Source organism: Nocardia spumae (genome assembly GCF_020733635.1).
Taxonomy (GTDB): Bacteria; Actinomycetota; Actinomycetes; order Mycobacteriales; family Mycobacteriaceae; genus Nocardia; species Nocardia spumae.
This window is the reverse complement of the sequence record NZ_JAJFZL010000001.1, coordinates 6,891,594-6,984,863: the sequence shown is the minus strand read 5'-3', so window position 1 is coordinate 6,984,863 and position 93,270 is coordinate 6,891,594. Positions and strand designations below refer to the sequence as shown.

General features: G+C 67.1%; 91 protein-coding genes, 2 tRNA genes and 1 other RNA gene (1 of these 94 cut by a window edge). 51 read left to right on the top strand and 43 right to left on the bottom strand.

Annotation, left to right across the window (positions count from 1 at the left end; all coding sequences use genetic code 11):
• Positions 1-808, top strand: an 808-nt coding sequence (locus LKD76_RS31275; RefSeq protein WP_227985019.1) for a hypothetical protein, incomplete at its 5' end; no start/stop codon positions are given.
• A 606-nt stretch (positions 809-1,414) separates the two neighbouring features.
• On the opposite strand, the gene LKD76_RS31270 is transcribed toward LKD76_RS31275, so the two are convergent.
• Positions 1,415-1,804: a DUF1214 domain-containing protein gene (locus tag LKD76_RS31270; RefSeq protein ID WP_227985018.1), complete on the bottom strand. Its 390-nt coding sequence runs from the start codon at positions 1,802-1,804 to the stop codon at positions 1,415-1,417.
• On the bottom strand, positions 1,723-2,097 hold the full coding sequence (locus tag LKD76_RS31265) for a hypothetical protein (protein WP_227985017.1): 375 nt from the start codon (positions 2,095-2,097) through the stop codon (positions 1,723-1,725). Before LKD76_RS31265 ends, LKD76_RS31270 begins: the two co-directional genes overlap by 82 nt.
• Positions 2,098-2,242: 145 nt before the next feature.
• Here LKD76_RS31265 and LKD76_RS31260 point away from each other — a divergent pair, with 145 nt between their 5' ends.
• The 4 genes from LKD76_RS31260 to LKD76_RS31245 all read left to right on the top strand — a co-directional run bounded on the left by LKD76_RS31260 (position 2,243) and on the right by LKD76_RS31245 (position 6,417).
• Positions 2,243-3,277: an isopenicillin N synthase family dioxygenase gene (locus LKD76_RS31260; RefSeq protein WP_227985016.1), complete on the top strand. Its 1,035-nt coding sequence runs from the start codon at positions 2,243-2,245 to the stop codon at positions 3,275-3,277.
• 30 nt (positions 3,278-3,307) lie between these two features.
• Positions 3,308-4,153, top strand: coding sequence for a hypothetical protein (locus LKD76_RS31255; protein WP_227985015.1), 846 nt, complete (start codon positions 3,308-3,310; stop codon positions 4,151-4,153).
• A gap of 25 nt (positions 4,154-4,178) precedes the next feature.
• Entirely contained in the window at positions 4,179-5,639 is a 1,461-nt protein-coding gene (locus tag LKD76_RS31250) for a purine-cytosine permease family protein (protein ID WP_227985014.1), read from the top strand.
• Between the two features lie 67 nt (positions 5,640-5,706).
• A complete protein-coding gene (locus LKD76_RS31245) occupies positions 5,707-6,417 on the top strand; it encodes a TetR/AcrR family transcriptional regulator (RefSeq protein WP_227985013.1) in 711 nt (236 codons plus the stop codon).
• 40 nt (positions 6,418-6,457) lie between these two features.
• Here the strand turns inward: LKD76_RS31245 and LKD76_RS31240 are convergent, their stop codons facing one another.
• A complete protein-coding gene (locus LKD76_RS31240) occupies positions 6,458-7,234 on the bottom strand; it encodes a maleylpyruvate isomerase family mycothiol-dependent enzyme (protein ID WP_227985012.1) in 777 nt (258 codons plus the stop codon).
• A gap of 113 nt (positions 7,235-7,347) precedes the next feature.
• Here LKD76_RS31240 and LKD76_RS31235 point away from each other — a divergent pair, with 113 nt between their 5' ends.
• Positions 7,348-8,904 (top strand): esterase-like activity of phytase family protein, encoded by a 1,557-nt coding sequence (locus LKD76_RS31235; protein ID WP_227985011.1) that lies wholly within the window; start codon positions 7,348-7,350, stop codon positions 8,902-8,904.
• A 182-nt stretch (positions 8,905-9,086) separates the two neighbouring features.
• On the opposite strand, the gene LKD76_RS31230 is transcribed toward LKD76_RS31235, so the two are convergent.
• The 3 genes from LKD76_RS31230 to LKD76_RS31220 form a co-directional block, all read right to left on the bottom strand.
• Positions 9,087-9,872, bottom strand: coding sequence for a DUF998 domain-containing protein (locus tag LKD76_RS31230; RefSeq protein ID WP_227985010.1), 786 nt, complete (start codon positions 9,870-9,872; stop codon positions 9,087-9,089).
• Between the two features lie 106 nt (positions 9,873-9,978).
• Positions 9,979-10,395 (bottom strand): very short patch repair endonuclease, encoded by a 417-nt coding sequence (locus LKD76_RS31225; protein ID WP_227985009.1) that lies wholly within the window; start codon positions 10,393-10,395, stop codon positions 9,979-9,981.
• A gap of 168 nt (positions 10,396-10,563) precedes the next feature.
• Positions 10,564-11,763, bottom strand: coding sequence for a DNA cytosine methyltransferase (locus tag LKD76_RS31220; protein ID WP_227985499.1), 1,200 nt, complete (start codon positions 11,761-11,763; stop codon positions 10,564-10,566).
• 419 nt (positions 11,764-12,182) lie between these two features.
• On the opposite strand from LKD76_RS31220, the gene LKD76_RS31215 reads away from it, so the two are divergent.
• The 3 genes from LKD76_RS31215 to LKD76_RS31205 all read left to right on the top strand — a co-directional run bounded on the left by LKD76_RS31215 (position 12,183) and on the right by LKD76_RS31205 (position 16,621).
• Entirely contained in the window at positions 12,183-14,060 is a 1,878-nt protein-coding gene (locus LKD76_RS31215; RefSeq protein WP_308188607.1) for an ABC transporter ATP-binding protein, read from the top strand.
• Positions 14,014-15,927 (top strand): ABC transporter ATP-binding protein, encoded by a 1,914-nt coding sequence (locus LKD76_RS31210; RefSeq protein WP_227985008.1) that lies wholly within the window; start codon positions 14,014-14,016, stop codon positions 15,925-15,927. The genes LKD76_RS31215 and LKD76_RS31210 overlap by 47 nt, the downstream gene beginning before the upstream one ends.
• A gap of 64 nt (positions 15,928-15,991) precedes the next feature.
• Positions 15,992-16,621, top strand: coding sequence for a putative glycolipid-binding domain-containing protein (locus LKD76_RS31205; protein WP_227985007.1), 630 nt, complete (start codon positions 15,992-15,994; stop codon positions 16,619-16,621).
• Here the strand turns inward: LKD76_RS31205 and LKD76_RS31200 are convergent, their stop codons facing one another.
• Complete coding sequence (locus LKD76_RS31200) at positions 16,622-17,575, bottom strand: prephenate dehydrogenase (protein WP_227985006.1); 954 nt, start codon at positions 17,573-17,575, stop codon at positions 16,622-16,624.
• Positions 17,576-17,633: 58 nt separating this feature from the next.
• Here LKD76_RS31200 and LKD76_RS31195 point away from each other — a divergent pair, with 58 nt between their 5' ends.
• The 3 genes from LKD76_RS31195 (at position 17,634) to LKD76_RS31185 (ending at position 18,783) form a co-directional block, all read left to right on the top strand.
• Positions 17,634-18,170: a tRNA adenosine deaminase-associated protein gene (locus tag LKD76_RS31195; RefSeq protein ID WP_227985005.1), complete on the top strand. Its 537-nt coding sequence runs from the start codon at positions 17,634-17,636 to the stop codon at positions 18,168-18,170.
• Positions 18,171-18,175: 5 nt separating this feature from the next.
• Entirely contained in the window at positions 18,176-18,646 is a 471-nt protein-coding gene (locus tag LKD76_RS31190; RefSeq protein WP_227985004.1) for a nucleoside deaminase, read from the top strand.
• Positions 18,647-18,692: 46 nt separating this feature from the next.
• A tRNA-Ser gene (locus LKD76_RS31185) sits at positions 18,693-18,783 on the top strand.
• Between the two features lie 96 nt (positions 18,784-18,879).
• Here LKD76_RS31185 and LKD76_RS31180 read toward each other — a convergent pair.
• Entirely contained in the window at positions 18,880-20,199 is a 1,320-nt protein-coding gene (locus tag LKD76_RS31180; protein ID WP_227985003.1) for an FAD-binding oxidoreductase, read from the bottom strand.
• A gap of 37 nt (positions 20,200-20,236) precedes the next feature.
• Positions 20,237-21,268 (bottom strand): alpha/beta fold hydrolase, encoded by a 1,032-nt coding sequence (locus LKD76_RS31175; protein WP_227985002.1) that lies wholly within the window; start codon positions 21,266-21,268, stop codon positions 20,237-20,239.
• A 97-nt stretch (positions 21,269-21,365) separates the two neighbouring features.
• Here LKD76_RS31175 and LKD76_RS31170 point away from each other — a divergent pair, with 97 nt between their 5' ends.
• A complete protein-coding gene (locus tag LKD76_RS31170; protein WP_227985001.1) occupies positions 21,366-22,106 on the top strand; it encodes a TetR/AcrR family transcriptional regulator in 741 nt (246 codons plus the stop codon).
• 69 nt (positions 22,107-22,175) lie between these two features.
• A complete protein-coding gene (locus LKD76_RS31165; protein WP_227985000.1) occupies positions 22,176-23,111 on the top strand; it encodes an LLM class F420-dependent oxidoreductase in 936 nt (311 codons plus the stop codon).
• Here LKD76_RS31165 and LKD76_RS31160 read toward each other — a convergent pair.
• Together LKD76_RS31160 and LKD76_RS31155 are read right to left on the bottom strand one after the other, a co-directional pair.
• Positions 23,104-25,413 (bottom strand): MMPL family transporter, encoded by a 2,310-nt coding sequence (locus LKD76_RS31160; RefSeq protein ID WP_227984999.1) that lies wholly within the window; start codon positions 25,411-25,413, stop codon positions 23,104-23,106. The genes LKD76_RS31165 and LKD76_RS31160 overlap by 8 nt on opposite strands.
• A gap of 280 nt (positions 25,414-25,693) precedes the next feature.
• Entirely contained in the window at positions 25,694-28,069 is a 2,376-nt protein-coding gene (locus LKD76_RS31155) for an MMPL family transporter (protein WP_227984998.1), read from the bottom strand.
• A gap of 206 nt (positions 28,070-28,275) precedes the next feature.
• On the opposite strand from LKD76_RS31155, the gene LKD76_RS31150 reads away from it, so the two are divergent.
• The 5 genes from LKD76_RS31150 to tgt all read left to right on the top strand — a co-directional run bounded on the left by LKD76_RS31150 (position 28,276) and on the right by tgt (position 34,525).
• Positions 28,276-28,863, top strand: coding sequence for a TetR/AcrR family transcriptional regulator (locus LKD76_RS31150; RefSeq protein WP_227984997.1), 588 nt, complete (start codon positions 28,276-28,278; stop codon positions 28,861-28,863).
• The gene (locus LKD76_RS31145; RefSeq protein WP_227984996.1) at positions 28,863-29,348 is read left to right on the top strand and encodes an RrF2 family transcriptional regulator; all 486 of its coding nucleotides are present in this window, start codon (positions 28,863-28,865) and stop codon (positions 29,346-29,348) included. Before LKD76_RS31150 ends, LKD76_RS31145 begins: the two co-directional genes overlap by 1 nt.
• Positions 29,349-29,452: 104 nt before the next feature.
• Positions 29,453-31,189, top strand: coding sequence for an ABC transporter ATP-binding protein (locus LKD76_RS31140; protein ID WP_227984995.1), 1,737 nt, complete (start codon positions 29,453-29,455; stop codon positions 31,187-31,189).
• A 70-nt stretch (positions 31,190-31,259) separates the two neighbouring features.
• Positions 31,260-33,209: an ABC transporter ATP-binding protein gene (locus LKD76_RS31135; RefSeq protein WP_227984994.1), complete on the top strand. Its 1,950-nt coding sequence runs from the start codon at positions 31,260-31,262 to the stop codon at positions 33,207-33,209.
• Between the two features lie 68 nt (positions 33,210-33,277).
• On the top strand, positions 33,278-34,525 hold the full coding sequence (tgt, locus tag LKD76_RS31130) for a tRNA guanosine(34) transglycosylase Tgt (RefSeq protein ID WP_227984993.1): 1,248 nt from the start codon (positions 33,278-33,280) through the stop codon (positions 34,523-34,525).
• A gap of 9 nt (positions 34,526-34,534) precedes the next feature.
• Here the strand turns inward: tgt and LKD76_RS31125 are convergent, their stop codons facing one another.
• Positions 34,535-35,308 carry a queuosine precursor transporter gene (locus LKD76_RS31125; RefSeq protein WP_227984992.1) on the bottom strand — a complete coding sequence of 258 codons (774 nt, stop codon included), beginning with the start codon at positions 35,306-35,308 and terminating at the stop codon, positions 34,535-34,537.
• 49 nt (positions 35,309-35,357) lie between these two features.
• Here LKD76_RS31125 and LKD76_RS31120 point away from each other — a divergent pair, with 49 nt between their 5' ends.
• Positions 35,358-35,906 carry a DUF4190 domain-containing protein gene (locus LKD76_RS31120; protein WP_227984991.1) on the top strand — a complete coding sequence of 183 codons (549 nt, stop codon included), beginning with the start codon at positions 35,358-35,360 and terminating at the stop codon, positions 35,904-35,906.
• Positions 35,907-35,911: 5 nt separating this feature from the next.
• Here LKD76_RS31120 and gluQRS read toward each other — a convergent pair whose 3' ends face one another.
• Together gluQRS and LKD76_RS31110 are read right to left on the bottom strand one after the other, a co-directional pair.
• Positions 35,912-36,856, bottom strand: a complete 945-nt coding sequence (gene gluQRS / locus LKD76_RS31115) for a tRNA glutamyl-Q(34) synthetase GluQRS (protein WP_227984990.1) — start codon at positions 36,854-36,856, stop codon at positions 35,912-35,914.
• Positions 36,853-37,323 carry a DUF309 domain-containing protein gene (locus tag LKD76_RS31110; RefSeq protein ID WP_227984989.1) on the bottom strand — a complete coding sequence of 157 codons (471 nt, stop codon included), beginning with the start codon at positions 37,321-37,323 and terminating at the stop codon, positions 36,853-36,855. The genes gluQRS and LKD76_RS31110 overlap by 4 nt, the downstream gene beginning before the upstream one ends.
• A 349-nt stretch (positions 37,324-37,672) precedes the next feature.
• Here LKD76_RS31110 and LKD76_RS31105 point away from each other — a divergent pair, with 349 nt between their 5' ends.
• The gene (locus LKD76_RS31105) at positions 37,673-37,930 is read left to right on the top strand and encodes a DUF397 domain-containing protein (RefSeq protein WP_372465956.1); all 258 of its coding nucleotides are present in this window, start codon (positions 37,673-37,675) and stop codon (positions 37,928-37,930) included.
• A gap of 79 nt (positions 37,931-38,009) precedes the next feature.
• Here LKD76_RS31105 and qcrB read toward each other — a convergent pair whose 3' ends face one another.
• Positions 38,010-39,596 carry a cytochrome bc1 complex cytochrome b subunit gene (qcrB, locus tag LKD76_RS31100; protein WP_227984988.1) on the bottom strand — a complete coding sequence of 529 codons (1,587 nt, stop codon included), beginning with the start codon at positions 39,594-39,596 and terminating at the stop codon, positions 38,010-38,012.
• 82 nt (positions 39,597-39,678) lie between these two features.
• Here qcrB and LKD76_RS31095 point away from each other — a divergent pair, with 82 nt between their 5' ends.
• Positions 39,679-41,109: a WS/DGAT/MGAT family O-acyltransferase gene (locus LKD76_RS31095; protein ID WP_227984987.1), complete on the top strand. Its 1,431-nt coding sequence runs from the start codon at positions 39,679-39,681 to the stop codon at positions 41,107-41,109.
• A 208-nt stretch (positions 41,110-41,317) separates the two neighbouring features.
• Positions 41,318-43,510 (top strand): RNA polymerase recycling motor ATPase HelR, encoded by a 2,193-nt coding sequence (gene helR, locus LKD76_RS31090; RefSeq protein WP_227984986.1) that lies wholly within the window; start codon positions 41,318-41,320, stop codon positions 43,508-43,510.
• Between the two features lie 16 nt (positions 43,511-43,526).
• Here the strand turns inward: helR and LKD76_RS31085 are convergent, their stop codons facing one another.
• A complete protein-coding gene (locus LKD76_RS31085) occupies positions 43,527-43,874 on the bottom strand; it encodes a hypothetical protein (protein WP_227984985.1) in 348 nt (115 codons plus the stop codon).
• Positions 43,875-44,116: 242 nt separating this feature from the next.
• On the opposite strand from LKD76_RS31085, the gene LKD76_RS31080 reads away from it, so the two are divergent.
• Entirely contained in the window at positions 44,117-44,545 is a 429-nt protein-coding gene (locus tag LKD76_RS31080) for a DoxX family protein (protein WP_227984984.1), read from the top strand.
• A 211-nt stretch (positions 44,546-44,756) separates the two neighbouring features.
• On the opposite strand, the gene LKD76_RS31075 is transcribed toward LKD76_RS31080, so the two are convergent.
• Positions 44,757-45,989: an erythromycin esterase family protein gene (locus LKD76_RS31075; protein WP_227985496.1), complete on the bottom strand. Its 1,233-nt coding sequence runs from the start codon at positions 45,987-45,989 to the stop codon at positions 44,757-44,759.
• 158 nt (positions 45,990-46,147) lie between these two features.
• Between LKD76_RS31075 and LKD76_RS31070 the strand changes: the two genes are divergently transcribed.
• On the top strand, positions 46,148-46,855 hold the full coding sequence (locus LKD76_RS31070) for a MerR family transcriptional regulator (protein WP_227985495.1): 708 nt from the start codon (positions 46,148-46,150) through the stop codon (positions 46,853-46,855).
• On the opposite strand, the gene LKD76_RS31065 is transcribed toward LKD76_RS31070, so the two are convergent.
• Positions 46,838-47,443 (bottom strand): maleylpyruvate isomerase family mycothiol-dependent enzyme, encoded by a 606-nt coding sequence (locus LKD76_RS31065; protein ID WP_227984983.1) that lies wholly within the window; start codon positions 47,441-47,443, stop codon positions 46,838-46,840. The two genes, LKD76_RS31070 and LKD76_RS31065, sit on opposite strands and share 18 nt — an antisense overlap.
• A 191-nt stretch (positions 47,444-47,634) precedes the next feature.
• Positions 47,635-48,525 (bottom strand): RNA polymerase sigma-70 factor, encoded by an 891-nt coding sequence (locus LKD76_RS31060; RefSeq protein WP_227984982.1) that lies wholly within the window; start codon positions 48,523-48,525, stop codon positions 47,635-47,637.
• Positions 48,526-48,754: 229 nt separating this feature from the next.
• Between LKD76_RS31060 and LKD76_RS31055 the strand changes: the two genes are divergently transcribed.
• Positions 48,755-49,879 carry a TfoX/Sxy family DNA transformation protein gene (locus LKD76_RS31055; RefSeq protein ID WP_227984981.1) on the top strand — a complete coding sequence of 375 codons (1,125 nt, stop codon included), beginning with the start codon at positions 48,755-48,757 and terminating at the stop codon, positions 49,877-49,879.
• Between the two features lie 39 nt (positions 49,880-49,918).
• Here LKD76_RS31055 and LKD76_RS31050 read toward each other — a convergent pair whose 3' ends face one another.
• The gene (locus LKD76_RS31050) at positions 49,919-50,452 is read right to left on the bottom strand and encodes a hypothetical protein (RefSeq protein ID WP_227984980.1); all 534 of its coding nucleotides are present in this window, start codon (positions 50,450-50,452) and stop codon (positions 49,919-49,921) included.
• A 343-nt stretch (positions 50,453-50,795) separates the two neighbouring features.
• Between LKD76_RS31050 and LKD76_RS31045 the strand changes: the two genes are divergently transcribed.
• Positions 50,796-51,026, top strand: coding sequence for a hypothetical protein (locus tag LKD76_RS31045; RefSeq protein WP_227984979.1), 231 nt, complete (start codon positions 50,796-50,798; stop codon positions 51,024-51,026).
• 67 nt (positions 51,027-51,093) lie between these two features.
• Here the strand turns inward: LKD76_RS31045 and LKD76_RS31040 are convergent.
• Positions 51,094-51,181: transfer RNA gene (locus LKD76_RS31040), tRNA-Ser, on the bottom strand.
• 44 nt (positions 51,182-51,225) lie between these two features.
• Positions 51,226-52,227: a hypothetical protein gene (locus LKD76_RS31035; protein ID WP_227984978.1), complete on the bottom strand. Its 1,002-nt coding sequence runs from the start codon at positions 52,225-52,227 to the stop codon at positions 51,226-51,228.
• 165 nt (positions 52,228-52,392) lie between these two features.
• On the opposite strand from LKD76_RS31035, the gene ffs reads away from it, so the two are divergent.
• An RNA gene (ffs, locus tag LKD76_RS31030) (signal recognition particle sRNA small type) lies at positions 52,393-52,487 on the top strand.
• A gap of 134 nt (positions 52,488-52,621) precedes the next feature.
• Positions 52,622-53,908 carry an aspartate aminotransferase type Ic gene (locus LKD76_RS31025; protein ID WP_227984977.1) on the top strand — a complete coding sequence of 429 codons (1,287 nt, stop codon included), beginning with the start codon at positions 52,622-52,624 and terminating at the stop codon, positions 53,906-53,908.
• Positions 53,909-53,975: 67 nt separating this feature from the next.
• Here the strand turns inward: LKD76_RS31025 and LKD76_RS31020 are convergent, their stop codons facing one another.
• Positions 53,976-54,815, bottom strand: a complete 840-nt coding sequence (locus LKD76_RS31020; RefSeq protein ID WP_227985494.1) for a methyltransferase domain-containing protein — start codon at positions 54,813-54,815, stop codon at positions 53,976-53,978.
• Between the two features lie 138 nt (positions 54,816-54,953).
• On the opposite strand from LKD76_RS31020, the gene LKD76_RS31015 reads away from it, so the two are divergent.
• The gene (locus LKD76_RS31015) at positions 54,954-55,541 is read left to right on the top strand and encodes an HhH-GPD-type base excision DNA repair protein (protein WP_227984976.1); all 588 of its coding nucleotides are present in this window, start codon (positions 54,954-54,956) and stop codon (positions 55,539-55,541) included.
• A gap of 11 nt (positions 55,542-55,552) precedes the next feature.
• On the opposite strand, the gene LKD76_RS31010 is transcribed toward LKD76_RS31015, so the two are convergent.
• Positions 55,553-56,065 carry a PadR family transcriptional regulator gene (locus LKD76_RS31010; RefSeq protein ID WP_227984975.1) on the bottom strand — a complete coding sequence of 171 codons (513 nt, stop codon included), beginning with the start codon at positions 56,063-56,065 and terminating at the stop codon, positions 55,553-55,555.
• A 112-nt stretch (positions 56,066-56,177) separates the two neighbouring features.
• Here LKD76_RS31010 and LKD76_RS31005 point away from each other — a divergent pair, with 112 nt between their 5' ends.
• Both LKD76_RS31005 and LKD76_RS31000 read left to right on the top strand, forming a co-directional pair.
• Positions 56,178-56,765, top strand: a complete 588-nt coding sequence (locus LKD76_RS31005) for a hypothetical protein (RefSeq protein ID WP_227984974.1) — start codon at positions 56,178-56,180, stop codon at positions 56,763-56,765.
• Positions 56,762-58,087 carry a carotenoid oxygenase family protein gene (locus LKD76_RS31000; protein WP_227984973.1) on the top strand — a complete coding sequence of 442 codons (1,326 nt, stop codon included), beginning with the start codon at positions 56,762-56,764 and terminating at the stop codon, positions 58,085-58,087. The genes LKD76_RS31005 and LKD76_RS31000 overlap by 4 nt, the downstream gene beginning before the upstream one ends.
• A 42-nt stretch (positions 58,088-58,129) precedes the next feature.
• On the opposite strand, the gene LKD76_RS30995 is transcribed toward LKD76_RS31000, so the two are convergent.
• Genes LKD76_RS30995 through LKD76_RS32030 form a run of 4 tightly spaced genes read right to left on the bottom strand, consistent with a single transcriptional unit; the run spans position 58,130 to position 62,044 of the window.
• Positions 58,130-59,281 (bottom strand): LLM class flavin-dependent oxidoreductase, encoded by a 1,152-nt coding sequence (locus LKD76_RS30995; protein ID WP_227984972.1) that lies wholly within the window; start codon positions 59,279-59,281, stop codon positions 58,130-58,132.
• Positions 59,282-59,292: 11 nt separating this feature from the next.
• Positions 59,293-60,294, bottom strand: a complete 1,002-nt coding sequence (locus tag LKD76_RS30990; protein WP_227984971.1) for an ABC transporter substrate-binding protein — start codon at positions 60,292-60,294, stop codon at positions 59,293-59,295.
• Entirely contained in the window at positions 60,291-61,064 is a 774-nt protein-coding gene (locus LKD76_RS30985) for an ABC transporter ATP-binding protein (RefSeq protein WP_227984970.1), read from the bottom strand. The genes LKD76_RS30990 and LKD76_RS30985 overlap by 4 nt, the downstream gene beginning before the upstream one ends.
• The gene (locus LKD76_RS32030; protein ID WP_227984969.1) at positions 61,037-62,044 is read right to left on the bottom strand and encodes an ABC transporter permease; all 1,008 of its coding nucleotides are present in this window, start codon (positions 62,042-62,044) and stop codon (positions 61,037-61,039) included. Before LKD76_RS32030 ends, LKD76_RS30985 begins: the two co-directional genes overlap by 28 nt.
• 56 nt (positions 62,045-62,100) lie before the next feature.
• Here LKD76_RS32030 and LKD76_RS30975 point away from each other — a divergent pair, with 56 nt between their 5' ends.
• Together LKD76_RS30975 and LKD76_RS30970 are read left to right on the top strand one after the other, a co-directional pair.
• Positions 62,101-62,802 carry a DUF8020 domain-containing protein gene (locus LKD76_RS30975; protein WP_227984968.1) on the top strand — a complete coding sequence of 234 codons (702 nt, stop codon included), beginning with the start codon at positions 62,101-62,103 and terminating at the stop codon, positions 62,800-62,802.
• Positions 62,803-63,105: 303 nt separating this feature from the next.
• On the top strand, positions 63,106-63,819 hold the full coding sequence (locus LKD76_RS30970; RefSeq protein ID WP_372465955.1) for a DUF8020 domain-containing protein: 714 nt from the start codon (positions 63,106-63,108) through the stop codon (positions 63,817-63,819).
• A 78-nt stretch (positions 63,820-63,897) separates the two neighbouring features.
• Here the strand turns inward: LKD76_RS30970 and bla are convergent, their stop codons facing one another.
• Positions 63,898-64,836, bottom strand: a complete 939-nt coding sequence (gene bla, locus LKD76_RS30965) for a class A beta-lactamase (RefSeq protein ID WP_227984967.1) — start codon at positions 64,834-64,836, stop codon at positions 63,898-63,900.
• 121 nt (positions 64,837-64,957) lie between these two features.
• Here bla and LKD76_RS30960 point away from each other — a divergent pair, with 121 nt between their 5' ends.
• The 8 genes from LKD76_RS30960 (at position 64,958) to LKD76_RS30925 (ending at position 73,976) form a co-directional block, all read left to right on the top strand.
• A complete protein-coding gene (locus LKD76_RS30960; RefSeq protein WP_227984966.1) occupies positions 64,958-65,839 on the top strand; it encodes a LysR family transcriptional regulator in 882 nt (293 codons plus the stop codon).
• Between the two features lie 3 nt (positions 65,840-65,842).
• Positions 65,843-66,751 carry a serine hydrolase gene (locus tag LKD76_RS30955; RefSeq protein WP_227984965.1) on the top strand — a complete coding sequence of 303 codons (909 nt, stop codon included), beginning with the start codon at positions 65,843-65,845 and terminating at the stop codon, positions 66,749-66,751.
• A 71-nt stretch (positions 66,752-66,822) separates the two neighbouring features.
• Positions 66,823-68,043, top strand: coding sequence for an acyl-CoA dehydrogenase family protein (locus LKD76_RS30950; RefSeq protein WP_227984964.1), 1,221 nt, complete (start codon positions 66,823-66,825; stop codon positions 68,041-68,043).
• Positions 68,040-69,470 carry an LLM class flavin-dependent oxidoreductase gene (locus LKD76_RS30945; protein ID WP_227984963.1) on the top strand — a complete coding sequence of 477 codons (1,431 nt, stop codon included), beginning with the start codon at positions 68,040-68,042 and terminating at the stop codon, positions 69,468-69,470. The genes LKD76_RS30950 and LKD76_RS30945 overlap by 4 nt, the downstream gene beginning before the upstream one ends.
• A gap of 77 nt (positions 69,471-69,547) precedes the next feature.
• A complete protein-coding gene (locus LKD76_RS30940; protein WP_227984962.1) occupies positions 69,548-70,921 on the top strand; it encodes a styrene monooxygenase/indole monooxygenase family protein in 1,374 nt (457 codons plus the stop codon).
• A 143-nt stretch (positions 70,922-71,064) separates the two neighbouring features.
• A complete protein-coding gene (sfnG, locus tag LKD76_RS30935) occupies positions 71,065-72,183 on the top strand; it encodes a dimethylsulfone monooxygenase SfnG (protein ID WP_227984961.1) in 1,119 nt (372 codons plus the stop codon).
• A complete protein-coding gene (locus LKD76_RS30930) occupies positions 72,180-73,421 on the top strand; it encodes an SfnB family sulfur acquisition oxidoreductase (protein WP_227984960.1) in 1,242 nt (413 codons plus the stop codon). The genes sfnG and LKD76_RS30930 overlap by 4 nt, the downstream gene beginning before the upstream one ends.
• A 30-nt stretch (positions 73,422-73,451) precedes the next feature.
• Positions 73,452-73,976, top strand: coding sequence for a flavin reductase family protein (locus tag LKD76_RS30925; RefSeq protein ID WP_227984959.1), 525 nt, complete (start codon positions 73,452-73,454; stop codon positions 73,974-73,976).
• Here the strand turns inward: LKD76_RS30925 and LKD76_RS30920 are convergent.
• On the bottom strand, positions 73,959-74,633 hold the full coding sequence (locus tag LKD76_RS30920) for a hypothetical protein (RefSeq protein ID WP_227984958.1): 675 nt from the start codon (positions 74,631-74,633) through the stop codon (positions 73,959-73,961). The two genes, LKD76_RS30925 and LKD76_RS30920, sit on opposite strands and share 18 nt — an antisense overlap.
• 114 nt (positions 74,634-74,747) lie before the next feature.
• A complete protein-coding gene (locus tag LKD76_RS30915; protein ID WP_227984957.1) occupies positions 74,748-75,368 on the bottom strand; it encodes a DUF8020 domain-containing protein in 621 nt (206 codons plus the stop codon).
• A gap of 301 nt (positions 75,369-75,669) precedes the next feature.
• On the opposite strand from LKD76_RS30915, the gene LKD76_RS30910 reads away from it, so the two are divergent.
• Entirely contained in the window at positions 75,670-76,356 is a 687-nt protein-coding gene (locus LKD76_RS30910) for an LppU/SCO3897 family protein (RefSeq protein WP_227984956.1), read from the top strand.
• Here LKD76_RS30910 and LKD76_RS30905 read toward each other — a convergent pair.
• The gene (locus LKD76_RS30905; RefSeq protein ID WP_227984955.1) at positions 76,350-77,207 is read right to left on the bottom strand and encodes an SDR family oxidoreductase; all 858 of its coding nucleotides are present in this window, start codon (positions 77,205-77,207) and stop codon (positions 76,350-76,352) included. The genes LKD76_RS30910 and LKD76_RS30905 overlap by 7 nt on opposite strands.
• 322 nt (positions 77,208-77,529) lie before the next feature.
• On the opposite strand from LKD76_RS30905, the gene LKD76_RS30900 reads away from it, so the two are divergent.
• From LKD76_RS30900 to LKD76_RS30885, 4 genes are read left to right on the top strand one after another with little or no spacing between them, the layout of a single operon-like run.
• A complete protein-coding gene (locus tag LKD76_RS30900; RefSeq protein WP_227984954.1) occupies positions 77,530-78,060 on the top strand; it encodes a DUF3558 domain-containing protein in 531 nt (176 codons plus the stop codon).
• A 27-nt stretch (positions 78,061-78,087) separates the two neighbouring features.
• On the top strand, positions 78,088-78,456 hold the full coding sequence (locus tag LKD76_RS30895) for a hypothetical protein (RefSeq protein ID WP_227984953.1): 369 nt from the start codon (positions 78,088-78,090) through the stop codon (positions 78,454-78,456).
• 2 nt (positions 78,457-78,458) lie between these two features.
• The gene (locus LKD76_RS30890) at positions 78,459-79,739 is read left to right on the top strand and encodes a hypothetical protein (RefSeq protein WP_227984952.1); all 1,281 of its coding nucleotides are present in this window, start codon (positions 78,459-78,461) and stop codon (positions 79,737-79,739) included.
• Between the two features lie 28 nt (positions 79,740-79,767).
• A complete protein-coding gene (locus LKD76_RS30885; RefSeq protein ID WP_227984951.1) occupies positions 79,768-80,544 on the top strand; it encodes an ESX secretion-associated protein EspG in 777 nt (258 codons plus the stop codon).
• Positions 80,545-80,572: 28 nt separating this feature from the next.
• Here LKD76_RS30885 and LKD76_RS30880 read toward each other — a convergent pair whose 3' ends face one another.
• Positions 80,573-80,755: a hypothetical protein gene (locus LKD76_RS30880; protein ID WP_227984950.1), complete on the bottom strand. Its 183-nt coding sequence runs from the start codon at positions 80,753-80,755 to the stop codon at positions 80,573-80,575.
• A gap of 301 nt (positions 80,756-81,056) precedes the next feature.
• Positions 81,057-81,365, bottom strand: a complete 309-nt coding sequence (locus LKD76_RS30875; RefSeq protein WP_227984949.1) for a hypothetical protein — start codon at positions 81,363-81,365, stop codon at positions 81,057-81,059.
• 391 nt (positions 81,366-81,756) lie between these two features.
• Between LKD76_RS30875 and LKD76_RS30870 the strand changes: the two genes are divergently transcribed.
• From LKD76_RS30870 to LKD76_RS30855, 4 genes are all read left to right on the top strand, one after another.
• Complete coding sequence (locus LKD76_RS30870) at positions 81,757-82,650, top strand: helix-turn-helix domain-containing protein (RefSeq protein ID WP_227984948.1); 894 nt, start codon at positions 81,757-81,759, stop codon at positions 82,648-82,650.
• A gap of 18 nt (positions 82,651-82,668) precedes the next feature.
• Complete coding sequence (locus LKD76_RS30865) at positions 82,669-82,842, top strand: DUF397 domain-containing protein (RefSeq protein WP_227985492.1); 174 nt, start codon at positions 82,669-82,671, stop codon at positions 82,840-82,842.
• A 351-nt stretch (positions 82,843-83,193) separates the two neighbouring features.
• Entirely contained in the window at positions 83,194-83,613 is a 420-nt protein-coding gene (locus tag LKD76_RS30860; protein ID WP_227984947.1) for a MarR family winged helix-turn-helix transcriptional regulator, read from the top strand.
• A gap of 73 nt (positions 83,614-83,686) precedes the next feature.
• Positions 83,687-84,019: a rhodanese-like domain-containing protein gene (locus LKD76_RS30855; RefSeq protein ID WP_227984946.1), complete on the top strand. Its 333-nt coding sequence runs from the start codon at positions 83,687-83,689 to the stop codon at positions 84,017-84,019.
• A gap of 118 nt (positions 84,020-84,137) precedes the next feature.
• Here LKD76_RS30855 and LKD76_RS30850 read toward each other — a convergent pair whose 3' ends face one another.
• The 9 genes from LKD76_RS30850 to LKD76_RS30810 all read right to left on the bottom strand — a co-directional run.
• Positions 84,138-84,467 carry a TraB/GumN family protein gene (locus LKD76_RS30850; RefSeq protein ID WP_227984945.1) on the bottom strand — a complete coding sequence of 110 codons (330 nt, stop codon included), beginning with the start codon at positions 84,465-84,467 and terminating at the stop codon, positions 84,138-84,140.
• A 19-nt stretch (positions 84,468-84,486) separates the two neighbouring features.
• Entirely contained in the window at positions 84,487-84,894 is a 408-nt protein-coding gene (locus LKD76_RS30845) for a hypothetical protein (RefSeq protein WP_227984944.1), read from the bottom strand.
• Positions 84,895-84,968: 74 nt separating this feature from the next.
• Positions 84,969-85,790 (bottom strand): alpha/beta fold hydrolase, encoded by an 822-nt coding sequence (locus tag LKD76_RS30840; protein ID WP_227984943.1) that lies wholly within the window; start codon positions 85,788-85,790, stop codon positions 84,969-84,971.
• Positions 85,791-85,978: 188 nt separating this feature from the next.
• Positions 85,979-87,199 (bottom strand): arylsulfotransferase family protein, encoded by a 1,221-nt coding sequence (locus tag LKD76_RS30835; protein ID WP_227984942.1) that lies wholly within the window; start codon positions 87,197-87,199, stop codon positions 85,979-85,981.
• 94 nt (positions 87,200-87,293) lie between these two features.
• Positions 87,294-89,993, bottom strand: coding sequence for a fumarate reductase/succinate dehydrogenase flavoprotein subunit (locus LKD76_RS30830; protein WP_227984941.1), 2,700 nt, complete (start codon positions 89,991-89,993; stop codon positions 87,294-87,296).
• Positions 89,994-90,059: 66 nt separating this feature from the next.
• On the bottom strand, positions 90,060-90,815 hold the full coding sequence (locus LKD76_RS30825) for an ABC transporter ATP-binding protein (RefSeq protein ID WP_227984940.1): 756 nt from the start codon (positions 90,813-90,815) through the stop codon (positions 90,060-90,062).
• Complete coding sequence (locus LKD76_RS30820) at positions 90,812-91,636, bottom strand: ABC transporter permease (RefSeq protein WP_372466018.1); 825 nt, start codon at positions 91,634-91,636, stop codon at positions 90,812-90,814. The genes LKD76_RS30825 and LKD76_RS30820 overlap by 4 nt, the downstream gene beginning before the upstream one ends.
• A gap of 38 nt (positions 91,637-91,674) precedes the next feature.
• Positions 91,675-93,102 (bottom strand): ABC transporter substrate-binding protein, encoded by a 1,428-nt coding sequence (locus LKD76_RS30815; RefSeq protein ID WP_227984939.1) that lies wholly within the window; start codon positions 93,100-93,102, stop codon positions 91,675-91,677.
• Between the two features lie 76 nt (positions 93,103-93,178).
• On the bottom strand, positions 93,179-93,270 hold the 3' end of the coding sequence (locus tag LKD76_RS30810) for a 4Fe-4S dicluster domain-containing protein (protein ID WP_030516520.1). It continues 136 nt past the right edge of the window; 92 of the gene's 228 nt are visible here — the last part of the coding sequence; its start codon lies off the right edge, out of view; the stop codon is at positions 93,179-93,181.

The following is a 93,270-nucleotide window of genomic DNA, read 5'->3' as shown; positions in this document are numbered from 1 at the left end:
TGACCGCAAGCTAGATTCTGATCAAGTAGCTCTGTATCGCCGGCATTGGCTTGAGCGTGTGCGCGCGTATCGTTCGGGTTCGTCCTATGCGGAAGGAAAGCCTGAAGAGCGGTCCGATGAGTTGAAGCTGCGGGAAATACTTGCAAAGCTGGAAGTTGCTCGGGAACAAGAGGATTGGCTCGCGGTGGCGCGATTGTATAGCCAATCTGGCGATGAACATCTGAGGGATAAGTATGTCGAGCGTGCACTAGAAAATGATCCAAGTCCATTTTATCAAGTTCTAATAAGGAACGTCCAGGGAATTGCGGAAAAGCTTCCCGAGGATGTTAAGGATCGGGCAGTCGAGGAGGTTAGTGATGATTGGAGCACTAAGGCTGGAGTGCTTGCGGAAGTAGGGCGTTACAAAGAATCCGCCGAGGTGCTCCTGGGGGGTATTCGGGAGGCGCTGATTGCCGATAACTATTTTACAGCTGCATACTATATTAAGAATTTGTTGAGCAATCTGGCCGATGACCTATTCATCCTGGCGCTCAAAGATTTCATTCGCGATGACGACCTGTGGTGGCAACTGCGTGTTTTTGAAGAGCTTGGATGGGAGGATGAGGCGAATGAATTGCTGCTGAAGAATGAGCATCGAATTGCAAATTCCGGAGATGCTGTATTTCAGATGAAGCTCGCATCTGCAAAGGGCGATACCGAGGCGTATCTCGCGAAGGTGGTTGAGATCGAGGCGAGGGGGCCGGCGGCCTGGGATACAGCTTCCCAAATTGACGAAGAAGCAGAGGATGGTAACGCTGAGGAATTCTAGACGCGGGTTCGAACGGCCGCCATCAACTTTGACGGCCGTTCGAAACGGAGTCATCAGGCAGCCCCCGCCTGCGAAGTGGGCTGAGTGGACGGTGCGGCACGCTGGCACCGGGTGCATCTCCCCAGGGCACGCCTAGTGGGACGCAGAGAGTACGCAGCAGGGCTCACGAAGCCTGACATCTACCCACGGATGCCAACACGAAATACGCACGTAAACCGCGTCTTCGTCATCAGCTCTCGCACGCAAATAGCGCGATAGCTCTTCATCATCAACGTCGTGATCTACTGTCTCGCCAGGGCTACCGTGGTGACCCAAAGCCCTGAGCGTCATTACGGTGTCACAGGGTGGGTGAGGCCCATCGGACTCGGACATGAACCGTCGTTACTTTGACCGCACAAACGTCTGCGTACATTGGCGTACCGACCCAGATGTCAAAAGACAGTCCAAGGCAGAATACGTTGCCTCACAGGCACTCTGAACGATCCCAGCGGACAACTATGTACGCACGAACCCATCAGAAGGTTGGGAGTTCGAGTCTCTCCGGGCGCGCAATGGAACGGTCCTTCACTCACTTGGTGAGTGAAGGACCGTTCCGCATTTCGTCGATCAGAGATCGATACGTTCGAAATCGCTAGGCTTCCAACTGTGGTCGAAGGCCGCGGCCTCCGGGCCGTAGATGCGGAAGTAGACGAACCAGCCGGTGTCGGGCAGGGTCTGAATCCAGTGTTGTTCACCGTCGGCGGGTGCGGTCGGGCCGAACAGTAGGTCGATCGAGTTCGCGCCTGCCTCGGCATCGAAATCGAACAGGGAGGTGAGGACCGCGCGGTTCTGCTCGGTTCTGATCTGACTGCGGGTGCGTGCGTCGTACACGGTGACCGACCAGAACAGTTTTCCGGGAACGGGTTGCGGCACGGTCAGCCGATAGCTGTGGGCGCCGAGGGCCGCCAAATCGCCGTAGGCGATGTGGAATTCGGGGAAGGACGGTTCGGTGTCCACGACCTCGTACAGGGCTCCCAGAAGCCGATGTTGTCCTCCCAGCGCAGCGGCGTGGTGTCCTGGCCTTCGGGAGTCAGATCCAGGAACGTCGGCGGGGTCCAGTCGCGGTGCGGATCCAGCGGCCGGACCGCGGCCGTCTGCAATCGTCGCGTCGCCGCCGCCACGTCGCCGCCGGTCGGCAATGCGTGAATGCCGCCCGGCACCCGATAGGTCGTCGACCGGCCGACGTTGTAGCCCTCGGGAACGTCAGATCCCCAGCGGGCAGTGCCGACGAATTCGTACGAGTCGTCCACCGCAAGAGCTCCTGGTGGCCGCCGGAGCCGGGTTCGGCCGAGGGAGGGGATTTACCAACCGGAAACAGCGGCATCACACAGCCGAATCGGCCGAATCCTAAGTTTCGATCAGCTGATCGAAACTCGTGTGGAAGGGATCCGGCTCGTGGCAGGTCTCACCTCGTTCTCCGAAGTCCCCAATATCGACATCGCCCCGCTCTTCGGCGCCGATGCCGCGGCGAAAGCCGCCGTGGCCGCCGAACTCGCCTGTGCCGCAAGCGATATCGGATTCATGTACGTCTCGGGCACCGGGATCGACGAGCGCGTCTTCGCCGAACTGCTCCGTTCGGCGAAACGGTTCTTCGCCGACCCGCTCGAAGCGAAGATGCGCACCTACATCGGCAACTCCACCAACCACCGCGGCTACGTGCCCGAAGGGGAGGAGGTCTTCGCGGGCATGTCGGCGGACCGGAAGGAGGCCTTCGACCTGTGCCGCGACCTTCCCGCCGATGACCCCGACTATCTCGCGGGTAACCCCATGCTCGGCCCGAATCAATGGCCGGACATACCCGGCTTCAAGGAAGCGGTCTCGCGCTACTACCAGGAGGTCTTCGATGTCGGCGTCGCCCTCATGCGTGCCTTCGCGGTCGCGATCGGCCAGGCCGAGGACTTCTTCGATCCATATCTGACCAAGCCGCCGAGCCAGTTGCGCCTGATCCACTACCCGTTCGACGACTCGGCCGAGGACCGCCCGGGGATCGGGGCCCATACCGACTACGAATGTCTCACGTTGCTGCGCGGTACCGCCGCCGGGTTGGAGGTGCTCAACGGGGCGGGCCATTGGGTCGACGTACCGCCGGTGCCGGGCGCTTACGTGGTGAACATCGGCGACATGTTGGAGCTGATGACGAATGGGCGATTCGTGGCCACCACGCATCGTGTTCGCAAGGTCGCGCAGGAGCGCTACGCCTTTCCGCTGTTCTTCTCGGTCGACTACGACGCCGTCGTGGCCCCCCTGCCCGCGTTCGTCGACGCCGACACTCCGGCGCGGCCCGCACTGCGCGCCGGCGAGCATCTGTTCGCGCAGACCGCCCAGAGTTTCCGCTACCTGCGCACCCGGATCGCGGACGGGAGCCTGGTGCTGCCGGAAGGCTCGGTCGAGCTGTCGTCGTTCGGTCGCATGGCCGGCCGGCCCGCGTAAACCATTCGAACACAGCGGGATTGGCGGCACATGAATCTTCTCAGCAAGCTCACCGGCCCCTGGCCGTATCCCACCAGCGACGGGATACCGGTGGAGGTGGACGATCTCCACGGAATCTGGACACGATCGCTCATCAGCTGGCACGGCGGCCCCGACGACACCACCACGACGGTGACGTGGTTGCAGTCCGACGGGTGGTACGCGGACTTGAGGCAGCCCGCCGGCCGCCCCGATTTCGACGGCGTGACCTGCCTGCGAGATCTGCGGGCCGAACATCTCGAGTGGATGTTCGCACAGGAGGGATTCGCCGGCAGTCTGACACGATCACCGGTGACACCAGCGCGATTCACCTGGGGAAGACTGGTCGACTGGGCCCCGGCCGAAGGCGTTGCCGATACCGGCACCCTGCACTTCGAGAACGCGATGATGGTCGAGCGTGGTATCGAACTGCCCTATCTGGAGCACTGGCACCACGTAGACGGCACGGACCGCGGTCCCCGGGCCGTCGTCACCCTCCGCGACGCGGAGTCGGGCGCGCGGGCGATTCTGCTCCGCACCGGCGCGAAATTCGCGTTCGCGCGCTCACGGACCGAAGAGATCTCGGCGCTGCCAACCCCCGACGAGGTCCCTCGTCTCGACCTCAGCGCCGCTCAGGATCTCGCCGACTGCGAGATAGCGATCGGGTCGATATCGCCGACGGGCTGGCATATCGACATATCGAGTCTGCCCTTCCGGCAGGGGCATTCGTTCGTCGCCACCGACGCGGGCGACGAGTTGCACATCCTCGACCTCGAGCCTGCCCGCCCGCGACCGCGTCCGATCCGCTGGCGGATCGAGTCGCTCGTCGGAGCCTTCGCCGACCTGCTCACCGAATGACCCAAATCCCAGGCAGGAGACAGCCATGACCGGCATCCGTATCGACTCCCCCGTCGCCGAATCGCCCGCCCGCTCCCGGTTCGAGATCGAACCCTTCGGCACCGAGCACATTCCGATCGCCGACCGCAGATCCGCGCCCCGCGACCTGCGCACGATCCTGTTCGGCAGCAGCCTGACCTTCAGTGTGATCATCATGGGCTTCCTGCCCGTCACCTTCGGGCTCGGCTGGTGGCAGGCCGCGTCCGCCGTCGTGGTCGGCTCCGCGCTCGGTTCCGCGTTGCTCGCACCGACCGGGGTCATCGCACCCCGCACCGGGACCAACAATCCGGTGTCCAGCGGCGCCTTCTTCGGCGTCGGAGGCCGGCTGATCGGAACGATCCTCGAGGCCGTCGCATCGCTGATATTCGCCGCACTGAGCATCTGGACCGGTGGTGCCGCACTCGTCGGCGCACTCGACCGCGCATTCGACGTGCACAGTGACAGCATCGAATTGATCTGCTACGGAATCATTTCCGTCATCGTCACGGTGGTGTCGGTCTTCGGCCACGGCTGGATGGTCGCGGTTCAGCGAGTGATGATCCCGACCGCCGGAATCTGCCTGATCGCCGGACTGTTCGTCTACGGCGGCGATTTCGACCCGTCCTATTCCGGCGGCGGCTATGTACTCGGTTCGGCGCTCAACACCTGGGTCGCGTCGATGCTGCTGATCGCGTCGACGATATCGTCGCTCGGCCCCTACTCCGGTGACTGGACCCGCCACATCTCGCCGGCCGCGCACAGCGACCGCTCGATCATGCGTGCGCTGTTCTACGGCGGCCTGTTCGGCCTCGGCGGCCCCTTCATGTGGGGCACGTTCATCGCCGTCTGCTTCTACTCCACCGGACTCACCGACGGGGACATGGTCGGCGGGCTGATGCGGACCTCGCCGATCTGGTATCTGCCCGCCCTGGTCTTCCTCGGCCTGGCCTCCGGCACCGCACAGGCGGTGATCAACACCTACGGCACCGGACTCGACACCTCCTCGCTGATTCCGGCGCTGTCGCGGACCAAAGCCACACTGGTTGCCTGTCTGGCCGCCACCGCACTCGTCTATCTCGGTCACTTCTACGACACGATCGAACCCAGCGTCACGAATGTGCTGACGCTGCTGGCCAACTTCTCGGTGCCGTGGATCGTCATCCTCGTCATCGGTCACCTGCGCAACGGGGCGAACTACGACACCGACGCGCTGCAGGTCTTCAACCGCCGCGAAACCGGGGGCCGGTATTGGTACAGCGGTGGGATCAACATCGCCACGGTCGGTATCTGGGGCATCGCCGCGACGGTCGGGGTGCTGTTCGCGGCCAATACGTGGTTCACCGGGCCGGGCGCCCATCTGCTCGGTGGACTCGATATCGGGTTCGTCCTGGCCGGTCTCATCGCCGGTGCGCTCTACCCGTTGGTGGGCAGGATCGAACCGGCTCCGGTGGAAAGCGCTGTCTCGTAGCCGATATGCGAGTGGCGGCGGCATCCGCCCGGCGGCATCGGGCCGGGCGGATGGCATGCTGGAGCGAATGAGCGGACTGCGTCCCGGTCGGCCTCGCCGCGTCCAACGACGTCGCCCGGGCGACACACCGGAGGAAGAGATCCTCGATGCCGCGGCCGAGTTGTTCATCACCCACGGTTTCGCCGGTACCTCCACCCGGATGATCGCGACGGCGGTCGGCATTCAGCAGAGCACGATCTACCACTACTTCTCCACCAAGGAGGAGATACTGGACAACCTGCTGACGCGCACCGTGATCGCGCCGGCGGCGCTGGCGGAAAGCCTGATGCGACAACCCGAAAGCGCCGCGGTCCGGCTCTACGCGATGGTTCGATACGACTGCCGGCAACTGCTGACCGGCCAGTGGAATCTCGGAGCGTTGTTCAATCTGCCGGAAAGCAACCGGACGAAGTTCCCGCGATTCGACGAGCGCCGCGAATATCTCCGCGAGTGCTATCGCACCCTGGCGCTGGAGACACGCAGGGAGTCGAGTTCGTCCGACTCCGCGCGGTGGTCGCCCACCGAGGTGGATATCGCGGCGACACTGCCGTTCCACTTCGTCGAAGCCGCCATCCAGATCCGGTCCGACAACCCGGGCCGAGTCGAGCGGATCGGTGCGGACGACCTCGCCACCGGCATCGCCGACGCCGCTCTTCGCGCGCTCGGGCGGACCGGGGATCTCACGCCGATCCGCACCGCCGCCGCGCGGGTGATCCGGCAGATCGAACAACCGGACTGAACGCCTCGATCAGCGGCCGTACCGTCGGCGGCGGATCACCTCACAACCACGCCGGCAGGTTCGGCAGGAATCCCTTCAACCCCGCGCCCTCACCGCGGCCGATCAACCACGCCAGCAGCTCCGCCGCGGGGCCGGAGATGGTGTCGGAGGGGTCGGGGCCGACCGTGGTGGTGAAATCGGTGTCGGTGGCGACGAGGGTGAAACTCGGGGGCGGCGGCTGGTCCGGGTCGGTGGTCATCGGTTTCGCGTCGGCGGGGCGGTGGGCGGAGGCGGCGTGGTCGAATCCCGAGGACACGTCCGGCAGCATGCGCGCCACGAAGGGGGCGGGCCAATCCTCGGGCCGGTAGCCGATGTTCAGATCGACGCGGTGAATCTCTATCTCGCGCAGGCGCAACCACGGCACCACGGTGGCGGGCAGTTCCTTGCCGGTGCGGGCGCGGACCCGGTAGGCCCAGCGTTCCGCTGGCATGGCGCGGGCCAGGCCGCGGAAGCGATCCGAGGCCGCGCGCAGATCGGTCAGCTGTTCGGCGAGCGGACGGGGCGCGCCGGCCTCGATATCGGCGTCGCGCAGGAATTGGCTTGCGTACTGCGGGGTTTCGATACCGGTCCGGGCCCACAACAACAGGTTCACCAGGCCGTCGGCATTGCGCGCCAGATGGGCCAGCACATGACCCCGGGTCCAGCCGGGCAGGAGCGAAGGCTCGGCAATATCGCTGTCGCGCAGGGACTCCACCGCGGTGAGCAAGGACTGGGTCGCCGAATCGACGACCTCGAGCAGGTCGAGAGGAGCCGCTGACTCCGGCGTTTCGCTGGTCACGTGGGTGACCCTACCCAGCGCTGGGAACGAGCGCTGTACGAACCCGATTGCCGTCGGATAACTGTTCAGGTTCCCGACAACTGATCGTCGACTCGGCAGGATAGGCATCACCGGTGCGAACCAGTCAGCTGCTCCGCTTCGCTCTCGCCGGCACCGCGCTGTTGGTGGCCGCCTGCTCGTCCGGTGGCGGCGAGCAGGGACTACGTACCGACCGGGACCATCCGCTGACCCTCGCCCTCGACGACCTCGCCACCCGCACCGGTGGCGGCGCGGCGGTGGCGTTCGGGAAGCCGGGGCACGGCCGGTTGGACCGTACGGCCGACGGTTCGGTGCGCTACACGCCGGATTCCGGATTTCGAGGTGCGGACACGTTCACGGTCACCACCTCCGACGCGGTCCACCTCTACTCGACCGATATCCCCGCACTGGGCAGCTTCGGCGGCGTCACCGTGCAGGGCAGCGGATTCGGTTCCGCGTGGACGCCCGTCCCCGGATCGGCCGACGAGTTCTACGGACTCACCGATCGCGGTCCCAACGTCGACGGTCCCGGAAAGAACGAAAAACTGCTTCCGATACCGGATTTCGTGCCCGAGATCGGAAGATTCCGGCTCACCGGAACTCGCGCGGAACTGGACTCGACCATCGAATTGCGCAACCGCGCGGGCGTGCCCTTCAACGGACTGGTCGATACCGCCGCGTCGACCGGTGAGACGATGCGCGACCTGGACGGACATCCGCTGCCGCCGACCGACCACGGCCTGGATCCCGAGGGGCTGGCCGCCCTGGCGGACGGAACGTTCTGGATCTCCGACGAGTACGGCCCGTTCCTGCTGCACCTCGACGCCTCCGGCCGGGAAATCGAGCGGCTCGCACCGGGTTCCGGACTGCCGAGGGAACTGTCGATGCGTACGCCGAACCAGGGGATGGAGGGACTGACCGTCACCCCCGACGGCCGCACGCTGGTCGGCATCATCCAAAGTGCCCTGCGGACACCGGGACTGGGCTCGGCCCGCGAGGTCCCGATCACGCGCATCGTCACCGTGGATCTGCGCAGCCGCGCGGTCGGCGAATTCGTGTATCCACTCGAGGACCCCGAGAGCACACTGTCGGTGTCGGACATCACCGCACTCGACGACCACACTTTCCTCGTCGACGAACGCGACGGTGAACTCGCGCCGAAAGCGAACAAGAAACTGTGGACCATCGATCTGAGCGGAGCCACCGATATCGGCCCGCGATCCCGGATCCCCGGCACTCGGTACGACCCGCAGCTGGGATTGCTGGTCGGCGACCGGCCACTGGAGACCTATGTCGGCAAGGTGTCCACCGCCGACGGTGTGGCCGCACTCGCCCAGGCGGGTATCACCCCGGTCGCGAAGAAATCGAATCTGGATCTGGCGGGCCTGCTCGCCGGACTGAATCCGCAGGGCGCGTTCTTCGGCCACGACAAGATCGAGGGCGTCGCCACCACCGACGGCGGAAAGACCCTCTACCTCTGCGACGACAGCGATTTCGGCCTGGCCGGCAGCGGTGGTGAGCGACCCCCGTTCACGGTGAAACCGAAGATCCTGCCCGACGGCCGCCAGGACACCGGCGAAATCCTGCGAATCGACACCCGCGCGCTTCCGGCCCGTACCCGGACCGACACGGTGACCGTCACGGTGGGCTGACCGCCGGCCCGCCGGCATTCTCAGGATTTACCCATGTTCCGCACAAACCCGTACCAGCCGGTGCTGCCACCGTGGGTATATGAACACAATCGTCGAAGTGCTCGTCATCGGAGTCATGCTGGCGATGTTCGCCGCCATGGCCATCGCGGGTGCGGTCGCCGAGTCCGCGCCAGGTTCCCTGGTCAGGGTGCGGAACCGGAATCCGGAGTCCGCGCGGATCGCCGCCTCCCGACGCTGACTCGCTCGGCCACCCAGATCTGCACGGCCAGCACGATCAGCCACAGCGACATGGATCCGACCTGAATGCGCTGGGCGATACCGAGCGCGTAGTTGCCCGGCAGATTGTCGGCGATCAGCATCCAGGCCGTGGCGGCGGATCCGATGATGAGAATCCACAGCCCGGAATGCCGCAGAATCGGCCAGCGCCGATAGCGGAAGGCCGCGACGCTGAACGCGATCATCGCCACGAATATCGACGTCACCGCCAGCGTGCTGGTGAGCGCGTGAATTTGGTGCAGCTGCGGGAACAGACCGCTGTCCGACGGCGGGCACGGCGCCGAACAGGTGTGCAGCGGCCATTGCGCGTCGGCGATGGTCGACGCGCCGAAACAGCCCAGCGCGACCCACGCCACTATCCACAAGCGCCGCCGGGAGAAGACGAACAGCGCCGCGACCGCCGATACCAGGGTCAGTGAGCCGGCGATGGTGTCGCCGAGATCGAAAACCCACCGATAGGGGCGGCCCTCGGCATCCAATTCGCTGAGGAACGATCTGATCGGGTTCAAGTGAATCGGCAGTACGAATTCCAGGACCCACGACGAATAGCAGATACCGGCGACGGCGACGGCGACCCCGATGAGCAGACGCACGATCCGGAAGCGTCCGAGTGCGGGCGCATCCTGTCGGTCCAGTACGGCGACCGCACCGGTCTCGTTCGCCGCTGGATCATGCGGTTCGCTCGGCGTCATCGCCCTCGTTTCACGTCATCGCGCTGCACGTCGTCCCGCATTCGCCGGGAAATCTCCGGGCCACTGGCGGAGGGCTCGCGGATCCTGCCCTCATATCCATCATGGCCTATCGATCCGCCAATGCCGCCTGCACCCGATCCGCGGCGACCTGCGCGTCCTCGTGTTCCCACACCCGCACCACCAGCCAGCCCGCCGCGCCCAGCCGGGCATCGGTATCCCGGTCGCGGGCCACATTTCCGGCCAATTTGTCCGCCCACCACCGCGCGTTGTTCTTCGGATAGGTGGCGTGTTCCGGACAGCAGTGCCAGAAACATCCGTCCACGTAGACCGCCACCCGCCGGCGCGGAAACACCAGATCGGCGCGGCGCCGCATACCCCGAATCGGCGCGCGATCGACGAAATAACGCAGCCCCCGACGATGTAGTTCGCTGCGCAACGCGATCTCCGGTGCGGTTCCGGCCCGCCGCTGCCGGGCCATCCGCGCACTGGTCACCGCATCGGTGACAGGACGGCCGGAACTCATACACAACGTGTACAGCGTCCGCGCGAACACGCATGTTCCCGGGGGCTGTAAATCTTGCGTCGGCTCGGTCGCCGCGGAATCGAGGCGGGCCGAGAATCATCCCGGTATGGCCGTCGGATACTCGACCGTCGAATGGGCGGTGGGCCTCGAATTTCCGAGGCGGACGGATTACGGAAGGAGTTGCTTCGCCGGGCGTCGCGATCCGAGGACGGCCGGCTCGGGTCCGCTGTGGATTTCTCGCGAATTCCCGCTCATGCGGAGCAGATGGTTCTCCACATCCGCCAGGAAACCGGGCGGGAAACGCAGCGTGCCGCGGGCGGCGCGGCGCAGGAATCCGGCGCTCGCGCGGGCGGAGAGCAGCCGGGCGTCGTCGAGGAACCAGCGCAGATCCTCGTACGGTTCGTGCACCGGCCAGGTCGACACGGGGGCCCGATACGCCTTACCGGCATGTCCCCAGGCGGCGGTCGGCCAGGGCGGGGCGGTCAGGGGCGTGAAGTCCACACTCGTCTCGTCGGTCGGGGCGGCCAGCCGTCCGCCGATCCAGGAGGCCATCCGCACACTGACCGCGTTGCCGACCAATTTCCAGCGGTGGCCGGGTCGTACGCCCGCGGCCGACAGTGCGGGCTCGGTCCAACCGGGTGAGAAGCCTTGCAGCCGTTCGGCATCGGCGATGCCCGGGGTGACGATCTCACCGGCGGGCAGCCGCACCGCGGGCGGACTCGCGATACCGAGCGCGGAACCACCCTTCAACGTCGGCACGGCGTTGACCGCCCAGCCCAGCCCGCGCACACCCTCGGTCCAGTAGAAGCCGCACGGATCGGTCTCGGGATCGCCGATCTCCCGCGGTCCCGCATCGGCGCCGAACAGCACCGGGCGCGGGTCCTCCGTGCGCGAGGCCAGCATCAGCACCCGCTGCCGCCGCTGCGGCAGGCCGAACGCCCGCGCATCGACCACTCGATAGGCCCAGGTGTAACCGAGATCCTCCAGCGCGGTGGTGATGTGGCGCATCGCCTGGCCCCGGCCGAGCTGGAGCATGAACGGCACATTCTCGATCAGCAGCCAGCGCGGGCCGCGCTTGCGGCGGACCAGCCGGAACACCTCGTCGACCAGACCCGACCGATCGCCGGTGATACCCGCGGTCCGCCCGGCCTGCGACAGATCCTGGCAGGGGAAGCCGGCCGCGACCAGTTCCGTGCCGGCGGGCAGTGCGCGCAGGCGCGTGACATCGGCATGCGACTCGACATCGGGGAACCGTGCCGAAAGCACAGCCCGCGCACCCGGATCGATCTCGCAGAGCAGTTCCGTCCGCCAGCCGTGGGCGCTCAATCCGAGTTCCAACCCACCGATACCGGCGAACAGGCCGACCATGCTGTGCGTTCGGCCTCCGCTGCGCTTCGGCGGGTCCTCGGCCACCTTGGCCTCGATTTTTCCCTCCTCCGCTCAGTCGCTGCGCTCCCTCGCTCCGTCGCTGCACAATCGAGGCGGGCCGAGAACATCAACGGTGCACCGAGAGAAAATCTATACCGAGCCGGTGGGTGTGACCTGCGCGGGTGAGTTGTCTTTCCGGACTTCGCGTCGCACCGGCGGGTTCTCGGCACGGTGTCGGGCGAATCGGGCCGAATGCCCGGTCGGCGAAGGCGACGCCGCATCTCGTGGCCGAAAAATCGGTTGGCTCCGATCCGGGACGCTGGCAATCTGGAGTGTCTCGTATGCCTACCGGCGTCGGGGCCGCGGGGCGGCGCCGGTGGGAATCCGGCGAGGAAAGACCTGACCGAAGGGGGCCTGTTGTGTCCGTCGCTACGACGGAGACCGTATCCGATTCGGAGGACGACAGAACCGGAACGGTCCGCGAAATCTCCACCGCGCCCGGCCGAGTGACGGGTGCGGGTTCGCTGCGGCGCCTGTGGCCGCGAATGCGGCCGCATCGGGCGGCGCTGTTCGGCAGTGCCGTGCTGTCGGGGCTGGGCATGCTGTGCGATATCGCGCTGCCGCTGGTGACCGCGGCGATCGTCGACGGCCCGGTGGCGCGGCGGGATTTCGGCGGTATCTGGGCGCCGATCGGCTTCGTCGTCGTCTTGGCGGTGGTCAGCACGCTGACCTCGTGGTGGCGGCGGCGGGTCGTGGCGGCGCCGGCCAGCCGGCTGGAGGTGTCGCTGCGAGCCGCGCTCTTCGAGCGCTTGCAGGTGCTGTCGGTCGGGGTGCACGACGGGATGGAATCCGGTCAGCTCACCTCCCGCGCGATCACCGATATGTCCACGCTGCGGCGCTTTTTCGCCTTCGTCGCGCCGTCGCTGCTGTCACTGAGCGCGACCCTCGGCGTGGGCGTGGCACTGTTGTTCGTGCTGAGCTGGCAGATCGGTCTCGTCGAATTGCTGATCGCGGTCCCGCTGGTACTGCTGGCCCTGCAGTTCGAGCAGGGGTACGGTCGCGCGTCCCGCCGCGCCCAGGACCAATCGGGTCATCTGGCCACCACGGTCGAGGAGTCGGCGCAGGGCATCCGGGTGTTGAAGGCCTTCGGCCGCGGCCCCTGGTTCGGTCGTCGTTTCCGCGCCCAGGCCCGCGAGCTGCGAGCGCTGGAACTGGCCAAGGTGCGATTGGCCGCGCGGCTGTGGACAGCGCTGAACACCCTGTCCGCGTTGGGTATCGCCGCCGCGCTGGCCATCGGCGGCTATCTGCTCACCCAGCAGGCCATGACGGTCGGCGCGCTCGTCGCCGGCATAACGCTCACCACCTACCTGCAGTGGCCGATCATGGGTTTCGGCTTCCTGCTGGCCGAGACCAATCACGCCCGCACCGCGGCCCAGCGGTTCTGGGAGGTGATCGACACCCCGATCGAGATCACCGATCCGCCGCATCCGGTGTCCCCGCCGCGGCCGTTGCGAGGTGAATTGCGTTTCGAACGGGTGCGTTTCCGCTTCCCGGACGCCGATCATGATCTCCTGCACGATATCTCGCTGCGATTGCGGCCCGGCGAGACGGTCGCGGTGGTCGGCGCCACCGGTAGCGGCAAGTCGGCGCTACTGGGGCTGGTACCGCGCCTGTTCGACGTCGCGGACGGTGCGGTGACGATCGACGGGATCGATGTGCGGTCGATGCGATTGTCGGAGTTGCGTTCCCAGGTCTCGGTGGCCTTCGAGGATCCGGTGCTGTTCTCGGCCAGTGTGCGCGAGAACATCACGCTGGGCCATCCGGAGGCCACCGAGGAGCGGATCCGGGAGGCACTGGAGGTGGCCTGCGCGACGCGGTTCGTCGATGAACTGCCGTGGGGGCTGCGCACCCGCATCGGGGAGCAGGGACTGAGCCTGTCGGGCGGTCAGCGGCAGCGGCTGGCCCTGGCGCGGGCCGTACTGGACCGGCACGCACATCCCGGTGGCCACATCGTCGTCCTCGACGATCCGCTCTCGGCGCTGGATGTGAGCACCGAGGAGCAGGTGCAGCATCTGCTGCACGAGGCCCTGGCCGGGGCCACCGTGCTGCTGGTGGCGCATCGCCCGTCCACCGCGGCCTGGGCCGATCGGGTCGCGGTGCTCGACGAGGGCCGCGTCATCGCCGACGGACCGCACGAACGACTGCTCGAAACCTGCTCGCGCTACCGGGAATTGATGGGAGGTGATCTCGATGTCGACGAATCCGCCGACGGACACCGCTTCGCGCACGAACGCTGATCCGGCGCGCCCGGATGCGGATCCGGCCGATCGCCCCGACGCCGATTGGCGCGGTGTCGCCGCGGAGGAGGGGGAGCAGACCGAGGCGGTCAACCTCGCCCTGGCCGCGCGTTCACGCCGGCTGCTGTGGTCGCTGATCCGCCCCTACCGGCTGTCGGCGGCCCTGGCGCTGGTGTTGATCGTGATCGACAACGCCGCTCTGGTGGCGACCCCGTTGTTCGTCGCGCACGGTGTCGATACCGGGGTCGGGCGCGCCGTCGACGGCGACTGGTTACCGCTGACGCTGGCCGTCGCCGGGATCGCCGGATGCGCCGCGCTGGGCGGGATGACCACCTTCCTGTTCCTGCGCGTCTCGGGCCGGCTGAGTCAGCAGGTGCTGTTCGATCTGCGGATGCGCGTGTTCACCCATGTGCAGCGGCTGTCGCTCGACTTCCACGAGAACTACACCTCGGGCAAGATCGTCGCCCGGCTCACCAGCGATCTGGAATCGCTCGAGGATCTGCTCGACCGCGCGCTCAACGATGCGCTGAGCGCGGTTCTGTCGGTCTTGACGATCGCGGTGATCCTGGTGTGGCTCGATATTCCGCTGGCGCTGGTGGTGCTGGCCGGATTCGTGCCGCTGGTGTTCGTGACCCGATGGGCGCAGCGGCGTCAGCGTGCTGGCTATCGCCGGACCCGGGGCGCGATCGCGAAGGTGGTCGTGCACTTCGTCGAGACCATGGGCGGTATCCGCGCGGTTCAGGCATTCCGGCGGGAACAGCGCAACGAGGACCTGCTGTCGGATTCCGATGCCGAATACCGGGCGGCCAATATCGCTGCCCTGTACGGGATGGCGAGCTACATCGGGCTGGTGCGGTTGATCAGCAATGCCACCAATGTGGTCATTCTCGTGGTGGGCGCGTGGCGGGTCATCCACGGCCACACCGAGATCGGGGTGCTCGCGGCCTTCCTGCTGTATCTACGGCAGTTCTACGGTCCGCTCGACGAATTGGCCCAGGTGTTCAATTCCTATCAATCGGCCGCCGCTGCCCTGGAACGGATCTCGGGCGTCCTCGAGGAGCGGCCGAGCGTCGCCGAACCGGACACGCCGCATCCGCTCCCTCGCCCGCGGGGCGAATTGCGCCTGACCGATGTGGATTTCGGCTATCCGGGACGGGATGCCGCCGCCTCGGCGTCGGCGCGCTCGGTGCTGCCGCGTTTCTCGCTCACCGTGCCCGCCGGTCAGGTCGTGGCGCTGGTGGGCGCGACCGGCGCCGGTAAGTCGACACTGGCCAAGCTGATTTCGCGCTTCTACGATCCGTCCGCCGGTACCGTGGCATTGGACGGTGTCGATCTGCGCACAGTCGCCGACGCCGACCTGCGCCGGGCCGTCGCCATGGTGACCCAGGAGTCGTATCTGTTCTCCGGTTCGGTCGCCGACAACATCCGGCTCGGCAAACCCGAGGCCACCGATGCCGAGGTGTATGCCGCGGCCCGCGCGGTCGGACTGTACGACTTCGTGGCGTCGCTGCCCGACGGCTTCGCCACCGATGTGCGCAAACGTGGCGGGCGGCTGTCGGCCGGGCAACGCCAGCTGGTCGCCTTCGCACGGGTGTTCCTCGCCGACCCGGCGGTGATCGTCCTCGACGAGGCGACCTCCAGCCTGGACATTCCGGGGGAGCGGCAGGTGCAGCGCGCCCTCGAGACCGTGCTGCGTGGTCGTACCGCGGTGATCATCGCGCATCGGCTGTCGACGGTCGCCATCGCCGATCGGGTATTGGTGATGGATTCCGGTCGCATCGTGGAGGACGGCACACCGGCCGAACTGATCGAATCGAGCGGACGATTCGCGGCCCTGCACACCGCCTGGCGCGAATCGCTGGTGTAGCGCAGGTGAACAACTCGCGCGCCGCGACCACACCACCGGCTCGATTGTCACTTACGGTAGAGGGGTGAGTAAGCCAGCTCAGGGCAAATCCGAGGCCGCCCAGGCGAGCGCGGACGGCGCGGACACGCCGCCCCGCTGGCCGGCGGTGCTCACCTGGCGTGCGCACGACGCCTCCCGGATGGAATCGGTGCGGGTGGTCCTCAACGGGAACCGGATCCGTGCCTCCGGACGCATCATCGCCGGTGACTGCGGCGAACATCCGGCGTTCAGCGCGTCCTACGATCTGGTCACCGACGAGGTCGGGCGTACCAAGCGTCTGTCACTGCGCAGCACCGTCGCCTCGGGCGAACGGCACGCGTCCATCGCCCGCGACGAGGAGAACTACTGGCTCGTCGATGCCGGCGGCACCCACGTGCGCTCGATGTTCGGCGGCGCCCTGGATGTGGACGTGGTGCTGAGCCCACTGTTCAACACCCTGCCCATCCGGCGCTTCGGACTCGCCCACGCCACCGAGGACGTGCAGGTTCCGGTGGTCTACGTGCGAGTGCCGGACCTGCAGGTGCGGGAGGCCAGCCTGACCTACAGCAGCGGGGCCGACGGCATCCACGTGCTCTCTCCGGTGTCCAGCGCGACCGTCACCGTCGACGACGACGGCTTCGTCCTCGATTATCCCGGCCTCGCCGAACGGTTCTGATCATCGGTCCAGCGACCGGATCACACCACCGCGCTGCCCGGCCTCGCGCAGCCGTTCCAGCCAGTCGTGTTCGCCGGGCCGGATATCGGTGATATCCCAGCGGCGCAGGGTGTCGTAGCGATCCCGTTCGCTGTAGCCGGCGTCGATCAGCTCGCCGAGGGTGCCGTCGGCGCGCAGGCTGTCGCGGGCGGCGGTGAGCAGGCGCAGCGCGTCGTCGAGGGCCTCGGTGAGGGCGGTCGCGTTGGGTTCGCAGATCGCCCGCACCAGATCCGGCGCGGTGGCCGCGACCCGGGTGCCGTCGCGGAACGATCCGGCCGCCAGGCCCAGCGCCAGATCGCCACCCGCCGCCCCGGCGACCGCCAGCGCCTCGGCCAGCACATGCGGCAGATGCGAGATGCGGGCCACCGCCCGGTCGTGTTCGGCGGCGACGACGGGGACGACCACCGCACCGCAGTCCAGGGCCAGCCGGGCGACTCGGGTCCAGGGCTCGGCGCGGGTACCGGGATCGACGCCGACCGCCCAGGCCGCACCCCGGAACAGATCGGGAGACGATGCGGCCCAGCCGGATTCGGCGGTCCCCGCCATCGGATGCCCGCCCACGTAGCGGGCGCCGAGCTCTTGGCGACGCACCTCGGCGCGAACCGGTTCCTTCACGCTGACCACGTCGGTGAGAGCGCAGCCCGGCGCGAACGTCCGCACATCCGCCAGCACCGTCTCGACGGCCGGCATCGGCACCGCCAGCACGATCAGCGCGTCGTCGTCGGCGGCCCGGCCCAGTACGGCCGCGACATCGGATTCGACATCGAATCCGTCGGCGCGAGCGGCCCGCACGCCCGCCTCCGACCGGTTGTAACCCCAGGCCCGGTAGCCCGCCGCGGCCGCCGCGCGCAGCAGCGAAGCGCCGATCAAACCCGTACCCAGTACGCATACCGAGGATTTCCGATCGCCTGTCACCGAATCAGATTCGCATACGACTTCAACATTTCCCCCGAAGCCGACTACCGTTGCGGCCATGGCACAGCGCTCGGGCACGAACAGGGCCGCGTCGGATGATTACGACGATGTGGAAGGGTTCGCAGTGGCGGTCGTCCGCGAGGACAGTACGTGGCGATGCAGCCCGCTCAGTGCGGCGTCGCTGAACAGTCTGTCCGCGGCCGAGGAGGAATTGCTCGCACTGCGTAGCACCGGTGCGGTATTCGGGCTGCTCGACGTCGACGACGAATTCTTCATCGTCCTGCGTCCGGGCCCGACCGGCAGCCGCCTGCTGATCTCGGATGCGACGGCCGCGATCGACTACGACATCGCCGTCGAGGTCCTCGACGCGCTGAATATCGAGGTCCCCGATATCGATCCCGACGAGCTCGACGAGGTCGACCCGTGGGAAGAGGGCGATCTGGGCTTGCTGGCCGATCTGGGACTGCCCGAACCCGTTCTCAGTGTGATCCTCGCCGAGACCGATCTGTACCCGGACGAGCAGTTGGGCATGGTCGCGCAGCGGCTCGGCTTCGCCGACGAATTCTCCGCGGTCCTGGACAAGCTGCACCATTGAGTTCGGTGCCTCCGGGCGCACGGCCGGGTGACGAGGACCTGATCCGCGTCGCGCTCGCCGCGGCCGCGGCCGCGGACCCGCGGGACGTGCCGGTCGGCGCGGTCGTCTTCGACGCGTCCGGCCGCGAGCTGGCGCGGGCGAGCAATGCCCGCGAGGCATCGGGCGACCCGACCGCACATGCCGAGATCCTGGCCTTGCGCCGTGCGGCGCGGGTGGTCGGCGACGGCTGGCGGCTCGAGGGCGCCACGCTGGCGGTGACGCTGGAACCGTGCACGATGTGTGCCGGGGCGCTGGTGCTGGCCCGGGTCGGCCGGCTGGTGTTCGGCGCGTGGGAACCCAAGACCGGTGCGGTCGGCTCGCTCTGGGATGTGGTGCGTGACCGTCGTCTCAACCATCGCCCGGAGGTCCGCGGCGGTGTCCTGGAATCCGAATGCGCCGCCGTCCTGGACGCGTTTTTCCGCACCCACCGCCCCTGACCTCCCGATTTCGGTTTCCTTCGCACCGTCCGGTAAAGTCACCTGCGGTGGCGTGTCCGAGCGGCCTAAGGAGCACGCCTCGAAAGCGTGTGTGGGGTAACCCCCCACCGAGGGTTCAAATCCCTCCGCCACCGCCAGAGCTCCCCACCTGAAGTAACAGGTGGGGAGCTTTTTTGTGTCGCCTTGTCACTTCGCGGACGCGGCATTATCGCCGCGCCTCGGAGCGCGCCCTGTCAGCCCACGGCATCGAGCACCGGGAAGTTGGCGCGGATGACGTTGTGGGGATCACGGTTTCGCTTGATCTCCCGCAGCCGGGCCAGAGTGGCGGGGTCGAAGGCCGCGGCAGCCGATTCCCCGGGTGCGAGGAATGTGTAGGGCTTGGCGCCGGTGACGCTCGGCCCGAGCGCGTCGAGGATTTCTGCGAATCGGTCAGCGATGCCGGCCTGCAGGTGCGGCAACCCGAGTCCGAGGAGGTATAGCGCATAAGGTTCGGCGACGGGCCCGCGTGCGCCGCCGTCGGGGCGGTGCTGCGCGAGTGCGCCGCCCAGGCCGCGGATCTGCACGTTGAGCAGCGGTGCGCAGGGGGCGTCGATGAGGGTCTTCACGACCGCGTCGCCGAGGTCGGTGAGCAGTTCGCCGCGCGAGAGGGAGGGGCTGGGTTCGGTGGGTTCGGCGGTGATCTTGCCGATCTCGGCCGGGCTGAGTTCGCCGCGGGTATCGGCGATGTGGCCGCCGATCGTGTCGAGCCGGCGGGTGAGGTGCCGGCCCTCGGCGGGATCGCCGAGGTAGGCGAAATCGATGGCGACGGTCGGCGCGGCGCCGGGAATCGCATAGCGCTGCAACCACACCGACAATTCGGCCGGTGCGTCGGCGGTGAGCTCGTTGAACAGTTCGAAGACTTCACCGGTGCGGTCGACCGGCCACATCACCCGCCCACCGTAGAGCCGGGGCAGCGCGACCAATTCGAATTCCACGCCGGTGACGATCCCGAAATCGCCGCCACCGCCGCGCAAAGCCCAGAACAGGTCCGGGTCGGAGTCGGCGGTGACCCGCTGGGGACGCCCGGTCGCATCGACGATCTCGACGGCGCGCACCGCGTCCGAGGCCCATCCGTATGTGCGGGCGAACCAACCGAAGCCGCCGCCGAGGGTATAGCCGGTCACGCCCACGACAGGGTTGCTCCCGGACAGCCCCGCGAGACCGTGCGCGGCCGCGGCGGCCTGTACCTGTCCCCACCGCACGCCACTGCCGACTCGTGCCACGCGCCGCTCGGGATCGACGGCGATGTTGTCGAAGTTCCTGGTACGCACCAGGATCGCGCCGTCGATATCGCCGGTCGCACCGTGCCCGGTGGGCTGGGTGACCACCACCCGGCCGGCGCGGCGGGCGTAGTCGAGCACCGCGGTGATGTCGGGCGCGTCGGCCACCTCGACGACAGCGGCCACGGACTGGGTGACAGCGGAGTTCCACGGCTGCGCCGCCCGCTCGAATTCGGCGTCGCCCGGCAGGAGCACGCCGCCGCGAATGGTGGTGCGCAGGGTCTCGATAGACATTGTCGATCCTCGTTCTTGTTGTTGTCGTGCCGGGTGGTCAGTTGATCGACGACGCGGGGGCCGACGGTGTGACATGCGCTGTGATCGCGGGGAGGACGTGAGTACGCAAGAGGTCGAGGAAGCGGTCGGGCCGGCGCAGGGCCGCGAAGTGGCTCGCGTCCTCGATGAGTGCGAATTTCTTGATCGGGGCGGTGACATCGTCGAAGAACCGCTGGGCCGATCGTGGTGGAGTGATGACGTCGTATTCGCCCTGGAACAGGAAGAACGGGATCGCGAAGTCGGTGCCCTCCGCCCACTCGTCGATCGTGACCGATTGCGGGGCAAGGCATTCGGAGAAGCTCATAGCCCTGGTGTAGGTGCGGACCTCGGCGAGGGAGTGCAGCGGTGAGGTCAGCAGCGAGCCCATCACGACCTTCTTGACGGTGTCGAGTGTGAGCGGGTCGGAGCCGACGGCGTGCTTGTCGAACCGCGACCGGTCCGCGGTGGTCCACGCCGAACGATCCGCGGTCATGGCGGTGACGGCCGCGAGATCCTGTCGCTTGCCGGTCTTTTCGAGCCGATCGAGCAGCCCCGCGTAGGCGGTGCGGTCGCGGCCGCCGGCGTTGATGTTCTGGTCCGTGCCGACGTAGGCGGAGAAGAATTCGGGGTGGCTGCGGGCCAGGCGCAGTGCGACGAAAGATCCGAAAGAGCAGCCGACCAGCACGACTTTGTCGACATCGAGTCGAGCCCGCACATACTCGGTGACCTCTGCGCCATCACGCTCGAGCTGGGCGAGGCTCATCTCGCCCTGGCCTGTCGGGCCGGTGTGGCCGAAAGTCTTTCCGGCGCCACGCATATCCCATCGCACCACGGTGAAGTGGCGTTCCCAGACCCGGGTGCGAGCGGCGTAGATGAGGTTGGAAGCACCGGGTCCGCCGTGGATTTCGAGCAGTACCGGGTTGTCGCGATGCTCACCGCGGATCGAGATCCACTGATCGATCCCGCCGATCCGAACGAAGCTCGCCTCGTCGATGCCGTCCGGGGTGGTGATGCGCAGCCGTTGTGCGTGCTTCATGCCGGGGATCCGCATGATGACTCCTCGTATGTTTATATCGTAAACAAGGATGCTTAAGGTATAAACAGAAGAGTGCCCTGTCAACCACGACCTCGCAGGAGGACGACCGGCCATGGCTCGAAGCGCCGAGGACAAACCCCGTGACCTGCGCACCGCTGCCGCACTGTTGTGGGGGGAGCCCATTCGTGCCCCCAAACCCGGTCTGACCATCGACGGCATCACCGCGGCAGCGGTGTCGCGCGCCGACCTCGACGGCCTGGAAGCCGTGTCGATGAACAAGGTGGCCGCTGCGTTCGGCGTTTCCGGAATGGCCCTCTACCGGCACATTCCCGGCAAGACGGCATTGGTCGAATTGATGGTCGAGGCAGTCCTGGCCGTCGAACCCGAGCTACCCGAACCCGAAACCGGCTGGCGCACCCGGCTCCAGGCCTGGGCACGCCAACTGCTGGAGGTCTATCGAGCGCATCCGTGGCTGCTCACCGCGACGGCCATGCGTCAGCAACTGCTCGGTCCGCACCAACTTCGGTGGATGGACACGGCGTTGGCGGTACTGGAATCGACCGGCCTCCAGGCCGCCGAACGCCATCAAATATTCCTGCTCATCGCCGGACACGTCCGCAACCTCGCCCAGCAGTACGCCGACTTCGACGCCGATCACGCCCGCGAATGGCAGCAGCTCACCGGTGAACTCCTCGGCGTCCACGCGCAACGCTTCCCCGCGCTGGTGAAAACGTTCGCCGAGCCGACCGGGGACATCGATCCGCTGACCTTCGGCCTGGATCGCATCTTCGACGGTGTCCAGACACTCATCGACGGCACCGACGGAAACGACGACGTCTCGCACCCTGCGTGAGCGAGGCTCCGTCGGTGTCGGATACGTGCCTGGGCGCGTGGAAACCGTCCCGCCGGTACGTTGGTTCACGTGGAACTACGAATCTTCACCGAGCCTCAGCAGGGGGCTACCTACGATGATCTGCTCCGGGTTGCGAAGGTGACCGAGGATGCCGGGTTCGACGCCTTCTTCCGGTCGGATCACTATCTGAGGATGGGTGGGGTGTCGGGTCTGCCCGGACCCACCGATGCCTGGATCACGCTGGCCGGTCTGGCCCGCGAGACCTCGCGGATCCGGTTGGGCACCCTGGTCACCGCGGCCACCTTCCGGCATCCGTCGGTGCTGGCGATCTCGGTGGCGCAGGTGGACCAGATGTCGGGCGGCCGTGTGGAACTCGGCATCGGCGCGGGCTGGTTCGCCGATGAGCACCGCGCCTACGGTATCGATCTGCCGGAGGTGCGCGAGCGGTTCGACCGGTATGCCGAACAGCTGGCCATCATCACCGGACTGTGGCGCACGCCGGTCGGGGAGACCTTCGATTTCGTGGGCAAACACTATGAGCTGCAGGCCAGTCCGGCGCTGCCCAAGCCGGTGCAGGAACCCGGACCGCCGGTGATCATCGGTGGTGCGGGCCGGAAGCGCACGCCCGCTCTCGCGGCGCGCTACGCCCGGGAGTTCAACCTGCCGTTCGTGGACGCGGAAACGGCCGCGGCGCAATTCGATCGGGTCTCGGCAGCGGCCGAGGAGATCGGGCGTGACCCCGGCGGCATCATCCGGTCCGCCGCGCAGGTGCTGTGTGTGGGGCGCGACGAGGACGAGATCGCCCGGCGCGCAAAGGCGATCGGCCGCGAGGTGGACGAACTGCGGGTCAACGGTTTGACCGGGTCACCGGCCGAGGTGGTCGACAAGATCGGCCGTTACCGCGAGAGCACCGGTATCAGCCGTCTCTACCTGCAGGTGCTGGATCTGTCGGACCTGGCGCACCTGGAGCTGGTGGCGGCCGAGGTCGCGCCCCAGCTCAGCTGACGCCGACCCGGCTCCTCGGCTCGTCCGGATCGTCGACGTGGAGTTCGCGCAACCGCGCACCCTCCACGTCGATATCCGGCACGATCCGGCTGAGCCAGCCGGGTATCCACCACGCCGCCTTGCCCATCAGGATCAGCAGCGACGGGATCAGCACCATCCGGACCAGGAAGGCGTCGAACAGGACGCCGGCCGCCAGCGCGAAGCCCATGGACTTCGCGGTCACATCCGTTTCCAGCAGGAACGAACCGAACACCGAGATCATGATGATCGCGGCCGAGGTCACCACGCGCGCGCCGTGGTGGTAGCCGGAGATCATGGCGTCGGTGGGGGATTTACCGTGGACGTATTCCTCGCGCATGCGGGTGACGAGGAAGACCTGGTAGTCCATGGCGAGGCCGAATACCAAGCCGATCAACATGATCGGCAGGAAGCTCACGATCGGCCGGGGTTCGGAGATCAGGCCCAGCGCGCCCTTCTGGAAGATCAGCACGGTCGCGCCGAAGGTGGCCGCCATGGACAGCAGGAATCCCAGCGCCGCGGTGAAAGGCACCAGCACCGAACGGAATACCGCGATCAGCAACAGGAAGGCCGCACCCGCGACGATCGCCAGATAGGGCACGATCTTACTGAGCAGCGCGTGGTCGACATCGGCGTAAATCGCTGTGGTGCCGGTGATTCCGTACTCGATGCCGTATTTGTCGTGCAGTGACGATTCGGTGTCGCGGGCAGTGCGGACCAGATCCTTGGTGCTCTGCTCATTGGGTCCAGTGGTCGGGACAGCGGTCATCAGCGCGCCCGCGCCGTCCTTGCTCAGCTGCGGCTGGGTCACGTAGTCCATACCCGGATAAGCGGCCAGTTCGTCGTGGAGCGCGGTGAGCGCCGCCTGCCGTTGATCGGTGGGCACCTTCGACAGATCCGCGACGATTTCCAGTTTTCCGTTGCTGCCTTCACCGAAGCCCTCGGTGCGCAGGTCGTAGGCCTTGCGAATGGTGGTGGTCTTCGGCTGGCTGTCCTCACCCGGCAGGCCCAGATTCAAACTCAGCGCGGGCGCGGCCAGCAGGCCCAGCACGATGACGCTCGCGACCAGTGTCAGCCAGGGCATCCGCCCGATCACCCGCGCCACCCGCATACCGTTGGTGACCACCGAATCGTCTTCGGGATCGTGCTGGGCGATCAGCGGAATCTTCGGCTTGAACAGGAATTTCCCGAACGCCCCGAGCAGTGCCGGCATCAGGGTGATGGCCGTGAGCACCGCGAACGCGGCCGCGATCGCACCGCCCAGACCCATGAAGGTCAGGAAGCGGATATTGACGATCGCCAGTCCGACCAGCGCGATGATCACCGTGGCACCCGCGAACACGACCGCGGATCCGGCGGTGCCCAATGCGGTGCCGGCGGCGATCTCGGGGGAGCTCTGTACCGCCCGTTCGTGTTTGTAGCGCGAGACGATGAACAGCGCGTAGTCGATGGACAGGGCGATACCGATCATCGAGGCCAGGAAGGTCGTGAAACTCGGTACCGACATGAACGAGGTGCCGAGGAAGATCACCGATGTCGCCGCGCCGAGTCCGACGATCGCGGTGATGATCGGCACGAACGCGGCCACGATCGCACCGAAGGCCACGACCATCACCACCAGGGCCACCGCCATACCGATCATCTCGGCCTGTCCGCTGGGTTGCTGCTGTTCCATCGCCAGTGAACCGCTCATCTCGACCTGGAGTCCGGCGGCCCGGGCGTCGTCGCCGACCGCGAAGGCGGCCGCGCGATCGTCGGCGGTGATATCGGTGAATTTCTGGATCGTGAAAGGGACTGTCAGCACCGCGACGGTATCGGGCTGCTCGGAGTTCAGGACGTTCAGCGGTGCGGCGCTGCAGCGGGAGACGAATTCGGGCGAGCTGCGGTCCGCGCCCAGGCAGCCCATCTGTTCGGTGGCGGTGATCGGATCGGCCAGTGGGGTGCTGTGATCGACGATCGAGAGATCGTTCAGCTTGGCGACCATGCCGGCGACGGCGGCCCGATCGGTGGCGTCGGTCAATTTCTGCCCGGGTGCCGCGGCGATCACGTAGGTGCCGGTGACGGCCTCGAAACTGAAGGCCTCCGACATCCCCGGGAAATGTTTGTCCAGGATCTCGGTCGCACGTTCCGACGGCAGGTTCGGAATGGTGAAGTCGTCGTTCATCGGCTTCTTCAGCTGCGCGCCCAGACCGGCGAGGATGAGGAACAGCAGCAGCCAGACCGGCAGCACGATCCACTTGTGCCGAAAGGCGAACCTGCCCCACCGATACAGATAGACGGACACGAGCACTCCTAGGGTCGCAGGCCCCTGCGGACGCGAGCGCGAATCCGTGAGCGCGAACCGGGACCGATCGCTGATCGAGCTGTGCGGTTGCCGATGCACGCATCGGACCGCGTCGATCCGGTGCGTGGCCGAGATGGAGAGCGTCGGGTTCGAGTCTGCTGGCTCGTAGCTGCAAGATCAAGATCTCTACCCGATCGAGATGTGCCGTGTCCGGATACGACTCGGGCCCCCACCCGCGAAGGGTGGGGGCCCGAGGTCGTGCGGACTCCGAGTGCCGCGATCAGCCGACCGGGACCGGCTCCCGCTCGGCCGCGGCCTCGCGGTCGCGCTGCTGCAGCGCACGCAGCTTGGTGCCCTCGACGTCGATATCCGGCAGGATCCGATCGAGCCACTTGGGCATCCACCACGCCCACTTGCCCATCAGGACCAGCAGCGACGGGATCAGCACCATCCGGACCAGGAAAGCGTCGAACAGGACGCCGGCCGCCAGCGCGAAGCCCATGGACTTCGCGGTCACATCCGGCATCAGCACGAATCCGGCGAATACCGAGATCATGATGACGGCCGCGGAGGTGACCACCCGGGCGCCGTGGTGGTAGCCCGAGATCATGGCTTCCTTCGGCGACTTGCCGTGGACGTATTCCTCGCGCATGCGGGTGACGAGGAAGACCTGGTAGTCCATGGCGAGGCCGAATACCAAGCCGATCAACATGATCGGCAGGAAGCTCACGATCGGATGCTGATCACCGATCAGGCCGAGCTTGTCCTGCTGGAAGATCAGCACGGTCGTGCCGAAGGTGGCCGCCATCGACAACAGGAAGCCGAGGGCCGCGGTCAACGGCACCAGTACCGAACGGAACACCAGCACCAGCAGCAGGAAGGCCGCGATCGCCACGATCGTCATATAAGGCACGATCTTGCCGAGCAGGGCATTCGACACATCGGAGTAGATCGCCGTCGTACCGGTGATGCCGTACTCCATGCCGTATTTCGCGTTCAGCTCCGATTCCGCGTCCCGGGCATGTTTCACCAGGTCCTGGGTGTCGGAGTTGTTCGGGCCGAAATCGGGCACCGCGGTGAGCTGGGCTCCGGTGCTGTTCACGTAGTCCGGGGTCTTGGTCTGCGGATCGATCTTGCTCATGGTCGGCATGGTCACGAAGTCCATGCCCGGATACGCGGCCAGCTTGTCGTGCAGCGCCGTGACGGCTTCCTTGCGCTGCTCCGGCTTCACCTTCGTCAGATCGGCGACGACCATCAGCGTGCCGTTGCTGCCCTCGCCGAAGCCCTCGGTGCGCAGGTCGTAGGCCTTGCGGACGGTGGTGGTCTTGGGCTGGCTGTCCTCACCCGGCAGGCCCAGGCTCAGATTCACCGCGGGTGCCGCGAGCAGGCCGAGCACGATCACGCTGGCGCCGAGAGTCAGCCACGGGGCCCTGGCGATGAGCCGGGCGAACCGCTTGCCGTTGGTGACGGCGTTGTCGTCCTCGGTGTCGGTGCGTGCCACCAGCGGCAGTTTCGGCTTGAACAGGAAGCGGCCGAATGCGCCCATCATCGCGGGCAGCAGGGTCAGCGCGACCAGGATCGCGAAGAAGGCCGCGAGCGCACCACCCAGACCCATCCAGGTCAGGAAGCTGACGCCGACGATGCTCAGGCCGCACAGTGCGATGATCACGGTCATACCGGCGAAGACGACCGCGGAGCCGGCCGTGCCGATGGCCACACCCGCCGCTTCCTCCGGTGAATCCTGTACCGCGAGTTCGTGTTTGTAGCGCGAGACGATGAACAGCGCGTAGTCGATCGACAGCGCGATACCGATCATCGAGGCCAGGACCGTGGTGAAGGTCGGAATATTCGTGATGGAGGTGCCCGCCATGATCAGCGCGCCCGCCATGCCGACGCCGACGACGCCGGTGAGGATCGGTACGAAGGCGGCGATCAGCGCGCCGAAGGCGATCATCATCACGATGAAGGCCACGACGTAGCCGATCATCTCCGAGGCGCCGCCGGTCTCCATCTGCTGGGTGGCGATGGACCCGCTGAGCTCGACGGTGAGGCCGCTGTTGCGTGCGTCGTCGGCGACCTTGTAGGCCTCGTCCTTCTGTGCCTCGGTGAGATCGGAGAAGGACTTGATGTCGAACGGCACGGTGAAGTAGGCGACGGTGTCGGCATTGTTGTTCTTGCCGAGCACGTTCAGCGGTGTCAGACCACATTTGGCGATGAAGTCCGAGCTGGTGCGGTCACCCGAGGTGCAGCCGATCGCCGACGTCGCGGTCACCGGATCGATCAGGACACCCGGATGCGCGGGATCCTGCTTGATCTTGGACTTGTCGACGATGTCGAGATTGTTGATCTTGTCGACCAGCGCGGTCAGATTCTTGTGGTTATCGGGGTCGGTGAGCTTGCCGTGTTGTGCGGCAACCACATAGGTGCCGGTCACGGCGTCGAACTTGAATGCCTCGGAGGCGCCCGGGAACTGCTTGTCCAGGATGTCGGTCGCCTTCTGCGAGGGCAGGTCGGGCATGTTGAAGTCGTCCTGGCTCTGCTTCTTCAGCCCGACGCCGACGGCGCCCACGATCACGAAGATCAGCAACCAGACCGGTAGCACGATCCATTTTCGGCGGAAGGCGAACTTGCCCCACCGATAGAGGTACACGGACACGCGGTATCTCCTAGCGATAGCTGATTTGCGGTGCTGAGTTCAGGCCCCGTAGACAGCACTACTGCGGACGCCGCACTGCGATCCGCCTCCATCGACGCTCTCTGCCTACCGTGCGGTAGGTAGACTACCGAATCGATAAGCGGAGGAACAACCTCGATTTTCGGGGCCGGGCCTCCGCTTCCGTCGGTTGATGAGAGGATCGTCGAATGAGCGCCCGCAGTACCTCTGGATCAGTCGTCGCAGGTCAAAGCACCAAGGACGCGATTCGTGAGGCGGCGATCCGGCTGTTTTCGAACAAGGGCTTCGAGCAGACCAGCCTGCGCGAGGTCGCGGATGCGGTAGGAATCACAAAGGCGTCCCTCTACTATCACTACGCTTCGAAGCTCGATCTGCTGCTCGCCATCATCGAGCCGGTGTTCGACGATATGAAGCGCGTGGTCGACGAACTCGACGGCGTGCCCTACAGCCCGCAGCGCGCGCGTGAAGTGCTCGAACATCAACTGCGCACGCTGCTGCGCCATCGCACGGCCGGGACGATGTGCGTACGGGATACCGTGGCTATCCTCAACGCCATCGGTGATCGCTATCCGGACATGCTCTACATGCACGAGCGGCTGTGCCGGTGGCTGGCCGGGCCCGATCCGGCCGACGAGGCCCTGTTGCGGGCCAGCTCCGCGCTGGAGGTCCTGAGTACGGTGTTGTGGTCGAAGGAATTGGTGCCGGCCGCCGCCGACGAGCTGATCGAGCAGGTGCTGCTCGACGCCGCGCTGACCGTGCTGACCGGTGAGCGCTAGTGCACATCACGGCTCGGGTCGATCACGCGGTTCGCATTCTGCTGGAAATCGCTCGCACGCAACCGAATTCGGTGAAAGCGGAGACCATCGCCACGGCACAGGGGATTTCGCCGAAGATCCTGGAATCCATTGCCGCGGAACTGCGCCGGGCCGAACTGGTGATCAGCCGGCGCGGACCCGACGGCGGATATCGGCTGGCCCGCCCGGCCGGGGAGATCAGCATCGCCGACGTGATTCGGGCGGTCGAGGGGCCACTGGCCTCGGTGCGCGGACAGCGGCCCGAGGATGTGGAGTACTCGGGCGTGGCCGCGCCGCTGCAACGGGTGTGGATCGCGCTGCGAGTGAATATTCGCGCCGTGCTCGAGCAGGTGAGTATCGCCGATATCGCGGCCGACGAACTGCCGGATTTCGTGGTCGATCTCATCAGTGATCCGGGCGCCTGGACCCGGCGGCCCGGACCGGCAGCGCCGGTGTCCGGCAGCTAGCCGCACCCCGTGCCGTACCGGGCCGACAGGGCCGGTCGGGAGCGTTTCGCCGACGGAAAAATGTGGCCGACAGCGCCCCGGAATAACGGTAGCCTGCACCCATCATGTTGATCCGGTTGCTGCGCGCCTTTCTCGCCCCCTACCGCACCCAGTTGTCGGGGGTTGTTGTGCTGCAGCTCATCTCCGTCATCGCCATGCTCTACCTGCCCAGCCTGAATGCCGACATCATCGACAACGGCGTGACCAAGGGCGATATCGGCTACATCTGGACCACCGGTCTGTGGATGCTGCTGGTCTCGGGTGTGCAGATCGTGGCCTCGGCGAGTTCGGTCTATCTGGGCGCACAGGCCGCGATGGGTGCGGGGCGGGAGATGCGCGCGGCGCTGCTGCACCGGGTGGGCACCTTCTCCGCCCGCGAGGTGGGCATCTTCGGGGCGCCGTCGCTGATCACGCGCAATACCAACGACGTGCAGCAGGTACAGCTGCTGATCGTGATGAGCGTGACCATCGTGGTGATGGCGCCGATCATGTGCGTCGGCGGCATCGTCATGGCGCTGCGCCAAGACCTGGGCCTGTCCTGGATTCTGCTGGTCGCCGTGCCGATCCTGGCGCTGACCATGGGGCTGATCATCTCTCGCATGGTGCCGGGCTTCCGGCGCGTACAGGAACGTATCGATGCGGTGAACCGGGTGCTGCGCGAGCAGATCACCGGTATCCGCGTGGTGCGTGCCTTCGTGCGCGAGCGGCAGGAGGTGGCGCGCTTCGGCGTCGCCAACGACGACCTCACCTCGGCCTCACTGTTCGTCGGCCGGTTGGCGGCCCTGATGTTCCCGGCCGTGATGCTGATCAGCAACCTCACCACGGTCGCGGTGATCTGGTTCGGCGGGCACGCCATCGACTCGGGTTCGATGCAGATCGGCTCGCTGACCGCGCTGCTGTCCTACATCATGCAGATCCTGATGGCGGTCATGATGGCCTCGTTCCTGGCGATGATCGCCCCCCGCGCGGCGGTCTCGGCCGAACGTATCGCCGAGGTGCTGGAAACCGATTCCTCGGTGGTGCCGCCCGCGCAGCCGCGGACCTTCACCACCGATCCCGGCATCGTCGAGGTCGCGGCGGCGGAGTTCAAGTTCCCGGGTGCCGAGGAGCCTGTGCTCCGGGACATCAGCTTCCGGGTGGAACCCGGCCGGACCACGGCGATCGTCGGCTCCACCGGTTCCGGCAAGACCACCCTGGTCAATCTGATTCCGCGGTTGATCGACGTGACCGCCGGTACGGTCCGGGTCGGCGGCACCGAGGTGCGTGAGCTCGATATGGATCTGCTGCGCTCTCAGATCGGCCTGGTACCGCAGAAGGCCTACCTGTTCTCCGGCACGATCGCGGAGAATCTGCGCTACGGCGACCCGGAGGCCACCGACGAACAACTGTGGGACGCACTCGAGATCGCGCAGGCCGCGGATTTCGTGCGAGACATGCCCGAGGGACTACAGACACCGGTCGCCCAGGGTGGCACCACGGTGTCGGGCGGTCAGCGGCAGCGTCTGGCCATCGCCCGCGCGCTGGTCAAGAAGCCCAAGATCTACCTGTTCGACGACTGCTTCTCCGCCCTCGACGTCGCCACCGACGCCCGGGTGCGGGAGGCCCTGCGGCCGCGTACGCGCGACGCCGCCGTGATCACGGTGGCACAGCGGATCTCGACCGTCCGTGATGCCGACCAGATCGTCGTCCTCGAAGACGGCGCCATGGTCGGCCTCGGCACCCATCAGCAGCTTGTGCGCGAATGCGAGGAGTACCGGGAGATCGTGGAATCGCAGTTCAGTCCCGAGGAGGCGGCGCGATGAGCTACCTTTGCGCAGCCGCTGATCGGGCCGTCCGGGTGCGGGTGTCCCGCGAAACGCAGGAGGCGGCGCGATGAGGCCTGGTGCCGCGCCGATGCCCGGGGCGCCCGGGCAGAAGGCCAAATCGTTCGGTCCGACCCTGAAGCGGCTGTTGAAGCGGCTGGCTCCGGACCGGGTGGCCGTGATCGCGATCCTGTTGCTGACGGTCACCGCGGTCGTCATGAACACGCTGGGTCCGCAGATCCTCGGTAAGGCCACCAACCTCATCTTCGACGGCGTCGTCAGCAAGCAGTTGCCGGCGGGCCTGACCAAGGATCAGGCGGTCGCAACCCTGCGCGAGCAGGGGCAGGACCGGCTCGCGGGCATGCTGTCGTCGATGAACATCACGCCCGGCCACGGCGTCGATTTCGCCGCGGTCGGCCAGGTGCTGATGCTGGTCCTGGTGCTCTACATCCTGGCCTCCGTCTTCAACTGGCTGCAGGCGTATCTGCTGGCCACGGTGATCAACCGGGCCGTGCAGCGGTTGCGCACCGAGGTCGAGGACAAGATCCACCGCCTGCCGCTGAGCTACTTCGACACCAACGCTCGCGGCGATGTGCTCTCCCGCGTCACCAACGATGTCGACAATGTGGCCCAGAGCCTGCAGCAGACCATGAGCCAGCTGGTCATGTCGGTGCTGTCGGTGATCGGCATCCTGATCATGATGTTCTGGATCTCGCCGCTGCTGGCGGTGATCGCACTGCTGACGGTGCCGGCCGCGGTGGTCGTCACCGCGCAGATCGCGAAGCGGTCCAAACCGCACTTCATCGATCAGTGGAAGTACACCGGCCAGGTCAACGCCCAGGTCGAGGAGGCCTTCACCGGCCACGAGGTGATCACCGCCTTCGGCCGCGTCAGCGAGGTCGGCGCCGAATTCGACAAGCGCAACGACAAGCTCTATCAGGCCAGCTTCAAGGCCCAGTTCATCTCCGGGCTGATCATGCCCGTGATGATGTTCATCGGGAACCTGAACTATGTGCTGATTGCCGTGGTCGGCGGTCTGCGGGTGGCCTCGGGCAGTCTGTCGCTCGGTGAGGTGCAGGCCTTCATCCAGTACTCCCGCCAGTTCAGCCAGCCGCTGACGCAGATCGGCTCGATGGTCAATCTGCTGCAGTCCGGCGTGGCCTCCGCGGAACGGATCTTCGAGATCCTGGACGCGGACGAGCAGGTTCCCGATCCGCGCGAGGAGGATCCGCGTCCGCTCGACCGCGGCCGGGTGGAATTCGACGCGGTGTCCTTCCGCTACGAGGCCGACAAGCCGATCATCGACGATCTGTCGCTGGTCGCCGAGCCCGGCCACGTGGTCGCCATCGTCGGGCCGACCGGCGCCGGTAAGACCACCCTGGTCAATCTGCTGGAGCGGTTCTACGAACTGGATTCCGGTGCGATCACCATCGACGGGGTGGACATCACGACCATCGGCCGCGATCGGCTGCGCTCGCGGATCGGCATGGTCCTGCAGGACACCTGGCTGTTCGGCGGCACCATCCGGGACAACATCGCCTACGGCAATCCACAGGCGAGCGAGCAGGACATCCTCGAGGCCGCCCGCGACGCCTACGTGGATCGCTTCGTGCACTCGCTGCCGCAGGGCTACGACACGATCATCGACGAGGAGGGGTCCGGAGTCAGCGCGGGTGAGAAGCAGCTGATCACCATCGCCCGCGCCTTCCTGGCCAAGCCGACGATCCTGATCCTGGACGAGGCCACCAGCTCGGTCGACACCCGTACCGAACTGCTGGTGCAGCAGGCGATGGCCGCCCTGCGCCGCGATCGCACGAGTTTCGTGATCGCGCACCGGCTTTCGACCATCCGCGATGCCGATCTGATCGTCGTGATGGAAGGCGGCCACATCGTCGAGCAGGGCACCCACGATCGGCTGCTGGCCGCCCGCGGCGCCTACTTCCGCCTCTACAACGCGCAGTTCACCGGTGCCGCGGTCGATCAGGATCTGGTCGACGAGGAAACGCTCGACGCCGTGTAAGTCCGGGCCGGGCCGGCTTCGGCCGCGCCTGGGATATCGCTCGAGCGGCGGCCTGGCAGGATAACGGCGTGTCCGATCCCGCCCAGTTCTCCTTCACCGTCGGTACCCGGCTGCCCGGCAGGCACGGCCGCACCGGTGCGATCGCCACGCCGCACGGGCAGATCGCCACCCCGGCGTTCATCCCGGTCGGCACGAAGGCGACGGTGAAGGCCGTACTGCCGGAGACGATGGCCGAGATCGGGTCGCAGGCGCTGCTGGCCAATGCCTACCACCTGTATCTGCAGCCCGGATCCGACATCGTGGACGAGGCGGGCGGGCTGAGCCGGTTCATGAACTGGCCCGGTCCCACCTTCACCGACAGCGGTGGCTTCCAGGTGATGTCGCTGGGCGTCGGCTTCAAGAAGGTGCTGGCGATGGAGGCGGTCGGCGTCCAGAGCGATGAGGTCATCGCCAAGGGGAAGGAACGCCTCGCCGTGGTCGACGACGACGGCGTCACCTTCCGCTCCCATCTGGACGGCTCGAAACACCGGTTCACCCCGGAGGTTTCGATGGGGATCCAGCACCGGCTCGGCGCCGATGTCATGTTCGCCTTCGACGAGCTGACCACGCTGTTCAATACCCGTGGTTACCAGGAGAAGTCGCTGCAGCGCACCCACGAATGGGCGCAGCGCTGCATCGACGAACACGAGCGCCTGACCGCGCAGCGGTCGCATCGGCCCTATCAGGCGCTGTTCGCGGTGATTCAGGGTGCGCAGTACGAGGATCTGCGCCGCAAGGCATCTCGTGATCTGGAGGCCATGCGGGGTAGTGAAACGGGTTCGGCCTTCGATGGTTTCGGGATCGGCGGTGCGCTGGAAAAAGCCAATCTCGGCACCATCGTCGGCTGGTGCTGTGACGAACTGCCGCCGGAGAAGCCACGCCATCTGCTGGGGATCAGCGAACCGGAGGACTTCTTCGTCGCGATCGAGAACGGCGCCGACACCTTCGACTGTGTCAACCCCTCCCGGGTGGCCCGCAACGCCGCGATCTACGTCGCCGCGGGCCGCTTCAACATCAACACCAGTCGTTTTCGCCGGGATTTCACGCCGATCGACGACACCTGTGATTGCTACACCTGCGCCCACTACACCCGTGCCTACATCCACCACCTGTTCAAGGCCAAGGAGATGCTGGCCGCCACGCTGTGCACAATTCACAACGAGCGCTTCACGATTCGGCTCGTCGACGAGATCCGCGCGAGTATCGACGGCGGCTACTACGACGAGTTCAAGGCCGAATTCCTGGGCCGGTGGCGGGGGCGCGTCCGCTTCGATTAGCAGGCTCGCTTAGCTGTAGAGCGCGGGCTTGTCCAGCGGTGCGTAGCTGGGTTCCTTCTTCTTCAGGTAGGCGATGGCGCGATAGCTGATCGGCATGACCAGTACCTCGCACAGCGTCTTCCACACGAATCCGACGATCACGTAGTTGATGAACGCGCCCCAGGTGTCGATACCGATGGCGGTGGCCGCGATCGAGCAGAAGATCAGAGTGTCGCCGAACTCCCCGGCCACGGTGGAGCCCAGCAACCGGGCCCACAGGTGCTTCTCCTTGGTGCGCTCCTTGATCAGCACCAGCGTCACCGAGTTCAGGAACTGTCCCACCACATAACCGGCGAGGCCGGCGGCGACCAGCTGCGGGGTGGTGCCGGCGACGGTGCGGAAAGCGTCCTGGCCGTCGTAGAACTCGGCGGCCGGCAGGCCGATGGCGATCCAGAAGCACACCACCATCAGGATCAGCATGCCGAATCCGTAATAGATGGTGCGCCGGGCGGCCTTGAAGCCGTAGACCTCGCTGAGCACATCGCCGATGACATAGGCGAGGGGGAACAGGAAGAAGGCGCCGTCGGTGGTGATCGGCAGTATTTCGATGGGCCCGAGGTGCAGCTCGTGGCCGGTGAAGAACTGGACGCCCTTGGTGGCGCAGATGTTGGAGATCATCAGGGTTGCCGTGAACAGCGTCACGATCAACGTGAAGGGACTCCCCGCGGCCTGCGCAAACGCTGCGTGCTCGACCGCGGGGCGTCCAGACTCCCCGGTCGGTGTCGTTTCTTGTGTCTCGCTCACGAGCTGTGCACGATACCGGCACCGGGCCTCGGTGGAATAGGCTGTTGCAATGACGAATCCCGGCGATTCCGACGAATGGTGGAAACAGTACGGTGGGGAGGGTGTGTCGTCCGACTCGGGCGGCCATCAGTCGGTGCCGCCGTCGGCCACGCCGCCCCCGGCCGGCCCGCCTCCGGCGGGGTACTCCTCGGCGCCGAATCAGCCCGCGCAGCCGAGTCCGCCGCCGTCGTATCCCAGCTATCCGCAGCAGCAACCGCAGTCGCAACCCTACGGCCAGCCGAATTACAGCCAGCCCACGTACGGTCAGCCGAACTACGGCTACCCGGCGGCGACGCCGTATCAGCCGTACGGATACGCCCAGCCGCAGCAGGGGACGAACGGCCTGGCCATCGGTTCGCTGATCGCGTCGATCCTGGGGCTGTGCACCTGCATCGGATCCATCGTCGGCATCATCCTCGGCGTGGTCGCGCTGAATCAGATCAAGGAGCGCGGCGGTCAGGGTAAGGGTCTGGCGCTGGGTGGTATCTGGGTCGGCGCCGCCGGCATCGTGCTGACCATCGTGTGGGTCGTGATCAACATCGTGGTGTCGAGTACGTAGCGGGATCAGCCGTGGCGGGCCGGATCCGGATGCTGGGGGTCCAGGATCCACGGCTCGTGCGGCACCGTGGCCGGCGTGAACTGGTCGAGCAGCGCTCGCGGCGTCTCTCCGTGATAGCCGAGAGATGCCGCGAGTAGTGCGAAGACCTGCCGCGGTGTTTCGCCGAGTGCCGTTCTGTCGCGCAGGGTCACCGCCCCGTCGCGCTTGGCCAGCCGGGCGCCGTCGGTGTTGAGCACCAGGGGGACGTGCGCGTAGCCGGGCACGGCGAGTCCGAGTTCGGTGGCCAGATAGGCCTGGCGCGGGGATGACGGCAGGAGATCGTCACCCCGGACGACCTGGTCGATGCCCTGGCTCGCATCGTCGACGACGACCGCCAGATTGTATGCGGCGGTACCGTCTCCGCGGCGCAGCACGAAATCGTCGACCACACCGCGGTAGGTGCCGTGGATCTCGTCGGCTATCTCGAATTCCGTTGTCCGTGAGCGCAAGCGCAGCGCGGCCGGTCGGCCTTCGGCGCGCTTGGCCGCTCGTTCGGCGGCGCTCAGTTCGCGGCAGGTGCCCGGATAGGCGCCCATCGGTCCGTGTGGCGCGGTCACGGCCTTCTGGATTTCCCTTCGCGTGCAATAGCATTCGTAGGTCATACCGGCGGCGGTGAGCCGGTCGATCGCGTCCGCGTAGTGCTGCGTGCGCTCCGATTGCCGGACAACCGCACCGTCCCAGTCCAGCCCGATCGCCGCCAGATCCTCGAGCTGGCGTTGCTCCGCACCGGGGCGCACCCGATCGAGGTCCTCGATCCGGAGCCGGAAATTGCGGGCCGAGCAGCGCGCGAACAGCCAGGCCAGCAGGGCGGTGCGTAGATTGCCCAGGTGCAGATCCCCGGACGGGCTGGGAGCGAAACGGCCCGCACCGGCCGTATGCGGCATCATCCGGCCCGTTGCGAGCGGCGTCATCCCCGCAGCCTCGGGCACAGCTCGTCCTCCGGGATGGCGCGACCGGCGTCCAGCCGCGCCAGCAGGCCCTCGGCATGGGTGATCAGACCGTTCGCGTCGATCCCGTAGGGCGGCGCCGGATCGGTCGCCAAGCGGCCGATCGCGCGCTCGAGCAGGGTGCGGGCGCCCTTCGGATTCCCGCGCTGGATGTGGGTGAGGCCCACGGCGTACTGCGCCAGGCCCTGCCACAGCATCCTTTCCGCGAACGGGCCGTTCTTCCAGGCGGCCTCGAGTACCTCGTGAGCGTTGAAGGCCAGGCCGTCGTCGAGCAGACGCTGGGCGTACTCCAGGGTTTCGCCCGGCGGAAGGTCGAGATCATCCGGAATCCGGGCCACGCCCACGCTACCGGGCGGTAGCGGTCGCCCGAATCGGTCTCGAGGACGGGCATTTCGGGCGTGTCCGGCATCGTCGCGATCTCGTTCCACCACAGCTCCATGATCCACCTCGAGCAACCGCACGGTTTACGGGGTGTGCGACCGACCGTCCGGGATGGGTAATTCCCTCCCGGGGATTCGTTTACCGGATCATTCTCCGTTCATTTGGCAATTCTTCCGCTATTAGTGAATGGAAATTCTTCATCCGCAATTCGGTGGTTGAAAGTGAAAAGACAGCGCACGGTGATTGTGGGTGCTGCTAGGGTGCTCTCCCGGGGTCACCCCGAGGGTGCACCATGGAGGTGTGCGCCTCGTGTACCGGTCGGTGAATTGAGCAGTTCGGGCGCCATGACCAGGCGCATTGCGGGACTACGGCACCACGCGGGGCCCAGGTTTCCGATGAGTGAAGCAGGATTTTCGCGTTATCGACGAAGGAAAAGGAGATGCTGTGGTGAAGGTTGATTCGTCCGGTGCGGTATGGCGTAAGAGTAAATACAGCGGGCCCGACGGAAACTGCGTCGAGGTCGCATTTCTCGGCGACGGCAATGTCGGGGTTCGCGATACGAAAGACCGCGGCGCCGGACCGATCCTGGCATTCACGCCGGGCGAGTGGGACGCGTTCGTCTCGGGTGTGACGGCCGAGACGTTCGGCTCCGCCTGAGGCGTCGGCACACCGGATGGGGGCCCCGAGTCGGACCAGCTCGGGGCCTTGATGTGTGACGATCAGTGATGTGTGACGGTCAGTCCGGATCGTCGCGCGATCCGCGCAGTGCCGCGAGCCGGCACCGTTCCTGATCATGGGTGACGGCATCGAGCAGCTCGCGCTGGTCGGACGGATCCGCCCGCAGGAAACTGCCGGTGCCGGGCGCTCCGGACAGGCCCAGCCGATTCACCTTCTTCGGGACGGCCGCACCCTGATACTCCAGCGGCACGGGTCGACCGTCGGCATCCACCGGGCCCAGGGGCTGATGGATTTCGACGTATTCGCCATGCGGCAGCCGGCGCACGATCCCGGTCTCGATGCCGTGGGCGAGGACCGAGCGGTCGGCGCGCTGCAGGGCCAGGCACATCCGATAGGCGAGGAAGTAGGCCAGCGGTGGGACGATCAACAGGGCGATCCGGAAGATCCAGGTCGTCGCATTGAGCGAGATATCGAATTTCAGCGCGATGATGTCGTTGACGCAGGCCAGGGTGAGCACCAGGTAGAACGCGATGGCCATCGCCCCGATCGCGGTGCGCACCGGCACATCTCGCGGCCGCTGCAGCAGATTGTGTGACGCGCGGTCACGACTGAGCCGCTTCTCGATCCACGGATAGGCCAACAGCGCCGCGAACACCACCGTCATCAGCACCACCACCGAGAAGGCGGCCGGCACGGTGTGCCCGAACAGGTACAGCTCCCACGGCGGGAACAGGCGCAGGAAGCCGTCGGTCCACATCAGATAGAAGTCGGGCTGGGTACCGGCCGAGACATGTGCCGGGTCGTACGGCCCCAGGTTCCAGATCGGATTGATCTGCGCGACACCGCCCATGATCGCGAGCACGGCGAAGGTGAACATGAAGAACGCGCCCTGATCCAGTACGAACACCGGGACGATGCGTGTGCCCACCACGTTCTTCTCGGTGCGGGCCGGCCCGGGGAACTGCGTGTGTTTCTGGTACCAGACCATTGCGATATGCGCCACGATCAGCGCCAGCATGATGCCCGGCATCAGTAGCACATGAGCGATGTACAGGCGCGGCAGGATGATCGTGCCGGGGAAGTCGCCGCCGAACATCAGCCAGTGCAGCCAGGTGCCGACCAGCGGAATTCCCATGGTGATCGCCGCGAACGCCGCCCGAAGTCCGGTGCCCGACAGCAGATCATCGGGCAGTGAGTAGCCGAAGAATCCCTCGAACACGGCCAGGATCAGCAGCAGGCAGCCGACCACCCAATTCGCTTCGCGCGGTGCGCGGAACGCGCCGGTGAAGAAGATGCGGCACATGTGCACGATGATCGAGGCGGCGAAAAGCAATGCGGCCCAATGATGGACCTGTCGTACGAACAGCCCGCCCCGCACCTCGAAGGATAGATTCAGCGCCGATTCGTAGGCGCGTGACATGGTGACGCCGCGTAACGGCTGGTAGGAGCCGTGATAGACGACCTCGGTCATCGACGGGTCGAAGAACAGGGTCAGATAGATCCCCGACAGCAGCAGGATGACGAAGCTGTAGAGGGCTATCTCGCCCAGGAGGAACGACCAGTGGGTCGGAAATACCTTGTTGATGGATCTTCTGACGAAGGCAGCCGCACGAAATCTTTCGTCGGCATCGGCCGGGATGGTCATGATTCTCACCCGCCCCCGCGTATGTGAGAGTGGTTGATTTTGCGTCTACTACAGATCGTAGCATTGGGGTTGACCTGCGTCGATGGTTTCGATGCGGAAATTGTGGACGGTTGTGGATATCGTCGCCCGGGTGGATGTGCTGACGCCGCAGGATGCCACCAGGTTCTGGCTCGCCCGTCGCGGGTGCAACGATCTGTTCCTGCTGTACTGCTTCGACGACACCGGATGTCCGAGCGGTGACCTGCGGGCGGCCGCGCTCGCCCGCAGCGCGGAAATCCCCGATCTGCGGGTTCGCGTCCGCGAATACCGCTTCGCCTATCCCGCCTGGGAGCCATGCGGTTTCGATGAAGCACAGGTGGTTGTGCACCACCTCGGCGAACCGCTGTGGACGAATGTGGAAGCGGCGCTGGGCGAGCTGCTGGGGGAGGGGGTGCCCGCGGATCGGTACGCGTGGCGACTGCATCTGTTCCGCGGAATCCGCGACGCGCCGGGCGGTACCGGACCGGGCCTCGTTGTGGTGCTACAGCTTTCGCACGCACTGGCCGACGGGAAGCGTGCGGCGGCGATCGCCCGCGAACTCCTGGGCGGACCGGCCGAAGGCGATGTCGGCCCGTCCGATCGCGCCGCCGTGCCAGGCGTGGCACACGGTATGGAAAGCTGTGCGGCCGAGGCGATATCGCTGTTCTCCGTTCCGCTCGGCCTCGTCCGGACCGTACGCCGCGGCCTGGCCGCCGCACGCGCCGACGGCGAATTGAGTCGGCTCGCGACCGCGGGCGAGATTCCGGGCGCGGCGGGTGATTTCGCGCCCACCCTCCTGAACCGCCCGCCCGCGCCGCGGCGGCGCGCGGTCCGGATGATCGTGGACGCGAACCTGCGTGCCCCCGGATATACGGTCACCGTCGTCGCCTCGACCGCGATCTCCGTCGCGATGAGCCGCTACCTCGCCGCGCGCGGCGAACCGATCGACGCTCTCGGCGCGCAGGTGTCGATGGCTCTGCCGAGCCGGTCATCGGACGCGCTACGATCCGGAAAGCGAATGTCGCGCAACAACTATCGCGATCTCGGCATCGATCTCGCGGTCGCCGAACCGGATCTGCGCCTGCGCGCGGACCGCATCGCCGCGACCCTCGCCGAACGCCGCATCCGGGCCACTCACCCGCTGCAGTCGGTCCGCGACCGCGTCACCGACGCCCTGCCGGCGCCGATCCTTCGCCGCGATATCGCGAACTTTCCGCTGGATCTGGTTCCCGGCCGGATCTCCGGCAACACAGTACTTTCCAGCGTCGACCGCGGCCCCGCCGATCTCTCGATCGCGGGCGGAAGGGTCCGGTTCACCGCCGGTTTCCCGGCACTGGGTGCGGTCATGCACCTGACCCACGGCCTGCACGGCCTGGGTGACACGGTGACACTGTCCATCCATAGCGATCCCCAGGCGATGCCGGATGTGGACGAGTACGCCGGACTACTGCGCGCCGCTGTGCGCGAGGTGGTGGATGCGCTGGCCGAGTCCTGAGCTGACGGTGGCCTGATCGGAAGAGGGAGAACCCGCTCCTTCCATATCCAATATATAGCCGACAGGGGGCCTTGCGGCAAGGCCCCGGTGATGCCGCACAATGGCCCGCCGAGGCTGGAACCTGCGCAAACGAGGATCCGTACGGCCGAGGCGGGACATCGATGTCCGCAGTACGACAACCGCGATCGTCGAGCCGGAGAAGGGGCATATGGCGGATCAGAGATATGAAGACGAATTGCGGTCCGAGGACAGCTACGTGGCCGGGCTCTACGCGCGCCTCGACGCCGAGCGCGCGCGGGCGAAGGTCGGCTACCGCGCGGCCCTGCGTGGTGGCGCGGCCCTGGTGGAACGGGATGCCGAGGTGCGGGCGCTGGCGCGCGAGGTGAAGCGGCTGGACGTCGCGGACAACGGACTGTGTTTCGGGCGGCTGGATACGGTCGCCGGTGAACCGTCCTATATCGGCCGGATCGGCCTGTTCGACGAGGCGAACGAGTTCGAGCCGCTGCTGCTGGATTGGCGGGCGCCGGCCGCGCGGCCGTTCTACGTGGCCACCGCGGCCAGTCCGGAGAATATGCGGCGGCGGCGCCAATTCCATACGCGCGGGCGCCAGGTGGTGGATTTCACCGACGAGGTGTTCGGGCGCCCGGGTACGGGTGAGCGCGGCGACGCCGCGTTGCTGGCGGCGGTCAACGCACCGCGCGGTGCGGGGATGCGCGACATCGTGGCCACTATCCAGGCCGAACAGGACGAGATCATCCGGCTCGATCATCCGGGTGTGCTGGTGATCGAGGGCGGACCCGGTACGGGCAAGACCGTGGTGGCGCTGCATCGGGTCGCCTATCTTCTCTATACCCAGCGCAAGCAGATGGAACGGCACGGTGTGCTGGTGGTCGGGCCCAACCCCGAGTTCCTGCATCACATCGGCCGGGTGCTGCCGTCGCTCGGTGAGACCAACGTGGTGTTCACCACCACCGGTGATCTCGTTCCCGGCTTGCACGTCACCGCCGACGATACCGCCGATGCCGCGCGGCTCAAGGGTTCGCTCGACATCCTCGAGGTGCTCGCGGCCGCGATCGCCGACCGGCAGCGAGTGCCCGAGCAGCCGCTGACCGTCGAACTGGCGGACGTCACCGCGCGTATCGATGCCGAGATGGCCGAATGGGCGCGCTCGGAGGCACGGGCGAGCGGGCTGCCGCACAACGAGGCGCGTGCGGTCTTCCGGGAGATCGTCACGTATGTGATCACCGAACGGTCGATCGCCCGGATCGGCAAGGGCTGGCTGACCCGCGACGACCGCGAGGCGTGGGAGAACATGCGCTCGGATCTGGTGGCCGAACTCGCGGAGAACGAACAGTTCACCGCGGCGCTCGACCGCCTCTGGCCGATCCTCACCCCGCAGGAGTTGCTGGCCTCGCTGTACTCGTCGCCCGAACGGTTGCGGGCCGCCGGTGGTGATCCGGCGCTGTGGCGTGCCGAGGGTGCGGCGTGGACGGTGTCGGATGTGCCGTTGCTCGACGAACTGGTCGATCTGCTGGGCCGGGACACACCGGCCGACACCTCCGCCGAACGGGAACGCGCCGCGCAGGCCGAGTACGCGGCCGGCGTGCTGGACCTGATGACCGGCCGCGAGGACATGATGGACGACGAGGACCATCTGTTCGCGACGGATCTGCTCTACGCCGAGGATCTGGCCGAGCGTTTCGTCGAGCGCGATACCCGGGAGCTGGCCGAACGCGCTGCGGCGGACCGGGATTGGACCTATCGGCACATCGTGGTCGACGAGGCGCAGGAGTTGTCCGCGATGGATTGGCGCGTGCTCATGCGCCGCTGTCCGGGACGGTCGTTCACCGTGGTCGGCGATCTCGCTCAACGTCGTTCGACCGCGGGAGCGACCTCGTGGGGCGCGATGCTCGAGCCGTACGTGCCGGGACGCTGGCGTTATCGGACGCTGTCGGTGAACTACCGGACACCCGCGGAGATCATGTCGGTGGCCGCGGCGGTGCTCGCCGAGTTCGCGCCGGGTGTCCAACCACCGGAGTCGGTGCGCGCCTGCGGTGTCCAACCGTGGTCGCGGCAGGTCGATGCGGGCGAATTGGCCTCCGCGATCGAGGAATTCGTGCAAGCGGAAGCCGAACACGAGGGAACCAGCATCGTGATCGGCCCGCCCGGGGTACCCGGCACCGTTACGGCGGCGGCGACGAAAGGGCTGGAATTCGACGCGGTCCTCGTGGTGGATCCGGAGCGGATCCTCGCCACCGGACCACGCGGTGCGGCCGAACTCTATGTGGCCCTCACCCGGGCGACCCAACGCCTGGGCGTCCTGCACGAGGGGCCGTTGCCGACCGCGCTTGCCGGCCTGGTCGAAACCGGGGCGCCCGCCCGGAACAGCCTGCCCGCGTAGCGATATCGCGGGCCGCCTAATCGGGCGGCCCGCATCCGCCACGCATGATGAGGGCATGTGCGGGGCACCATTGCGTGACCGGTAGCCGACTGCGCCGATTACCCGTGATCAACTCGAATTCGACCAAGCCCAGCCAGGTTCCGTCGCCCGCGCGCGCCCACGCGTGCAAACGCCCGGGCATTCGTCCGGTCATATCGAGACCGCCCGCCCGCACCACGCCCCCTGCGCTCTCGTGCTCGGCATCGTGCGGACGGGCTCGGGGATCGGTGGGGATCGCGGCAGCGATATCCACCAGCACCGGCATCGGCGGAACCACCACACGGTGCAGGGCCTGTTCTCCCTTCTCCGGCCAGTGTTCGAACATGTGTTCGATGATAGACCGGGGTGCCGACAGATTGCGGGTCACGGCGGTTGAGGATTCACCGTGACCCCGGCCGCTCGCGGCGCCGACGCGCTGGCGTGCCTCTGCCGGAACACAGCGCACATCCGGTCCCGACGGCCCGGTGGAAATTGTTTCGACCGCGGCGATGAGTTTTCCGGACCGCCCCCGTCCCTACTGCTGAACGCGCCACCAACCCGGCGCGACCGACCCAGAAGGAACGAGAAATGACCGCCGTCACCGCCACCCAGACCACCGCCGCCGTCGGCCCCGGCAAGATCCGCAACCGCGTCCTGTGGACCCTGCAGATCGTGCTCGGTCTGTTCTTCGTCATCGCCTCCGGCGGCCCGAAGCTCGTCATCCCGCAGACCCTGATGGAAAACAATGCCACTGCCTTCTCGATCCCGTTGGCGCTGCTGGTCTTCATCGGTCTCGCCGAGGTCGCGGGCGGGATCGGACTCATGGTGCCCCGCCTGACCGCGGCCGCCGCGATCGGCCTGGCGATCGTCACCTTCCTCGCCGCCGGCTTCAACGCCTTCCTGGCCGGCACCCCGGAATTGGCTCCCTTCCCGCTGGCGCTCACTGCGATCTTCGCCTGGATCGCCTACGAACGCCGGGCCTCGATCACCGCCTTGGGCGCGCTGCTCGAGCGATGACCCGCGCATAACGCCCGGCTACCGGCGGCACCCAGCCGCCGGTAGCCGCGTTGTGCGTTAGGGGGACAGTCCGGTCGGGTTGGTCGGGCTGTCCCATGGGAGTCGCGGGGCGGACGTCACCGGATCGGGCCGCCCACCCCGCGACCCTCCGAATCATGTGATGACAGTTGTTGTTTCGCGGCGGGCGGTTTATAACGCGGCTATTCGCCGGCTACCAGTACCGATGCTGCTTGCCGTCGGTATCGGCCACGAAGAGGATCGCGTCGGCCCCGGTCACATCCGCCGGGGCGAGCGGAATATGGCCGCGCACGATCGGTTCGCCCGTGCGGATCGATGGGGGCAGGGCGGCGAGCAGTTCCGCCGCCGGGAACAGTGCCCGGCGAGTCGTCGCCTCGGCCAGCATGCCCTGGAAGGTGTCCGGCTCGGCCTGCGGGCGGGCATCGGTCGCCACGAAGACATAGCGTTCGCCGAGCGCGAGTCCGACGAGCGCACCGGCGCTACCCCAGCTCACCTCGTCCGCGCCGACCGGCATACCGGACTGTGCCCGCTGCAAGTGCACGTTGTGCGCGAACACCAGGGTCGGCCCGTGCCGCCGCTCCTGCTCGACCAGCGCCAGCAGGTTGTCCGCCATCATCTCGGCGCGCACGGCGAGCAGGCGACCGATCCGATCGGAGGCGGGACTCGCCATCGCGGCATGATAGCGGAGCAGCCCCAGCGCGGTCCGCGCGTAGGCGGCGGTCAGGTCGTAACCGGCCTGGTCCAGGGGGCGCAGGGTGGGCGCCGCGCGCCGCAGCGCACCCGCGAGATCGTCCGCGGCGATCCGCAATGCCCGCGCCCGGTCGGAGTCACCGATGGAGACCGCCGGGTCGTACATGGCCTCCTCGTTCGTCCACTCCGCCTCCTCGCCGAGCAATGTGTCGAGGTCGCGGGCCGATTCGGGCCGCAATGCCGCGGGCAGCCGATCGTGGACGGCGAACAGGGCGCGGCGCGGGCTCGGCGCCGCGGCGAACTCCAGTGGCGCGTCGAACCCGTGGAAGCGAACCCGATCCCGTTGTGGCAGTTCTGCATTGTGCGCCCGGAGCCACTCGACGAGTTCCCGGTTGCCCGGCACCTCGCCGAACCGATGACTGAACCCGGTCGCGAGCACGGTGTCGATATCGCCGGTTCCCCCGTGCACGTAGTCGTCGACGACGGACGCGGCGAAGATATCGGTTTCCACGGCGATCGACCGGTATCCGCGGTCGACCAGATGCCGAAGAATCTCGTTGCGCAGCAACGGGAATGCCTCGATCCCGTGCGTCGGTTCGCCCAGACCGAACAACACCGGCGACTCGGACCGTGTGCCGAGCAGTTCGTCGACGGCGCGGCCCAAGGCGGCGGAGTCACCGAGTTGGCGGCCGATTCCACGCAATGTGGTGGCGGTGGACGTGGAGTTCGTGGACATGGAGTTCGTGGACATGGAGTTCGTGGACGTGGAGTTCGTGGACATGGAACACCCCTTCCGAAATTGGCTACCTTCGACGGTATCGTTGAAGAATCGGGTGAAACTTCTTCACGGTTCACCCGGAATCAAGGTGCTGAACCCTCAAATGGAGGTGTGAGCTGCGGCCCATCGATCTGGCCCGGGAGCACGGATTGTCCGCCCAGGCGGTGCGCAATTACGAGGACGCGGGCGTCTTCCCGCCGGCCGCGCGCACCGAGACCGGCTACCGGTCCTACACCCCCGTGCACGCGCAGGCGCTGCGCACCTTCCTCGCCCTGCGCGCGGGCCACGGGCACGGGCAGGCGGTGGAGATCATGCGCGCGGTCAACGACGCCGACCTCGAATCCGCCTACCGGCTCATCGATGCCGCGCACGTCGCCCTGCGCACCGAACGCGACACCCGCACCGAGGTCGCCGCGGCACTGGACAGCCTGTCCACCACGGCCCCGGCGATCCCCGGCCGCCCGCTGACCGTCGGCGAACTCGCGCGCCGGCTCGACCTGCATCCGGCCACGGTGCGGGCTTGGGAGACGGAGGGCATCCTGCACCCGGACCGCGAGCGTGGCACCGGCTACCGCCGCTACGACGCCGAGGCCGTGCGCGATGCCGAGATAGCGCGACAACTGCGCCGCGGCGGATATCGGCTGCACCAGGTCGCGCGATTCCTGGAATCGTTGCGCGCGGCCGGCGGCACGGAGGCACTCGACGCCTTCCTCGACTCCTGGCAGCACCGCCTCGATACCCGCAGCCGCCGATTGCTCAGCGGCGCAGGCCAACTCGACAGCTATCTGACGATGCGCGAGCGATTCTCAGAGACGCCCGCGTAGCGTCGGCACGCCCGGGCCGGTGAGATCGTCGCAGTAGACCGCTCGGCCGGCCATGGCCATCGTCAGTGCCAGCGTCGTGCCCCGGACCTCGGTCCCGGCGCCTGCGGTGAAGGGACCATCGGTCGCCTCGAGACGCAGACCGTCGATCGCGGTGCGGCTGGCAACCGCGAAATTCCGCTCGGCGTAGAACCGCGCTACCTCGGTGACCGCCGCGAGCGCGGGGGCACCGGCCAGTCCCAGCGGTCGGCGGATGTCCTGAGCGTGGACGATCACCTCACCCAGCCAGGCCGCGGTGTGGCGGCTGGAGGCCGAGGTGGTGCTGCCGATGATCGACCGGAAGCGCACCAGAGTTTCCGCCGGTGTCGCGCCGCGATGTTCGGTCAGGCGCCGGGCATTGTGCTCGTCGAAATCGAAGCGCGCAGCGAGAACGCTACGCAGCCAACGGAGTCGGCTGGTGCTGGCCGCCGCGGTCAGGTGTGCGACGACCTCCTCCACCGTCCACTGCCCGCACAGTGAGCGCTGCGCCCACTGCGCGTCGTCCAGCTCGGCGAGGTCGTCGGCCAGCGCCGCACGCTCCGTGTGCGCCATTGCCCACAAGTCCTCGCGAGACACCGCATCCGGCACCGGAGACACCTTTCGATCGGCGCGGCGCATTCGATCGCCGACCGGGGCACGACGCGCCCACGCCCGGCGGCACCGCCGCAGTTCCTCGTCCGTAGTGCAGACGACGGTGGCACCGCGAACTCATCGGTGCGGCTCCCGGCGATCGGCTCACCGGATCAGCGACTGACCGTGGTCCGATGTCCGAGACGCGACAGCTTCTCCGGGTTGCGGACGACATAGAGCCCGGTGATCAGGCCGTCGTCGATGCGCACGGTCAGCACATCGTCGACCTGGCCGCCGATCCGGATGACCAGCGCGGGCCAGCCGTTGATCAGTGCCGACTCGACCGTCGCCTCGGTGCTGAGTCGTGGCAGGCCCGCCCGCAGCACCCGCGCCACCTTGTCGGCGCCGGTGATCGGCCGCGGCACCGCCTGTACCACGCCACCACCGTCGCCGAGCAGCACCACGTCCGGTGCCAGCATGTCGACCAGATTCTGCAGATCGCCGGTGGCGATCGCCTGCTGGAAGGCCTCGATCGCACGGCGTGACTCGTCCGCCGACACCGCTCCGCGCGGGCGGCGCGCCGCCACGTGTGCCCGTGCGCGGTGGGCGATCTGGCGTACCGCGGCCGGTGTCTTGTCGACCGCCGCGGCGATCTCGTCGTATCCCAGGTCGAAGACCTCGCGCAGCACGAAGACCGCCCGCTCGGTCGGGGCGAGGGTTTCCAGGACCAGCAGCATCGCCGTCGACACGCTGTCCGCCAGCTCGACGTCCTCGGCCACATCGGGCGTGGTCAGCAGCGGCTCGGGCAACCACGGCCCGACGTAGGACTCCTTGCGGCGCCCGAGCGTGCGCAGCCGGGTCAGCGCCTGCCGCGTGGTGATGCGGACGAGATAGGCGCGCTGATCACGCACCTCCCGCAGGTCGACGTCCACCCAGCGCATCCAGGTCTCCTGGAGCACGTCCTCCGCATCGGCCGCCGAGCCCAGCATCTCGTAGGCGACCGTGAACAGCAGGTTGCGATGCGTCACGAACGCCTCGGTGGTCTTATCGATCTGCTCGCTCATGGATAGCTCCTGTCCGTCCACCATCGACTCTGGCACAACACCAGACGCTCACCGCCTCCGGCTTGTGACAGGGCTGATATGTGAGGTGAGTCACAGTGACGGATTCTGTGTCGATCGACGCGATCGCAGGGGAGGCGCACTCCTGTGCGGCGACCCGGACAAGCGGGTCCGGATGCCTGCACGAAAATCGCTTGCCCGGACGACATGTGCTGTGGCGTCATGGATCTCGATGAAACACCAGCGCCCCGGCACCGGCGGATCCGTCCGCGACGGTCTCAAACTGCACCGGCATACGGTGCGGTGGTCCGGTCGCGCCCACACCGTGATCACCCTCCGTCCGGGGACCCGTGCTCGCTTCAGCACCAACCGTTTCCACGAGACGTGGCATGTTCTGTCCGATGATCACGGCGCGCGACTGCTGGCTCGGCTGCTGTGGGGACTGGCCTATCAGGGACGTCCGGGCACCGTTGTGCTCATCGACCGCCCGTTTCTCAGCCCGAATCCGTTCGATGCCGATCCGGCCGATCCCATTGTCCTGGTTCCGGGTTGGTGCACGCCGTTCGACGATTACGCGGCACGGCAGCTGCGACGCCGGCTTCCGCTGTCGCGATCCGAGGGCACTGTGCGCTGGCACACCTTCGGGCTGGACCGGACGCTGGAACCCGGCGCATCGGAGATCTGGTGGAAACAGCGGCGGTATCGGGACGGCGAGGGCGATATCGCCCGCCGTCACGGTCTGCTCGTCGTCCAGCCGCGCACTCCCGACGACGCCCGGGCCTGGGCATTGCTCGCGGCGGAACTGGACACGACCCGGTTCGGCACCGATTACACCTATCTCGATCCCTGGGACCAAGGCCACGACGGTGAGATCCAGATATTCCGCCGGTTCCGTCCCATGGTGGGCGTGGCCCGCCGGGCGCGAACCCAGGTGCTGTCCCGCCCCGGCGCACCCACCGATCCCGACGCTCTGCGAGCGTCGGTGTGGAGCGAGGCCGAACAGGTCCGCGGCGACGCGCACCTGCGCGTGCGGCAATGGCAGGGCCGCGGCTGGGGCCTGGGCGATGCCGCCGCCGCCATGCTCGCGCCCGCGGGTGTGACCACTGTCGACGAGCTGGCCGACGTGGGCCCCGTCGAGGCGTACCGCCGCATGCGCGCCGCCGAGGTGAAGGGCCTCGGCCTCGACATGCTGTGGGCGATGGACGCCGCCCTCACCTATCGCGATCGCAGCGCGGTGGACGCCGAGCGCCGCCGGGAGCTCTTGTCCGAACTCGGCCCGCCGCCGCCCTCACGGCCGCCTCGCCGCCGCCGCTACCGAGCCCCCATCCGCCGGACCCCGGCGTACGACCGAACCTGAGTGCGAAGGCGCCCAACGACATTCGTCCGTTGGACTGGCTCAACGCCGGAAGCGGAACCATCGTCCGGGCGGGCTCGCCACCTCGGTGATGGGGCCGGGACGCCCGGCAACGATGTATCGGTCAGCTGCGGAGGGATCGGGTTGATCGCGCTCGGTGGCCTCGGGGACCGTGTCAGCTGACGTGGCGCCGTCTGGTTTGCCGGTCCGTATCAGCTTCGGCACTTTGCCCAGGGCGGCGATCATCAAGGTGAGGAAGCCGTACTCGCTGAGGGCGTCATCCTGGCGAAGCTGGAATGCGCCGACCACCGACATCAGAAGTACCGCTCCGGCGATGACCACGGGGACTGTCCATACGGGGGCGAGGCGAGCGATCGCCAGCAACACGATCAGCAGAATCAGCGTGGCAGCCAGGTAGAACGACCCGGAGACCCACGGTGATTTCCGGCGTGCTGCGTTCATCGTGGATCGGAACGCCCGGTCGTATGCTTCCTGAACTTCCTCCGAGGTCCCGCCCGTGACCGTGACCACGACCCGACGGAGGCGGCCCTTCTTGTCGAATTCTGCGCTCCCCATACCGTTACGACCTCTCCCCGCGTACTGGTTCATCGATCATAGAGTCGGCACGTATCGCTCGGGAGCGGTTCCAGCCGGGACATCGTCGTCGGCGGGCGCTCGAGCCGGTGTATCGCGAGCGACCGTCTCGCGCAGGAGATTCGCCGCCGGGCGTCTCGGCGTGCCCGCCGATTCCTCCGAAAAGGGCTGCCCCACAGGGACTTCTCGCGCTCGGAGCGACACGCCGAATACATCGAATCTCGGCGCACGCCGAGGGAAGGCCATCGACAGCGCCGACGCGGGGCTCTCCGGACTCCCGGGACTGGGGACGGCCCGTACCGGCCGATCGTGGGAGCGTTGGCGGATGAACAACGCGAATCCGGCCGGTCCCGACGATCCTGATTTCGATGGGGAAGGTGATCCCCGGGTCCCCGATGAACGCCCCACCACCTGGGCGGAGTTCGCCGCCGACGCGGCAACCCCGGGCGGCAGTGCGAACGGTCCGGTGGTCATGGGGCCGGGCATGTTCCTCGACAACGGGGACGCGGTCACCGGTCCGATCGATTTCACCGCGCACCGTCTGTCGAACGAGTAGTCGCCCGGCCTAGGCTCTGAACGCAACGGGAAACGCCCGCTACCGAATCGGTAGCGGGCGTTTCCCTTGGCGGAGGATAGGGGATTTGAACCCCTGAGGGCGTTAACCCAACCCGCGTTCCAGGCGAGCGCCATAGGCCACTAGGCGAATCCTCCGCAGAGCAATATACCGGGTGCATCCCCCGGAACGAAAAATGGGCCTATTTGTGCAGGCCTGCCAGGGCTTTCTTCAGCTGGTCCTTACATGTGGTGGCCACGTCGTCGGTGTTGATGGACTTCTCACCCTGGATGCGGAGCTCGACCTTGGCCGAGACGTTGGAGTCGATGGCCGCGCAGGTGTAGTCGAGCGTGACGAAGCTCGAGTAGTCCTGCTGGTAGGCGGCGTAGTACGCCTGGCTGCCGATACCCGCGATATCGCCCGAGGTCCGGCCGCTACCGGTGGTCTTGGTGTCGGAGTTCTTCCAGCTGTTGAACTCCGGATCGCCGTACTTGCTCTGGAAGTCGGCCTCGAAGTCGATGTCGGAGCCGTTGCTCCCGTACTTCCCGGCGCCGTCGTAGCGCGCCCGGCAGGACAGGTTGCCGCCGCCGTAGCTGGAGTCGGGCGCGCGTTCGGTGTGCTCGGGGGAGTCCTTGGGGTCCGGCGCCCATCTGCGCAGGACGGTCGGGTCGATCAGCGAGCAGGCATTGGTGACGTTGGCCATCGAGTAGCTGCCGTCGACGCCCTTCTTGGTGCTGGAGCCGCCCTTGCTGCCCCCGTCGCCCCCGGTGAGCGCGATCACGCCGATGACGATGCCGATCACCACGACCAGGCCGACCACGCCGCCGACGATCCACGGTGTGTTGTTGTTCTTCTTGCCCGGCTGGGGATAACCCGGCTGCTGCCCGTACGGCGGCGGGAACTGCTGCTGTGGATAACCCGGGTGCGACGGTGGCGGCGGCTGCTGCGGGTAGCCCGGGTGCGACGGCTGCTGCTGCTGTGGGTAGGGATGTTGCGTCCCGCTGTGGTAGGCGTCGAATCCGGCCCCCAGGACGGTCGGATCGGTGCCGGTAACCCCGGCCTGCCCTCCCATGACGGTCGGGTCGGTGCCGGTCAGCGGCTGTTCGGGCGCCGCCGGTGTGGACCACCAGTGCACGGTTTCGTTGGGCGGATTACCCTGCCCCGGTTGCTCGGGTCCACCGTGCGGTGGGTTACTGCCTGTCACGTCATTCCTCCGGTCCTGGCGCGGAAGCCCCCTCGAAAATGTCGGAGGTGATCGTATCGACTTCGAGAGCGGCCGTCTCGTGGGGTGAGCGCCCGTTGGGGGGAACTCTCACCTGCGGCGGCGCGCCCGGATTCCCTCCCCGCGGCGGATATGACTACACTGGCCGACGGATCCCGCGCGGCGCGCATCCTGTGAACTCCCCCAGGGCCGGAAGGCAGCAAGGGTCAACGGGCTCTGCCGGGTGCGCGGGGTCCCCTTATTTTTCCGAGATTTCTCCGGGGGAAACTCATCTGCCACGCGGCGCACTCGGCGAGTAACGTGGTCGGCTGGGTCGGCGCCAGAAGCGCGCGATCCGTCAACCTGTTACCCCACGCTGCTTGAAAGGCTGCTCAGGATGCCTCGGCAAACGCAGATCGGTTTGATGAGCCATGCGGAACTCGTATCCGAACACGAGACGCAGACCGCGAACTACGCGAAGCTCCAGACCGAGAAGCTCACGCTGGATCTGACGAGAGGTAAGCCCTCACCGGAGCAACTCGACCTCTCGACCGGTCTGCTCGCGCTGCCCGGCGCCGACGACTATCGCGACGGTAAGGGCACCGACTGCCGCAATTACGGCGGTCTGCACGGACTTCCGGAACTGCGCGCGATCTTCGGTGAGCTGCTCGGGATTCCGGTGGAGAATCTGCTGGCCGGCAACAACGCCAGCCTGGAATTGATGCACGACATCATCGTGTTCGCGATGCTGCACGGCACCGCCGACTCGAAGGGCCGCTGGGCCGACGAGCCGATCAAGTTCCTGTGCCCGAGCCCCGGCTACGACCGCCACTTCGCGATCACCGAGTCGCTCGGTGTGGAGATGATCCCGATCGCCATCGGCCACGACGGCCCGGATGTGCACGCGATCGCGGAACTGGTCGCCGCCGACCCGCGGATCAAGGGCCTGTGGGCGGTACCGAACTACTCCAACCCGACCGGCGTCACCTTCTCCGAAGAGGTTGTGCGCGAGCTGGTTTCGATGCCCGCCGCGGCACCGGACTTCCGCTTGTTCTGGGACAACGCCTACGCGGTGCACCCGCTGACCGATACCGCGGCTCCGGTGATCGACGTGCTCGGCCTGGCCGCGGCGGCCGGAAATCCGAACCGGCCCTTCGTGTTCGCCTCCACCTCGAAGATCACCTTCGCGGGTTCCGGGGTCAGTTTCTTCGGATCGTCCACCGAGAACCTGACCTGGTACCTGAAATACGCGGCGAAGAAGAGCATCGGCCCGGACAAGGTGAACCAGCTGCGGCACCTGCGCTTCTTCGGCGATGCCGACGGGGTGCGCCGGCACATGCAGGCGCATCGGGCGCTGCTGGAGCCGAAATTCAAACTGGTGCTGCGGATTCTGGAGGATCGCCTCGGCGCGTCGAAGGTCGCCTCGTGGACCGAACCGAAGGGCGGCTACTTCATCAGCCTCGACGTGGTCGAGGGGACGGCCGCGCGGGTGGTGGCGCTGGCGAAGGAGGCCGGGATCGCGCTGACGCCGGCCGGCTCGGCGTTCCCGTACGGAAAGGATCCGGAGGACAAGAACATTCGGATCGCTCCCAGCTTCCCGTCTCTGGCCGATCTGGAGAAGGCGATGGACGGCCTGGCGACCTGCGTGCTGCTGGCGGCCACCGAGAAGTCCCTGGCCGCGTAGGCTGTGGAAATACCGCGGGGCGGGCCGAGTTCGAACTCGGCCCGCCCCGCTCGGTATTCCGGGGGTGTTACCGCGGCTTGTGTGCGAGCACCGCGAACATCGTCACCGACAGGTGGATGTCGCCGCTGCGTGCTCCGGCCTCGAGCTCCTCGAGCAGTTGCTGTCGCTGCGCCTCGGTGATCGCCGCGCGGGCCACCGCCATCGCCGAGATCCGTGCCACCAGCGCACCGGCGCCGACGGTCGAGTCCTGGACCAGCGCATGTGAGCCGATATCGTCGATGACCAGTCCGGCCTGGGTGAGCAGACCGGGCAGCCGCCGGCCCGAGAACGGATTGGTGGTGTTGGAGATCAGGGTTTCGATCACCTCGTGCACCACGCGCCGGTCTCCGGGGTGGACGAGGGCGGTACCCCAGTCGCTGTCCATCACGACCACTCGGCCGCCGGGCTTCAGCACCCGGGCGATTTCGCCGGCGGCCCGAGCCGGGGCGGTCAGGTGCTGGAAGACGCGCTCGCAGAGCGCGGCATCGAAGGTATCGGCGCCGAACGGCAGTCCGTAGGCGTCGCCGGTGACGAATCGGGCCGACGAATCGAGCTGGGCGGCCCGGCGTTCGGAGGCCGCCAGCAGATTCGGATCCGGTTCGACGCCGACCGCGTCGCCGGTCGGTCCGGCCGCGTCGGCGAAGGTGAAGACCTCCGAACCGGTACCGGAACCGATATCGACCGCACTCTCTCCGGGTGCGACGGCGAGGGCCTCGTGGGCCCAGCGGCGGAGGTCGCGAACCCCGGGCAGTGCCGCCTGCAGATCGTTGACGTCGATGAGTTGGTCGCGGCCCGCGCGATCGAAACGGTCCGGCCTCAACCCCGAGGGTGAGGAATTGTCTGCCGAGGAGCTGTGTGTGGGCGCCATATCTTCCACCGTGGGAGTTGCCAAAGTGTCGGGCATGGCAGTGACCCTACGCGCGCAGAAAAGCTACGGGTGGGTAGCCGTGTGAGTCCTGTCACCGGGTCGGTAGGCGGATATCCGGACGTCTGACATGATCAATGCATGGTGAGCCGCAAACTGTGCCTCGCGCAGGAGCCGGAGGCGGACAAGCTGCTGTCGGAAGACGATTTCGCGTTGCTGACCGGGATGCTGCTCGATCAGCAGTTCCCGCTCGAGCACGCCTTCCGCGGTCCGAAGAAGATCGCCGACCGGATGAACGGTTTCGATATCCACAAGATCGCCGAGGCCGATCCGGAGGAGTTCGAGGAGCTGGGCGCGACCCCGCCGGCGATTCACCGCTACGGCCGGTCGATGGCGCGCCGCACCCAGGATCTGGCCCGATACGTGGTCGAACATTACGACGGCACCACCTCCGCGATCTGGACCAGGGACGATCCCGACGGCACAGAGGTGCTGCGCCGGCTCAAGGAGCTGCCCGGGTACGGCGATCAGAAGGCGCGCATCTTCCTGGCGCTGCTCGGTAAGCAGCTCGGGATCCACCCGAGGGGCTGGGAGAAGGCCGCGGGGGCGTACTCCGAACAGAATTCACGCCGTTCGGCCGCCGATATCGTCGATGGCGAATCGCTGCTGGAGGTGCGGGCCTTCAAGAAGCAGATGAAGGCTGCCGCGAAGGCGGACAAGGCGAAGTAGAGCGGCCCGGATCAGATCTTGTCCGCGGCCGCCGCGAACCACTCGCCGCGCATCCGGATGAACTGCTTGCCGTAATCCATCACCAGGTGGCCGTACTGGGACAGATCGTCGTCGTCCCAGTCGATGCGTGCTTCCAGTTCGTGCACCTCGGTCAGTCGCCGCTCCAGCGCCTCTGCGCATTTTCGCAGGTAGGCGCGCCGCTCCGCGGGCTCGATGGTGCCGAGCAGGAAGACCCGCAGCATCGTCTCGTCGCGCCGGGCGGGTTGCGGATCGACCTCGATCATCCAGTGCCGTAGTTCCTCGCAGCCGGCCTCGGTGATCGCGTACACCTTGCGCCCGCGCGCACCCTCTTCGGCAACCTCGATCAGCCCGTCGGCGGTGAGTTTGCCGAGTTCGCCGTACAGCTGACTCTGCGTGGCCTGCCAGACGTTGCCGAGGGAGATCTCGAAGATCTTCAGCAGGTCGTAACCGCTGGCCGGGCCGCGATCGGCGAGCAGTCCCAGCGCTGCGTATCGGAGGCTCATACTCCGAACTTAACATGTCTACTCTGACATTTCAGTATTGACATGTTGTGATTGGAACCTCTACTTTCGACATGTCAGAAGTGGCATATCGGGGCGACGGAAGGCCGAGACCGTGTCGAAGTACTACGCCCGCACCTTCCTGCCGTGGATCGTGCTCGCCGTGGGCAGTGGAGTGGACAATCGCGTCGGCGCCGTCGATGGCCTGATCGCCGCCTTGGTGCTGATCGCCGCGGACCGCCGGGCCGGACGCCGGTTCGACGAGCTGATCCTGGATCTGTCCACCACCGGCTTCATGGCGTTGTTCGCCCTCTGGTCGGTGTTCGCGCCGGATTCCCCGGCACTCGACTACGGAACCGCGCTGGCCATGGCGTGGCTGGGCGCGACCGCGTGGCTGAGCCTGGCGCTGCGGCGGCCCTTCACGCGGGGTATCGCGCGCCGCACCGTGAGCGAAGAGATCGCTCGCACCACGGCTTTCGAACGGGTCAACGTGATCATCACCCTCGTGTGGGCCCTGTGCTTCACCCTCGAGGCGGTGTCGCTGGCGGTGGTGCGGTACCGGAGTCCGCACTCCGTGGTGGCCCTGGTGGCCTGCAAGGTCGCTCTCGTCGCCGCCGCCGCGATCTTCACCGCCCGCTATCCCGAATACGCCCGGCGCCGAGCGGATGCCGCGGCATCGACAATGGAGGAGGAACCAGCATGACCGACGCAGTGACGACACCGTGGCTGACCGGGCTGCTCGCGCCCGTACCGGACGAGATCGACGCCTACGATCTGCCGATCGACGGACGGTTGCCGCCCGAGCTGACCGGCCGCTACTTCCGCAACGGGCCGAATCCGCCACCGGGGCGGGCCAGTGGGCACTGGTTCGTCGGCGACGGCATGGTGCACGGGGTGCGGCTGCGCGACGGCCGTGCGGAGTGGTACCGCAATCGGTGGGTGCGCACGCCTCGATTCACCGTCGGCGCCCCCTTCGTCGGCGCCGACGGCATCGTCGATCTCGGCGCAGTCCCGGCCAATACCCACGTGATCTCGCACGCCGATCGGATTCTGGCACTCGTCGAGAGCGGCCTGCCCTACGAACTCACCCCGGAACTGGCGACGGTCGGCAGCTGTGATTTCGGCGGCCGCCTCACCACCGCGATGACCGCCCATCCGAAGCGTGATCCGCGCACCGGCGAATTGTTGTTCTTCGGTTACGGTTTCACTCCGCCGTATCTCACCTATCACCGCCTGACGGCGGCGGGGGAGCTGGCCGAAAGCCGGGTCGTGGAGGTCGGCGGGCCGACCATGATGCACGATTTCGCCATCACCGAGCGTTATGTCGTCTGGCTCGATCTCCCGGTGGTATTCGATCCGGCGCTCCTGGGCCGCATGCCGTTCCGATGGGACGGTGACTACCCCGCTCGCCTGGGCGTCATGCCGCGCGCGGGCGGTGCGGTGCGGTGGTTCGACATCGATCCCTGTTACGTCTTCCACGTCGGTAACGCCTACGAGGACTCGCGGGGCCGGATCGTGCTGGACGCCGTGCGCTACGCGCCCGAGGATTTCGCCGCGATCTGGACCGGGATCGGTGGCGGCGGTGCCGATACCGTCGCCGGGACGGGCGCGGCACACCTGCACCGGTGGGTGCTCGATCTCGAATCCGGTCGGGTCGGCGCAACGCGTCGCGATGATCGGGACGTCGAATTCCCGACCCACGACGACGAACGCACGGGATCGCCCTCCCGGTTCCTGTACGCCGCGGCCGATACCGCGATCGTGAAATATGATGTGGAACAGGGTAATTCGACCGCATGCGAATTGGGCGCGGACTTCGCTCCCGGTGAGGCGGTCTTCGTGCCGGCCGCGGACGCACGCGGTGAGGACGAGGGCTGGCTGCTCACGATCGTCTCCGATCGCGGCGGGCGCGGGTCCGAACTGCTCGTCCTCGACGCCGCGGATCTGTCCCGGACCGCGTCGGTACGGCTGCCGCGGCGGGTCCCGGCGGGGTTCCACGGTAGTTGGATCGCCGACGCGCGCTGACCCGCGAATCGGCCCCGGCGTCTATGCCGGGGCCGATTCGGGTCAGCTGCTGCCGGCCGCCGCGGTCGCGAACGGCGTTGTGGTGACCCGGTTCTCGCGATGAGCGGGCGGCTGCCACAGGCCGCGACGCCGCAGGATCGGCAGCACTCCCTCGCCGAACCAGTACGCCTCCTCGACGTGCGGATAACCGGACAGGATGAAGTGTGTGATACCGAGGCGGGAGTATTCGATCAGCCGCTCGGCGACCTCCTCGTGCGAGCCGACCAGAGCCGTACCCGCACCGCCGCGGACCAGGCCCACCCCGGCCCACAGATTCGGTGCGATCTCGAGTCGATCGGTGCTGCCGCCGTGCAGTTCCAGCATCCGGCGCTGTCCCTCCGACTCGCTCTGCGCCAGATTCGCCTGCACGCGTTCGATATCCGCGGGATCGACCGCCTGGAGCAGCCGGTCGGCCTCGGCCCACGCCTGTTCGGAGGTGTCGCGGGAGATGACGTGGATGCGCAGGCCGTAGTCGAGCACCCGGCCGTGATCCACCGCCAGCCGGCGAATCCACTCCAGCTTCTTGCTCACCGCGAACAGCGGCTCACCCCAGGTGAGATAGGTGTCGGCGTAGCGGGCCGCGACCGGTCCGGCGGCGGCCGACGAGCCGCCGAAGAACACCGGCGGCAGCGGGTCGGGGCGATTGTTCAACTGCGCGTTGCGCACCTGCAGGTGCTTGCCCTCGAAGCTGACCGGATCCGCGGACTCCCACAGCTGCCGGACGATGTGCAGGAACTCGCCGGTGCGCTCGTAGCGCTGTTCCTTGTCCAGGAAGTCGCCGTAGGCCTGCTGCTCGTGCGGTTCCCCGCCGGTCACCACGTTCAGCAGCAACCGGCCGCGCGAATGCCGCTGGAAGGTGCCGGCCATCTGCGCGGCCAGCGTCGGGCTCACCACACCGGGGCGGAACGCGACCAGGAACTTGAGTGTCTCGGTGGTCTCGACCAGCATGGCGGTGGTCAGCCAGGCGTCCTCGCACCAGGCCCCGGTCGGCGTCAGCACGCCTTCGAAACCGTTCTCCTCGGCGGCGCCGGCGATCTGGTTCAGATAGCGCAGCGAGGCCGGCCGGTCACCCGACATCGAGGTGCCGTGTCCGCCGGCGACCAGATTGCGGGAATCGCCGTAGGTGGGCAGAAACCAGTGGAAGGACAAGCTCATCGGTGCGGCTCCTAGGAAGTCGTCGGGTAGAGGTCGTTGAAGCGGGTGTCGATGAAGTCGGTCATCGTGAGCTTCTTCGGAATCAGTCCCGCCTCGGCGAACGCGTCGGCGACCTGCTGTTCACCCTGGATCGCGGAGGTATCCAGGGAGTGATCTCGATACGGATCCCGGGACGCGGCGAGGGTGCTCACGTCGAGCGGGATGCCGCTGATGCGGGCGAAGGTCTGCGCCCACTGATCGGTGTGCTGATCGGCCCATTCGTGGGCGCGCTGGAGACGGGCCAGCACATCGCGGATGGCGGCGGTGCGCGAGGTGCTCGCCAGCGCCTTGGTGCCCGCGACGGTGAACGAGTCCCCGTTGATATATCCGTTGCCGTCCGCCAGGATCCGGGCTTTCTCCTGAATCTGCCCGAGTGCGGTGTAAGGGTCCCAAATGGCCCAGGCGTCGACCTTGCCGGAGCTCAGGGCCGCCAGCGCATCCGCGGGCTGCAGATACTGCGGCTGAATATCCTTGAACGACAGCCCGTTCCGGTCGAGCACGGTCAGCAGGTGGTGGTGGGCCGAACTGCCCTTGGTGACCGCGATCTTCCTACCGCGCAGATCGGCCGGTGCGCGCAGTGGCGAATCCTTCGGCACCAGGATCGCCTGGCCCGCGGTACCGGACCGGTAGGCGGAGACGATCTTGATATCCGAACCGGCGGCTGCGGCGAAGACCGGCGGTGAATTGCCGACACTGCCGAAATCGACGGCGCCGGAGTTGATCGCCTCCAGCATCGGCGGACCGGAGGTGTACTGCGACCACTCGATCTTGTACGGCGCCGACCGCAGCTCACCGGCAGCGTCCAGCAATGCCTGCAGGCCGGTGCCCTTCTGGTCGCCGATACGCAGGGTGACCTGCGACAGATCCACCGAACCGTCCGGGCGCACCGCCGCGTCGTCGGAATCGGAACTGCCACATGCGGTCGCGACCACCGCGACGACGGCGACAGCGAGCAGGAGGCGACGGGGGATCATGCGGGACTCTCTGTTTCGGGATCTTCGGTGACACCCAGTTCGGTGAGCAGGGTGGTGCGCAGGGCGACGAGTTCGGGTGTTTCGCGCCGGCGCGGGCGGGGCAGATCGATGCGCAGGTCGCGGGCGATCCCGCCGTCGGCGAGCACGATGGCGCGGTCGGCCAGCAGCAAAGCCTCGTCCACGTCGTGGGTGACCAGCAGGACACCGGGCCGGTGGCGGGCCCACAGATCCAGCACCAGCGAGTGAATCGTGATGCGGGTCAACGCGTCCAGCGCACTGAACGGCTCGTCCAGCAGAAGCAGATCCGGCTCTCGGACCAGGGCGCGGGCCAGAGAGACTCGCTGCGCCTCACCGCCGGACAGCGTCAGCGGCCAGGCGTCGGCGCGGGCGCTCAACCCGACCTCCGCCAGCGCGGCGCGGGTGGCGGCCGCCGGATCGGAACGGCGAAGTCCGAGAGAGACGTTGGCGTGCACGCGTTTCCACGGCACCAGCCGGGGTTCCTGGAAGGCCACGGCCGCTTCTCCGTGGACATCCAGTTCGCCGTCGTAGTCGTTGTCGAGTCCGGCGAGGATGCGCAGCAGCGTGGATTTGCCGGTGCCGCTGCGACCGAGCAGGGCCACGAATTCGCCACGGCCGATATCGAGATCGATCGTGTCCAGCACGGTGCGGCCGTCGAACGCCCGGCCCAGCCCGCGAATGCTCGCCACCGGCTCGGACGCGGTGTCCCGGCGCGCCGTGTCGTTCAGTTCCCCAAGAACCCGCGTCGCCATACCAGCGCCTTTCTTTCCACCAGCCGGACGGCGGCATCGGTGAGCAGGCCGAGCAGGCTGTAGACGAGCAGGCCGACGACGATGACATCGGTGCGCAGGAACTCCCGCGCGTCGTTGATCAGAAAGCCCAGTCCCGCATCGGCATTGACCTGTTCGGCGACGATCAGGGCCAGCCAGGCGACACCGAGCGACTGCCGCAGTCCGACCAGGGTCTGCGGCAGGGCGCCCGGGAGCACGATGTGCCGGATCAGCGCCGGTTTGGACAGCTGCTGTACGCGGCCCAGCTCCGCGAGTTTGCCGTCCACACCGCGAATGCCCGAGAAAGTGTTGAGATACAACGGAATCGCGACGCCGAAGGCCACCAGCACGATCTTGGGCAACTCTCCGATGCCGAACCACAGAATCAGCAGCGGGATCAGGCCGTAGAACGGTAGTGTGCGCAGCATCTGCATCACCGGGTCGACGACATGTTCGCCCAGGGTGCTGAGGCCGGCGATGAGGGCCAGGCCGATCCCGATGGCGGCGCCGATGGCGAATCCGATGGCTGCCCGCTGCAGGGAAATCAAGATCGCGTGCGGTAGGGTCCCGTCCCCGACGAGGTCGATCGCCGTACGGGCCACCGTGGTCGGCGCGGCCAGCAGCTTTTCCGGCAAAATACCGGTGGCACTTGCGATTTGCCAGACGACGACGATGAGAACGGGGGTGATCAGCCGCGCGGAACGCGCACCGGGCAGATAAGGTAATCGCGGTAGTTTCTGTAAACGAGCCGCGGCCGACCAGCTGACGGTCGGCCGTATTGCTTGGGATGTCAACGTAGAACCTCGGGTTACTGGGTTGTCGGTGGCGCGATACGGCAATCCGGCTCGATCCTGCCCGAGGGTGCGGAGCACGTCACCGGTTGAAATCGGGCTGGTTCTTACTCTGGTTCGACCTTGTCGGATGCCCGCAAACTGTCCCGCGCCGTGTGTCGTGCCGGACACGGCGACCTGTGCCGCGCGGTTCTGCCGGCGGCCGGAAGATTGAGGATTCAGTAGCAGTGAAATTGAGGAAATTCGCCGTGCTCACGGCGCTGGTCGCGACCACCCTGAGCGCCCTGGCGGGAACGGTGAACGCCGCCCCCGCCGATGATGTTCAACCCGTCGGTTATCGAGCATCCAGTGACGACAGATCGGCCACCGTGACAACGGACTCCGGTTCGATGGACGTCGAGAACGGTGTGTTCACGATCAAGGCCGCCAACGGGGCCACCGTGGCGGGTACGGAATTGAAGTTCCGGGTGGACGATTTCGAATTTCCGATCGCTGCCGACATCTCGGGCCGCACCGCCACCCTGACGCCCCAGTTCGATCTGCAGCACGCGGTCTACAAGCCGGTCGCGCTGCCGTTCGAGGACTCGGCGCCGTGGAAGACCCCCTACGAGCGTGAGGTCGCCGCCTTCACTCGCCTGAAGGACACCGTCGCTACCGGTGCCACCATCGGCACGGTGGTCGGCGGTCTCGGTGGGGCTGCTGTCGGCTGCATCGCCGGTGCCGCCCTCGGTATCGTCGCGACCGGTGCGCTGGCCACCCTGTTCGGTCTCGGCCCGCTGGGCGGCTGTGTCGCCGGTGCCGCCGCGGTCGGTTTCCTGGGTGTGATCGCGGGCCAGCTCTTCGTGACCGCCCCGGTCGCCATCGGCGCCCTGATCCAGTACTTCAGCACCATCAACGAGCCGTTCCACCCCGCGGCGCCGGCCAAGTGAACGTCCTACCGGTAGCCCTGAGCCGGTAGCGTTCCCGCGCCGAGTGAAACACCTCCGCACCGAAAGGTGCGGAGGTGTTTTTGCTTTCAATATGCTTCGTGAGATTTAATTTATCTCGGTCGATATTCGATTGGAATCCAACTGGTTATTAACCTCGTTGCAGTTTCTCATTCATTCCAAAATAGATCCGTTGCTACGGGCCGTCGCATTCCGGTTACCCCCGTTGGATGCGAATGGTGACGAAATCCGTGAGCGGCGAATCGCTGCGTGAATTACCGCAGCCCGATGATGAGGAACAGGGCAGTGAAGATAAGGAATTCAGCCGTGGTCGGCGCCACGGTGGCCGCCGCCGTGGGCATCGCGGCCGGCACCGTCAGCGCGGCGCCGGCCCAGGACCCGGGTGTGGTGAACTACCAGGCCACGACCAATGAGAAATCGACGATCATCTCGACCGACGCCGGATCCCTCGATGTCCACGACGGGGTGTTCGAAATCAAGTCACCGGACGGAACCAGACTGGCCGGAACCGAATTGAAGTTCCGCGTCGACGATTTCGAATTTCCGATCGCGGCCGATATCAGCGGCCGCACCGCGACATTGACACCGCGGTTCGATGCGGGGCACGCGATCTACAAGCCGGTCGATCTGCCCTATCAGGACCAGGCGCCGTGGAAGACCCCGTACGACCGTGAGCAGGCGGCCTGGACGCGTTTGACCAGCACCCTCACCGCGGGCGCCACGATCGGCACGCTGGTCGGTGGTATCACCGGTGGAGCCGTGGGCTGCGTGCTGGGCGGTATCGCGGGCGCGACCGTCGCGGCGGCGGCGATCATCGGTCTGTTCGGCGGATTTCTGCCGGCGGCCCTGGTGGGCTGCTTGGGCGGCATCGTCGCGGTGGGCGCCCTCGGCACTCTTGCGGGTCAGTTGCTGGTCACCGCTCCGGTGGCGCTGCTGGCCGCGACGCAGTACTTCACCACCATCAACTCGCCGTTCAACCCACCGGCTCCGGCCAAGTGATCGGCCGGTAGAGAAGGCCGTGTTCCCCGGACCGACCGGCACTGGTCCGGGGAACACGTGCTTCGCCGCGAGGCGGGATCACTTCGGGGCGGGTCCACCGTCCAGCGCCGCGATAGCGAGGGCCGCGGCGCGGGCGACGGCCGCGTTGTCGTATTCGGCGTCGGGCCGATCGCGGGTGGTCAGTACCGCGATGACGATCGGAGCCCGGCCGGGCGGCCACGCCACCGCGATGTTGTTTCGCGTGCCGTAGTCGCCGGCGCCGGTCTTGTCGCCGACCGTCCACCCGGCGGGCACACCCGCCCGGATCAGTTCGCCGCCGGTGGTGTTGGCCCGCAGCATGCCGGTGAGCGCATCCCGATCCTCGGTGGCCACAGCCGGATCCAGCGTGAAATGCCGGAGGTCGGAGGCCAGCGCCCGCGGCGAACTCGTATCGCGGGTATCGCCGGGGATGGCCTCGTTGAGGGTGGTCTCGGTCCGGTCCATCCGGGTGACCTGGTCGCCGATATCGCGCAGTTGCCGCTGCAGCCCGGCCGGGCCGCCCAGGTGCGCGAACATCAGGTTGCCGGCGGTGTTGTCGCTGAACCTGACCGCGGCGTCGAGGATTTCGCGCAGCGTCAGACCCTGGTCGACGTGTTGCGAGGTCACCGGTGAATTGGCGACCAGGTCGGCGCGGGTGTAGGTGATCCGCCGGTCGAGGTCGGCCGGGGCGGTGGTGGTCAGGATCGCGCCCGCGGCCAGTGCCTTGAAGGTCGAGGCATAGGGAAACCGCTCGTCGGCCCGGTATTCGACGGTGCGCCCGGAACCGGTGTCGAGGGCGTAGACGCCGATCCGGCCGTGCAATCGGGAATCCAGCTCGTGCAGTTCGCTGATCGCCGACGCGTCGAGGGGGACCGTGGCCGTGGTCGACGTCGATGTGCTCGCGGGAGTCGCTGCCCGGTCGGCGCCACAGGCGCTCAGCAGCAGCAGTGTGGCTCCGGCCGCGATCGCGGCGGTGCCCCGGCGGTAGCGATAAGTCATCGGCATATCCATCTTCTCGTGGGAACGACGGTGAGCGCTCGGAGGAAGGTTCGCACCGTTCGTCGATGCTGTCCAAGACAGTTCCGGCGGTTTCCATGCTGTTTCGGCATAGACTGCGGTCGTGGATCTCGTCGCGGCCTGCAGAGCGTTCGTCGCGGTGAGTGGTCTCGGTAGTTTCACCGCGGGTGCGGCCGCGGCGCGGATTCCGCAGTCGGTGGCCAGCCGCCGGATCGCCGCGCTGGAAAGTCATCTGGGCGCGCGGCTGCTGGATCGCTCGGCGCGCACCGCCACTCTCACCCCGTTCGGCCGCGATATGTTGCCTTCGGCCCGGCGGCTGGTCGAATCCGCCGAGACCATGGAACGACATGCCGATCAGGTTCGGGAGCAGCCCTTCCGGCTCGCGGTCCCGGAGATCTGCGGTCCGGTGGCGCTGGCCCGGCTGGTCGCGGCCTGTCGTGGGCTGGCGGTCAACCTCGATCCCCACCCCGAGGCCCCGGCGCGGCGCGGCGAACTCGCGCGGACACAGGAGGTCCGCGCCGCGATCGTGGCCGTCGCGGCCGATCAGGGTGTCTGGCGGGTGCCGTTGGGGCTGGCCGGCGCCGATCTCCCGGACGGTCCGGTCTATCTGGAGAGTCTGCGCGTGGTCCGGGTTTCCGACCGGCGGCAGCGGCGGCGGATCTGGATCCAGCCCGAGGACGATCTGCCGCATATCCGCGATCGCATGATCCGATCACGCGACGCCCTCGGCCTGCGCCCGGGACAGATGGCGGTCGCGCCGTCGCTGGTGGCGGCGGTCGCCGCGGTGCTCGATGCGGGCGATCTCCTGCTGTGCTCGCGGGCGCAGGCCCGGGAGCTGGAGTTGCGGTGGCGGCCGATCGGCGAGCTGGAACCGGTGCGCGGCTACGACGTCGCGGCCGGGGTGCGCGCGGACGCGGATCGGATTCGGGCGCTGCCGCCGGACCTGCTGGCCCGGTGTCTCGGCGCGCCGGCGGAGCGGGAGTGAACTATGGGAGTGTCGACCGCATTGCACCGTGCCCGGGCCGAATTGGACGATGCCGGGTTGCGTGGCGCGATTCTCGTGCGCGATCTCGACACCGGTGACGAACTCGGATTCGACGCCGAACTCGAATTGCCGATCGCCTCCCTGGTCAAGGTGCCGCTGGCGCTGGCGACCATGGAACGCGTGGTGCGCGGTGAACTCGATCCGGCCATGCCGATCCGGGTATCGCCCGGCCGCCGGGCCATCGCGGGACCGACCGGACTGGGCAGGTTCCGGCATCCGGCCACGATCGCCCTCGACGATCTGTTGTATCTCAGCATCGCCATCAGTGACGGTCACGCCACCGACGCCCTGTTCGACCTGACTCCACCGGCCGCGGTGGGACAGGAACTGCACCGCCTGGGATACGAGGGCATCGTCGTCCGGCATCTGATGGACGATCTGGTCCGCACCCCAGCCGAACAGTTCGAACCGGCGCAGGGACATCTGGCGCACACCCTGGCCATCGAGGCGGCGACCGCCGGGCGCGGGCATCCGGTGGTGCAACTCGACGTCAGCCACGCCAATATCGGCACCGCTCGCGCGTTCACGGATCTGCTGGGTGGACTGTGGCGGGGTGGCGCCGTCCATCCCGCCGCCGCCGAGCGGGTACGAGAATTGTTGTCGGACAATCTGTTACGCCAGCGACTCGCTCCCGAATTCAGTTCCGACGCCACCCGCTGGTCGTCGAAGACCGGTACGCTGCTGAATCTGCGGCACGAGGCGGGCGTGGTCGAGCACGCCGACGGTCAGACCCTCGCCGTCGTGGTACTCACGCGGTCCCGGGTGCCCGCGGTGACCCAGCCGGGGGCGGAGGCCGCGATGGCCGCCGCGGCCCGGATCGTCCACGACGAATTGCGGATGCGACCCGCCTGAGCGGACCTCGAATTATGTTCCCGCTGCGCGTAACGGGTGAGCGAATCGCGGCGGCGGGTCATCGTCGGGGTATGGCCTCCTCAGCACCGCAGCAGATCTCCGACCGCGATCTCGACGACATCTTCGGACCGGTATTCGACCGCATCGCGGCCGGTGCCGTGGAACGGGAGATCGATCGGCGCCTGGCCTACGACGAGGTCGAGTGGCTTCGCCGGGCCGGCTTCGGGGCACTGCGGGTCCCGGCCGAATACGGTGGCTTCGGGGTCAGCGTGCGGCAGCTGTTCCGGCTGCTGATCGATCTGGCCGCGGCGGAATCCAATCTGCCCCAGGCGCTTCGGGTGCACTTCTCCTTCGTCGAGGATCAGCTGCTCGCCGAGCCCGGCCCCGCGCGCGAGCACTGGCTGCGTGCGGCCGGATCCGGTGTGCTGGTGGGAAATGCGATCACCGAGCCGGGCGTCGGCGCCGTCGATCGCTACCGGACCACGCTGACGCCGGGCGATGCCGGTGAGTGGCTGCTCAACGGCACCAAGTACTACAGCACCGGCACGCTCTACGCCGACTACGTGCTCGTCGCCGCCGATCGCGACGGCGATCGGGTGTCGGTCCTGGTGGACGCCACCGCTGACGGTGTGCGCCGCAGCGACGACTGGGGCGGTTTCGGACAGCGCCTGACCGCCAGCGGCACCACCGAATTCAACGATGTGCGCGTGCCCGCGGACCGGGTGCTCGGCCCCGGCTACGGTGAGGCCGGCCGTACCTACGCGACCTCGTATCTGCAGCTGGTCCAGCTCGCGGTGCTCGCCGGAATCGCGCAGCGCGCCGAATCCGATGTGCGGGCCTGGGTCGCCGACCGCACCCGCAGCTACACCCATTCCGTCGCCGATCTGCCGCGCCACGATCCGCTGGTGCAGCAGGTGATCGGCAAGCTGTCGGCCGCCTCCTTCGGCGCGCGCGCCAGCGTGCTGGCCGTCGCGGACCTGCTGGACGGGGTGCTCGACGCGGGAGCTCAGGACGAGGCCGCCCTGGATGCGGTCGAATTGGCCGCGGCCCGAGCACAACTCGGTGTGATCGATACGGTGCTGTCCGCCACCACCGAGCTGTTCGAGGTCGGCGGGGCCTCGATCACCTCCGAGGATCTGCGCCTGGACCGGCACTGGCGCAACGCCCGCACGATCTCGGTCCACAATCCGGCGATCCAGAAGGCCCGTTCGATCGGTGACCATCTGCTCAACGGCGCCGACCTGCCGTTCGCGTGGAGCGCGGGCAGCCGCGACGGGCAGGTGCGGCGATGACCCGGCGGATCCGGTTCAACGCCTTCGACATGAACTGCGTGGCCCACCAGTCCCCGGGACTGTGGCGTCATCCGCGCGATCAGTCGCATCGATACACCGAGATCGGCTACTGGACCGAACTCGCGAAGCTGCTGGAGCGCGGCCGATTCGACGGCATCTTCATCGCCGACGTCCTCGGCGTCTACGACGTGTACGGCGGCAACGACATCGCGGCGCTGCGCCAGGGCGCCCAGGTACCGGTCGCCGATCCGCTGCTGCTGGTCTCGGCGATGGCGGCGGTCACCGAACATCTCGGCTTCGGCATCACCACGGGTACCGGATTCGAACATCCCTTCCCGTTCGCGCGCCGGTTGTCGACACTGGACCATCTGACCAACGGACGGCTGGGCTGGAACGTGGTCACCGGGTATCTGCCCTCGGCCGCGGCGAATATGGGCGAATCCGAACATCTCGACCACGACGAGCGCTACAACCACGCCGACGAATACCTCGAGGTGCTGTACAAGCTCTGGGAGGGTTCGTGGGCCGACGACGCGGTGGTACGCGACCGGGAACAGGGCATCTACGTCGATCCGGCGAAGGTGCGTCACATCGGGCACCACGGCAAGCATTTCACCGTGCCGGGCATCCATCTGTCGGAGCCCTCACCGCAGCGCACTCCGGTGATCTACCAGGCCGGGGCCTCCCCGCGCGGTATCGCCTTCGCGGCCGAGAACGCCGAGGCCATCTTCGTCGCGGCGCCCTCGAAGCGAGTACTGGCGCAGACGGTGTCGCGAGTGCGCGAGGCACTCGAGGCCGCGGGGCGTGATCGTCACTCCGCCCGCGTCTACGCGCTGGCGACGATCATCACCGACGCCACCGACGAGGCGGCACGGGCCAAGTACGACGAGTACCGGTCCTACGCCAGCGTCGAGGGCGGGCTGGTCTTCATGTCGGGCTGGATGGGTATCGATCTGTCTCGCTACGACCTCGACGATCCGATCGGCGAGGTGAACAGCAACGCGATCCGCTCCGCGGTGGCCGCCTTCCAGGAATTCGACGACGACGGCCGGGAGTGGACGGTGCGCGATATCGCCGCCTGGGCCGGAATCGGCGGTATGGGACCGGTTTTCGTCGGGTCCGGCGAGACCGTGGCCGATCGGCTGCAGGAGTGGGTTGACGATACCGATATCGACGGCTACAACCTGGCCTACGCGATTACGCCGGGCACCTTCGAAGACATTGTCGAACACGTGATTCCGGTGCTGACCGAGCGCGGTGCCTATCCACGCGAGTACGTGCCCGGCACACTGCGCAACGCGCTGTTCGGCGCGGGCGACCGGTTGCCCGACGAGCATCGCGGCGCCCGCTACCGCCTGGGTGGACCCGGCTCGACGGTGCTGCCGGACGAACAGGTCCGGCCGGATTCCGCGGTGGGAGCGAGCTGAGCGCGGCGGCGCGCCGACATCGATTCCCGGTGATCGCAACTGTCAACGAAAGCCGCTGACCGGCGCAGTATTTCGTTATGACGAAACAGAATTCGAAACGCACCGCAGCCATAGTCGGAGCCGGTATCGCCGGTGTCACCGCCGCTCTGGGACTCCAGCGCGCCGGCTTCGACGTCACCATCTACAGCGACCGTGATCAGAAGAGCCTGCGCGATGACGTGCCCGCCACCGGCACGGCCCTGGTCTTCGGTGAGGCGCAGGCCGCCGAATCCGCCCTGGGGCTCGACACGTACGCCGATCGGGCGCCGAACCACACCGGTCTGAGTGTGCGGATCGCGGGTCCGGGCCGGGAGCGTCCGGAGCTGATCGGCTTCGACGGCTTCTTCGACGGTTTCGTCGGCCTCGCCGTCGACACCCGCCTCAAAGCCGACGAGCGCCTGACCACCTTCCTCGAGCAGGGTGGCACGTTCGTGGTGGACCGGGTGGACACCGACAGCTTGGACCGCATCGCCGGGGAGAACGATCTGACACTGGTCGCCACCGGTAAGGGCGGGTTGTCGGAGCTGTTCCCGATCGACGAGGAGCGTTCGGTCTACGACGCGCCGCAGCGCCATCTGCTGACCGTCACGGTCAAGGGGTTGGGTTACGGCCCCGAGGTTTTCGCGCACCGTTCCACCGAGGGCGGCGCGCACAGCCTGTTCTCCATCTTCGCCGATCAGGGCGAGGCGTGGTGGGGCCCGTACCTGCACAAGGACGCCGGTCCGACCTGGGCGTTCCTGGCCTGGGCCCGTCCGGGCAGTGATTGGGACGAGCGGTTCGCCAAGGCCGATTCGGCGGCGTCGGCGCTGCAGATCGCCAAGGATCTGTACCGCGACTACATCGACTGGGATCTGCCGGAGGTGCAGTCCGCGCAGGTCATCGAGGAGGATCCGCATTCCTGGCTCAAGGGCGCGGTGCGTCCGGTGGTGCGCCGGGGCGTGGGGGTCACCGCGAGCGGCCATCCGGTGGCGGCGCTCGGTGACACCGCGGTCGCCTACGATCCGATCGCCGGGCAGGGCGCGCAGAGCGGCCTTATCCAGGCACAGCGGCTGGTGGCCGCGGCGGCCGCGCACGAGGGCGCCTTCGACGCCGATTGGATCACCGAGCAGTACAACGATTTCCTGGCCGCGCGCTCGGATGCCGCCAACAAGGTGACCCGCCTGTTCCTGAGCGATCCGGAATTCGCCGAGATCGGCGGCAAGTTCTTCGCCGCCGCGGCTGTCGATCAGCGAGTCGCGTCGACGTTGGTCAGCACCCTGCACAAGCCGCAGCCGCTCCTGGAGATCAACTCCTTGGCCGATGCCGACGGCCTGCTCGAGGCCATCACCGGCGAGAACGCCGACGAACTGGTCTCGCGTTTCCAGCCGGCCGGCCGCTTCGAACGTTCCACCTACGAACCGGCGGCGGTGTAAACCCGCACCGGCGATTTGTTCCTGCGGATTCAAATCCTCGTCGCCGCAGGACCTCGGTGCTGAGCTGGTCTGAGCGCCGGATGCCTGGTTGCCGCATCCGGCGCTCAGACCGCACCCGTCCCCACCGCACCCTTGGAGAGCCGATGACAACGGAGAAGATCGCCGAGCAGACGCAGTTCGCCTACTGGGTCCCCAATGTCAGCGGCGGCCTGGTCACCAGTGCTATCGAACAGCGCACCAGCTGGGATTTCGAGTACAACAAGAAGCTCGCCCAGACCGCGGAGCGCAACGGTTTCGACTACGCGCTGTCCCAGGTCCGCTACACCGCCTCCTACGGTGCCGAATTCCAGCACGAATCGACCTCGTTCAGCCTGGCGCTGCTCGGCGCGACCGAGCGCCTGAAGGTGATCGCTGCCATCCACCCGGGGCTGTGGCATCCGGCCGTGCTGGCGAAATTCGGCGCCACCGCCGACCACCTCTCCAATGGCCGCTTCGCCATCAATGTCGTCTCCGGCTGGTTCGCCGGCGAATTCCAGGCTCTGGGCGAGCCGTGGCTCGAACACGACGAGCGCTACCGTCGTAGCGCCGAATTCCTCGAGGTGATCCGCAAGATCTGGACCGAGGACAACGTGAACTTCGCCGGAGATTTCTATCGCATACGCGACTTCACTCTCAAGCCCAAGCCGCTGAATACCCCGGAGCGCCCGAATCCCGAACTGTTCCAAGGCGGTAACTCCAGTGCGGCCCGCCGCAACGGGGGCAAGTTCTCCGATTGGTACTTCTCCAACGGCAAGGATTTCGACGGCGTCGTCGAGCAGATCGACGATGTGCGGGCCGTCGCGCGGGCGAACAATCGCGAGGTGAAATTCGGCCTGAACGGATTCATCATCGCCCGCGACACGGAGAAAGAAGCCCGCGATACTCTCCGCGAAATCATCGAGAAGGCCAACAGGCCCGCCGTCGAGGGGTTCCGGGATGCCGTGCAGCAGGCCGGTTCCGCCACCAAGGACGGTAAGGGGATGTGGGCCGATTCCACCTACGAGGATCTGGTCCAGTACAACGACGGCTTCCGCACCCAGCTGATCGGAACTCCGGAGCAGATCGCCGAGCGCATCGTGGCCTACCGCGATCTGGGGGTGGATCTGATCCTCGGTGGTTTCCTGCACTTCCAGGAGGAGATCGAGTACTTCGGTCGGAAGGTGCTGCCGCTGGTCCGGGAGTTGGAGGCACAGCGCGAACCCGAATTGGCGGCGAGTCGATGACTGCCGTCGCCGCCGGGCGGATCACCTCGGTGGCCCAGGCGCGCGAGACGGCGGCCGCGCTGGCCGCGGAATTCGCGCTGACCGCGGCCCGCCGCGACAGTGCCCGCGAACTGCCCTACGACGAATTGGATCGGCTCTCGGCCAGCGGTTTGCTCGCCGTGTCGGTGCCGGCGGAATTCGGTGGCGCGGATCTGCCGCCGAGTGAGGTCGCCGAGGTGTTCCGGTTGCTGGCGGTGGCGGATCCGAATATCGCGCAGATACCGCACAGTCATTTCGTCTATCTGAATCTGTTGCGGCTGGCGGGAACTCGCGCCCAGCGGGAGCGCTATTTCGGACGGGTGCTGGCGGGCGCGCGGATCGCGAATGCGCAATCGGAGCGGAGCGGCGCCACCGTGGCCGAGGTCGGCACCACGCTGCGGCCGGACGACGACGGCTTCCGGATCGACGGCGCCAAATACTATTGCACGGGTTCGTTGTTCGCCGATGTGCTCGCCGTGCTGACCCGCCTGGACGATCCGGCCCGGCGCAGCGGCCTGGAACCCGGTGAGTACATCGCCTTCCTGCCCGCCGACACCGCGGGCGTGACCATCGTCGACGACTGGAACGGGATCGGCCAGCGCACCACGGGCAGCGGTACGGTCACGCTGGACGCGGTGCGGGTCGCGGGGGACCAGTTGATCGCCCGCGACGCGGCGGTGCGCGCGCCGACCGGATTCGGTTCCTTCGCCCAGTTGTTGCACGTGGCGATCGATGTGGGGATCGCGCGGGGCGCACTGGACGCGGCGGCCGATTTCGTGCGCACTCGCAGCCGGCCGTGGTTCGAGGCCGGGGTCGAGCGGGCGAGCGAGGATCCCTTGGTGATTCAGCGCATCGGAGAGCTCGTGGTCGAGGTGTCCGCGGCCGAGGCCACCTTCGAGGTGGCGGCACGGGCGGTGGATCACAGTGTCGCGCTGACGAGTTCCGGCTCGCTGGAGCCGGAGGAGGCCGCCGAACTCGTGGCCGCGTCCTCGGTCGCCGTCGCGACCGCGAAGATCACCGCGGACCGGGCCGCGAACGAGGTGTCGAGCGCTCTGTTCGAGGTGAGTGGGACCCGCAGTGCGGCAGCCGATCTGAATCTCGATCGGTTCTGGCGCAACGCCCGCACCCACACCCTGCACGATCCGGTGCGCTGGAAGTACCAGCACATCGGACGCGCGGTGCTGAACGGCACCGCACCCCCGCTGCACGGGGTCATCTGACCCGCGACGTTCGCCGAGAAGTGGTAACTCATGTCTGAACTGATCGAAATACCCTCCGACAGCGCCGGTTTACGCCGCGCCTTCGCGCATTTCCCCAGCGGCGTGGTCGCGGTGTGCGCCGAAGCCGACGGCGCACCGGCCGGCCTCGTGGTGAGTACCTTCGTACCGGTTTCCCTCGATCCGCCGCTCGTCTCGTTCTGTGTACAGAACAGCTCGACCACCTGGCCCACACTCGTCGGCGCCCGGCGGCTCGGCCTGAGTCTGCTCAGCGCGCATCAGGACGTGGCCGCTCAGAAGATGAGCAGCCGCGACGGTGATCGCTTCCGTGATGTCGAATTGAGCCGTGGAGCAGGCGATTCGATCTTCGTCGGGGGCGCCGCCGCGTGGCTGGAGGGCTCCGTGCACGCTCAGGTGTCGGCCGGTGATCATCAGGTCGTCCTGGTGCGGATCACGCGCCTGGCGACGCGCTCGGAGCACGAACCGCTGGTGTTCCACGGCAGTAGGTTCCGTCGCCTGCACCCCGGGGCCGATCCGGCCTCAGCCGAGGTCGCGTAACCCGTCCGGATCGTCGGGCCGCGACGGCCGGAAACACAGCCGCCGCCGCGGCCCCGGATCGGGTTCGGTGTGATCGAGTAGCCCGGCGGCGAGTCCACGTGCCCGGATTCCCGCCCGGTCCATGTCCTGGCTCAGTGCGTCCAGGTGAATCAGAGTGTGCTGCAACAGCATCGGGCCGATGTCGGCGGATTCCGTCCAGGCGTCGTAATAGGCGCGCAGTGCGCGCGGGTCCTCGGTGAGGGCCGCGATGCCACCCAGCCGTACCCGCTGCGTCAGTCCGGTCCAGATACGTTCGTCCTCGGCGCTGTGTATCTCCCGCCAGCCCCCGCGATAGTCGAGATCGCGAATGATGGCATCGGCGGGTTTGCCGACCCGGGTCTCGCCGACCACCGCCCACAGTGCCAGCAGCCAGCTCAGCGCGCGGAAGACGGTATCGGGCTCACGCCGGTACAGGGCGTGGATATCCGACCAGGCGTCGTACTGGGTGAGCAGATTGGCCCAGTCGAAGACCAGCGTCTCGACCTCGCGCAGCAGCGGCTCCGGCAGCTCCTGCTCATCGGGCCGCACGATCTCCACCGCACGTCCGGAAGCAAGATCTCGCAGCACGACCGTATCGGTCTCGGCTGTCGTGACCCATCTGTGCGGTTCGCCGGCCATTCTTCGGATTGAGCCACGAATTCGCCGGTGGTGCAAGCAGTAAGCCCCGATGTCCGAAAAACCCGTACCCGGTGTCGCGGGGCGGCGCGGTTCGCCCCACGACACCGGTGACGATCAGGGCTGTCCGCTGACGACCGCGTTGACCGCGTCCATGAACGGCTGGCCGCCCATGGCGTAGCCACCGGCGATGGCGCCGATGACCAAGCCGATCGGCCCGGTGACGATGCTCAGGAAGCCCATGCCCAGCACGGTGCCGATGAGGCCGCCGAGTACGCCGCCGATCACCATGCCGACGACGTTCTGATTGATTTCGTTGGTCAGCCGGGCCATCGAGTTGATCGGCTGCATCTCACCGATCTCGGTGGCCGTGGCCTTGGGTTCGAGCACGACCTTGTGGCCGTCCTCGCTGATGTGCTGCGCGACGTGCACCGTCGTGCCCTTGACCTTGTACGCCAGCGGCACCGTGACGAGGGAGGTGCCGTTGTCGGACTTCAGGTCGACGGCGGTGGCGTCGTGGTTGACTTCGAATCGTCCATGATCGACGACCGTGGTCAGCACCCGCGAAAAGTCGCTGAGTACAGCGTGATAGCCGACTCCCTGTTCGACTCCGGATGCGGTGATCTCTTTGGCGGCGGCCGGCGGGGCGGCCGATGGACTGGCATTCACGGTTCCCGCACTGATCCCGACCGCGGCCGCTGCCAGGATCGAGGTTACGGCGAACGTGCCGAACTTCATTCGAGATTCCTTCTCACGAGAACTTCCGGCCGAGCGGTCCGGACGGAAGGTGACAATATCGCGTCGAACGCTAATTGCCAGACTTGGAAATTCCGGAACCCCGTGAAAGGTATTGTTGCGCAATTGTAATCAAGCGGTTGAGTGAAAATGAAAGATTTCTATTTGCCAGCCCGCTGCCTCGACGGGACCGCTCGGATGGTGTATGCATTTCCGAGGGCTGCAAAGCGGGCTGCTAATCGCAAGTGTTCTTCGATCATCGTTCCGGGTGGTTCGAAGTGTTACCACTCTGGAGGACGGGTACGTGTCGCGCCGACGTGTTCAGGCCGGTGTCACTCTCACGGGTTTCGTAATCGCTGCCGCGTTGTCGGCGGCATGCCTGATCGCGGCGGCGTTGTCGTTCACCGCGAACCGGCACGGCTCGGATGAGACACACACCGCGGCAACGCAAGTGGTCAGGTCCACCAGCGCGGTGCCGGTGGCCGCCGAGACCCCGGCGGCATCGCCCAGCGCGGCCGCCACCTCCGCCCATCCGGAGGAGCCGCTGGTGCTGAACAAGGGCGCCGACGAGAAGCATCCGGCCGAGCCGGTGGCGGTGGGCGACTGTGTCGCGGGACTCGTCGCCCCGGCGCCCGACGGCGGCGCTCCGGTACAGAAGTCCAGCTGTGAGAGCAAGGATTCGCGCTACCGGGTCACCACCAAGGTCGCCGACGGCGCGCACTGCCCGGGCGACGCGGACAAGTCCGTCGCCGAGACGCTGCCCGGGGGCGCCACCGACACACTGTGCCTGGACTACAACTGGGTCACCGGCGCCTGCATGAACGTCGCCGACGGCAGCCCGAAGCCGGTCGACTGCGCGGTCGCTGTTCCGGGACGGGTGCGGGTCGTCGAGGTCAAGCACGGCACCGCCGATGTCAACAGCTGTTCGAGCGGTGATCGCGGATTCGTCTACAGCGAACGGCATTTCGTGGTCTGTGTGACCCCTTACTGAGTGGCCGGCGAACTCGCGGGCAGCAGTGTGTCGAATCGGCGGTTGGCGAATCGCGCGACCATCTCGTACGGCCAGGCGAATTTTCGCGCGAACCAGTAGCCGATCCGGATATCGGGCGAGGTGTGCACCAGATAGCGATTGCGCCGCACCCCCGCGATGATCCGGTCGGCGACCTTCTCCGGGGTGACCGCATATCCCTCGAACAGCTTCACGATCCGTTGCACGCGCGGATCCTCGCGATCGACCCCGACGATCTGGACCGTCCCGACCAGCGGCGTCCGGACCGCACCGGGCACCACGAGGCTCACGCCGATGTCGTGCCGCTCCAGATCGAAGCGCAGTACCTCCGAGACGCCGCGCAGGCCGAATTTCGATGCGCTGTAGGCCGCGTGCCAGGGCAGTGCGAGGAGTCCGGCGGCCGAGGAGACGTTGACCAGATGTCCGCCGCGTCCGGCGCGCACCATGGGCGGCACGAAGTTCTCGATGATGTGGATCGGGCCCATCAGATTGACGTCGACCATCGACTTCCAATGCCGATGCTCGAGATTCTCCACCGTGCCCCAGGCGGCGATACCGGCGATATTCATGACCACGTCGAGGCTGCCGTGCTCGTCGTGCACCTGATCGGCCCATGCGGTGACGGACTCGTAGTCGGAGACGTCGAGGGTGCGGGTGTTCAGCACCGTGCCGCCCGCGGCCTGGACCAGTGCTGCCGTATCGGCCAGGCCCGCGGCGTCGATATCGGTCAGGACCAGCCGCATCCCCTGGGCAGCGGCCGCCAGCGCGGTGGCCCGCCCGATTCCGCTGGCCGCGCCGGTGATCAGGCATTTCCGGCCGGTCAGAACTTTCATCGCGTACTCCCAAGTTCTACGAACACTATTGTTCACAATAGGGCTTCCCTCATGATTCGTTAACAAGGGCACGAGCGGATGCGCCGAGTGGTGATCGGGTGCGCGTCTCGATCGCGCGCCCGCGAGGGACGCGGGACGGCGGAATGCGCACGGGGACTGGATCATCCGGACGAATCGGCCACTCGCCGCCGATGCCGCCCGAGCTGCCGGTCGCTCCCCCGCCGGCGGTCCGAGCGGGCCCCGACTTGCGGTCGCTGCCGCCGGAGCCGGTTTGATAAAGTCGGCTGACCAGGTGTACCACGATCGAACCGAAGGGGGGCGGATGGTGGCTCGCCGTCTTGCGATAGTCCTGCTCGCGGCCGTCGTGCCGGTGCTGGCGGCCTGTAACAGCGGGGATGGGAACAGCTCGGCCGATCCCGCGACGAGTGCCGCGACCGCCACCCTGTGGGACCCCTGCACCCAGATCCCCGATGACGTCCTGCGGCGGGCCGGGGTGGACCCGTCGACGAAGCAGAGCGGGATCGCCGGCGTGCACCAGAGCGGGTGGGAGATCTGTAACTGGAAGGGCAAGCAGTACACGCTCGCTGTGCTCTCCGGTAACCACTCGGTCCAAGAGGTCACTGGCAAGGAAGGCAACGTAGACGTCCAAGGCGTAACAATCGCTGGAAGAGCAGGGCAGCAATTTCGCGTTGACGGGGCGACGAAGGATCTGACTTGTGATGTCGTTTTCCCGAGCGGTCAAGGAGCCATCGAGCTGACAGTGATCGGGAGCCTGGCCTTGGATAACTCCGGGGATCCGTGCCATTCGCTGAATAGTGTTGGTGAACAGATAGTTCCGGTATTGCCGAGCTGATTGTGACTGGGAGGGGATGACGTCGAGATGAGTTCAGAGTCCGATCAATGGAAGCGATACGCGGAACAGGCTCGCGCGGGCGCGTTGTATCTCGATAATGAAGCCGTAGCTCGCGAGTGCCTCACGGCCTGTGATAAGCGCCTCACCGACCTACAGGACATTCTGACCGTAGTGGAGCTGACCAAGCGTGTATCCGGCTTTGGTGACTTCGACATGGGTCACGCCCTCGAAGGCGCATTCCAGAAGCAGGGCACTGGTGAGCCGAATTCGATCGACGCGGTCATCAAGGAACACGCGGAAGTAGTCAGGAACATGCGCGAGGTCATGGTCCAATCCATCAAACATCTCACCGGCCAGGATGTGGATGCCGCCGGCCAGATCAACTCGGGTAGGTAGTGATGGCGTTTCTGAGTGATCAACTCGGCAGCTTGGCCGGACGCTTGCTGACAAATCTCACGCAGGACAGGGATACCAACCGTGTCTCGAATGCGGGTGACCTGCAAACCGATTACAACCACACCCGCGACGATGTCCGGGGTAAGGCGCGGGCGATCGGATTCGACGGCGACTTCCGCAAGCCTTCCGTGGTCGATACCGACAATTTCGAGAAGCACGATCTCGCCGCGTTGCGCACGAAGGTCGACCAGATCAATCTGGAGTCGGTGACCAATCTGAAGGACGCCTGGGACAAGATCGGCACCCAGGAGACGACGTCGCTGACGACCTATCAGCAGGCGTGGTCCAAGGTCACCAACGAGAATGTCTGGCGCGGCGAGGCGCGCAACGCCGCGGCGCAGTCGGTCACCGACTACACCACGCAAGCGTCGAAGGTCGCCAAGGCCGCCGCGCTCACCAGTAACAAGCTGTCCGAACTGGCGACCGGCCTGGCGCCGACCAAAGCGCTTGTGCCGCATGTGCCGAGCCATCGTTCGGGGGTGAACAACGCGTTCAGCCTGGTGACCGGGCGCGGCTGGCGTGACGACGTCACGGCGTACGACAACGCCTACGCCGAGGCCAAGCGGGTCCTCACCACCGTCTACGCCCCGGTCGTTCACGAGAGCGACACCGGCGTGCCGGTCATTCCGAAGCCGAATCAGCACCAGCCGGGGCCGGGCGATCAGCCGCCGCCGTCGACGACCTGGCCTCCCGGCGGAAAGAATCCGGGCCAGCCGGTGCCGGGCGGTGACCAGAACGGGCCGAACAACCCGAATCAGGATCAGAACCCGAATTCGCAGAACCCGCAATCGAACAACCCGTCCGAGAATCAGAACGGTTCGCAGAATCCGAGTGATCAGGCGAAGACCGATCCCTCGGCGGCCACGAACGCCGCTGGGGTCGATCCGAATTCGCTCGGATCGGGCAGTGGTTCGTCCGTGCCGGGCGGCGCGGGCGGCGGCCTCGGTGGCTCGAGCGGATCGAGCGCGCCGGGCGCCGGCGCCAGTGTTCCGTTGGCGGCCACACCGAATGCCGCGTCCGCCGGGCGCGCCGGTTCGGCCGCGAGCCGTGCCGGGGCGAGCGGTATGCCCGGTATGGGTGGCGGCGCGGGTCGCGGTAAGGGCGAGAAGGAAGAAGAGCGCACCAAGAGTGTCGCGGACTACCTGATCAATCAGGAGAACGGCGACGAGTTGACGGGTATCCCGGCGCTCCCGAAGACCGTACCTCCGGTCATCGGTGAGTAGCGGCGGCTGTGGGTAGGGGTTCGGGTCGATGAACAATGGCAGGCAGTGGCGCTTCGACGCCACCCAGTTCCGCGTGCTCTGGGACTGCACCGGACGGGATGTGCTGCCGTATCCGCTGGCACACCGTTTCGTCGACGAGGCCACCGTCTCGGATGTGGAGCGGACCCGCAAGCGGGTCGCCGAAACCCTGCTCCCACAGGTGGATCCGGATCTCGAACGGGCGGTGGAGGTCATGCTCGCTCCGGAGGTCCGGATCGAGATCGCCGGGTTTCGTGGTCCGCGCCGTGAGCACAAGATCCGCATCCACGCGGCCGTGAACGACCGCGAAGGCGCGATCGCGGTGCAGGATCCGGGGCCGGAGGACACCGTCGGCGGCCCGGTGCGCCTGTCGTATCTGGCTGCCGATCGGGTCGCCGGGGCGGTGATCGCCGCACTTCCCGATTGTGCTGCGGGACAGGGAAAACCGCTGTCGGTCCCGATCGAGGATCTGGATGCCCCCATCCCGCACGTGCGCGATCCCTGGGTGGTCGGCCCGAAGGAGCAGCTGTCCCGGTTCCTCAACCGTCCGACCAGTGCGACCTTCCATATCGCCGCGTATCCGTGGGGCAGTCCGGATAATCGGCATACCAAGGGACGCAAGGATTTCCAGATCATCGACTTCATCGACGACGGCAGGTACGCGAGCTTCGGCGACCGTGTCATCCGGATCAAGCCGACCGATTCTTCCCGGATGACCGCACAGGTGCGGGATATGATCACCCGCACCATCGCCGAGGTGCGAAACGGCGACCACCCACGCCCGTGAACTCCGGATAGCGGGCGCTCCTGCCCGTTCACTCGTTCAGCCATTCTTCGATCCGATCGAGGGAAGACTCCGAGTGGACGGGTTCACCGCTCGCCGCGTCGAGCAGTATCCAGGTGTCCGGGCGGGCGGGATCGCGCATCAGCCGGTAACCCGCGCGAGCGGCCCGATCGCCGAGCGGGCGGATCCGGTCGGCCGAGTCGTCCTCTGTCATACAACGCCTTTCGGTGATCGGTCGTGGGATGGGGTGATGTGGGGCGGACCGGACGGGCCCGCCGATTCGCCGGTGAGTTGACCGTGGCGCAGGCCGGCCCAGTATTCGTGCCGAATCGCATCCCACAGCGGCGACAGCTCCGGTAGCCGATCGCGCATATCCGCCAGATCGGGTGCGGTGGCCGCGGCCGCCGTCAGGATTGGTTCCGTATGGGATATGTCGCGTACCAGAAGGATTCGTATTCGCTGACGATGTCGCCGCCAGATCGCCTGCCAGCCGCCCGCCTCGGTGCGGAACTCGCTCACGGCGAGTGGCGCGGTGTCCGGCTCGGTTCGTGATTCGGTAAGGCCAGGTCGGAGAGCCGGTCGAGCACGTCGCGCAGGGTCTGTGGTGTGGGCGCCGAATCGGTAGGCGGCTCAGCCGGGAGGGCGGGGAAGCTGATGGCGCGCTGGGCGGCCCGCTGCCGGGGTGTCGTCGACTGCGGCGCGAGCCGCCCCGCGCGGACCAGGGTCTGATATGCCGCCGCCTTCCACGCGCACGCGTGAATCCGGCAGCCGCGATGGCGCCGCATCTGTTCGTGCGCCAGTTCGATTTCGGCGTATCCACACACGCTGGGCGGTGCTACGATCGTGAAATCGCTGTGTGGGGATGTTCTCGTATCTGATTCCGCTGTATCCAGTTGTGCTACTTCCGTATTCGTCATCGTTTCGAACCTTCGCTGTGTGGTCGGCCCGATGACCGAGGCTGCTGAGAGCCACCACGCGTGTCGCGTCAGTGCTATGCGGTGGTGTCCCGGACCGCTGCCGCTCGCTGTGCCGAGAATGATTGTGCGGCTGTGTGTTCCGGGTCTTCCCGGTCATCGGGGTGCATTCAGTACACACCAAGAACACACGTACGGACCGCGAAATTCGGCTCGTTTCGGCAGATCGCCGGGCGTCCAGTATGGGGCGGTCCAGCACAGATAGGTCCGTACTGGACCGCACTCGATAGGGAGGCTAACTATGGCAGGTGGGACCACCCTTCCCCGGCGGGCGCTCGGCCGCCGAATGCGCGAATTGCGGGCAGCGGCGCAGAAGAGTCAGCTCGCCGCTGGATTGGCGATCGACGTATCGAAACAGGGGATCGGTCGCCTGGAGGAAGGGCGTCCCGTTCGCATCAGCCGGGCGCAATTTCGAGAGCTGTTGGACTTCTACGCCGCCGATACCGAGGCCAAAGCTGAGGTGCAGGGCCTACTTCAAGAGATAAAGGCGGCGCGAGGAGATGATTCCAACTTCTGGTGGCGGGCCTTCTCTGATGTCGTAAACCCGAACTTCAATCACTTCATGAGTCTCGAACAGGCATGCTCGAAGATAGCGACCTACAAACTCACGTTGGTGCCCGGTCTGCTGCAGACCCGTGGTTATCGCCGATGGATAGTCGAGACCTCGGATCCAACGTTGTCCAGGTCGGAGGTCGAACAGCACGTCGAGATCGTCGCTGGTCGCAAGCGCAAACTGTCCGAACCAGGCTTCACCCTGGAAGTGCTGTTGTCGGAGTCGGTATTTCGGCATCAGGCCGGTGGACGTGACGTCATGCTCGAACAGTTGCTTCACCTTGTGGAGGCCGCGAGCCTGCCCAATGTGTCTATCCGAGCAATTCCGTTCGATGTCGGTACGCATCCGGGCCTGGTGCTCCAGTCGTTTGTGCTGCTCGAGTTTCCGCCACTGAACTCCGGTCGCCTGCCGGAGGCACCGATGATCTATACCGAGAGCTTCAACGGCGGGCTGTTCGTTGAGAACGACACCGTGGTCAGCTCGTATCAGAGTGCTTTGGACGAGCTTCGGGCGTTGTCATCGAGCGAGGACGACACCAAGAGGATGATCCGAAGAATCGCCAATGAGTATGCCGGTAACTAGCATCGCAGCCCTTGCGGACTGGCGCGCGGCAGCGACGGCAGCGACTGCGTGGAGATCGCTCACCTCGGCGATGCCGCAGTCGCCGTTCGCGACTCGAAGGACCGCACCGGCCCCGCTCTGCTGTTCACCCCCGGCGAATGGGACTCCTTCACTGCCTGTCTGAGGTCCGGCGGGTTCGATATCCGCGATTGACAGCGAACTACGCACGACCACAGGTCGATTCGCGGTGTTGGAGCCGAATCGGTCGTGCACACCTCGCCGTGTTTCGGGTCTTCCCCCGTCGGCACCGAGGTTCGCGCGAAGAACGGCCGGGTGTTGTGCGCCCATCCGGCCGCGTCGCACCTCCATCGGTGTCGCACCTCCATCGGTGTCGCAGTCGGCACCATGGATCGGGTTGCGGGATTTCGACCGGCGGACGTCGGTGACCTCCAGTTCGACCCGGAGTTGATCTCCGGGTCTGGCCGCGGTCTGCCAGCCGCTGGCGGCGAGCCCATCGCGCCACGAACCGTCCAGGGCCGCGACGCGCGTCGGTAGCCTGCCTCCATGTCCGAGACGCCCCCGTTCAGTCCCATGATCACACTGCTCACCGTGAGCCGGGTGTGGGAGGCGGCGTTCGCCGACGCCCTGCGGCCGCTGGGTTTGACGACCCGCAAATACGGACTGCTGGGGCATATTCGCGGCCTGCCCGGTATCTCGTTCAGCGAGCTCGCCCGACGTTCCCGGATCACGGTGCAGAGCGCGCACACCGCGGTCGCGCGATTCGTCGAGGCCGGCCTCGTCGACGACGGCACCGCTCAGGCCGGGGCGGCGTCGACGCTGCGGGTCACGGCCGAGGGGGAGGCGCTGCTGGTCCGGGCGGCGGACGTGGTGGCGCGGCTCGATGCGGAGTTCACCGAGCGGAACCCGGATCTGGCGGAGGCGTTGCGAGTCCACATGGTGCGGGTGATGTCCACGCTGGACTAACCTTCAGCTAAACTGAAGGTTGTGAGGTCGCGATCGGCACGCGGTCCACGCTCGACAGGAGGCGCGCACCGCGATGAGCATCCGGCACTATCTGCGCAGACCACCCGCCGTCACCGCGGCCGAGGCGATCGCGCTCGTCGAGGACGGCGCACTGGTCGTCGACGTGCGACGCCACTTCGAGTGGAATCGGGTCCATATTCCGGGCGCCGTCCACGCACCCCTCGAGGTGCTGCTCGAACGCTGTCCGGAATTCCCCGACGATCGTCTGCTCATCGCGTTCTGCACCGGCGGCCTCCGCTCGGCCGGCGCAGCGAATCTGCTGGTGGACAACGGCTTCGACGCCGTGAACATGAGCGGCGGACTGGTGCAGTGGCGCGCCGCGGGCGGTCGGCTCACCGACCGCTGATCGGTGCGACCCGCTCGATCGGCGAGTCTTCGCCGGACCATCCAGCCGGGTTCGCACCTCGTTCGGTGCGGCGATCGCAGATCCAGCGCAAAGGCGGCGATATCCGGGGCGCCGAGCGTCACCTCGGCGAAATCCGCTGCGGGAGAGGGGAAGGTGTACGCGGTGGTGCCGTGGACCCGGTGCGCACGTACTCGTCGATCGCCGTGCTGGCCGCATCGTCCCCCTCGAGCACGAGGCTGCGAAATCCCTGGTGCTCCACCAGATGGCGCACCCTCCGATGTGCGACGACGGACAGCTCATGCGCGTCCCGCGTCGCCGCGCCCAATGCGACAACGGTTGCCGCGCCTATCATCTTGTACGGCGGTGCCACATCGTCGAGCGGATCCTCCGGCCCGGCGCCGGCCAGCGGATGGGCATTTTGCTCGACCCATCGCGTCACCCTGCTCATCGAAGTAGTCATGACCCCGTCACGCGGCGTCGAGCGCTGCGGTGATCTTGCGAGCCATCTCGGCCGAGGCCGGACTGGGCGCGCCCTGGTGCGTCCGGGCCGCCGCGTCGATGGCGACGATCACGGTGCCACGGAAGTTGTTCGCCTCGGCCGGGTCCCGCTGCTGGAGCAGGCTCATGGCCGCGGTCAGAGCGGGCAGCACCTGGTCGGCGAGTTGGGCGACGGTCCTGCCCCGCAGCCGGATGTCCGTGGACTTCGCCGCGAGCACGTGGCCGACGAAGCCGGTCGCCGAGGACAGGGCCAGCGTGCCCTCGGTAGCGGTCTTGTGCGGTGAGCCGGCCGCATCGGCGGCGGCCATCAGGGATACGGCGCCGTAAGCGGCGGTCCGGACGGTGGCCTTGTCCTGGTCGGTCAGGGTGACGGACATGGTGATACTCCTTGAAATATGTTGTGGTGAAGAGTGATTGGGGTGTCGTGTGTGGTCGGGTCGAGCCCGTCGGTTCACCGAACCGCAGGCGCACCGGCCGCCACGGTCTCGTGCACGGCCTGGGCGATGGCGCCGAAGTCCTTGCGCAGGATGTGGTCGTGATTGCTGGCGACCTTCGCGCTGATGCGGATACGCGGATTGCGGGCGCACACCGCCTCGAGGCTGGCGCGGATGATTTCCTGCTCGTCACCCTTGCTGCCCAACGACGACCCCGAGGCGACCACGTACCGCGCCGGCACCTCGAGATTGTCCAGCACCGGTCCCAGATCGGCCGCACGAGAGATCTTGCCGAGCTCGATATTGCATTCGGCCTGCTGGGCGGCGGACATGCGCGGTGTCAGGCCGGTCGGGCGCAGCAGCGGCGTCACCCAGCGGAGTCGCTTGAACAACGTGCGGATTCGCTGCTCCATGGCGTCGTCGAGCCAGTCGAAGGGCTGCGCGCCGTCGACCAGGACCGCGCCCAGCGCGCGTCGCGGATTCCGGCTTGCCCAGTGGGCCCCGACGAACGCCCCGTAGGACCAGCCCACCACCAGCGCCCGATCCACACCGCGAGCGTCGAGCACGGCGTCGACGTCGCGGACCGCGGACTCGAAGGAGTAATCCGCCGACGTCTTCGACTTCCTACCGCGAGCCCGCTCGTCGAAAGTGATGTGCCGGAAGCCGGTCCCGAGTTCGCCGATGACCCGCTTCCAATACCCCTGCGTGGCGAACTGTCCGTTGCAGTAGATCACCGGGATACCGGAGCCACCGGTGTCGGTGACGGCGAGCGCCGTATCGTCCACCGGCACCATGCCGGTCCAGATCGGGCTGTTCGAGGAGGTGCTGTTCTTCGTCATGCCGATAACTCTGAGCGCCGGTCCTGACGCTGCCCTGACACCCGGCTGACATGTCGGCTGACACGGTGTTGTACCTGTTCAGGTGGTATTTATCCGGTGCGTCACGCTCGCGGGTGCGACCGTCCGCATCCCCTGCGCGGCGGAGAAGGCGGCCGGGATCAGCACCCGCCGCCCCGGGGCGTGGAGATTCAGCGCGGGGTCGGCGCCCACTCCGCCGGGAACGCGCGGTAGGTGCCGAGCGGGAGGCGGGCGTCGTAGACCATCTGCCCGGACGGGGTGAACTCCGAAATGTGTGGCGCCATACCCCAGCCCACGAGGGTGTTGCCGTTCGGAATCGGCTGGGCGTCACCCATCGCGAAGGCGACCAGATTGTCGGGATGAGTCTGATTGCGCACCAGGGTGGCTCGATGCGTGGCCTGGTCCAGGTGGATCCACTGGACGCTGGACAGGCCCTCGGTGTCGAAGCCGCTCGAGTTGTTGTTGAACAGCCGCAGGGTGTCGGGGTCGGCGAATTCGGCGTCGTGCTGGAATGCGAATTCCACGCCGGGGCCGAGTTCGAAACTCGAGTTCTTGCCGCCGAGTTGCCAGGTGATCGCGCCGGTGTGGATGTCGACGTCGTAGATCGTGGAGGTGTCGCGCATCGAGATCACCAGATTCCCCGCGGGATCCAGGGCGATCGAATTCATGTGGTACGGGTCGTAGACGTCGCTGCCGGGGAGTTTGCCGGGGGTGGTGGTGTCGGTCAGCGGAACGTGTTCGGCCGCGCTCCAGCGCATCAGCACGCGCTTGCTGGCCACGTCGACCACGGAGGCCACCGTATCGAACATCTTGCCGTTCGCGGGTCCGCCGATCGCGGACAGGTCGGCATCGACCTCCCGGTAGGAGGTGATCAGCGCACGGCCGTCCGGGGTGAGCCGGAACTCGTGCACATCGGTGGAATCGCCACCGGCGTCGAGGGTTTCGATGATGTTGCCGTGCTCGTCGGCGATGTAATCGGTGCCGGAACCGTGGCCGCCGACGGTATCGCCCTGCCACCAGGTCAGCACGCGCTTGCCCTGATAGGTCTGGGTGCGGAAATTGGAGACGTCCTGCCCGGCGGGCGGGGTGTAGCGCCAGACCTCGCGCCCGGATTTGTCGACCACGATATTGGCCGGTGCGGCGGCGGGAATACCGGACAGTGCCCGGCTGACGCCGGGCACCAGTGCCGCCGCGCTCACCCCGCTGCTGTAGTAGATGTAGCCGGGCGTGGCGCCCGCGTTCACATCGACCGTGTAGGCCGGCGCCCCGATGGGCAGCGTGGGCAGCGGAGCCGCCGTGGCCGTGATCGGGAGCGCGGCGGCGCTCAATCCGACCGAGGTCGCGATCAGCGTGGCAGCGGTGTGGCGGAGGCGCTTGGATATCCGGGCCATATGCATTCCTTAGCCGAGTTAAGTAACAGCTGCGGGAGAGACTAGACCTGCTTCCTGAGGGGATGATTATGAACGATCCCGGCGGGGATGACGGTCACGCCGCCTCGAGCGTGCGGCGGGCGTAGGCGCGCACATCGGCGTCGGAGTCCTCGAGGACGATCCGCAGTGTCGCGCGGACCTCGGTGTCCGCGGGCCAATGACCGAGGGTGAGTACGGCGGCCTTGCGTACATCCGGATGGGGGTCCGACAGCACCGGCGCCAAGGCTTCGGCAGCGGCCGCGGGGCCGAGACCGGCCCAGCCGCGCGCGCCACCCTCCCGGACCTGCCACGCCGAATCCTTCAGCGCCGCGGCCAGCAGCGCCGCATCGGACTCGTCACCCAGGGCCGCGAAGGCCGCGAGGGCGGCGGCCCGGACCAGCGGATCGCGGTCGGCGGCCAAGGCGCGGACCGTTTCCGCGCCACCGCCGCCCACCTCGGCCAGCCCGCGGGCGACCGCGACCCGGACCTCGCGGTTCTCGTCGAACGCGATGGCGGTCAGCGCGGACCAGTCGTCCAGGGAGACCAGTGCGCGCACACCCTCGATCCGTACTCGGTGATCGCTGTCCACGGCGGCCTTGCCGAACAGATCCGCCGATCCCCGACGCTGGGCGCGCAGCAGATCCACGACCGCGGCACGCACCAGCGCGTCCGGAGACGCGGCGAACTCCGCCAATCCGTCCGCCGGGGGCAGGATTTCGATCAGTTCGCGCAGTCCCGAGACCGCCGCCGCGCGCACACCGGCCTCGATATCACCGAGGGCGGCGATCAGCGCCTCGGCGAAGCCGTCCGGAGTGCCCTCGGTGAGGACCGACAGCGCGGTGGCGCGCACCCGGGGATCGTCATCGTCGAGATAGTCCCGGAGTTCGGCGACCGTCGGCGCGTCCAGGCTCAGCAGCAGCGCTATCCGTGGCGCTGCCGCATGGTCGGTCGCGGTGGGCACGGTGAGGCCGGGGCGAGGGGTGTCCGCACCGGTCGAGTCGCCGGTGCGCGGCGGGCCGGCGATCAACTCCGGCTGTGCCACCGCGACGGGTTCGCCCTGCGAGGGCACGTCCTCCCATTCGGGTACGGGTACGAAATACGGGGCAACCGGGCGCTTCAGGAATTCCATCTCCCCGTCGGCGCCCTTACGCAGGTTGAGGTGGAAGCGCCAATCCTGATCGTCGCGCCCGGGCAGATCGGCGCGATCGTGGTACAGGCCCCAGCGCGATTCGGTGCGGGTCAGTGAGGATCGCGCCGCCATCTCGGCGCAGTCGCGAATGAAATCGACTTCGGCGCAGCGCATCAACTCGTGCGCGGTGCTCGCGCCCATCTCCGCGATCTCCGCCCGCATCCGCTCGAAGGTCTCCACCGCCAACGACAATTTCGTCTGCGTCTTCGGCGGCGCCACATAGTCGTTCACGAATCGGCGGAGTTTGTATTCCACCTGCTGCTGCGGCGGTCCTTCCGGATGCAGCAGCGGACGGTAGATCAGCTCATGCGCCGCGGCCAGCTGATCGGACGGCAGATCCTGCGGGGCGCTGACGTCCGGCAGCGTGGAGGAAGCGTGCTCACCGGCGAGATCGCCGTAGACGAAGGCGCCGATCATGTAGTTGTGCGGCACGCAGGCCAGATCCCCGGCCGCGTACAACCCTGGAATCGTGGTGCGGGCATGCTCGTCGACCCACACGCCGGATGCGGAATGCCCACTGCACAAGCCGATTTCGGAGATATGCATCTCGATATCGTGCGTGCGGTAGTCGTGACCGCGATTGGCGTGGAAGCGAGCCCGGGTAGGCCGCTCGGTGGTATGCAGGATGCCTTCCAGCGCGCCGAGGGTCTCCTCCGGCAGATGCGACACCTTCAGATAGATCGGCCCGCGCGCGGATTCGATCTCCCGCGACACCTCCGCCATCATCTGCCCGGACCAGTAATCGGAATCCACGAAACGCTCACCGGCCGCGTTGACCTGATAACCGCCGAACGGATTGGCGACATACGCGCACGCCGGACCGTTGTAGTCCTTGATCAGCGGATTGATCTGGAAGCATTCGATACCCGACAGTTCGGCGCCCGCGTGGTACGCCATCGCGTACCCGTCACCGGCATTGGTCGGATTCTCGTAGGTGCCGTACAGATATCCCGAGGCGGGCAGTCCGAGCCGGCCGCACGGACCGGTCGCCAGGATCACCGCCTTCGCGCCGACGGCGACGAAATCCCCGGTGCGGGTATTGAGCGCGGCAGCGCCGACCGCGCGCCCGTTGTCGGTGAGCACGCGGACCGGCATGAGCCGGTTCTCGATCCGGATCCGCTCGCGCATCTTGCGTTGCCGCAGTACGCGATACAGCGCCTTCTTGACGTCCTTACCCTCCGGCATCGGCAGCACATAGGAGCCCGAGCGGTGCACGCGGCGCACGGCGTACTCACCGTAGGCGTCCTTCTCGAACTTCACGCCGTAGCGTTCGAGCCGCTGCACCATCGCGAAGCCCCGGGTCGCGGTCTGATAGACCGTGCGCTGGTTGACGATTCCGTCGTTGGCCCTGGTGATCTCGGCGACGTAGTCCTCCGGTTCGGCCTTACCCGGGATCACGGCATTGTTGACCCCGTCCATACCCATGGCGAGGGCGCCGGAGTGGCGAACGTGCGCCTTCTCCAGCAGCAGCACGTTCGCCCCGTTCTCCGCGGCGGTGAGTGCCGCCATCGTGCCGGCGGTTCCGCCGCCGATCACCAGCACATCGCAGTCCAGCCGGACGGTGTCGGACAGCTCGGGGATATTCATCAGCACACTCCACAGACGAGTAGTCGGGGCCGACCGCGCACTCGACGGTGGCGACTCGTACGGCCCTCAGACAGCGGCGGGTTCGTTCGAATGATTCAGGGCGGCAAGAATTTCGGCGCGCTCGGCACTGCGGTCGACGGCCTTGACGCGGGGCTGCGGCACGGCCACCAGCGCGCGCAGCGCTCGGTCGGTACCGCCGAGCACCGCCACCCGATCACCGAGTGTCAGCGCCTCGTCCACATCGTGGGTGACGAATACGACGGTGGTCGGATGCGTCTGCCAGGTCTGGATCAGCAAGCGCTGCATGGTGATCCGGGTCGGGGTGTCGAGCGCGCCGAACGGCTCGTCCATCAGCACCGCCCGCGGCGCGCCGGCCAGGCCGCGCGCGAGCTGCACCCGCTGGCGCATACCGCCGGACAGGCTTTTGGGCAGGTAGCCGCCGAAGCCGTTCAGACCCACTTCCTCGATCCAGCGGTCGGCCTGGGCGCCGCGGGTCGGGCGCGGCTCACCACGCAATTTCAGCGCCAGTTCGATATTGGATCGCACACTGCGCCAGGGCAGCAGCGCGTTGTCCTGAAATACCATCGCGCGATCGCGGGAGGGGCCGGTGATCTCGGTTCCGTCGGCGAGCGCCCGGCCCGCGCGGGGAGTCAGCAGCCCGGCCAGCGCACGCAGCACCGTCGATTTGCCGCATCCGGACGGTCCGGTCAGAACCAGGATCTCGCCGGCGCGGATATCCAGTGTCAGATCATCGAGTACGGGCGCCCCGCCGTACCGTAACTGCACGCCGTCGAGTCGCAAACCCATTGCGGTTCCGCTCATTTCGCTACCTCCTGAGCGCGCGGCAGCCAGCGGGTCGCCCGTCGCCCCAGCAACTCGATGGCCGCCGAGGTGGCGAATCCCAGTACGCCGATGGTGATGATCCCGACGAAGACGCCGGGATAGTCGACGATCGTGTAGGCCTGCCAGGTGCGGTAGCCGACACCGAGGCGGCCGGAGATCATCTCGGCCGAGACCACACAGATCCACGCCACGCCGATGCCGACCGACAGTCCGCTGGAAACACCCGGCAGACTGCCCGGCAGCACCACGCGAACCAGCACGTCCCAGCGGCTTCCGCCCAGCGTCCGGACCGATTCCTCCCAGATGGTCGGCAGTGCGCGCACCGCGTGCCGAGTGCTGACCATGATCGGGAAGTAGGCGGCCAGGAAGGTGATGAAGACGATTCCGGCCTCGTCGGTCGGGAACAGCAGGATGGCGACCGGGACGATCGCGATCGCCGGAATGGGCCGGGCCAGCTCGGTCAGCGGCCCGAAGATATCGGCGAACCACCGGGAGCGGCCCAGCGCGACACCGGTCGCGACGCCGAGCACCGCGGCCAGGCCGAATCCGCTGAGGATGCGGATCAGCGATTGGCCGAGGTCGAGCCAGTAGGTGTCGGTCTGCCACTGCAGGCGCAGCGTGTGCACGATCTGGGTGACGGTCGGCAGCGTGTCGAATCGGATCCACAACCGAATGTGGTTGGCGGTCAGCAACTGCCAGGCCACCAACGCGGCGACCACCGCGGCCACCCGCACCAGCCGCGAACCCCACACCCGGGCCGGGCCGCCGCGTTCGGCGGTAGGCGCGGGGGCCGCGTCGATCGGCTGCGCCGCGGCCTCGATCGAGAGAGTGGTGGCGCTCACGACCGCACCTCGCCCACGGCCTGGTCGTAGGTCACCGCGGCCGCGCCCGGATGTGCGGCCTGATACCGCTGCACCGCGCTCGGGGTGATGAAGGGCAGATAGGTATCGCCCTCGCGCACCCACAGCGCCTTGTCCGCGAACCAGCGGGTGCCCAGTTCCGCGTCCGGCACATAGGCCGCGCGGATCTTCTTACCCGCGGCGCGCGCGGCCTTCACCGCGCGCAGCAGATCGGTCGGGCTCGTCGCGGGCTGCGCGGTGGACTGCCCGTCGAACCAGATCTCCCCGGCCAGGGCGGGGTCGGCAGCGGGTTTTCCGGTGCTGGGGTCGGTGCCGGTGATCGGCGCCGGGTTGGCGAAGTTCGCCACCGCCGCATCGTAATTCGCGCCGCGCTCACCGTAGGCCTTGCGCAGCGGCGCATCGTCGACGAACTTGTCGATATCGAAGTCGGCGAAATCACCGATCGACTTCAGATAGGGCACATCCCCCTTGAAAGCCTGGATCAGCTGCGGCTTCAGGGGTGCGTCGAACGAGGTTCCCCCGGGTCCGTTGTAGAGGTAGACGACCTCCGCCGGCAGTCCCGAGTTGTCAGCGACCAACTGCGCGGCGTCGAGCGGCTTGTCGTGCAGAAAGTCGGTGGCGTCCAGTTGTGCCTGCAGGAATGCATCGAGGACCTCGGGATGTTCGGTGGAGTAAGCGCGTCGCGCGACTACGCCGTGGAAGGTCGGCACATTCAGTTCCGCGCCGTCGTAGAGTAGCTTCGCCTTGTTCTGGAAGACCAGCAGGCCCGGCCATGCGACGAATTGCGACAGTGCTTGCACCTGACCGGATTCCAGCGCGGAGGCGCCGATCTGCGGTTGCTGATTCAGGACGTCGACACCGTGCGCGGGGTCGAGACGCGCACGGCTCAGTGCCTGCCGCAGGGTGCCGTCCCCGGCGGAACCGACACTGGCGGAGACCTTCTTACCGGCCAGATCCGACAGCGTGGTGGCGGTGGAATTCGGCGCGGTGACAACCATGTTCAGCGAACCGCGCGGCTGATACCCGGTGATCGAGACCAGTTCGGTGGCGGAACGCTCACTGGCGGAGGTGCGGGATCCGTTGATCAGCAACGGGTAGTCGCCCATCGAACCGATGTCGATCTTCTCCGCCACCATCTGCGCGGTGATCGGTGCGCCCGTGTCGTAGTCCTGCCATTCCACCTGATATTTCGGGCCGCCCTTCGCGGTCAGCGCGGTCAAGCGCTGTTCCAGAAAGCCCTTGGCGCGCAACAGCGTCCCGGCGGTCACCGTATTGATGGTCTTGGATTGATAGCCGACGACGACCTTGACGGTATCGCCGGAACCGGTCTGCTCGAGCGAGCATCCGGCGGCCAGAGTTGCGATGAGAGCGGCGGCTGCCGCGATGCGGGCACGACGGTGCTTCATGGATTTTCCTAGAAATCGGGCCGAGACGGTTCGCGCGGACCGCGCGGTGGATGAGGCGCTGGAAGCCGTTGCGCGATCAGCGCAACAGGTACGGCATGTTCACGGTGACGGCGCCGGTGGGACAGCGCGCCGCGCACGGGCCGCAGTACCAGCATTCGTCGACGTGCA

Bases quoted from the DNA above. Each gene is read 5' to 3' on its own strand.
- LKD76_RS31085 (WP_227984985.1), bottom strand. From the start codon at position 43,874: ATGTTCGAACACTGGCCGGAGAAGGGAGAACAGGCCCTGCACCGTGTG.
- LKD76_RS30900 (WP_227984954.1), top strand. From the start codon at position 77,530: ATGGTGGCTCGCCGTCTTGCGATAGTCCTGCTCGCGGCCGTCGTGCCG.
- LKD76_RS30845 (WP_227984944.1), bottom strand. From the start codon at position 84,894: ATGTCCGTCACCCTGACCGACCAGGACAAGGCCACCGTCCGGACCGCC.
- LKD76_RS31180 (WP_227985003.1), bottom strand. From the start codon at position 20,199: ATGTCTATCGAGACCCTGCGCACCACCATTCGCGGCGGCGTGCTCCTG.
- LKD76_RS30880 (WP_227984950.1), bottom strand. From the start codon at position 80,755: ATGACAGAGGACGACTCGGCCGACCGGATCCGCCCGCTCGGCGATCGG.
- LKD76_RS31225 (WP_227985009.1), bottom strand. From the start codon at position 10,395: ATGAGTTCCGGCCGTCCTGTCACCGATGCGGTGACCAGTGCGCGGATG.
- LKD76_RS31170 (WP_227985001.1), top strand. From the start codon at position 21,366: ATGGCTCGAAGCGCCGAGGACAAACCCCGTGACCTGCGCACCGCTGCC.
- LKD76_RS30840 (WP_227984943.1), bottom strand. From the start codon at position 85,790: ATGACGAAGAACAGCACCTCCTCGAACAGCCCGATCTGGACCGGCATG.
- LKD76_RS31025 (WP_227984977.1), top strand. From the start codon at position 52,622: ATGCCTCGGCAAACGCAGATCGGTTTGATGAGCCATGCGGAACTCGTA.
- LKD76_RS30930 (WP_227984960.1), top strand. From the start codon at position 72,180: ATGACTGCCGTCGCCGCCGGGCGGATCACCTCGGTGGCCCAGGCGCGC.
- qcrB (WP_227984988.1), bottom strand. From the start codon at position 39,596: ATGACCATCCCGGCCGATGCCGACGAAAGATTTCGTGCGGCTGCCTTC.
- LKD76_RS31060 (WP_227984982.1), bottom strand. From the start codon at position 48,525: ATGAGCGAGCAGATCGATAAGACCACCGAGGCGTTCGTGACGCATCGC.
- LKD76_RS31010 (WP_227984975.1), bottom strand. From the start codon at position 56,065: ATGAGCCTCCGATACGCAGCGCTGGGACTGCTCGCCGATCGCGGCCCG.
- LKD76_RS31195 (WP_227985005.1), top strand. From the start codon at position 17,634: ATGGCACAGCGCTCGGGCACGAACAGGGCCGCGTCGGATGATTACGAC.
- LKD76_RS31250 (WP_227985014.1), top strand. From the start codon at position 4,179: ATGACCGGCATCCGTATCGACTCCCCCGTCGCCGAATCGCCCGCCCGC.
- LKD76_RS31230 (WP_227985010.1), bottom strand. From the start codon at position 9,872: ATGACGCCGAGCGAACCGCATGATCCAGCGGCGAACGAGACCGGTGCG.
- LKD76_RS31140 (WP_227984995.1), top strand. From the start codon at position 29,453: ATGTTGATCCGGTTGCTGCGCGCCTTTCTCGCCCCCTACCGCACCCAG.
- LKD76_RS31245 (WP_227985013.1), top strand. From the start codon at position 5,707: ATGAGCGGACTGCGTCCCGGTCGGCCTCGCCGCGTCCAACGACGTCGC.
- LKD76_RS30925 (WP_227984959.1), top strand. From the start codon at position 73,452: ATGTCTGAACTGATCGAAATACCCTCCGACAGCGCCGGTTTACGCCGC.
- LKD76_RS30870 (WP_227984948.1), top strand. From the start codon at position 81,757: ATGGCAGGTGGGACCACCCTTCCCCGGCGGGCGCTCGGCCGCCGAATG.
- LKD76_RS30915 (WP_227984957.1), bottom strand. From the start codon at position 75,368: ATGAAGTTCGGCACGTTCGCCGTAACCTCGATCCTGGCAGCGGCCGCG.
- gluQRS (WP_227984990.1), bottom strand. From the start codon at position 36,856: ATGACGCCGCTCGCAACGGGCCGGATGATGCCGCATACGGCCGGTGCG.
- LKD76_RS31050 (WP_227984980.1), bottom strand. From the start codon at position 50,452: ATGGGGAGCGCAGAATTCGACAAGAAGGGCCGCCTCCGTCGGGTCGTG.
- LKD76_RS30825 (WP_227984940.1), bottom strand. From the start codon at position 90,815: ATGAGCGGAACCGCAATGGGTTTGCGACTCGACGGCGTGCAGTTACGG.
- LKD76_RS30860 (WP_227984947.1), top strand. From the start codon at position 83,194: ATGTCCGAGACGCCCCCGTTCAGTCCCATGATCACACTGCTCACCGTG.
- LKD76_RS30905 (WP_227984955.1), bottom strand. From the start codon at position 77,207: ATGAAAGTTCTGACCGGCCGGAAATGCCTGATCACCGGCGCGGCCAGC.
- LKD76_RS31150 (WP_227984997.1), top strand. From the start codon at position 28,276: ATGAGCGCCCGCAGTACCTCTGGATCAGTCGTCGCAGGTCAAAGCACC.
- LKD76_RS31255 (WP_227985015.1), top strand. From the start codon at position 3,308: ATGAATCTTCTCAGCAAGCTCACCGGCCCCTGGCCGTATCCCACCAGC.
- LKD76_RS30945 (WP_227984963.1), top strand. From the start codon at position 68,040: ATGACCCGGCGGATCCGGTTCAACGCCTTCGACATGAACTGCGTGGCC.
- LKD76_RS30950 (WP_227984964.1), top strand. From the start codon at position 66,823: ATGGCCTCCTCAGCACCGCAGCAGATCTCCGACCGCGATCTCGACGAC.
- LKD76_RS30850 (WP_227984945.1), bottom strand. From the start codon at position 84,467: ATGAGCAGGGTGACGCGATGGGTCGAGCAAAATGCCCATCCGCTGGCC.
- LKD76_RS30855 (WP_227984946.1), top strand. From the start codon at position 83,687: ATGAGCATCCGGCACTATCTGCGCAGACCACCCGCCGTCACCGCGGCC.
- LKD76_RS30830 (WP_227984941.1), bottom strand. From the start codon at position 89,993: ATGAATATCCCCGAGCTGTCCGACACCGTCCGGCTGGACTGCGATGTG.
- LKD76_RS30990 (WP_227984971.1), bottom strand. From the start codon at position 60,294: ATGATCCCCCGTCGCCTCCTGCTCGCTGTCGCCGTCGTCGCGGTGGTC.
- sfnG (WP_227984961.1), top strand. From the start codon at position 71,065: ATGACAACGGAGAAGATCGCCGAGCAGACGCAGTTCGCCTACTGGGTC.
- LKD76_RS31220 (WP_227985499.1), bottom strand. From the start codon at position 11,763: ATGGTCGGCCTGTTCGCCGGTATCGGTGGGTTGGAACTCGGATTGAGC.
- LKD76_RS31045 (WP_227984979.1), top strand. From the start codon at position 50,796: ATGAACAACGCGAATCCGGCCGGTCCCGACGATCCTGATTTCGATGGG.
- LKD76_RS31075 (WP_227985496.1), bottom strand. From the start codon at position 45,989: ATGTCCACGAACTCCACGTCCACCGCCACCACATTGCGTGGAATCGGC.
- helR (WP_227984986.1), top strand. From the start codon at position 41,318: ATGGCGGATCAGAGATATGAAGACGAATTGCGGTCCGAGGACAGCTAC.
- LKD76_RS31080 (WP_227984984.1), top strand. From the start codon at position 44,117: ATGACCGCCGTCACCGCCACCCAGACCACCGCCGCCGTCGGCCCCGGC.
- LKD76_RS30985 (WP_227984970.1), bottom strand. From the start codon at position 61,064: ATGGCGACGCGGGTTCTTGGGGAACTGAACGACACGGCGCGCCGGGAC.
- LKD76_RS31135 (WP_227984994.1), top strand. From the start codon at position 31,260: ATGAGGCCTGGTGCCGCGCCGATGCCCGGGGCGCCCGGGCAGAAGGCC.
- LKD76_RS31210 (WP_227985008.1), top strand. From the start codon at position 14,014: ATGTCGACGAATCCGCCGACGGACACCGCTTCGCGCACGAACGCTGAT.
- LKD76_RS30815 (WP_227984939.1), bottom strand. From the start codon at position 93,102: ATGAAGCACCGTCGTGCCCGCATCGCGGCAGCCGCCGCTCTCATCGCA.
- LKD76_RS31020 (WP_227985494.1), bottom strand. From the start codon at position 54,815: ATGGCGCCCACACACAGCTCCTCGGCAGACAATTCCTCACCCTCGGGG.
- LKD76_RS30895 (WP_227984953.1), top strand. From the start codon at position 78,088: ATGAGTTCAGAGTCCGATCAATGGAAGCGATACGCGGAACAGGCTCGC.
- LKD76_RS31055 (WP_227984981.1), top strand. From the start codon at position 48,755: ATGAAACACCAGCGCCCCGGCACCGGCGGATCCGTCCGCGACGGTCTC.
- LKD76_RS31095 (WP_227984987.1), top strand. From the start codon at position 39,679: ATGGTTTCGATGCGGAAATTGTGGACGGTTGTGGATATCGTCGCCCGG.
- LKD76_RS30995 (WP_227984972.1), bottom strand. From the start codon at position 59,281: ATGAGCTTGTCCTTCCACTGGTTTCTGCCCACCTACGGCGATTCCCGC.
- LKD76_RS31065 (WP_227984983.1), bottom strand. From the start codon at position 47,443: ATGGCGCACACGGAGCGTGCGGCGCTGGCCGACGACCTCGCCGAGCTG.
- LKD76_RS30955 (WP_227984965.1), top strand. From the start codon at position 65,843: ATGGGAGTGTCGACCGCATTGCACCGTGCCCGGGCCGAATTGGACGAT.
- LKD76_RS30920 (WP_227984958.1), bottom strand. From the start codon at position 74,633: ATGGCCGGCGAACCGCACAGATGGGTCACGACAGCCGAGACCGATACG.
- LKD76_RS31015 (WP_227984976.1), top strand. From the start codon at position 54,954: ATGGTGAGCCGCAAACTGTGCCTCGCGCAGGAGCCGGAGGCGGACAAG.
- LKD76_RS30835 (WP_227984942.1), bottom strand. From the start codon at position 87,199: ATGGCCCGGATATCCAAGCGCCTCCGCCACACCGCTGCCACGCTGATC.
- LKD76_RS30890 (WP_227984952.1), top strand. From the start codon at position 78,459: ATGGCGTTTCTGAGTGATCAACTCGGCAGCTTGGCCGGACGCTTGCTG.
- LKD76_RS31000 (WP_227984973.1), top strand. From the start codon at position 56,762: ATGACCGACGCAGTGACGACACCGTGGCTGACCGGGCTGCTCGCGCCC.
- LKD76_RS31120 (WP_227984991.1), top strand. From the start codon at position 35,358: ATGACGAATCCCGGCGATTCCGACGAATGGTGGAAACAGTACGGTGGG.
- LKD76_RS30885 (WP_227984951.1), top strand. From the start codon at position 79,768: ATGAACAATGGCAGGCAGTGGCGCTTCGACGCCACCCAGTTCCGCGTG.
- LKD76_RS31175 (WP_227985002.1), bottom strand. From the start codon at position 21,268: ATGCGGATCCCCGGCATGAAGCACGCACAACGGCTGCGCATCACCACC.
- bla (WP_227984967.1), bottom strand. From the start codon at position 64,836: ATGACTTATCGCTACCGCCGGGGCACCGCCGCGATCGCGGCCGGAGCC.
- LKD76_RS30940 (WP_227984962.1), top strand. From the start codon at position 69,548: ATGACGAAACAGAATTCGAAACGCACCGCAGCCATAGTCGGAGCCGGT.